Annotated in this window: 104 protein-coding genes, 2 tRNA genes and 3 pseudogenes (1 of these 109 running past the window's edge); 58 read left to right on the plus strand and 51 right to left on the minus strand. The window is 71.1% G+C overall.

Going from position 1 to position 111699, the window contains the following annotated elements; translation table 11 throughout:
* Nucleotides 1–585, minus strand: a pseudogene (locus tag ACZ62B_RS19695) (D-alanyl-D-alanine carboxypeptidase); the annotation flags it as partial.
* A gap of 238 nt (nucleotides 586–823) precedes the next feature.
* On the opposite strand from ACZ62B_RS19695, the gene ACZ62B_RS19700 reads away from it, so the two are divergent.
* The 3 genes from ACZ62B_RS19700 (at nucleotide 824) to ACZ62B_RS19710 (ending at nucleotide 3173) form a co-directional block, all read left to right on the plus strand.
* Nucleotides 824–1579, plus strand: coding sequence for a GOLPH3/VPS74 family protein (locus ACZ62B_RS19700; RefSeq protein WP_073934505.1), 756 nt, complete (start codon nucleotides 824–826; stop codon nucleotides 1577–1579).
* Between the two features lie 318 nt (nucleotides 1580–1897).
* On the plus strand, nucleotides 1898–2755 hold the full coding sequence (locus ACZ62B_RS19705; RefSeq protein ID WP_073934506.1) for a helix-turn-helix domain-containing protein: 858 nt from the start codon (nucleotides 1898–1900) through the stop codon (nucleotides 2753–2755).
* A gap of 226 nt (nucleotides 2756–2981) precedes the next feature.
* A complete protein-coding gene (locus ACZ62B_RS19710; protein WP_073934507.1) occupies nucleotides 2982–3173 on the plus strand; it encodes a DUF397 domain-containing protein in 192 nt (63 codons plus the stop codon).
* 117 nt (nucleotides 3174–3290) lie between these two features.
* Here the strand turns inward: ACZ62B_RS19710 and ACZ62B_RS19715 are convergent, their stop codons facing one another.
* From ACZ62B_RS19715 to ACZ62B_RS19735, 5 genes are all read right to left on the minus strand, one after another.
* Complete coding sequence (locus ACZ62B_RS19715; RefSeq protein WP_469691387.1) at nucleotides 3291–4154, minus strand: MerR family transcriptional regulator; 864 nt, start codon at nucleotides 4152–4154, stop codon at nucleotides 3291–3293.
* A gap of 80 nt (nucleotides 4155–4234) precedes the next feature.
* Nucleotides 4235–4744, minus strand: coding sequence for a glutathione peroxidase (locus ACZ62B_RS19720; protein ID WP_344555198.1), 510 nt, complete (start codon nucleotides 4742–4744; stop codon nucleotides 4235–4237).
* 101 nt (nucleotides 4745–4845) lie between these two features.
* Complete coding sequence (locus tag ACZ62B_RS19725; protein ID WP_468719216.1) at nucleotides 4846–5676, minus strand: SAM-dependent methyltransferase; 831 nt, start codon at nucleotides 5674–5676, stop codon at nucleotides 4846–4848.
* Nucleotides 5677–5873: 197 nt separating this feature from the next.
* Nucleotides 5874–6161 (minus strand): DUF4190 domain-containing protein, encoded by a 288-nt coding sequence (locus ACZ62B_RS19730; RefSeq protein WP_344555194.1) that lies wholly within the window; start codon nucleotides 6159–6161, stop codon nucleotides 5874–5876.
* Nucleotides 6162–6317: 156 nt separating this feature from the next.
* Nucleotides 6318–7229: a LysR family transcriptional regulator gene (locus ACZ62B_RS19735; RefSeq protein ID WP_344555347.1), complete on the minus strand. Its 912-nt coding sequence runs from the start codon at nucleotides 7227–7229 to the stop codon at nucleotides 6318–6320.
* 80 nt (nucleotides 7230–7309) lie between these two features.
* On the opposite strand from ACZ62B_RS19735, the gene ACZ62B_RS19740 reads away from it, so the two are divergent.
* Nucleotides 7310–8281, plus strand: coding sequence for an EamA family transporter (locus tag ACZ62B_RS19740; RefSeq protein ID WP_468719215.1), 972 nt, complete (start codon nucleotides 7310–7312; stop codon nucleotides 8279–8281).
* A complete protein-coding gene (locus ACZ62B_RS19745; protein WP_468719214.1) occupies nucleotides 8278–8964 on the plus strand; it encodes an NAD(P)-dependent oxidoreductase in 687 nt (228 codons plus the stop codon). The genes ACZ62B_RS19740 and ACZ62B_RS19745 overlap by 4 nt, the downstream gene beginning before the upstream one ends.
* Before the next feature lie 60 nt (nucleotides 8965–9024).
* Here ACZ62B_RS19745 and ACZ62B_RS19750 read toward each other — a convergent pair whose 3' ends face one another.
* The 5 genes from ACZ62B_RS19750 to ACZ62B_RS19770 form a co-directional block, all read right to left on the minus strand.
* Nucleotides 9025–10464, minus strand: coding sequence for a hydrolase (locus ACZ62B_RS19750; protein WP_469691392.1), 1440 nt, complete (start codon nucleotides 10462–10464; stop codon nucleotides 9025–9027).
* Between the two features lie 294 nt (nucleotides 10465–10758).
* Nucleotides 10759–11106: a DUF389 domain-containing protein gene (locus ACZ62B_RS19755; RefSeq protein WP_469691395.1), complete on the minus strand. Its 348-nt coding sequence runs from the start codon at nucleotides 11104–11106 to the stop codon at nucleotides 10759–10761.
* A 130-nt stretch (nucleotides 11107–11236) separates the two neighbouring features.
* On the minus strand, nucleotides 11237–12502 hold the full coding sequence (locus ACZ62B_RS19760; protein WP_344555184.1) for a DUF2254 family protein: 1266 nt from the start codon (nucleotides 12500–12502) through the stop codon (nucleotides 11237–11239).
* Nucleotides 12503–12590: 88 nt separating this feature from the next.
* Nucleotides 12591–12992 (minus strand): DUF202 domain-containing protein, encoded by a 402-nt coding sequence (locus tag ACZ62B_RS19765; protein WP_469691398.1) that lies wholly within the window; start codon nucleotides 12990–12992, stop codon nucleotides 12591–12593.
* A 30-nt stretch (nucleotides 12993–13022) separates the two neighbouring features.
* Complete coding sequence (locus ACZ62B_RS19770; protein WP_469691400.1) at nucleotides 13023–14924, minus strand: alkyl/aryl-sulfatase; 1902 nt, start codon at nucleotides 14922–14924, stop codon at nucleotides 13023–13025.
* Nucleotides 14925–15153: 229 nt separating this feature from the next.
* Between ACZ62B_RS19770 and ACZ62B_RS19775 the strand changes: the two genes are divergently transcribed.
* Complete coding sequence (locus tag ACZ62B_RS19775; protein ID WP_468887534.1) at nucleotides 15154–15576, plus strand: STAS domain-containing protein; 423 nt, start codon at nucleotides 15154–15156, stop codon at nucleotides 15574–15576.
* A gap of 181 nt (nucleotides 15577–15757) precedes the next feature.
* Here ACZ62B_RS19775 and ACZ62B_RS19780 read toward each other — a convergent pair whose 3' ends face one another.
* Nucleotides 15758–16105, minus strand: a complete 348-nt coding sequence (locus tag ACZ62B_RS19780; RefSeq protein ID WP_344555178.1) for a VOC family protein — start codon at nucleotides 16103–16105, stop codon at nucleotides 15758–15760.
* A 641-nt stretch (nucleotides 16106–16746) separates the two neighbouring features.
* Here ACZ62B_RS19780 and ACZ62B_RS19785 point away from each other — a divergent pair.
* Nucleotides 16747–17091 carry a hypothetical protein gene (locus ACZ62B_RS19785; RefSeq protein ID WP_469691404.1) on the plus strand — a complete coding sequence of 115 codons (345 nt, stop codon included), beginning with the start codon at nucleotides 16747–16749 and terminating at the stop codon, nucleotides 17089–17091.
* Nucleotides 17092–17325: 234 nt separating this feature from the next.
* Here the strand turns inward: ACZ62B_RS19785 and ACZ62B_RS19790 are convergent, their stop codons facing one another.
* The gene (locus ACZ62B_RS19790) at nucleotides 17326–17541 is read right to left on the minus strand and encodes a transposase (RefSeq protein WP_468719210.1); all 216 of its coding nucleotides are present in this window, start codon (nucleotides 17539–17541) and stop codon (nucleotides 17326–17328) included.
* A 615-nt stretch (nucleotides 17542–18156) separates the two neighbouring features.
* Nucleotides 18157–18411: pseudogene (locus ACZ62B_RS19795) on the minus strand (Uma2 family endonuclease); the annotation flags it as partial.
* Between the two features lie 337 nt (nucleotides 18412–18748).
* Between ACZ62B_RS19795 and ACZ62B_RS19800 the strand changes: the two are divergent.
* Entirely contained in the window at nucleotides 18749–20665 is a 1917-nt protein-coding gene (locus ACZ62B_RS19800) for a serine/threonine-protein kinase (RefSeq protein ID WP_344555174.1), read from the plus strand.
* An 86-nt stretch (nucleotides 20666–20751) separates the two neighbouring features.
* Here ACZ62B_RS19800 and ACZ62B_RS19805 read toward each other — a convergent pair whose 3' ends face one another.
* The 4 genes from ACZ62B_RS19805 to ACZ62B_RS19820 form a co-directional block, all read right to left on the minus strand.
* On the minus strand, nucleotides 20752–21066 hold the full coding sequence (locus ACZ62B_RS19805; RefSeq protein WP_469691410.1) for a hypothetical protein: 315 nt from the start codon (nucleotides 21064–21066) through the stop codon (nucleotides 20752–20754).
* A gap of 95 nt (nucleotides 21067–21161) precedes the next feature.
* On the minus strand, nucleotides 21162–21506 hold the full coding sequence (locus ACZ62B_RS19810; RefSeq protein ID WP_468719208.1) for a hypothetical protein: 345 nt from the start codon (nucleotides 21504–21506) through the stop codon (nucleotides 21162–21164).
* A 113-nt stretch (nucleotides 21507–21619) separates the two neighbouring features.
* Nucleotides 21620–21692 (minus strand) — tRNA-Arg (locus tag ACZ62B_RS19815).
* Nucleotides 21693–22183: 491 nt separating this feature from the next.
* Complete coding sequence (locus ACZ62B_RS19820; RefSeq protein WP_468719193.1) at nucleotides 22184–23476, minus strand: M6 family metalloprotease domain-containing protein; 1293 nt, start codon at nucleotides 23474–23476, stop codon at nucleotides 22184–22186.
* Between the two features lie 279 nt (nucleotides 23477–23755).
* On the opposite strand from ACZ62B_RS19820, the gene ACZ62B_RS19825 reads away from it, so the two are divergent.
* Together ACZ62B_RS19825 and ACZ62B_RS19830 are read left to right on the plus strand one after the other, a co-directional pair.
* Nucleotides 23756–24397 carry a TetR/AcrR family transcriptional regulator gene (locus ACZ62B_RS19825; protein WP_344555167.1) on the plus strand — a complete coding sequence of 214 codons (642 nt, stop codon included), beginning with the start codon at nucleotides 23756–23758 and terminating at the stop codon, nucleotides 24395–24397.
* A 201-nt stretch (nucleotides 24398–24598) separates the two neighbouring features.
* The gene (locus tag ACZ62B_RS19830) at nucleotides 24599–26158 is read left to right on the plus strand and encodes an MFS transporter (RefSeq protein WP_344555166.1); all 1560 of its coding nucleotides are present in this window, start codon (nucleotides 24599–24601) and stop codon (nucleotides 26156–26158) included.
* A gap of 120 nt (nucleotides 26159–26278) precedes the next feature.
* Here ACZ62B_RS19830 and ACZ62B_RS19835 read toward each other — a convergent pair whose 3' ends face one another.
* Nucleotides 26279–26800, minus strand: a complete 522-nt coding sequence (locus ACZ62B_RS19835; protein ID WP_344555164.1) for a MarR family winged helix-turn-helix transcriptional regulator — start codon at nucleotides 26798–26800, stop codon at nucleotides 26279–26281.
* A gap of 135 nt (nucleotides 26801–26935) precedes the next feature.
* Here ACZ62B_RS19835 and ACZ62B_RS19840 point away from each other — a divergent pair, with 135 nt between their 5' ends.
* Nucleotides 26936–27697, plus strand: coding sequence for a dioxygenase family protein (locus ACZ62B_RS19840; protein WP_344555346.1), 762 nt, complete (start codon nucleotides 26936–26938; stop codon nucleotides 27695–27697).
* Nucleotides 27698–27709: 12 nt separating this feature from the next.
* Here ACZ62B_RS19840 and ACZ62B_RS19845 read toward each other — a convergent pair.
* Nucleotides 27710–28072 (minus strand): annotated as a pseudogene (locus ACZ62B_RS19845) (GNAT family N-acetyltransferase).
* 262 nt (nucleotides 28073–28334) lie between these two features.
* Between ACZ62B_RS19845 and ACZ62B_RS19850 the strand changes: the two are divergent.
* Nucleotides 28335–29333, plus strand: coding sequence for a sigma-70 family RNA polymerase sigma factor (locus ACZ62B_RS19850; protein WP_344555162.1), 999 nt, complete (start codon nucleotides 28335–28337; stop codon nucleotides 29331–29333).
* A 576-nt stretch (nucleotides 29334–29909) separates the two neighbouring features.
* Nucleotides 29910–30587 (plus strand): TetR family transcriptional regulator, encoded by a 678-nt coding sequence (locus ACZ62B_RS19855; RefSeq protein WP_344555160.1) that lies wholly within the window; start codon nucleotides 29910–29912, stop codon nucleotides 30585–30587.
* Between the two features lie 17 nt (nucleotides 30588–30604).
* Here ACZ62B_RS19855 and ACZ62B_RS19860 read toward each other — a convergent pair whose 3' ends face one another.
* A complete protein-coding gene (locus ACZ62B_RS19860) occupies nucleotides 30605–31591 on the minus strand; it encodes a helix-turn-helix transcriptional regulator (protein ID WP_344555158.1) in 987 nt (328 codons plus the stop codon).
* A 63-nt stretch (nucleotides 31592–31654) separates the two neighbouring features.
* Here ACZ62B_RS19860 and ACZ62B_RS19865 point away from each other — a divergent pair, with 63 nt between their 5' ends.
* From ACZ62B_RS19865 to ACZ62B_RS19885, 5 genes are all read left to right on the plus strand, one after another.
* A complete protein-coding gene (locus ACZ62B_RS19865; protein WP_468719192.1) occupies nucleotides 31655–33169 on the plus strand; it encodes an MFS transporter in 1515 nt (504 codons plus the stop codon).
* A gap of 186 nt (nucleotides 33170–33355) precedes the next feature.
* Complete coding sequence (locus ACZ62B_RS19870; RefSeq protein WP_085571765.1) at nucleotides 33356–34117, plus strand: DeoR/GlpR family DNA-binding transcription regulator; 762 nt, start codon at nucleotides 33356–33358, stop codon at nucleotides 34115–34117.
* Complete coding sequence (pfkB, locus tag ACZ62B_RS19875; RefSeq protein ID WP_469691419.1) at nucleotides 34114–35061, plus strand: 1-phosphofructokinase; 948 nt, start codon at nucleotides 34114–34116, stop codon at nucleotides 35059–35061. The genes ACZ62B_RS19870 and pfkB overlap by 4 nt, the downstream gene beginning before the upstream one ends.
* Nucleotides 35062–35137: 76 nt before the next feature.
* Nucleotides 35138–37192 (plus strand): PTS fructose transporter subunit IIABC, encoded by a 2055-nt coding sequence (locus tag ACZ62B_RS19880; RefSeq protein WP_469691421.1) that lies wholly within the window; start codon nucleotides 35138–35140, stop codon nucleotides 37190–37192.
* A gap of 116 nt (nucleotides 37193–37308) precedes the next feature.
* Nucleotides 37309–37599, plus strand: coding sequence for a hypothetical protein (locus tag ACZ62B_RS19885; protein ID WP_344555151.1), 291 nt, complete (start codon nucleotides 37309–37311; stop codon nucleotides 37597–37599).
* A gap of 41 nt (nucleotides 37600–37640) precedes the next feature.
* On the opposite strand, the gene ACZ62B_RS19890 is transcribed toward ACZ62B_RS19885, so the two are convergent.
* Nucleotides 37641–38387, minus strand: a complete 747-nt coding sequence (locus ACZ62B_RS19890; RefSeq protein WP_344555150.1) for a DUF6227 family protein — start codon at nucleotides 38385–38387, stop codon at nucleotides 37641–37643.
* 195 nt (nucleotides 38388–38582) lie between these two features.
* On the minus strand, nucleotides 38583–39611 hold the full coding sequence (locus tag ACZ62B_RS19895) for a P1 family peptidase (protein ID WP_469691423.1): 1029 nt from the start codon (nucleotides 39609–39611) through the stop codon (nucleotides 38583–38585).
* A 43-nt stretch (nucleotides 39612–39654) separates the two neighbouring features.
* Between ACZ62B_RS19895 and ACZ62B_RS19900 the strand changes: the two genes are divergently transcribed.
* Nucleotides 39655–39831 (plus strand): hypothetical protein, encoded by a 177-nt coding sequence (locus ACZ62B_RS19900; RefSeq protein WP_107425243.1) that lies wholly within the window; start codon nucleotides 39655–39657, stop codon nucleotides 39829–39831.
* 22 nt (nucleotides 39832–39853) lie between these two features.
* Here ACZ62B_RS19900 and mscL read toward each other — a convergent pair whose 3' ends face one another.
* From mscL to ACZ62B_RS19930, 6 genes are all read right to left on the minus strand, one after another.
* Nucleotides 39854–40324, minus strand: a complete 471-nt coding sequence (gene mscL / locus ACZ62B_RS19905; protein ID WP_344555144.1) for a large conductance mechanosensitive channel protein MscL — start codon at nucleotides 40322–40324, stop codon at nucleotides 39854–39856.
* A gap of 135 nt (nucleotides 40325–40459) precedes the next feature.
* The gene (locus ACZ62B_RS19910; protein ID WP_344555142.1) at nucleotides 40460–41059 is read right to left on the minus strand and encodes an RcpC/CpaB family pilus assembly protein; all 600 of its coding nucleotides are present in this window, start codon (nucleotides 41057–41059) and stop codon (nucleotides 40460–40462) included.
* Nucleotides 41060–41200: 141 nt separating this feature from the next.
* Nucleotides 41201–42034, minus strand: coding sequence for an S-methyl-5'-thioadenosine phosphorylase (locus ACZ62B_RS19915; protein ID WP_382053679.1), 834 nt, complete (start codon nucleotides 42032–42034; stop codon nucleotides 41201–41203).
* Between the two features lie 96 nt (nucleotides 42035–42130).
* Entirely contained in the window at nucleotides 42131–42466 is a 336-nt protein-coding gene (locus tag ACZ62B_RS19920) for an FmdB family zinc ribbon protein (protein WP_344555138.1), read from the minus strand.
* 67 nt (nucleotides 42467–42533) lie between these two features.
* Entirely contained in the window at nucleotides 42534–43820 is a 1287-nt protein-coding gene (locus tag ACZ62B_RS19925; protein ID WP_469691429.1) for an MFS transporter, read from the minus strand.
* 301 nt (nucleotides 43821–44121) lie between these two features.
* Entirely contained in the window at nucleotides 44122–45654 is a 1533-nt protein-coding gene (locus tag ACZ62B_RS19930) for a potassium/proton antiporter (RefSeq protein ID WP_344555134.1), read from the minus strand.
* Between the two features lie 237 nt (nucleotides 45655–45891).
* On the opposite strand from ACZ62B_RS19930, the gene ACZ62B_RS19935 reads away from it, so the two are divergent.
* A complete protein-coding gene (locus tag ACZ62B_RS19935; RefSeq protein ID WP_469691431.1) occupies nucleotides 45892–48756 on the plus strand; it encodes a penicillin acylase family protein in 2865 nt (954 codons plus the stop codon).
* Between the two features lie 70 nt (nucleotides 48757–48826).
* On the opposite strand, the gene ACZ62B_RS19940 is transcribed toward ACZ62B_RS19935, so the two are convergent.
* Nucleotides 48827–49441 (minus strand): 5-formyltetrahydrofolate cyclo-ligase, encoded by a 615-nt coding sequence (locus ACZ62B_RS19940; RefSeq protein WP_468881222.1) that lies wholly within the window; start codon nucleotides 49439–49441, stop codon nucleotides 48827–48829.
* Between the two features lie 92 nt (nucleotides 49442–49533).
* On the opposite strand from ACZ62B_RS19940, the gene galU reads away from it, so the two are divergent.
* The 7 genes from galU (at nucleotide 49534) to ACZ62B_RS19975 (ending at nucleotide 55103) form a co-directional block, all read left to right on the plus strand.
* On the plus strand, nucleotides 49534–50445 hold the full coding sequence (gene galU / locus ACZ62B_RS19945; protein WP_344555130.1) for a UTP--glucose-1-phosphate uridylyltransferase GalU: 912 nt from the start codon (nucleotides 49534–49536) through the stop codon (nucleotides 50443–50445).
* Nucleotides 50442–51764, plus strand: a complete 1323-nt coding sequence (glp, locus tag ACZ62B_RS19950) for a molybdotransferase-like divisome protein Glp (RefSeq protein WP_344555128.1) — start codon at nucleotides 50442–50444, stop codon at nucleotides 51762–51764. Before galU ends, glp begins: the two co-directional genes overlap by 4 nt.
* Before the next feature lie 86 nt (nucleotides 51765–51850).
* On the plus strand, nucleotides 51851–52390 hold the full coding sequence (gene moaC / locus ACZ62B_RS19955; protein ID WP_344555126.1) for a cyclic pyranopterin monophosphate synthase MoaC: 540 nt from the start codon (nucleotides 51851–51853) through the stop codon (nucleotides 52388–52390).
* Nucleotides 52387–52929 carry a MogA/MoaB family molybdenum cofactor biosynthesis protein gene (locus ACZ62B_RS19960; RefSeq protein ID WP_344555124.1) on the plus strand — a complete coding sequence of 181 codons (543 nt, stop codon included), beginning with the start codon at nucleotides 52387–52389 and terminating at the stop codon, nucleotides 52927–52929. Before moaC ends, ACZ62B_RS19960 begins: the two co-directional genes overlap by 4 nt.
* A gap of 26 nt (nucleotides 52930–52955) precedes the next feature.
* Nucleotides 52956–53594: a GNAT family N-acetyltransferase gene (locus ACZ62B_RS19965; RefSeq protein ID WP_344555122.1), complete on the plus strand. Its 639-nt coding sequence runs from the start codon at nucleotides 52956–52958 to the stop codon at nucleotides 53592–53594.
* A 172-nt stretch (nucleotides 53595–53766) separates the two neighbouring features.
* A complete protein-coding gene (sepX, locus tag ACZ62B_RS19970; RefSeq protein WP_468881233.1) occupies nucleotides 53767–54969 on the plus strand; it encodes a divisome protein SepX/GlpR in 1203 nt (400 codons plus the stop codon).
* A gap of 60 nt (nucleotides 54970–55029) precedes the next feature.
* A tRNA-Ala gene (locus ACZ62B_RS19975) sits at nucleotides 55030–55103 on the plus strand.
* Between the two features lie 61 nt (nucleotides 55104–55164).
* Here the strand turns inward: ACZ62B_RS19975 and ACZ62B_RS19980 are convergent.
* Nucleotides 55165–55458, minus strand: coding sequence for a GntR family transcriptional regulator (locus ACZ62B_RS19980; protein WP_344555119.1), 294 nt, complete (start codon nucleotides 55456–55458; stop codon nucleotides 55165–55167).
* Between the two features lie 405 nt (nucleotides 55459–55863).
* Here ACZ62B_RS19980 and ACZ62B_RS19985 point away from each other — a divergent pair, with 405 nt between their 5' ends.
* Nucleotides 55864–56205 (plus strand): hypothetical protein, encoded by a 342-nt coding sequence (locus tag ACZ62B_RS19985; RefSeq protein WP_344555118.1) that lies wholly within the window; start codon nucleotides 55864–55866, stop codon nucleotides 56203–56205.
* Between the two features lie 39 nt (nucleotides 56206–56244).
* On the opposite strand, the gene ACZ62B_RS19990 is transcribed toward ACZ62B_RS19985, so the two are convergent.
* The gene (locus ACZ62B_RS19990; RefSeq protein WP_469691443.1) at nucleotides 56245–56721 is read right to left on the minus strand and encodes a GNAT family N-acetyltransferase; all 477 of its coding nucleotides are present in this window, start codon (nucleotides 56719–56721) and stop codon (nucleotides 56245–56247) included.
* A gap of 50 nt (nucleotides 56722–56771) precedes the next feature.
* On the opposite strand from ACZ62B_RS19990, the gene ACZ62B_RS19995 reads away from it, so the two are divergent.
* On the plus strand, nucleotides 56772–57584 hold the full coding sequence (locus ACZ62B_RS19995; RefSeq protein ID WP_344555116.1) for an exodeoxyribonuclease III: 813 nt from the start codon (nucleotides 56772–56774) through the stop codon (nucleotides 57582–57584).
* Nucleotides 57584–58069 carry an NUDIX hydrolase gene (locus ACZ62B_RS20000; RefSeq protein WP_344555114.1) on the plus strand — a complete coding sequence of 162 codons (486 nt, stop codon included), beginning with the start codon at nucleotides 57584–57586 and terminating at the stop codon, nucleotides 58067–58069. The genes ACZ62B_RS19995 and ACZ62B_RS20000 overlap by 1 nt, the downstream gene beginning before the upstream one ends.
* On the opposite strand, the gene ACZ62B_RS20005 is transcribed toward ACZ62B_RS20000, so the two are convergent.
* On the minus strand, nucleotides 58066–58686 hold the full coding sequence (locus ACZ62B_RS20005) for a MerR family transcriptional regulator (RefSeq protein ID WP_344555345.1): 621 nt from the start codon (nucleotides 58684–58686) through the stop codon (nucleotides 58066–58068). The genes ACZ62B_RS20000 and ACZ62B_RS20005 overlap by 4 nt on opposite strands.
* Before the next feature lie 177 nt (nucleotides 58687–58863).
* Between ACZ62B_RS20005 and ACZ62B_RS20010 the strand changes: the two genes are divergently transcribed.
* The 4 genes from ACZ62B_RS20010 (at nucleotide 58864) to ACZ62B_RS20025 (ending at nucleotide 62490) form a co-directional block, all read left to right on the plus strand.
* Nucleotides 58864–60417, plus strand: a complete 1554-nt coding sequence (locus ACZ62B_RS20010; protein WP_468719183.1) for a flavin-containing monooxygenase — start codon at nucleotides 58864–58866, stop codon at nucleotides 60415–60417.
* Entirely contained in the window at nucleotides 60414–61343 is a 930-nt protein-coding gene (locus ACZ62B_RS20015) for an alpha/beta fold hydrolase (RefSeq protein ID WP_344555112.1), read from the plus strand. The genes ACZ62B_RS20010 and ACZ62B_RS20015 overlap by 4 nt, the downstream gene beginning before the upstream one ends.
* On the plus strand, nucleotides 61340–62224 hold the full coding sequence (locus ACZ62B_RS20020) for an SDR family oxidoreductase (protein ID WP_344555111.1): 885 nt from the start codon (nucleotides 61340–61342) through the stop codon (nucleotides 62222–62224). The genes ACZ62B_RS20015 and ACZ62B_RS20020 overlap by 4 nt, the downstream gene beginning before the upstream one ends.
* A gap of 77 nt (nucleotides 62225–62301) precedes the next feature.
* The gene (locus ACZ62B_RS20025; protein ID WP_344555110.1) at nucleotides 62302–62490 is read left to right on the plus strand and encodes a hypothetical protein; all 189 of its coding nucleotides are present in this window, start codon (nucleotides 62302–62304) and stop codon (nucleotides 62488–62490) included.
* Between the two features lie 109 nt (nucleotides 62491–62599).
* Here ACZ62B_RS20025 and ACZ62B_RS20030 read toward each other — a convergent pair whose 3' ends face one another.
* Entirely contained in the window at nucleotides 62600–65905 is a 3306-nt protein-coding gene (locus ACZ62B_RS20030; protein WP_468887578.1) for a S41 family peptidase, read from the minus strand.
* 191 nt (nucleotides 65906–66096) lie between these two features.
* On the opposite strand from ACZ62B_RS20030, the gene ACZ62B_RS20035 reads away from it, so the two are divergent.
* Nucleotides 66097–66696, plus strand: a complete 600-nt coding sequence (locus ACZ62B_RS20035) for a TetR/AcrR family transcriptional regulator (protein ID WP_344555108.1) — start codon at nucleotides 66097–66099, stop codon at nucleotides 66694–66696.
* Nucleotides 66697–66809: 113 nt separating this feature from the next.
* Entirely contained in the window at nucleotides 66810–69017 is a 2208-nt protein-coding gene (locus ACZ62B_RS20040; protein ID WP_344555106.1) for an MMPL family transporter, read from the plus strand.
* Nucleotides 69018–69109: 92 nt separating this feature from the next.
* On the opposite strand, the gene ACZ62B_RS20045 is transcribed toward ACZ62B_RS20040, so the two are convergent.
* Together ACZ62B_RS20045 and ACZ62B_RS20050 are read right to left on the minus strand one after the other, a co-directional pair.
* Nucleotides 69110–69376, minus strand: coding sequence for a type II toxin-antitoxin system RelE family toxin (locus tag ACZ62B_RS20045; protein WP_344555105.1), 267 nt, complete (start codon nucleotides 69374–69376; stop codon nucleotides 69110–69112).
* The gene (locus ACZ62B_RS20050; RefSeq protein WP_344555104.1) at nucleotides 69369–69635 is read right to left on the minus strand and encodes a type II toxin-antitoxin system Phd/YefM family antitoxin; all 267 of its coding nucleotides are present in this window, start codon (nucleotides 69633–69635) and stop codon (nucleotides 69369–69371) included. The genes ACZ62B_RS20045 and ACZ62B_RS20050 overlap by 8 nt, the downstream gene beginning before the upstream one ends.
* A gap of 88 nt (nucleotides 69636–69723) precedes the next feature.
* Here ACZ62B_RS20050 and ACZ62B_RS20055 point away from each other — a divergent pair, with 88 nt between their 5' ends.
* The 3 genes from ACZ62B_RS20055 to ACZ62B_RS20065 all read left to right on the plus strand — a co-directional run bounded on the left by ACZ62B_RS20055 (nucleotide 69724) and on the right by ACZ62B_RS20065 (nucleotide 71424).
* Nucleotides 69724–70221: a YbaK/EbsC family protein gene (locus ACZ62B_RS20055; RefSeq protein WP_344555102.1), complete on the plus strand. Its 498-nt coding sequence runs from the start codon at nucleotides 69724–69726 to the stop codon at nucleotides 70219–70221.
* Complete coding sequence (locus ACZ62B_RS20060; protein ID WP_469691461.1) at nucleotides 70218–71063, plus strand: EamA family transporter; 846 nt, start codon at nucleotides 70218–70220, stop codon at nucleotides 71061–71063. Before ACZ62B_RS20055 ends, ACZ62B_RS20060 begins: the two co-directional genes overlap by 4 nt.
* An 85-nt stretch (nucleotides 71064–71148) precedes the next feature.
* The gene (locus tag ACZ62B_RS20065) at nucleotides 71149–71424 is read left to right on the plus strand and encodes a DUF1876 domain-containing protein (protein WP_073936166.1); all 276 of its coding nucleotides are present in this window, start codon (nucleotides 71149–71151) and stop codon (nucleotides 71422–71424) included.
* A 12-nt stretch (nucleotides 71425–71436) separates the two neighbouring features.
* Here the strand turns inward: ACZ62B_RS20065 and ACZ62B_RS20070 are convergent, their stop codons facing one another.
* From ACZ62B_RS20070 to ACZ62B_RS20085, 4 genes are all read right to left on the minus strand, one after another.
* Nucleotides 71437–72597 carry a serine hydrolase domain-containing protein gene (locus ACZ62B_RS20070; RefSeq protein ID WP_344555100.1) on the minus strand — a complete coding sequence of 387 codons (1161 nt, stop codon included), beginning with the start codon at nucleotides 72595–72597 and terminating at the stop codon, nucleotides 71437–71439.
* A 103-nt stretch (nucleotides 72598–72700) separates the two neighbouring features.
* Nucleotides 72701–73453, minus strand: a complete 753-nt coding sequence (locus tag ACZ62B_RS20075) for an energy-coupling factor ABC transporter ATP-binding protein (RefSeq protein ID WP_344555098.1) — start codon at nucleotides 73451–73453, stop codon at nucleotides 72701–72703.
* Nucleotides 73454–73659: 206 nt separating this feature from the next.
* On the minus strand, nucleotides 73660–74421 hold the full coding sequence (gene cbiQ, locus ACZ62B_RS20080) for a cobalt ECF transporter T component CbiQ (protein WP_344555097.1): 762 nt from the start codon (nucleotides 74419–74421) through the stop codon (nucleotides 73660–73662).
* A 1-nt stretch (nucleotide 74422) separates the two neighbouring features.
* Nucleotides 74423–75487 (minus strand): energy-coupling factor ABC transporter permease, encoded by a 1065-nt coding sequence (locus ACZ62B_RS20085; RefSeq protein ID WP_469691472.1) that lies wholly within the window; start codon nucleotides 75485–75487, stop codon nucleotides 74423–74425.
* A 189-nt stretch (nucleotides 75488–75676) separates the two neighbouring features.
* Here ACZ62B_RS20085 and ACZ62B_RS20090 point away from each other — a divergent pair, with 189 nt between their 5' ends.
* A complete protein-coding gene (locus ACZ62B_RS20090; protein WP_344555094.1) occupies nucleotides 75677–76033 on the plus strand; it encodes an SsgA family sporulation/cell division regulator in 357 nt (118 codons plus the stop codon).
* 15 nt (nucleotides 76034–76048) lie between these two features.
* On the opposite strand, the gene ACZ62B_RS20095 is transcribed toward ACZ62B_RS20090, so the two are convergent.
* The 3 genes from ACZ62B_RS20095 to ACZ62B_RS20105 all read right to left on the minus strand — a co-directional run bounded on the left by ACZ62B_RS20095 (nucleotide 76049) and on the right by ACZ62B_RS20105 (nucleotide 80396).
* A complete protein-coding gene (locus tag ACZ62B_RS20095) occupies nucleotides 76049–77722 on the minus strand; it encodes a penicillin-binding transpeptidase domain-containing protein (RefSeq protein WP_344555093.1) in 1674 nt (557 codons plus the stop codon).
* 106 nt (nucleotides 77723–77828) lie between these two features.
* Nucleotides 77829–79472: a penicillin-binding transpeptidase domain-containing protein gene (locus ACZ62B_RS20100; RefSeq protein WP_469691478.1), complete on the minus strand. Its 1644-nt coding sequence runs from the start codon at nucleotides 79470–79472 to the stop codon at nucleotides 77829–77831.
* A gap of 258 nt (nucleotides 79473–79730) precedes the next feature.
* A complete protein-coding gene (locus tag ACZ62B_RS20105) occupies nucleotides 79731–80396 on the minus strand; it encodes a DUF6928 family protein (RefSeq protein WP_469691482.1) in 666 nt (221 codons plus the stop codon).
* 395 nt (nucleotides 80397–80791) lie between these two features.
* On the opposite strand from ACZ62B_RS20105, the gene ACZ62B_RS20110 reads away from it, so the two are divergent.
* Complete coding sequence (locus tag ACZ62B_RS20110) at nucleotides 80792–81586, plus strand: GntR family transcriptional regulator (protein WP_469691485.1); 795 nt, start codon at nucleotides 80792–80794, stop codon at nucleotides 81584–81586.
* Nucleotides 81583–82248 (plus strand): YdcF family protein, encoded by a 666-nt coding sequence (locus ACZ62B_RS20115; RefSeq protein ID WP_469691487.1) that lies wholly within the window; start codon nucleotides 81583–81585, stop codon nucleotides 82246–82248. Before ACZ62B_RS20110 ends, ACZ62B_RS20115 begins: the two co-directional genes overlap by 4 nt.
* Before the next feature lie 380 nt (nucleotides 82249–82628).
* Here ACZ62B_RS20115 and ACZ62B_RS20120 read toward each other — a convergent pair whose 3' ends face one another.
* Nucleotides 82629–84710 carry a restriction endonuclease gene (locus tag ACZ62B_RS20120; RefSeq protein WP_468881281.1) on the minus strand — a complete coding sequence of 694 codons (2082 nt, stop codon included), beginning with the start codon at nucleotides 84708–84710 and terminating at the stop codon, nucleotides 82629–82631.
* Nucleotides 84711–85033: 323 nt separating this feature from the next.
* Nucleotides 85034–86809, minus strand: coding sequence for a dolichyl-phosphate-mannose--protein mannosyltransferase (locus ACZ62B_RS20125; RefSeq protein ID WP_468719161.1), 1776 nt, complete (start codon nucleotides 86807–86809; stop codon nucleotides 85034–85036).
* Between the two features lie 85 nt (nucleotides 86810–86894).
* Here ACZ62B_RS20125 and rsmI point away from each other — a divergent pair, with 85 nt between their 5' ends.
* The 9 genes from rsmI (at nucleotide 86895) to ACZ62B_RS20170 (ending at nucleotide 97770) form a co-directional block, all read left to right on the plus strand.
* A complete protein-coding gene (gene rsmI, locus ACZ62B_RS20130) occupies nucleotides 86895–87767 on the plus strand; it encodes a 16S rRNA (cytidine(1402)-2'-O)-methyltransferase (RefSeq protein ID WP_469691490.1) in 873 nt (290 codons plus the stop codon).
* A 234-nt stretch (nucleotides 87768–88001) separates the two neighbouring features.
* Nucleotides 88002–88358, plus strand: coding sequence for a hypothetical protein (locus tag ACZ62B_RS20135; RefSeq protein ID WP_469691492.1), 357 nt, complete (start codon nucleotides 88002–88004; stop codon nucleotides 88356–88358).
* Nucleotides 88359–88368: 10 nt separating this feature from the next.
* Nucleotides 88369–89259, plus strand: coding sequence for a TatD family hydrolase (locus ACZ62B_RS20140; RefSeq protein WP_344555088.1), 891 nt, complete (start codon nucleotides 88369–88371; stop codon nucleotides 89257–89259).
* 34 nt (nucleotides 89260–89293) lie between these two features.
* Nucleotides 89294–90175, plus strand: a complete 882-nt coding sequence (gene rsmA, locus ACZ62B_RS20145; RefSeq protein ID WP_344555087.1) for a 16S rRNA (adenine(1518)-N(6)/adenine(1519)-N(6))-dimethyltransferase RsmA — start codon at nucleotides 89294–89296, stop codon at nucleotides 90173–90175.
* A complete protein-coding gene (locus ACZ62B_RS20150; RefSeq protein WP_468719159.1) occupies nucleotides 90172–91071 on the plus strand; it encodes a 4-(cytidine 5'-diphospho)-2-C-methyl-D-erythritol kinase in 900 nt (299 codons plus the stop codon). The genes rsmA and ACZ62B_RS20150 overlap by 4 nt, the downstream gene beginning before the upstream one ends.
* Before the next feature lie 131 nt (nucleotides 91072–91202).
* Nucleotides 91203–93020 carry an ABC-F family ATP-binding cassette domain-containing protein gene (locus ACZ62B_RS20155; protein ID WP_469691495.1) on the plus strand — a complete coding sequence of 606 codons (1818 nt, stop codon included), beginning with the start codon at nucleotides 91203–91205 and terminating at the stop codon, nucleotides 93018–93020.
* A gap of 235 nt (nucleotides 93021–93255) precedes the next feature.
* A complete protein-coding gene (locus ACZ62B_RS20160) occupies nucleotides 93256–95016 on the plus strand; it encodes an outer membrane protein assembly factor BamB family protein (protein WP_344555082.1) in 1761 nt (586 codons plus the stop codon).
* A gap of 70 nt (nucleotides 95017–95086) precedes the next feature.
* Nucleotides 95087–96883 carry an outer membrane protein assembly factor BamB family protein gene (locus ACZ62B_RS20165; protein ID WP_468881291.1) on the plus strand — a complete coding sequence of 599 codons (1797 nt, stop codon included), beginning with the start codon at nucleotides 95087–95089 and terminating at the stop codon, nucleotides 96881–96883.
* Between the two features lie 206 nt (nucleotides 96884–97089).
* Complete coding sequence (locus ACZ62B_RS20170) at nucleotides 97090–97770, plus strand: helix-turn-helix transcriptional regulator (protein ID WP_344555078.1); 681 nt, start codon at nucleotides 97090–97092, stop codon at nucleotides 97768–97770.
* A 671-nt stretch (nucleotides 97771–98441) separates the two neighbouring features.
* Here ACZ62B_RS20170 and ACZ62B_RS20175 read toward each other — a convergent pair.
* Together ACZ62B_RS20175 and ACZ62B_RS20180 are read right to left on the minus strand one after the other, a co-directional pair.
* Nucleotides 98442–98753, minus strand: coding sequence for a hypothetical protein (locus ACZ62B_RS20175; protein ID WP_344555077.1), 312 nt, complete (start codon nucleotides 98751–98753; stop codon nucleotides 98442–98444).
* 21 nt (nucleotides 98754–98774) lie between these two features.
* Nucleotides 98775–100454 (minus strand): sodium:solute symporter family protein, encoded by a 1680-nt coding sequence (locus ACZ62B_RS20180; RefSeq protein ID WP_468719156.1) that lies wholly within the window; start codon nucleotides 100452–100454, stop codon nucleotides 98775–98777.
* A gap of 176 nt (nucleotides 100455–100630) precedes the next feature.
* On the opposite strand from ACZ62B_RS20180, the gene galT reads away from it, so the two are divergent.
* The 3 genes from galT to galK are packed head-to-tail and all read left to right on the plus strand — an operon-like array spanning nucleotide 100631 to nucleotide 103870.
* Nucleotides 100631–101692, plus strand: coding sequence for a galactose-1-phosphate uridylyltransferase (galT, locus tag ACZ62B_RS20185; RefSeq protein ID WP_468881295.1), 1062 nt, complete (start codon nucleotides 100631–100633; stop codon nucleotides 101690–101692).
* Nucleotides 101689–102660 (plus strand): UDP-glucose 4-epimerase GalE, encoded by a 972-nt coding sequence (gene galE, locus ACZ62B_RS20190; RefSeq protein WP_469691501.1) that lies wholly within the window; start codon nucleotides 101689–101691, stop codon nucleotides 102658–102660. The genes galT and galE overlap by 4 nt, the downstream gene beginning before the upstream one ends.
* Nucleotides 102661–102697: 37 nt before the next feature.
* Nucleotides 102698–103870 carry a galactokinase gene (gene galK / locus ACZ62B_RS20195; protein ID WP_344555071.1) on the plus strand — a complete coding sequence of 391 codons (1173 nt, stop codon included), beginning with the start codon at nucleotides 102698–102700 and terminating at the stop codon, nucleotides 103868–103870.
* 17 nt (nucleotides 103871–103887) lie between these two features.
* On the opposite strand, the gene ACZ62B_RS20200 is transcribed toward galK, so the two are convergent.
* A complete protein-coding gene (locus ACZ62B_RS20200; protein WP_344555069.1) occupies nucleotides 103888–104328 on the minus strand; it encodes a GNAT family N-acetyltransferase in 441 nt (146 codons plus the stop codon).
* Nucleotides 104329–104630: 302 nt separating this feature from the next.
* Here ACZ62B_RS20200 and ACZ62B_RS20205 point away from each other — a divergent pair, with 302 nt between their 5' ends.
* Complete coding sequence (locus ACZ62B_RS20205) at nucleotides 104631–105398, plus strand: LuxR C-terminal-related transcriptional regulator (protein ID WP_468719153.1); 768 nt, start codon at nucleotides 104631–104633, stop codon at nucleotides 105396–105398.
* On the opposite strand, the gene tamR is transcribed toward ACZ62B_RS20205, so the two are convergent.
* Complete coding sequence (gene tamR / locus ACZ62B_RS20210; protein WP_344555065.1) at nucleotides 105357–105854, minus strand: MarR family transcriptional regulator TamR; 498 nt, start codon at nucleotides 105852–105854, stop codon at nucleotides 105357–105359. The genes ACZ62B_RS20205 and tamR overlap by 42 nt on opposite strands.
* A gap of 114 nt (nucleotides 105855–105968) precedes the next feature.
* On the opposite strand from tamR, the gene ACZ62B_RS20215 reads away from it, so the two are divergent.
* On the plus strand, nucleotides 105969–106772 hold the full coding sequence (locus tag ACZ62B_RS20215; RefSeq protein ID WP_344555063.1) for a trans-aconitate 2-methyltransferase: 804 nt from the start codon (nucleotides 105969–105971) through the stop codon (nucleotides 106770–106772).
* A complete protein-coding gene (locus ACZ62B_RS20220; protein ID WP_344555061.1) occupies nucleotides 106772–107131 on the plus strand; it encodes a VOC family protein in 360 nt (119 codons plus the stop codon). The genes ACZ62B_RS20215 and ACZ62B_RS20220 overlap by 1 nt, the downstream gene beginning before the upstream one ends.
* On the opposite strand, the gene ACZ62B_RS20225 is transcribed toward ACZ62B_RS20220, so the two are convergent.
* On the minus strand, nucleotides 107128–107805 hold the full coding sequence (locus tag ACZ62B_RS20225) for a TetR/AcrR family transcriptional regulator (protein ID WP_344555059.1): 678 nt from the start codon (nucleotides 107803–107805) through the stop codon (nucleotides 107128–107130). The two genes, ACZ62B_RS20220 and ACZ62B_RS20225, sit on opposite strands and share 4 nt — an antisense overlap.
* Complete coding sequence (locus ACZ62B_RS20230) at nucleotides 107802–108815, minus strand: acyl-CoA desaturase (RefSeq protein ID WP_344555058.1); 1014 nt, start codon at nucleotides 108813–108815, stop codon at nucleotides 107802–107804. The genes ACZ62B_RS20225 and ACZ62B_RS20230 overlap by 4 nt, the downstream gene beginning before the upstream one ends.
* 292 nt (nucleotides 108816–109107) lie before the next feature.
* Here ACZ62B_RS20230 and ppc point away from each other — a divergent pair, with 292 nt between their 5' ends.
* Nucleotides 109108–111699, plus strand: the 5' portion of a protein-coding gene (ppc, locus tag ACZ62B_RS20235) for a phosphoenolpyruvate carboxylase (protein ID WP_468887598.1). It continues 141 nt past the right edge of the window; 2592 of the gene's 2733 nt are visible here — the first part of the coding sequence; its start codon is at nucleotides 109108–109110; the stop codon falls past the right edge of the window.

A 111699-nucleotide genomic window follows, 5' to 3' on the forward strand; every position in this document is an offset into this window, starting at 1 on the left:
GGCGTCAGCCGTCCGTTCGGGGGTGTCCTCGGTCTTGCCGTCGGCGTCGTCCGTGCGGCCGGGCTCCGGTTCCGTCTCGCGCTCGTCCTGGCCGCCGGTGGCGCTCGCGGCCGTACCGGCCTCGGGGGTGTCCTTCCGGTCCCCGGCGTCAGCCGTCCGTTCGGGGGTGTCCTCGGTCTTGCCGTCGGCGTCGTCCGTGCGGCCGGGCTCCGGTTCCGTCTCGCGCTCGTCCTGGCCGCCGACGGTGCTCGCGGCCGTACCGGCCTCGGAGGTGTCCTTCCGGTCCCCGGCGTCAGCCGTCCGGTCCGGGGTGTCGGTGGTGGCGTCCTCGGATTCGTCCGGGTCCGCCGAGCGGACCCACGCGGCCACCGCCTCGCGCAGGCGGCCGGACTCCTCGCCCGCGCCGGAGGACGTCGACAGCACGCGGGTGGCCGTGTCGACGCTCCCGCGGCTCTCCGAGGGCTCGGCCTCGCGGCTCACCGCCAGCCGGGGATCCCGCTTCCCGGGAACCGGATCCGCGCTCCCCGACGTCGGTTCTTCCGACGACTCGCGCTGCTTCGACCTGTCGGGGGACTCGCCCGCCACCGATGCCTCCTCCATGTGCCGCACGCCCCGCGTGCGCCAACCGAACCGTGAACCGCCCGCCCGCGACAGCACTCCGCAGCGCTGTCCGAACCATGTACCAGTGTCCTGTGTGCGGACTTCCCCCACGTGGTAGACGAGAACGACATACCTACTGGTTCCACTACGAAGTGGTCACGCACCCTCGACAGACCAATGTGAGAGGGGTCACCCTGTCAGACATCCACGCGGGGAGGCATGGATGGGCAGGAGCCGCAGAACACTTCCGGAGGAGCTTCTGCTGCTGGCATTGGACCCGACCACGGGTACCACTGCGCAGCCGCAGTCGCTCGACCTCGGTCTGGCCGGAGCGCAGCTAGTGGAGCTGGCGCTGGCCGGACGGATAGCCCCAGACGGGGATCGTATCGCCGTGGTGGTGCCACGGCCGACTGGAGACCCAACACTGGACTGCGCGTTGGAGTTGCTGCGAAGGCGCGGCGCTCCGGTACGGGCGGTCCACTGGATCGGCGGGCCGCGTCTCGGGCTGCGCCAGACCTATCTCTCGCATCTGGAGCGGTGCGGCATGGTGCACGCCGTGGCCGGACAGATGTGCGGGGTGCTGCCGACGACTCGCTACCAGGCGACGGACACCGAGATCAGCCGGGAGATCAGAACCCGGCTGGACTCCGCGATCCGCACCGGCGTCCCGCCGGACCCGCGGACCGCGGCGCTCGCCGCACTGGCGCACGCGGTCGGCCTCGGCAAGCACCTGTACCCGGGGAACGAGGGACGCTCCTCGCGTTCCCGGTTGCGGGATCTGATCCGGCACGACCCGATGGGCGGGCTCGTCGCGCACGCCGTGATGGACGTCCAGAACGGCGTGGCGGCCCAGCCGCGCCGCAACTCCGCCCCGGCGGGCCGGCAGGCCCCCGCCGGCGGCCGGGGCGCACCGGAACCCGCCCGAGGCGTTCCGGCGCAACCGCACCACGGATCCATGGCACGCGCCGCGGCCCACTGAGCCCGTACGTCCCCAGGGCCCAACGGCAAAGGCGCGGGCGCAGGCACAGAGAACGGCACGGCACGGCCGACAGACCCGGTCACGGGAGCCGCGGTCCGAGCGGGGCGAAGGAGAGCGCACGGGTTCTCCCTCGCCCCGCTCGGCGCACCCGCGACGGGCTTCGGCACGCGCCAACACCCGCCACCACACGGTGAAGTGGCGTGTACCCGTCGTATATCCGCCGTTTCCCAGCGGCAGGAAGCACCTTGGTGGCAGTCTGCTCATCAGCAGACACGCAAAGTGGCAAGTACGAGGCACGCAGCCGGAGGTGCACGTCCCGTGGCGTCCAATGTCAATCCCACCGTCAGGCGGCGCCGGCTGGGCCAGGAGCTGCGCCGGCTCCGCGAGGTCAAGGGCATGACCGCCGAGGAGGTGGCGGAGCGGCTGCTGGTGTCGCAGTCGAAGATCAGCCGTCTGGAGAACGGCAGGCGCAGCATCAGCCAGCGTGACGTCCGCGATCTGTGCGGGGTCTACGAGGTGGAGGACCAGCGGATCGTCGAGTCGCTGATGCAGATGGCCAAGGACTCGCGCCAGCAGGGCTGGTGGCACGCCTTCGGCGACATCCCGTACAGCGTCTACATCGGCCTGGAGACGGACGCGGAGTCGCTCCGGGTCTACGAACCGCAGATCATCACCGGGCTGTTGCAGACCCGCGCGTACGCCGAGGCGATCGTGCAGGGCGGTTCGCCGGAGTCGTCCGAGCAGGACAACGACAAGCGGGTCGAGGTGCGGCTGCGCCGGCAGAGCCGGATCACCGCCGAGAAGGACCCGCTGCGGCTGTGGGTGGTGCTGGACGAGGCGTCGCTGCACCGGGTCGTCGGGAGCCGGCAGGTGATGCGGGAACAGCTGGAGCACGTCATGGAGTTGTCCCAGCAGCCGCACATCACCGTGCAGGTGCTGCCGTTCGAGGTCGGCGCGCACGCCGGTATCAACGGGCAGTACTCGATCCTGGAGTTCGCCGACGCGGCCGACTCCAGCGTCGTCTACATCGAGGGCGTCACCAGCGACCTGTACCTGGAGAAGCCGCACGACGTGCAGAAGTACACGGTGATGTACGAGCACCTGCGGGCCCAGTCGTTGAACGTGGAGGCGTCCCGGCAGCGCGTCGAGCGCCTCGCGAAGGAGTACGCGCGCTGAGCGTCGGCCGGGAGGCGGCGGGATGATACACCGCTGACATGTCAGGTTGGAAGTATCACCTGGTATATGCCACCCGGTCGAGTGAACGACTGCTCCGGAAGAAGATGTTGGCGAGTAGCGTCGATCACGCCAACCACCAGCGAGGGTTGGCGAGATCCGTTCTGTGGGTTCACGTCGGAACACACAGGCGGGTGACAGCGACTCAGCATCTGGCTACGGAGCGAACATGTCAATTCGTCTGGGCGCCACGGAAACGTGGACGACGTCCTCCTACACCAACAACAACGGCGCGTGCGTGATGGTCAGGTCGACCACCGAGGCGGCGCTGGAACTCGGGGACACCAAGGTCCCCGAGGGTCCGAAGCTGGCCTTCCCCGCGGACGCGTGGAGCGCCTTCGTGGCCTCGGTCAAGAGCTGACCGGTCCGGCGACGACCGGCCACCGGGCGACACCGGACCGGCACGAGCACCACCGACAGGGCCCTCTCGACCAGTTCGCCGTCCTAGCCGAGAGGGCTCGGCCCGTGCCCTCTCGGCTCAGCCCGTCGTACGGGCCACCGGGAAGGCCACGTCGCACACCGGGTCCTCCGGGCCCGCGGCGTCCCAGTCGGCGAAGTACACCTCCCGGCAGGGGCCCGTCGGCGTCACCCCCTCCGCCCTCATCCACTCCTCGACCGCCTCGAAGGCGGCCAGGATCTGCGGATGCGCCACCTGCGCCTTGGTGATCCGGGTGCGGGCCAGCCGCAGCGCCGGCTCCACCCGCACCGCCGTCCCCCGGACCCGGCCGCTTTGCCCCGCCCAGGCCCGCGCCGCCGCCTCGTCGGCGACCGGCACGCACGCCTCCGCGGGGCCGTCGCTCTCCATGGACACCTCGGAGTGGTACGCCACGAACGGCACCCCGGCAGCGCCCCCGCACTCCCGGGCCGCCTCCTCCAGCCGGCCCAGCGAGGCCCCGATCCACGCCGGCAACTCGCCCGCCAGCACGTGCCGCACCTCGGTGATCAGCACCTGCGCCGGCACGTCCACCGTCTCGACCACGAACTTCCCGTACATCTCGGAGCTCCTCCCCGACAACCGTCCACGGAGGTACGCCGCGAGCGTCCGCTGCCCGGCGTGCCGCGCCTCGACGTCCACCCAGTAGGCGGTGAGCCGTTCGGCGGCCGTCGCGCCGTCGTCCGCGTCGACGACCTCGGCGATCCGGGCGAGCGGCATGTCGAGCTGCCGCAACAGCGCCACAAGCCGGGCGCGTTCCACCTGGCCGGGCCGGTAGAACCGGTAGCCGGTGGCCGCGTCGACCCGCGCCGGGGCCAGCAGCCCCAGCCGGTCGTACAGCCGCAGCGCCTTCGCCGACAGCCGCGCCCGCGCCGCGAACGCCCCGATGCCGATCAGTTCCTCGTCCACGCCGACATCCTCCGTCGCCGGACGGCCTCTCCGCCCGGCGACGGACACGCTCGTCCCTGCCCCAGGGGCAAGGTCAACGGTCAGCCGATCGCCTTCTCCACCGCCGCCACGACCTGAGCCGACTCCGGCTCGGTCTGCGGCGAGAACCGGGCGACGACCTCGCCGTCCCGCCCGATCAGGAACTTCTCGAAGTTCCAGCGGATGTCCCCGCTGTGCCCCTCGGCGTCGGCGAACCCGGTCAGCCGCTCGTACAGGGCGTGCCGCCCGTCCCCGTTGACCTCGACCTTCTCGGTCATCGGGAAGGTCACGCCGTACGTCGCCGAACAGAACTCGGCGATCTCCTCCGCGCTGCCCGGCTCCTGTCCGAGGAACTGGTTGCAGGGCACGCCGAGCACGGTGAAGCCCTGCTCCGCGTACCGCTCGTGCAGCCGCTCCAGACCGGCGTACTGCGGGGTCAGCCCGCACTTGGAGGCCACGTTCACGACGAGCACGGCCCGCCCCGCGTACTGGGCGAGGGAGGCGGAGCCGCCGTTCAGCGCGCCGATCTCGACGTCGAGGGGAGAGGCGCCGTTGTTCTTCGCAGTCGTCATGAGCGCGAGCCTAATCCCATGGCGTGGGGCCGGACGGGCGGGGCGGATCCGGGACCGGCCTCCGAGGAGGACCGGCCCCGCGGATTCACCCCGCCGGGTGTTCAGGGCTTGCGGCCCACACCGCAGTAGGCGTCCACGGCCGCCGCGCCGTCCCCGCTCCCGTCCTCGTCCCCGTCCGGCCGCCACTCCGGCACCCGTACGACGCCCGGCTTCGCCAGCTCCAGCCCGTCGAAGAACCCGGCGATCTCCTCGACGCCGCGCACGTGGTACGGCACGGCGCCGCTGGAGTTGTACGCCTCGGACGCGGCGATCATGCCCTCGCTGGTGGCCGTACTGTCGCTGATCACCAGATGGCTGCCCGGGGGGAGCCCCGCCATGAGCCGGCGCACCAGGTCACGGGCCTGTTCGTAGTCGGAGACATGACCGAGCGTGTTGAGGATCATCAGGGCGACCGGCCGGGACAGGTCGAGCGTCCCGGCGGCGGCCCGCAGCACGGCCTCCGGGTCGTACAGGTCGGCGTCGAGGTACGCCGTCCTTCCCTCGGGCGTGCTGGTGAGCAGGGCGTTCGCGTGGGTGAGGACGATCGGGTCGTTGTCGACGTACACGATCCGGGAGTCCGGGGCGACGCGCTGGGCCACCTCGTGCGTGTTGTCGGCGGTCGGCAGCCCCGTGCCGACGTCCAGGAACTGCCGTATGCCCTGCTCACCGGCGAGGTACCGGACGGCCCGCCCCAGGAACCGCCGGCTGGTGTGCGCCACGTCGACCAGCCCGGGGAAGATCCCCTTGATCTGGTCGCCTATCTCCCGGTCGACCTCGTAGTGGTCCTTCCCGCCGACGAAGTAGTTCCAGAACCGCGCCGAGTGCGGCTTGGTCGTGTCGATCCGGGCACGTATCGCGAAACCGGAACTGTCCTGGGTGGTGTCCTCGGACACGGGCGAGCCTCCTGGGGTGGGCGGTGACAGGCTCCCCTCAACCTATGCGAACCGGCCTTGGCGCACCGGGAGTTGACGGAAGCGGGGGCGCCGCGCCGCCGCGGCCCGGTCTCGGCTCGCCGCTCGCCGCACGGCTGGGCGCGCCGGTGCGGGCCGGCTCGCTCCGGAACCGGCCCGCCCGACCCGCGACGGGGCCACTAGCCGCCCACGTACCAGCCGAATCCGCCGTTGCCGGCGGCGAAGGCCAGCAGTGCCAGCCACAGGACGATGTCGACGACACCGAGGACGATGCCGGCCTTCGCCATCCCGGCACCGTTCCTGACGGCTGCCTGACGGCGGGCGACGGCACCGAAGACGATGGCCAAGGGGCCGAGGACGATGTTCAGGACGAACAGTCCGACGATGCCGCAGCACAGGCTCGCCACCGCCAGGCCATTGGTGCGCGAGCCGGAGGACGCGGCAGATGAGCTGCCGTAACTCGTCATTGGATACTCCCGGTTGTCGGTTGCACGGACCGAACGGGCCGCTGTTTCCTCACACTTGACTTGCTCGTTCCGAATGCCCCTTCCGGGCGCTCCCATGCCGGCGGCCCCGTCGCCGGGCCGGCCCGGCGACGGGGCCGCCGAGGGCACGGAGCGGCGTCACGTGTGCCGCGTCCGTTCCGGCGAGGGCGGGCCGACCCCGAGGAGGCCGAGCATCGCCCGGGTGGCCGGGCTCGGGTTGAAGCGGTTCCACACCAGGTACTCGACGCGACGCGGCCCGTCGACCACCGGGACCAGCGCCAGTCCGGGGACGTCGGCGGCCCGCGGCCGGATGAACGCCGACGGCAGCAGCGCGATGCCGAGCCCGCGCCCGATCAGCCGGGTGATCAGCTCCACGACACCGGCTTCGTACGCGACCCGGCGGACCAGACCCGCGGCGGCGAACGCCTGATCGGACTGGGCCCGCGCGGGCGTCCCGCTCACGAAGTCCACGAACGTCTCCTCGGCGATCTCCCGCAGCGTGACCCGGGGAACGCCCGCCAGCCGGTGCCCGGCCGGCACCACCAGCACATGCTCGTCATGAGCGAGAACGACACACTCCACACCGGAAGGCCGTTCGCTCTCCGGCATCCCGAGGAAGGCGATGTCCAGGTCGCCGTCCCGGACCGCCGCCGCCAGTTCGTCGCTGCGTCCGGAACGGAAGGCGACCTGGACGTCCGGGTGCCGGACGCGGTACCGCTGCAGCAGCTCCGGTACGTCCACGGCGGCCGTCGTCACGATCACGCCGACGGCGAGCCGGCCGCGCACCAGGCCGGTCGCGGCGGCGGCGTCGGCGGCGGCGCGGTCGGCGGCGGCCAGGCACTCGCGTGCGCCGGCGACGAACGCCACTCCCGCAGGGGTCAGTTCGACGCGACGGCTGGACCGGGCGAACAGCTTGACCCCGAGCTCCCGTTCCAGGCCGGCGATCCGGTGACTGAGCGACGACTGCACCACGAAGCAACGCTCGGCGGCACGGGTGAAGTTACGGGTTTCGGCCACGGCGACGACGTAGCGCATCTGCTGGAGATCCACGCCGTCATCGTTCTGGTTCATGGCTGTGATGACAAGCATGTGTTGGACTCATGACGGGGCTCGTTCCGAGACTTCGTCCCATGCACACCTCGACCGGGCGGGCACCGGACCCGCCACGCATCCCGCACGGGAGGCGGGCGGCCACCGTCGCACTGACCGCCCTCGCCCCCGCGTCCTGGGGCACCACGTACGTCGTCACCACGGAACTGCTCCCGCCCGGGCATCCGCTGTTCGCCGGGATGCTGCGCGCCCTGCCCGGCGGGCTGCTCGCGCTGGCGGTCACCCGCGTGCTCCCGCGCGGGGACTGGTGGTGGAAGGCCACCGTCCTCGGCGCGCTCAACATCGGTGCCCTGTACCCCCTCTTGTTCGTGGCGGCCGAGCGACTCCCCGGCGGTGTCGCCGCCACCCTCGGTGCCACCCAGCCGCTGCTGGTCGCCGGGCTGGCCGTCGCGCTGCTCCACGACCGGCCGACGGCCTGGCGGTTGACCTGGGGCGTGCTCGGCGCGGTCGGCGTCGGACTCGTCGTACTGGGGCCGCAGGCCCGGCTGGACGCCGTCGGGGTCGCCGCGGGCCTCGGCGGTACGGCCGCCATGGCCGCCGGAATCGTCCTCACCAAGCGGTGGGGCCTTCCCGCGGGTGTCGGTCCACTGACCCTGACCGGCTGGCAGCTGACGGCGGGCGGCCTGCTCCTGCTCCCGCTCACCCTCGTGATCGAGGGGGCGCCGCCGCACATCGACGCCTCAGCCGCCGCCGGATACCTGTGGCTCGGCGGCGTGGGCGGACTGATCGCGTCCACGCTGTGGTTCCGCGGGATCGGAAAGCTGCCGGTCGGAGCGTCCGCACCGCTGGTCCTGCTGTCCCCGCTGGTCGCGACCGTCATCGGCGTCGCGCTGGGCGAGGCGTGGAGCCCGCCGCAGACCTGCGGCTTCGCCCTGGCTCTCGCCGCGCTGCTCGCGGCGCAGCTCGATCCGGCACGCGGCGGACCGGCGGAGGCCCGGACCCGAGAAGACCGGACGCACGACGACCGCATACGAGAAGGACGGACCCGATGAGGACAGGCATGACGATCGCCGTACTGGGCGCCACCGGGACGGTCGGCCGCCGGGTGGTCGACGAGGCGAGCGCACGCGGACACCGGGTGCTCGCCCTCTCCCGGAAACCCGGGAGTGAGGACCCGGGGAACCCGAAGAGCCCGAACGTGACACCGATCGCGGTCGACGCGAACGACCCACACACCCTGCGCGAGACGCTCACGGGCGGCGCCGCGGACGCCGTCGTACTGACCGTGCGGACCATGCCGGTCGACGAGGAGTTCCTGGTCGGCACCACCCGTACGGTGCTGGACATCGCCGCACGGCTCGGGATCCGCGTCCTCGTGGTCGGCGGCGCCGGCGCGTTGCGCAGCCCCGGTGACCGCGATCTGCCGGTCGCCGACAACCCGGCGTACGTGCCCGCCGAGTTCAAGGCCGTCGCCGCCGCCGGAATCGCCCAGCTGCGGACCTGCCGGTCCCACGCCGACGCCGATTACGTCTACCTGAGCCCGCCGGCCCTGCTCGAGCCCGGCGAACGGACCGGCCGCTACCGGCGCGGCACCGACACCTTGCTCGTCGACGCCGACGGCCGGTCCCGGATCAGCGCCGAGGACCTGGCCGTCGCCGTGGTCGACGAACTCGAGACCCCCGGCCCCGACCACCACATCACGGTCGCCCACCACGGCGGACACCCGTCGGCGTGAGCCGGCCGACGGGCGGGCCGCCGATCGCGCCGGGCGGTCAGCGGACCCGTACGGCCCGGCTCACACCGTGAGACTGAACGCTTCGATCCACGAGTCGTTGTCGTAGGCGCCGGCGTAGGTGAGGTCGAGCGCGTCCCCGGGCTTGTCGCACAGCAGGCCGAGCCAGGCGTCGCCGTGGACGTAGGTGGAGTGGCAGACGTTGCCGTTGCCACCGTCGACGTTGATGCCGAACCCCAGCATCTTCGGGGCGTCCTCCTCGGTACTGCCGACGTAGTTGTCGATGCCGTCGGCGACACTGCTCCACGCCTCGGGGTAGTGCCCCGTGTCATCGGCCGACCCGGGGTTGGGGACGAAGGCGTTGCCGGCCGTGCCCTTGGTTCCGGACACGGCGATGTTGACGGCCGTGAGCGGCGTCCCCGAGCCCGCCGTGCCCGTTGTCTCGCCGTCGCACACGGGGTCGGTCCAGCCCTGGCCCGCCACGTAGGCCCGGTAGCAGATGTGCCGTCCGCCCGGATCCTCCGCGGCCAGTCGCCGGACGGCGGTCGCCGCGGTCCTCTCCGGCGCCTCGGCCTCCTTCTCCTCGGAACCGCCACCCCCCGCTCCGGCCCCGTCCCCGGCGCCGCCGGGCTGCTGTGTCCCGGCCGCGGCCGGGGGCGCCGTGGCACCGGCGGACGGGGCCTTCGGCGCGTCGAGGGACGGTGAGGGAGCGGGCGGCAGCGTGCTGACACCGGCCTCCTGGACCCTTTCGGTGGCGGCGCTGCGGACCTGGGGCTGGTAGGCGATCCACAGCATCACGAACGCGACCGCCAGCGCCAGCGAGACACTGAGGAAGGCCGCCAGCCAGCGCGGCAGGAAACCCCGCTGCACGTACGTGCCCTCCACGTCCAGCGGCGCCACCCCCGACCGCTGCACCGCCAGGGTGTAGGGCCGGCTCTCCGCCGACCCGAACCAGATGATCTGCCGCGGCTTCAGCGTCGTCTTCACGAACGCCGCACGGCCCGGCTCGATCTGCACATTGCTCGGATGGATGTCGTACGACAACTGGTCACCGTTGTCGCTGCCGCTCACCGACGCCGTCAGCTTCGTATTGCCCAGGTTGTCCACGGCCAGTCTCGGACGGCCGCGGAGACGGCCCTTCACCGTCGCAGGCACCAACTCCGCCCGCACCTCCGTGAACGGGGTGACGGTGATGTTCCCCTCCGGAACCGTCGTCGCCTCCGGATGCTCCGTCGGCGTGATCCGCACCGCGTAGGGATTCGGCCCCGCCGTCGCGTCCGGCGTACGCGGCGGAGCGAACGTCAGCTCCACCGTCCCCGTCGTCCCCGGATACAACCGCAGCGCCTGCGGCTCCACGACGGCCCAGGGTGCGAGAGGACCCACCACCTCGAAGCGGTACTCGTCCACCACGTCACCGGTGTTGCGCAGCCGCAGCCGCACGGTCGTACTACCGCCCGGGTCCACGGTCGCGGAGGCGGGCTCGAGGGATGTCCAGAGGCTCACTCCCGGACGTTAAACGCGGCGATGGCGCCAAGTCAGGAACCCACGGGGCACGATGAGTGCCCGAAGAGGCGGAACCGACTGCCCGCCCTCCCGGAACGCGAGCCGTTCTCCGACGGCCGGAGCGAGGCGTGGGTATCTCGTCAGACCTCCTCGACCCGCACGGCGTGGCCCGCGAGGAACGGTCCGGACGAGGAGTCCGAGGCCGGACAGGAGCCCTCCCCGAGGGAGAGACCCCAGGTCGGAGCGGTAACGCCGTTCATGCCACGGATGGCCGGGGAAACACGCTCCGCGGTTCTATGGGGCTGCGCACGTTGATGTACGGGGGCCGGGCTGTGCGTCGACGCTGGTGACCATCGCGCCGGGGCTTCGCGTGAGCCACCGCGCACGGAGGGGCCAGGTGTTGAGCAGGACGGTGACGACCGTGCCGGCGCCCAGAGGGAGCAGGACGGCCATGCCGGCGAAGCCCGTGGCCAGGGCGGAGACCAGGTCCAGCGGTTCCGGGGAGGCCCGGCGCCGTACGGCACCGAGGGCGATGCCCATGATGGGGGTGGAGAGCGGGGCGACGATCATCGCGCCGATGACGGTGGCGGTGGAGTCCGTCGGGATGCCGCCCTCCGCGATCACGGCGGACGGCGTGAGCATGGTCCAGAAGGCCGACTGCTTCGACCGGCTGTCTCCCGACGAGAGGCCGAGGTCCTGCCGGAGGTCGTCCAGAGAACGGCGTTGACGGTCCGGCCGGTTCCGTCCGGGTCGGCTGCTGGGTGCCCGCAGGTCAGGCCGGGCCGCCCAGCCCCTGGGGGTCCGCGATCGTGGCGGTGCCGGTCAGGGACGGAGCGGGCAGTGCGCGGGCCATGTGGTCGAGGACGGCGTGGAACGGGGCCAGAGTGGTCGCGCGGTGCGGGGGCAGGGCGGGGGCCAGGGCGGCGAGGAGAGCGCGCAGGCGGCGGTGGACCTGGAGCGAGTCCGCGCCGTAGAGGACGATCTCGGCGAGGGCGAGGTCGAGCAGGGCGGTCCAGTCGGGGCGGGGCACGGTGAGGCGGGCGTTGTCACCCGGGTCCCGGAAGACGGTGGTGCCGAGGGTACGGGGGGCGAGGCGCAGCAGGGCGGATTCGATCTGGTCGAGTGCCTGGACGGCGGTGGTGGGGTCGTTGACCGCGGGGGAGAGCGCTCTGACGGCGACGTCGACGAGGAGACGGAGGCCGTAGGCGGGGTCGTGGTCGATGCGGCGGGCCGGCCCGAGACGCACGGCACGGGTCAGAGAGCGCACGGTGGTGCCGGGGGTGGGCGCGGGGGAGACGCGGAGCAGTGGCGCGCCGGGTTCGACGAAGCTGCCGACGGCGACGAGGCAGGTCACGCGGAGGTCGAGGCGGGCGGCGACCGCCATGAGGGTGTGGGTGTCGATGTGCTGGACGATGCCGCCGTGCGGCGTGGGGATCTCGGCCGTGTCGGTGTGAGGGCCGGGCGTGGGACCGGTCGCGGAGGGCGGACGTCCCGGATCGTGCCACTCGTGGTCGAGCGCGGCGTGCAGGAGTTGGCCGACCGCCCGTACGAGGCCGCCGCCGGTGACCAGTTCGCGCAGTCCGGCGAGGCTGCGCAGGATCGCCCCGGTGGACAGGACGACGAAGACGATGGCCAGGGTGACGGACAGACGGGGCGCGTGGTCTTCGCGGACCTGGGCGAGGACGACCAGGGCGTAGACGGCTGTGCCGGTCAGCGCGCCGAAGAGCACCAGCGAGCGTTCGAAGTAGCCCAGGACCCCTGCCAGCCTGGGCGACATGCTCTGCACGGACTGGACGACGAGGGTGACGGCGGTGAGCACGAATCCGGTGAGGGTGATGACGCCGGCGGCGATGGCGCCGAGGGTGGCCTGGGCCGCGGCCGGGTCGTAGGACAGCCCTCCGAGGGAGCGGGAGCGCTCCGCGTGCGGCAGCCACCAGCCCAGCAGTGCGCCGCCACCGGCGAGTGCGACCGCCAGGCCGCGGTTGGGCCAGGTCGCTCCGGGGCGGCGATGGCGTGCCGTGGGCCGGGGGTGCGGCATGGGCGTGGTCACTCCTGTCGCGTCGGCGGGCCGGGGCGCACGGGCTGCCGCACATCACCCGCTGCTCGCCTCCTCGTCGGCCGGCCGTTCAGGGTGCCAGGGCCGTGACGGCGACGACGAAGCCGGCGAGGACCAGCAGCGCGAGGGTGAGGAGCGGGGCGCCCGGGCGCCGGCCCGGTGGTTCCGGTCCGCTGATGCGGCGCTGACGGGCGCGCCACTGCACGAAGCTGGCGATCACCATGGCCGTGGCCAGCGTGTTGAGGTAGACGCCCAGCGCCAGGCGCAGACCACGCGGGGTGAGGTCGGTGAGCTTGACGACGGCGAACGACGCGGCCAGCAGGGCCAGCGCGGTGCGCAGCCACGCCAGCAGGGTGCGTTCGTTGGCCAGGGTGGTCCGGTCGTCCGGTTCCCGCTGTCGTGAACCGCCGTCCGACGGTGTGCCGTTCCCGAGCGGTCCGTCCCGGGCCGGAGGTACGCCGTCCTGGGGCATCTGCGGCTCCCTCCTGTCGGGACGAGGGGGTCAGGGAGTGACGATGGCGAAGTCGGGATCGGGATCGGTGAGGTAGCCGAGGAGTTCGGCGAGGGCGCCGGGGTCGCCCGAGACCTCGGCGCGGCCCTGGCGGGCGAGGTCGGTGAGGTCGGCGCCGCCGAGGAGGAGGGCGCGCAGATCGGCTTCGGTCAGGGTGACGTCGACGTCGGGGTCGCGTCCGTCGGGTGCCGCTCCGGTGGAGTGGACCAGGACGCCGTTGCGCAGCCGCAGTGTGATGGGGGCGGCGTCGCGTACCCGGAAGCGGATCGAGAGGTCGGCGTGCCAGCTGCGGGGGCCGTCGACGCGGATGGCCAGGGAGTCGAAGAGCTGGCCGAGGGTCAGGGCGCGCAGGAAGTCCGGGGAGACGGAGACGGTCGGGGTGCCGACCGGGCCCTGGCGCAGTTCCAGGGCGCCGGTGAGGTAGAAGTTGCGCCAGGGGCCGTTCTCGCTGCCGTAGCCGAGCTGTTCGAGGGCGTCCGCCTGCAGGGTTCGTGCTTCGGTGTTGTCGGGGTCGGCGAACAGCACGTGGTTGACGACCTGGGCGACCCAGCGGAAGTCGCCGGCGGCGTAGGAGTCGCGGGCGCGGCGCAGGACGGCGTCGGCGCCGCCCATGAAGTCGACGTAGCGGGTGGCGGCTTCGACCGGAGGGTGCTCCCACAGGTGGGCCGGGTTGCCGTCGAACCAGCCCAGGTAGTGCTGGTAGACCGCCTTGGTGTTGTGGCTGACCGAGCCGTAGTAGCCGTGGGTGTGCCAGGCGCGTTCCAGGGCCGGCGGCATCTGGATGGTCTCGGCGATCTCCAGGGGGGTCAGGCCCTGGTTGAGCATGCGCAGGGTCTGGTCGTGCAGGTAGGCGTACAGGTCCCGCTGCTCGGACAGGAAGGCCAGGATGCGTTCGCGGCCCCAGGTCGGCCAGTGGTGGGAGGCGAAGGCCACCTCCACACGGTCGGCGAAGAGCTGGATGGCCTCGGTGAGGTAGTGGGCCCACACGTGCGGGTTGCGGACCTGGGCGCCGCGCAGGGTGAGCAGGTTGTGGAGGTTGTGGGTGGCGTTCTCGGCCATGCACAGCGCGGAGTGGTCGGGGAAGTGGATGTTCAGTTCGGCCGGGGCCTCGGTACCGGGGGTGAGGTGGAAGACCATGCGGATGCCGTCGACGGTCTCGCTCTGCCCGGTGCGGGTGACGTCCAGGGTGGGCGGGATCAGCCCGATGGAGCCGGTGGACGTGGTCTGCCCGAGCCCGGCACCGATCCGTCCGCGCTCGCCCGCGGGCAGGGCGGCCCCGTACATGTAGGCGGCGCGGCGGTTCATCGCCGTCCCGGCGTAGACGTTCTCGCTGACCGCGTGCTCCAGGAAGCCCTCCGGGGCGATGACCGGCACCCCGCCGTCGACGTCCTCCTGGCTCACCACGCCCTTGACGCCACCGAAGTGGTCGACGTGGCTGTGGGTGTACAGCACGCCGGTCACCGGCCGCTCCCCGCGGTGGCGCCGGTACAGCGCGAGGGCCGCCGCGGCCGTCTCCGCGCTGATGAGGGGGTCGATCACGAGGACGCCGCGATCGCCCTCGACGATCGTCATGTTCGACAGGTCGAAGCCCCGTACCTGGTAGATGCCCTCGACCACCTCGAACAGGCCGTGCAGGGCCACCAGGCGGCTCTGGCGCCACAGGCTGGCGTTGGCGGTGTCCGGGCAGTCCTGATCGAGGAAGTCGTACGCGTTCAGGTCCCACACGCTGCTGCCGTCACCGTCGCGCACCACGGTGTCCTCGACGGTGCCGACGAAGCCACGGCGCGCGTCCTCGAAGTCCTGGGTGTCGTCGAAGGAGTAGCGTTCACGGACCTCGGCGTTGCCCGCCGCGACGCTGCTCTCTGCGGCTTTGGGCCTGCTGATCTCGGCCATGGCGGGTCTTCCTCACGGTGACGGAGCGCGCTCGGGACTCGGCCCCTCCACGCTCCGCCAAGGCCGTGGCGGAAGCCACCGCACACCGCCATTCGGGGCACGCCGGGCAGGATCGGAAGCGGCTGCCGAAATCACCTGAGACAGATCCGCATCCGGGACATGACGACGGGGCCGTCGTGGAACGCGTGTCGAAGAGCCCGATGCCGTCAGGGTGGGAGGTGTGACGGCCGTGCGAACAGCCATTGTCCGCAGCGATCCCATCACTGTCAGTTATGAGGTGATGAACGGCTGGACCGTTCTTGAGGTCGACGGTGAAGTAGACGTATACACACACGCCGGGATGCGCGAGGCAGTCGACCGGCTGCTCGGCGAGGGACACCGCTGCTTCGTGCTGGATCTGTGTCCCGCGTCGTTCCTGGACTCGATGGGCTTGGGCGCCGTCGTGGCGATCACCAGACGCATCCGGGCACTGGCGGGTTCCCTGCGGATCGCCTGCCCCTCTCCCCAACTGCTCCGCCTCTTCGAGTGCGGCGGGTTGCGGGACGTCTACGAGTTCTACGACTCGCCGCAGGAGGCAGCCCGTCAGGCGCCGGCGTCCGACGGCTCCGACGGCTTGGCGGGCCGGCCCGGTACCCGACCGTCTTCGGCGTAGGAGCTCCTTCGACAAGAACGACTGCCGCGAGCGGCACGCGGTACGACAAGCCCGCGGCCCGCCACGAAGCGACCGTGCTGGTCGCGGCCATCGACGACCGGCTGTGACGAGTGGCTGTGACGACCGGCTGTGACGGGTAGCTGTGACGGCACCTTCCCAGGTCGTGACGTGAGGGACGGTGTCAGCGGTGGCCCAGCACGTTGACCACTCGGCCGCTGGGATCGCGGACGAAGAACCGCCGCACGCCCCACTCCTCGTCCTGCAAGGGGTGAACGATCTCCGCGCCGCTGCCCCGCATGACCGCATAGGCGGCGTCCACGTCGTCCACCTCGACGCTCATGTCAGGGGTGACCGGGGCGGTCTTGTCGCTGGTCATGACGCTGACTTGCGCCGCCGGAGCGGAGGGGGAGGCGAGCGTCGTGATCCAGCCGAGGTCCATGACCTCCTCGAAGCCCAACAGGCCATAGAACTCCCGGCTCTCCTGTACGGCCTCCGACCGGATGTTGGGCACGACACGACGAACGGCCATCGACGACTCCAAGCGAGAACGAACCTGACTCCGGGACTCTCCAGGAGTACTACGGCACGTCCGCCGCCGCACACATTTCCGCAACACGCCCCAGCGGGCGAGCCGTCGGCCACAAATCCCGGAGGGCACCTACGAGAGTTCGCAGGTGCCCTCCTTGGGTGCCCTCCTTCTGTCCCCCCGGCAGGATTCGAACCTGCGACACCCGCCTTTAGGAGTTCGATCCGGGCCCGCTCCGGCTGCGATCGTCGGCTGGTGCGGCAGCCGGACAGGGACGCCGGCGTACGTCCCCGTCCGGAGTCGTTGATGTCAGCCGTTGATGTCAGCGACCTTCTGATCCGTAGTTCTATGCGGATCAGCCGGGAGGTCGTATAGACCTCGATGGAAACCGAATAAGGCTTTGCCCGTTGCTGCATTTGACCGCTGAACGGCAACCGGGGTTCGTGTGATCGCCGAACTGCCGGACGAGGCAACCGCTCCGGCACGCGGGTGTACCAAGACACAGACGCACTGAGACCGTTTCATCTTGAACTCGCAGGTCGGACCGTTGGTGTGGGCGGGGATCGACGCGCTCGTGCCGGTTCGCGGGTTCTGGGGTGGTCCGCCGGAGGCGTCTCGTAGGTTCCGCAGTGGGAGGAAGGCGCATGGTGGACGTGCTGACGTGGACGATCGAGCAGCGGATGCGACTGACTGAGCATGCCGAGCTGCTGCGCAAAGAGCTGGCGGAGATTGACGCCGAGCTGGGCCGGCTGGAGGCTGCCGAGGTGGTGTTCGGTCAGTGGGCCGAGGCGACCGACGGGGGACGGCGGCCGTCGGGCATCGTGGATTCGGAGCGCGTCGCGGCTGGTCCGGGTGCGGGCGGGATGCGATTGGCACCGGGCCGGGAACTCACACCGGGCAAGGTCGAGCCGGTCCGCGGCCAGCTGCGCAAACTCGCCGACCGGGGCTGGCTGAAGCGGACCGGATCAGGGCGCTGCCTGCCGCGCTGACCGGCCGGTTCTCGCCGTAACGTGAGGGCCTTCGGCGGGAGTTGGTTCGCGTCTGAAGACTCACCGCCCCGCCGAGGGCACTCGCGATGCTGTCTACCAGGTTCGGCTCCCCGTGTCGAAGCGGACCATCGAACTCGTCGCCAGCCTGATACGCGGGCGGCGCAAGCAGCTCGGCACCCGCTGGCGCAAGGTCACCCCGGGGACCCAGGTGATCGTCGTGCTCGCCGCGCTCCGTCACGACCAGCGGCAACGCCGTCGCCGCCTCCACCGTGCGCCGCTGGGTCCTGGAAGTCCTCGGGCGGCTTGCCGGTCCGACAGGCCGAGCACGAACTGCAGCACGTACACGGTGGCCGGATGGGCGGGCGAGAGGCCCGGACGTCCATCCCGCGGATACCGGTCCGCGAAGTCCTCGTCACGCCAGAGCCCGTTCAGACGGCCTCTCACCCACATCGCCGCCGTGCCGCCCGGGCTGCCCGCCCGCGCGATCTGCGCGGTCAGAGGCGGAACTTCCTCACCGGAACGAGGACGGAGCGACTACGGACACCTCGACAACTGCACGGACTCCAGGAACACCCCGAGCATGCCCACCGGCCACCGCGACGCACCGGAAGACTCCAAGATCCCCGACAGAGCCGAGCTCAGCCCATGCTGGCGAATGTGAGCTCGGCCATGCCCCAAAGACCGAAGAGCTGGAGCCCCAGAGCGCCAACCGCCACTCCCAACGCCGCGCCGGTGGTCAGTCGGCGCCGCACGAACCTGTGTACAGAAAGCGTGACGGCTGCGACAAGGAAGAGCAGGATTACGGAAAGGGGCATATCTACCTCTACGGAAGGATTGCAGCTTGACGGTAAGAGCACACCCGGATAACAGCGTCTACGGATCTCAACCGTCTAGACGAAGTCGGTCGTGAATTGGTTCACCGGGTTTTGAGCACATCGGGATCTGCGGAAGACCCGCTACGACTTCGGGGCGGGCGCCATCTTGTCCGACGGGGCACGTCACCCACATGCGCAGCCGGCAACCGCATGAACGCCCATTGCGCCACCACGCTGCTACGAGCCCTGCTCGTTTGGTGAGGGGCACGTTCTGGAGCCGTACGTCGAAGTCCGTGTCGGCGTTCCATTCGGGACCGGCGGCGGCATCCAGGGCGTTCGCCAGGGTCCTGGCCAGCCGGTTGTGCCGCTTGGACGCGCTCAGACTCACGACGACCATGCCGTCCGCGATCTCGATAGCGGCGCACTGCTCCTCGGACCAGGAGGCGTACTCCTCCGCCGTGATCTGCTCATGTATCCACGAGGGGGCCGCCATCTCGGCGGCCATCACGCACCTCCCAGACACTGTGCGGCGGGCCCAGTCCCGCCGGATTCAGAGTGCTGGCTCCCACCGGCTCCACGGCCGACCCACCGCCGGTCTGAACTTCTTCGTCAGCGCGCACCTTCAGGCGGGCTTGTCGCACTTGAGCGCGGCGGCCTCGTTCGGGAAGTACCCGCGGGCCCGGACCGCTTGCGGATGCGCGACCGACGAGCACCCCGGCCCGGCCCATGACAGAACAGTTTCAAAACCGGAATGGACAGCGCCGAAACCTCCTTGGCAGACTCCCAGTCGCGAAGACCCGCACCGGACTCGGTGGGGCACGAGAGTTGACGGGGGCCAGCTGGTGAGCTGGGACGACGCTCCGCTTCCGCGGCGCATAGGGCAGTACCGGATCGTCGGCCGGCTCGGCCGCGGAGGCATGGGCGAGGTGTACATCGGCCGCACCCCGGGCGGCATGAAGGTGGCGGTCAAGGTGATCCACCGTCAGCATACGGATGACCCGGAGTTCCGCCGCCGGTTCGCCCGCGAGGTGCGTGCCGCCCGGCAGGTCAACAGTGCCTACACGGCCGCGGTGGTGGACGCCGATCCGGACGCGGAACAGCCCTGGCTGGCCACCATCCACGTGGCCGGCGTCTCCCTCACCCAAGCGCTGAGGGAGTACGGGCCGTGGCCCGTGTCCTCGGCGCGGGCCCTGGGCGCGGGTCTGGCGGAGGCACTCGCCGCCATTCACGCCGCGGGAGTCGTCCACCGCGACCTCAAGCCGTCGAACGTCATCCTCACTGCGAACGGCCCCCGGGTCATCGACTTCGGCATCTCGGCCGTCGTGGACGCCACCACCATGACCGCCACCGGAACCTTTCCCGGCGGCACTGCCGGTTTCGCTTCCCCGGAACAGATCCAGGGGCTGCCCGTGGGCCCGCCGTCCGACGTGTTCTCCCTGGGCGTCCTGCTCGCCCACGCCGCCGGCGGCCGGAGCCCGTTCGCGCAGCAAACCACCGACCGGAACATCGTCTTCTACCGGACCGTCCACGAGGCGCCAAACCTCGACGCCGTGCCGTCCGAGCTGCGCGCAGTCGTCGCCGCGTGTCTGGCGAAGGATCCCGCCGGCCGGCCGGGCACGGGCGAGCTGCTGCGGTGGCTGGTCGAACCCACGGACGACCTGGAGACTGTGCTCGGCACCGACGCGTGGATGCCGGGCCCCGTCGCGGCGCTGGCCGCCCAACGGGTGGGCGAGTCGACCGGCGCCCTGCTCCAGGACGCCGCCTCTTCCGCCCCGGTCGCCGTGGAGGAGGAGAAGCAAGAGGCGATCGCGACTCATGCCCGGCCCGACGCGCCGGCGGACCCGACGGCCTCCGCGGTTCCGACGGCCCGCGCGGACCCTGGTGCTGCCGCCCTGGCCACCGCGTCCACCGTCGGTGCCGCAGCCGGCCCAGGCCCCGGCCCGGCATCACCGGCCCCCGGCTCCCCGCCCACTGGCGGGACCCGCGCATCCCGCCGCAAGGACCAACCCGGCCGCCGCCCTACCGCTCTCACCGTCACTGCCGCCGTCGCCGCCGTCACCCTGGGCGTGGGCGGTATCTGGTGGTCCCAGCTCAACGATTCCGCCCAGCAGCCCCCCTCCGACTCCGCCGCAGGGCCATCCCTCTCCCCCACGCCCACCACCGCCGCGAGCGCCAGCTCCACCGCCACCGCGAGTCCCTCGTCCAAGGACTCCCGTCCGGCGTCACCCGACGCCGTCACCGGCACCGGTGACGACACCGGCGACGATGCCCCTCCCGAGAAGCAGCCGGCCAAGGAGAAGACGACGCCGAGCGTGGACTTCCGGGGGACCTCGACCGTCTGCGGCGACTTCCGCAGCACAGGGTCACCCTCCGTGAAGGTGAGCGCCTGTGTCCTGCCGAACGCCGCCGAGGAGTACGCCGCCTTCGGCGTGCAGGTGAAGAACGAGGGCGCGGAGGGCGCCACGGTGACTGCGGCGGTCTGGTACTACGACAGCGGGGAGCAGAAAACCTGCCCCAACCTTGCCGAACCCCAGCGGAAGATCTACATCGCGCCCGGCGACACCTGGTGGAGCGCTCCAGGGAAGTGCGGTGTGTACAGCCTGAGCACCGGCAACTTCCAGGGGGCCGGAACGGCCGTCGTCGACCCCTCGGGAACGGCGGATCCGCGCCTGTCCGGCAGAGTCATGGGGCGGACCGTCACTTTCCGGGACGGCCAGGCGCTCTGCCGGCAGGCGGACGGGACGTGGTCCCCCTGTTGAGCGCCAGGACAGACGGGGCGGGCGCCTTCCTTCGCTCCGACGAAGCTCGGCGACAGACGAAGCCCGCGCCCGCGGTCCCCGCTCTCTCAACAGACCGAGGTCCCGGGAACCGTACCTCCGGTCGCCGGGGTCCATCCTTGCCCTTCACCCGTGTCTTTACTGCGGCGGGCAAGGTCCGGGTTGCTCAGTTCCGTCGCGTGTTCCTCCAGGGCGGCGGTCATCTCCTCCAACTTCGCCTGTGCGGTGGCCAGGTGCTGGGCAGCCTCGGGGGTGCTGCCGCTGATGTGGATCTGCCGCTGGTCTCCGCCGACCCGCCCCGTGTTGATCTGGTTGCCGCTGCCTGTGATGTGCACGCCTCCGCCACTCGTGTCGCGTCGCCCTCGCCAGGTGCCCGTCGTCATCCTTTCGCCGTAGCGTCGTTGGTCGGGGTCGTCTGAGCCTGGCCGCCGTGCATAGTGCCGGTGTTGACCTGGTGGTGCGTCTCCCTCGGATCAGGTCAGCCGAGTGGTCGGTGGCTTTCCTGCCGGGCCCGATCGATCGCGACAGCGGCTGTATCTCCGGCCAGCCGCTCGATCTCCTCGGGGGCCTCCCGCTCGTCGAGGAGAAAGAGCCGTTCACCGATGAGACGGGTGGTCGTATTCCAGCCGAGACGCCGTCCCGCCTCCCTGGCGGCACGCCGGACGTCCTTGAACTCGCCCATCTCCGCAAGATCGTCAGCGCCAAGGATCAGATGCCCGCAGTACCCCTCGTACTCCGGCTTCAGCGCGGCCCGCATCAGCGACTCAAGCCGGTCGACCAGCTTCTCGTACCGGCGCCGGGCCGGCTCGTCCTTCGCGGGCATCTCGCACAGCTCCCCACCTCTGCCCGCAGCAGCATGTGTGCCATATGCGTGCTGCGAGGAAGAAGACCCTCCCGTCCGTCGGACGGAAGGGCCTCTGACCAGGTGTTTCCCTGTGCCCCCGGCAGGATTCGAACCTGCGACACCCGCTTTAGGAGAGCGGTGCTCTATCCCCTGAGCTACGAAGGCGGGGCTTGATCGTGGGACGGTCCTGGTCGGGTGTCTCCGTCAAGCCCTGAGCGTCCTGGGTCGGTGGCTGGGGTGCCTGCCAGGGTGCTCGGTCCACAGGGTACCGGATCGGTGCTGCGGCGGGGGTTGGTGTGGGGCGTCGGCCGGTGTCGTCGTCTCGCCTGTTGCGGAGGCGTCCTCCCTCGGCGGCAGCCGCGGCGGCTTTCCGTCAGGATTCGCCGAACAGTACCCAGAGGGCCATGAGGGCCAGGAATCCGGTCACCGCCAGTGCCGGGAGGCCGAGGATCGCGGTGAGCACCCCCCACCGGGTACGTCCCCGGGGTGCCTTTGCCGGCCCGCCGGCGTTCGCGGTTGCCCGCTGTGTCTCCGTCATGAGCTCACCTGTCGATCCGTAACCGCCGTGCGGGGCGTTCCAGTTGACGCCGGGTCGAGGGACCGGCCCGGTGATTGTCGTCGATCGTGCCGTGTCGCACCAGCTTCGTCGTCGGGGGTCAGTCCGGTGGCGTACGGGTCACCCGTACCCGGTACTCCTCCGCTTCCGCCGCCGTCACCGCCACCCGGATGCCCGCCCGGCGGTCCACGAAGCTCTCGCCCGGTACGAACGTCGCGTCCGAGAGTTCCGCGTGGACGTTGGGGGAGCGGGTGCAGCCGCCGCTGTCGTGGCGGGAGTCGTAGACGGTGATCGGGCCCATGCCCGTGTCCACGTTCGCGTCGACGCGGTAGATGAGGACGCCGGGGCGGCACACGGCCTCGTCGTTGCCGGCGCGGGTGCGCAGTTCGACGGCGTAGCCGGAGTGGTCGTCCAGGGGGATGAAGACGAGTTTCGGGCCGCCCGCCCGTGCCAGGGGGGTGAGTGCGTACTCCCGGGTGCCCGGGTCCGCCGCGCAGCCGACCTGGGACGCGTCCAGCCAGCCCAGCTTCCACTTGTGCCAGGCGAGGAGGTCGTTGTTGGCGCCCCAGTCCTCGCTCATGATGTCCCAGTGGCCGACCGCGCCGCCGCCCTCGGCGGTGTACAGGTCGGGCAGGCCGAAGACGTGGCCGTTCTCGTGCGGCAGCACGCGGTAGCCGGTGCGGTCGTAGGAGCCGGAGCCGTCGTCCTGGCGGGAGTAGACGAAGGACGCGTTGGAGACGGGGACGCCGTCCGCGCTCGGGGCCTCCTTGTTGCCGGCGAAGGTGACGGACAGGACCGTGTCGAGGGCGGCGGGGCCCGCGTTGGGGGTCACCAGTACGTTCAGCAGGTCGTACGACTGGAAGTCCACCTCGGGATCGGCCTCGGCCACGATGTCGCGGACCAGTTCGCGGTAGCCGGGGTCGAAGGGGGCGCCGCGCTCTATGCCGTACGCGCGGAACGACTTGGGCATCCGGAGCCAGTCGGGGACGGGGAGTTCGGGGCGGTAGTCGAGGCGGCCGTAGGAGCTGGTGGCGAACCACTCGCTGGTCTCGGGGAAGAACTCGCGGTAGCGGTCGAGGGCGTCTCCCTCGCCGGGCGCGTCGGAGAAGTCGATCATCAGGGTGAGGGCGCGGACCGTGCCGGTGGAGCGGGTGTAGCCGGGGGCCGTGGGGATGCCCTCGGACATCTGGACCTCGCCCTCCGCGCTGATCATGCAGGGGCCGTGCACGGAGGTGCGGGAGAGGGTGCTGGGTCCGGCGCCGGCGGTGGAGGTGCCGGGGGAGAGGCCGCTGTTGCCGGCCGAGGTGCTGACCGCGAGGGTCAAGGCGGTCACCGATGCCAGGGCGGCCAGCCGGCGCGGGGATATCCGGCGTCGGCTCGGCTGCGGCTGCATGCGGGGACCTCCGCTCCACACGGCAGCCGCCGGTCTCCGACTGCACCCTCCCGATCACCCTGCGTCGCAGGGTGGGCGGGCGCCTGCTGGGAGGTCCGATCGTGGGGCCGTACGGCCGGTGCGTTGTGAGGCGGGTCACAGGAGAAGGGGGCGGGAACGGGAAATAAGCGGGGATCGTTTCCCCGTTTAGACCTGTGTCCGAGCGAAACGGGGACTCGCTCCCCGGATCGCGGACATGACACAAAGATCAAGCCACTACGACCAGACCAGGAGTGCACCGTGCAGACCGCCATCCCCGTACCGCGCAAGGCACCCCGGCCCCGCGCCGACGCCCTGCGCAACCGGGAGCGGATCGTCACCGCCGCCCGGGAGATGTTCGTCGAGTTCGGGCCCGAGGTGCCGCTCGACGACGTCGCCCGCCGGGCCGGCGTCGGCAACGCCACGGTGTACCGCAACTTCCCCGACCGCGACGCGCTGGTGCGCGAGGTCGTCTGCTCCGTGATGGACCGTACGGTGCGGGCGGCCGAGCAGGCGCTCAGCGAGACCGGGGACGCCTTCGAGGCGCTGGAGCGCTTCGCGCACACGGCCGCCGACGAGCGGATCAGCGCGCTGTGCCCGATGGTCTCCAGCACCTTCGACCAGCACCACCCCGACCTGGAGGACGCACGCCGGCGCGCCGAGGGCCTCGTCGCGCAGCTCATGGACCGCGCCAAGGCGGCCGGTCAGCTCCGCGGTGACGTGGAGTACGGCGATCTGATGGTGGGCGTCGCCCAGCTGAGCCGGCCCCCGGCCGGTACCGGCTGCGACAACGCCGACCGTTTCGTCCACCGCCATCTGCAGCTGTTCCTGGACGGGATGCGGGCCCCGGCCCCGACCGTCCTGCCGGGTTCGGCCGTGACCGTGGAGGATCTGCGCCGCTGAGCGATCTCTGACGCGAGCAGGATCTCCGTACCGGAGTGGGATCCCCGTACCAGAGCGGGATCTCCCTACCGGAACGAGATCCGTACCAGAGCAAGACCCGTGCCAGCGGCCGCCCCCGGGGCGAGTCGTTCCCTTGACGACACCGTTTTTTCATCTCATTTTTCAAAATTTCCGTCACGAACTTCCGAAGTGGGTACCCCCATGTCTGCAACAGCCTCAGCGGCCGGAAAGGCCCGGAGCGCTCCGGACGGCCCGGACGCCAACCGCTGGAAAGCGCTCGTCTTCATCGCGCTCGCCCAGCTGATGGTCGTCCTGGACGCCACCATCGTGAACATCGCCCTGCCCTCCGCCCAGCAGGACCTGGGCATCTCGGACGGCAACCGCCAGTGGGTGGTCACCGCCTACGCCCTCGCCTTCGGCGGACTGCTGCTGTTCGGCGGCCGGATAGCCGACCTGTGGGGGCGCAAGCGGGCCTTCGTGCTCGGTCTGGGCGGGTTCGCGCTGGCCTCCGCGCTCGGCGGCGCGGCCACCAACGAGGCCATGATGTTCGGCGCCCGCGCCCTCCAGGGTGTGTTCGGCGCGCTGCTCGCGCCCGCCGCGCTGTCCCTGCTCGCGGTGATGTTCACCGACGGCAAGGAGCGCGCCAAGGCGTTCGGCATCTACGGCGCGATCGCCGGTGGCGGCGGCGCCGTGGGTCTGATCCTCGGCGGTTTCCTCACCGAGTACCTGGACTGGCGCTGGACGTTCTTCGTGAACATCCCGTTCGCCGTGGTCGCCGCGGCCGGCGCGTACTTCGTCATCCGTGAGCCCGAGGGCGGCCGCAACCGCTCGCCGCTCGACGTCCCCGGTGTGCTGCTGTCCACGGTGGGCCTGGTCGCGCTGGTCTACGGCTTCACCCGCGCGGAGTCCGAGGGCTGGAGCGACTCGCTGACCGTCGGCATGTTCGTCGCCTCCGCCGTGCTGCTCGCCGCCTTCGTGGTGGTCGAGGCCAAGGTCAAGGCGCCGCTGCTGCCGCTGCGCGTGATCACCGAGCGCAACCGCGGCGGGGTCTACCTCTCGCTGGGCCTGGCGATCATCGCGATGTTCGGCCTGTTCCTCTTCCTCACCTACTACCTCCAGGTCGTGAAGGGGTACTCGCCGGTCAAGACCGGGTTCGCCTTCCTGCCGATGATCGCGGGCATGATCACGGGCTCCACCCAGATCGGCACCCGGCTGATGACCCGGGTCGCGCCCCGGCTGCTGATGGGCCCCGGCTTCCTGGTCGCCGCGCTCGGCATGCTCTTCCTGACCCAGATGGAGATCGACACCTCGTACGCGGCCGTCCTGCTGCCCGGCATGCTGCTGCTCGGCCTCGGCATGGGTACGGCGTTCATGCCGGCCATGTCGCTGGCCACGCTGGGCGTCGAGCCGCGTGACTCCGGTGTCGCCTCCGCGATGGTCAACACCTCGCAGCAGGTGGGCGGCGCCATCGGTACGGCCCTGCTGAACACGATCGCGGCCTCGGCCACCACGTCCTACGTCGCCGACCACATCGGCGGCGCCACGAGCCGGTCCCAGCAGCAGCTCGTCCAGCTCCAGGGGCAGGTGCAGGGCTACACCAGCGCGATCTGGTTCGCCGTCGGGATCCTGGTGGCGGCCGCGGCCATCGCCCTGACCCTGATCAACGCCGGCCGGCCGGGCGGCACCGCGGTCGCCGGGTCCGCCGGAGAGAACGGCGAGGCCGTCGAGGACGAGAGGGCGGTGCCGGTGGTCATGCACTGACGGTCCGCCCGTCCCGTACCACCCGCACCACCCGTTCCGTCCATCCCTCACCGCCCGTACGGAAGAGGAGGGGACGCCTCCTCCGTACGGCTTCCCGGACCTGCCCCGGCTCCCGCCCCGTCAGCGGAGCCAGGGCAGGTCCGCGCCCGTGCCGCTCGGCTGAAGTCCCTCGGCGACGATCCGCATGATCTCGCCGAGGGACTTCTGCTGTTCCGGAGTGAGCCGGTCGAAGACCGCCTGGCGTACGGCGTCCACATGGCCGGGCGCGTGCCGGCGCAGCACCTCCTGGCCCTCCTCCGTCAGTACGGCGAACTGGCCCCGCTTGTCGGAGGGGCAGTCCTCACGGCGTACCCAGCCGTTCTTCTCCAGGCGCGCGACGGCGTGCGAGAGGCGGGAGCGGGTGATCTTCGCGGACATCGCCAGTTCCGTCATCCGCAGCCGGCGGCGCGGGGACTCGGCGAGCTTGACCAGCAGGCCGTAGTAGACGTGCGGCATTCCCGCGTCACGCTGGAGCTGACGGTCGAGGTGGTCCTCCAGGAGGGTGGCGGCCTCGATGTAGGAGCGCCAGACGCGCTGTTCCTCGTCGGTGAGCCAGCGGGGTCCGTCGGCGGACGCCGATGATGCTGCGGGTGCCGTGTTCATGTACTCCACTGTACGGCCGCTGTTCTTGAAGGTTAAACAAATTCACCGTACAGTCGATGGTGGAAGTTGAGACTTCAAGTAAGTTCGCCGCTTCGGAAGGGAGCCGCCGTCATGACCGCCGCCACCCAGGAACGCATGCCCGCTCTCTACCTCAGCCACGGCGCCCCGCCCCTGGCCGACGACCCCGTCTGGCCCGGCGAACTGGCCGCCTGGTCGGCCGGACTGCCCCGCCCGAAGGCGATCCTGGTCGTCTCCGCCCACTGGGAGGAGGCCCCGCTCGCCCTCGGCGCCACCGAGACCGTCCCCCTGGTCTACGACTTCTGGGGCTTCCCCGAGCACTACTACCAGGTCACCTACGGCGCCCCCGGCGCCCCCGCGCTCGCCGAGTCCGTGCGCAAGCTGCTGCGCGCGCCCGGCACGCCCGTCCAGGACGTCCCCGACCGGGGCCTGGACCACGGCGCCTACGTCCCGCTGGTCGAGATGTACCCGGAGGCCGACATCCCGGTGCTCCAGGTCTCCATGCCGACCCTGGACCCGGTGAAGCTGATGGAGATCGGGCGCAGGCTCGCCCCGCTGCGCGACGAGGGCGTACTGATCGTCGGCTCCGGGTTCTTCACCCACAACCTCGCCGCACTGCGGCAGGGCGGCATCCCCGCCTGGTCGGCGGAGTTCGACGCCTGGGGGCGGGAGGCCCTGGAGACGGGTGACGTGGACGCGCTGCTCGACTTCACCCGCAAGTCCCCGGCCGGCCTGCTGGCCCACCCGCGCACCGAGCACTTCGCCCCGCTCTTCGTGACCATGGGCGCGGCGGACGCCGCCGGGGAACTCGGGGAACAGAAGTCCGTGATCGACGGGTTCTGGCTGGGGCTGGCCAAGCGGTCGGTGCAGTTCGGCTGACCTCCCCGGCGGCTACAGGGGCTTCCCGTGCCAGGTCACGTCCCACCGGCGGCCCACCCCCCGGGGCACGTGCCGACGTGCCGGGATCCGAAACGCTCGTGCAGCCGTGCCGAGGCGTCGTCCGGCCGGGCGACGCCGGCCGGTGTCGGGGGTGACGCGGGCCGGTGTCTCCACCGAGGTCGCGCAGGCGGGCTCGGGGCGGAAGGGGCTGGAGGTGGCGTACCCCGGGATCCGCCGCGAACCGGCGCCCGTGGCAACCATCAGGCGGCACGGGCCGTCTACAGGGTGGGAGGGCGGTCGGGAGAGGTGCTCCTCCCGAGTGAAAGGCGCCGTGTCGAATGTGATCGCCGTCTCACGTGCGTAGTGGTCGTACAGGTCGGTGAGGGCCGTCGGATCGCCCTCCGCGCCCGGCCTGACCTGGACCTCTTCGTGCTCCGACGGCCTCGGTCCTCCTCGCGTGGCCCGACAGGGTACTGCATGATCAGAAAAATCGGGGGGCGGGTTGGGAATTCTGTCCGGATTCCAGTCGTTGTTTCCATTGGATGCAGGGCACTCGACCAGAGTCCGGAGGGACCTGAGAGACGTGTCAGGCGTCCGCAGGACCACCCGCTGACCTCATCATCGCAAGGGAGCACGCATGGCAACCCGCGCCGTCGCCCGTCGTCAGTCCGCCACCGGCGAGACGGCCGACTCGGCACGCAGTGTCCGCGCCCATGGCGGCGAGATCGCCGACCGCGACCTGGTCGGCATGTACCTGGACGAGATCGCGCGCACGCCGCTGCTCGACGCCGCCAAGGAGGTCGAGCTGTCCCAGATCATCGAAGCGGGTGTGTTCGCGCGACAGATCCTCGACGGCCTCGAGGAGAACAAGGCCGGGGCCACCACCGAGGAGCTCGAAGCCCTGTACGACGCCAGTGAGCGGGCCAAGGACGTCTTCATCCGTTCCAACCTGCGCCTGGTCGTCGCCGTGGCCCGCCGCTACCCCCGCAGCGGTCTGCCGCTGCTCGACCTGATCCAGGAGGGCAACGCCGGTCTGGTCCGCGCGGTCGAGAAGTTCGACTACCGCAAGGGCTTCAAGTTCTCGACGTACGCGACCTGGTGGATCCGTCAGGCCATCACCCGGTCGATAGCCGACCAGTCGCGCACCATCCGCCTGCCCGTCCACCTGGTGGAGGAGCTGGGCCGGATACGGCGCGTGCAGCGCGAGTTCAACCGTGAGCACGGCCGGGAGCCGGAGCCCGCGGAGGTCGCCGCCGAGCTCGGCTCCACGCCGGAGCGCGTCGTCGACGTACTCGACTGGGCCCGTGACCCGGTCTCGCTGAACATGTCGGTGGACGACGAGGGCGAGACCCAGTTCGGTGACCTGCTGGAGGACACCTCGGCGGTGTCGCCGGAGCAGTCGGTGCTGACGCTGCTGCGCAGCGAGGAGCTGGACGACCTGATCGGCCGCCTCGACCAGCGCACGGCCTCCATCATCAAGATGCGGTACGGCATCGAGGACGGCCGCGAGCGCACGCTGACCGAGGTCGGCAAGGAGCACGGCCTGACCCGCGAGCGCATCCGCCAGATCGAGAAGCACGCCCTGCTGGAGCTGAAGAAGCTGGCCCGCGACACCGGGTTCGACGCGGCGGCGTGAGAGCGGACCGGGTCCGGCATGGTGGAGTGACCGCCGGGCCGGACGCGGGAGCGTGACATCCGGCCGGTTCCGGGTTCCCGGCGCGGCGGCGTGACGGTCGGATCGGACGCGGTGGCGTGAGGATCCGAGCGGCGCGGTAGCGTGGCGGGTGGGCTGTCGGAGGTGAACGTGGCGGTGCTGTCGCCGGGTTCGGCGCGGGGGTGTTGATGCCGCCGTGCGGAGTCCGGGGGAGCGACGGGGTCCGTGCGGGACCCCGGCCGCGTACGCCGGGTGGCGAAAGACCGCGCAAAACATGGCCGTTCCCCGCCGCTTCAACCCGCTGGACCCCGGGAACAAGAATGCAAGGACCAGGAGTTGGTACTTCGGGCTCCTGAGATCCTGGACCCACCGAGCCACGTCCCGACGCACAACCCCCCCCGGCGCCGGGACTTCCCAAAGCCGGGTTCGGCGCCCTCCCCCCGGGCGCCGGACCCGGCTTCCTCGTGTGCGCCGTCGGCCGGCGGGTCACCCCGGACCTGAACCCCGGGGTGGCCCGCCAGATGGCAGATTGTGCCACATGGGCATAGCCTGCCGGGCGTGAGCAGCACCACCCCGACGCCGTCCTCTCCTCCGCCTCCCGCGGTCTCGCTGACCGAACGGCGCAAGGCCGAGACCCGTATGGAGATCGCCCGCGCGGCGGCCGGTCTCTTCGTCCGGCAGGGCCTGCGGGCCACCCGTGCCGAGGACATCGCCCAGGCGGCCGGCATCGCCCCGCGCACCTTCTACCGGTACTTCGCCAGCAAGGAGGAGGCCATCGGCCCGCTCTACGCCATCGGCGCCCAGCGCTGGGTGGCGGCGGTGCGCGCCGCGCCCGCCGAGGTGCCCCTGCCGCAGGTCCTGGAGGACGCCGTGCGTCACACGCTCACCCCCGGGCTCGGGGTGTCGGCGGCCTCCTGGGACTGGGTGCGCACCCTGATCCGGCTGGCCGAGGCGAACCCCGCCCTGCGCCGGGTGTGGGCCGAGGCGTGCCGGGCGTCGGAGCGGAGCCTGGCGGAGGCGCTGGCGGAGCGGCTGACGGCGGCTCAGGCCCCGTACGAAGCCGACAACGTTGCCGCCCGCACCCGGCTGTGCTTCACCGCCGCCGTCGCGAGCGCGGCCGTCCGCACGGCCATGGAGAGCTGGGCGGCCGGCGACGGCCCCGCCGAGGGCCCCCGCGGCCCGGCCGAACTGGCGGTCACCAACCTCGCGGCGCTACGGGACTTCGCGTGGACCTGACGCGGGCTCACGGCCCTTCAGGAAGAGGCTGACTCCGGACCACCGCCCGCCGCCCGGCTCATCCGCGCGCCCAACTCCCGTACCGCCTCCACCAGCTCCGCGGGTTCCCGCACCGTGAACTCGTGGCCCAGCATCGCCAGCCGTACCGCCATCCAGTCCTTGGCGTCGCTCACCGTCGCGCGCAGCCGGCAGCTGTTCTCGTCCAGCGGCTCGGGCGGGCCCAGCCAGCCCGGCAGGCGGGCCGCGACCGCCCCGGCCGGTGCGGCGAAGGTGACGACCATCTCGTACGACTCCCGCGCGCGCTGCATGGACCGGCGCAGGAACTCCGCCGCGCTCCCCGTCGGCAGCTCCCTCGGTGTGAACCGCGCCCCGGTCGCGAAGGGGTCGCTCACCCGGTCGACGCGGAACGTCCGCCAGTCCGCGCGGTCGAGGTCGTACGCCACGAGGTACCAGCGCCGCCCGGTCGACACCAGCCGGTACGGCTCGGTCACCCGCCGGGACTCCGTGCCGTCGGCGGCCCGGTAGGCGAACCGCAGCCGTTCGCGCCCGGCCACCGTGGAGGCCATGACGGTGAGCGTCTCCGGCGCGATCGTCGCACCGTCGCCGCTGGTCAGCGGGGTGGTCGCGGCCTGGAGCGTGCTGACGCGGTGGCGCAGCCTGCCGGGCAGCACCTGTTCGAGCTTGGCCAGCGCCCGCACCGACGCCTCGTCCACGCCCTCCAGCGCGTGCCCGGCGCCGGCCCGCAGGCCGACCGCGATGGCCACCGCCTCCTCGTCGTCGAGCACCAGCGGCGGCATCGCCTTGCCGGCGACGAGCCGGTAGCCGCCGTCCGCGCCCATGGTCGCCTGTACGGGATAGCCGAGCTCGCGCAGCCGGTCGATGTCCCGCCGGACCGTGCGCCGGGAGACCCCGAGCCGGTCGGCCAGTTCGCCGCCGGGCCATTCGCGGGGCGTCTGGAGGAGGGAGAGGAGTTGAAGGAGCCGGGCCGGAGTGTCCGTCGTCATGAGAACGAGGATGCCGGAGAAGTAGGACCTGATCTGACCTACACGGGTCATAGCTTTCGATGCATGAACTCCACCGACACCCCGCAGGCACCACAGCCCGTCGAGGGCGACCGTCGCCGCTGGTTCGCGCTGGCGATCGTGATGACCGCGGCCTTCATGGACCTCGTCGACGTCACGATCGTCAACATCGCGATCCCGTCGATCCAGCGCGACGAGGGCGCGACCTTCAGCCAGATCCAGTGGATCACCGCCGGTTACGCACTGGCCTTCGCCGCCGGGCTCGTCACCGGCGGCCGGCTCGGCGACATCCACGGCCGCAAGCGGATCTTCCTCATCGGCATCGGCGGCTTCACCCTCGCCTCCGCGCTGTGCGGCTTCGCCGTGAACCCGGAGATGCTGGTCGCCTCCCGCATCCTCCAGGGCGCCATGGCGGCGCTGATGGTGCCGCAGGTGCTGTCGATCGTGCACGCGACCTTCCCGCCGCACGAGCGCGGCAAGGTGTTCGGGCTGTTCGGCGCGATCGTCGGCCTGGGCGCGGTGTCCGGGCCGCTGCTCGGCGCGCTGCTGACCGAGTGGAACCTGTTCGGCCTGGAATGGCGGCCGATCTTCCTGATCAACCTGCCGGTCGGCATCGCGGGCCTGGTCCTCGGCAGCCGCTTCATCACCGAGTCGAAGGCGCCGCGCGCCCTGAAGCTGGACCTGGTGGGCGTCGCGCTGGTCACGCTGGGGCTGCTGATGCTGCTCTACCCGCTGACCCGTGGCCGTGAGCTGGGCTGGCCGCTGTGGGGGTACGTGTCGATGGCCGGCGCGCTGGTGGTCTTCGGGGCGCTGGTGGCGTACGAGAGGGTCAAGGGCGCGCGGGACGGCTCCCCGCTGATCGAGCTGTCGCTGTTCAAGGTGAAGAGCTTCGCGGCGGGCATCGCGGTGCAGACGGTGTTCGGCATCGGCCTCGGCATCTTCTTCCTGGTGTGGACGATGTACATGCAGATGGGCCTGGGCTGGAGCGCGCTGCGGGCGGGGCTGACCGGGGTGCCGTTCTCCGTCGCGGTCTCCGCGGCGGCCGGGATGTCGGTACAGCTGCTGGTCCCGCGCTTCGGACGCAAGGTGCTCCAGGCGGGCGCGCTGGTGATGGCGGCGGGCGTCCTGCTCTACATCTGGGAGTCCGAGCGCTACGGCATGGACATCGCCTCCTGGCAGATGGCGCTCCCGCTGGTGGTCATGGGCGTCGGCATGGGTCTGATCGTGGCCCCGCTGACCGACGCGGTGCTGTCCGAGGTGCCCCATGAGCACGCCGGCTCGGCGTCGGGGCTGATCAACACCGTGCAGCAGATGGGGAACGCGCTGGGGCTCGGCCTGGTGTCGGTGGTGTTCTTCGGGGTGATCGACGAGCGGCTCGCCCCGGCCGAGGTGGGCCCGGCCTTCGCGGACGGCTTCCAGCACGCGCTGGGCTACGTGGCCGCGGTGATGGGCGTGATCTTCCTGCTGATGTTCGCCCTGCCCAAGCGCCCCGCCCAGCACGTGGAGGGAGCGGGGGAGGCCCCGGTGGCGGTGGAGAAGGAGCGGGAGCTCGTGGCCTGAGCGGGCCGACGGGAAGGGCCCGGTACCCCGTGGGGGTGCCGGGCCCTCGGCGTGTGTACGAGCGGGCGCGAACGGAAGCCCGTTCATGCCCGAACATGCCCACATCTGTTTACTTCCTGGACGTGTGGACGTACTCTGCGAGCGAAACCACACGTTCGGGCATGAACAGACTCGGAGGCACGCCCCATGTACGCACCGGAACGCCAGCAGGAGATCCTGCGGCTCGCCCGCGACGGCGGCCGGGTGGACGTGGTCTCGCTGGCCGAGGAGTTCCAGGTGACCGCCGAGACCATCCGCCGGGACCTCAAGGCCCTCGACCGCGCCGGCCTGGTCCGCAGGGTGCACGGCGGGGCCATCCCCGCCGGACGCCTCGACTTCGAGCCTGACCTCGCCGAGCGGGAGACGACCGCGGCCGACGAGAAGGACCGCATCGCCAGGGCCGCCCTCGCCGAACTCCCGGCCGACGGCACGCTGATCGTGGACGCCGGTTCGACGGCCGCGCGGCTCGCCGGGATCCTGCCGGCGGAGGCCTCCCTCACCGTCGTCACCCACAGCCTGCCCATCGCGGCCCGCCTCGCCGACCACCCCGGCATCCAGCTCCACCTCGTCGGGGGGCGCGTACGGCACCGTACGCGCGCCGCCGTGGACGCCTGGGCGCTGCGCGCGTACGCCGAGATCCGCGCGGACGTGCTCTTCGTGGCCGCCAACGGGTTCTCCGCCGAACACGGGCTGACCACGCCCGACCTCGCCGAGGCCGCCGTGAAGCGCGCGGCCATGGCCGCCGCCCGCCGGGTGGTGCTGCTCGCCGACTCCTCCAAGCACGGCCAGGAGCACTTCGCCCGCTTCGGCGACCTGAGCGACGTGGACCTGCTGATCACCGACAGCGGGCTCGGCCCGGACGACGCCGCCGCGATCGAGCACGGCGGCACGGAAGTGGTACGCGCATGATCCTCACCGTCACCCCCAACCCGTCCCTGGACCGCACCTACGAGGTCCCCTCGCTGGACCGCGGCGAGGTCGTCCGGGCCACCGGCGAACGCGTCGACCCCGGCGGCAAGGGCGTCAACGTCTCCCGCGCCGTCACCGCGGCCGGCCGGCGCACGGTCGCCGTACTGCCCCTGGGCGGCGCACCGGGCGCCCTGGTCGCCGACCTGCTCGACGCGCAGGGCATCGAGGTCGCTCCGGTCCCGGTCGCCGGCGCCACCCGTTCCAACATCGCGCTCGCCGAGGCCGACGGCGTACTGACGAAGATCAACGCACCGGGTCCGGAACTGACGGCGGCCGAGCGGGAACTGCTCCTGGGCACCGTGCGCCGGCAGTCCCCGGGCGCCGACTGGATCGCCTGCTGCGGCAGCCTGCCGCGCGGACTCGCCCCCTCCTGGTACGCCGAACTGGTCGCCCGGGTGCACGCCGCCGGCGTACGCGTCGCGCTGGACACCTCAGGGCCCGCACTGCTCGCGGCCCTGCGCGAGCGGCCCGACGTGGTGAAGCCGAACGCGGGGGAGCTGGCCGAGGCCGTGGGGCGGCCCCTGGCCACCGTGGGCGACGCGCTGAAGGCGGCCGAGGAGCTGCGGGGGATGGGCGCCCGGGCGGTCCTGGCGAGCCTCGGCGCCGACGGGCAGCTGCTCGTGGACGACGACGGCGCCTGGTTCGGCACCGCGCAGGTGGACGCCGTCCGCAGCAACGTGGGCGCGGGTGACTCCTCGCTGGCCGGGTTCCTCGTCGCCGGCGGGCGCGGACCGGAGGCGCTCGCCTCCGCCGTCGCCCACGGCGCGGCGGCCGTCCGGCTCCCCGGCAGCGTGATGCCGGCCCCGGCCGACCTGGACCCGGCCGCGGTGACCGTCACGGCCGACGTACCCGCCGACCGCGTACTGCGGGAGCCGGTGTCATGAACCACCCCCTCCTCACCCCCGTCCCCCCTTCCGCCCACCCCGCTGCACGGGCGATACGCGTGCGAAGGAGCCCGCGATGAGTGACATGATCACCGCGGAACTGGTCGATCTCGGCCTGTCCGCCGACACCAAGGAGGCGGCGGCGCGCGCCCTCGCCGAGCGCATGGTGGCCCTGGGCCGGGTGACCGACCTGGACGGCTTCCTCGCCGACGTCGCCGCCCGCGAGGCGCAGATGCCGACCGGCCTCGACGGCGGCATCGGCATCCCGCACTGCCGCAGTGAGCACGTCACCGAGCCCACGCTCGCCTTCGGACGCAGCGCCGCCGGGATCGACTTCGGAGCGGCGGACGGGCCCGCCGACCTGATCTTCCTCATCGCCGCCCCGGCCGGCGCCGACGACGCCCATCTGACGATCCTGTCGTCGCTGGCCCGGCAGCTGATGAACGCCGAGTTCACCGACGCGCTGCGGTCGGTGGGCGACGCGGGGGCGGCGGCCGCGCTCATCCGGGGTGAAGCGGCCGCCTCCGAGGGCTCCTCGGGCTCCGAGGACTCCGTGGTGGCACCGGCGGCGGCCTCCGCCGGTGCCGCCACGGACACCGCCGCCGCCGAGGAGGAGGAGCGCCCGTTCCGGGTCGTCGCCGTCACCTCCTGCCCCACCGGCATCGCCCACACCTACATGGCCGCCGAGTCGCTGGAGAACGCAGGCCGGGACGCCGGGGTCGAGATCGTCGTCGAGCCCCAGGGCTCCGCCGGCTTCACCCGGCTCGACCCGGCCGTGATCGCGGCGGCGGACGGCGTGATCTTCGCCCACGACGTGCCCGTGCGGGAGAAGGACCGCTTCGCGGGCAAGCCGACCGTCGACACCGGCGTCAAGGCGGCCATCAACCGGCCCGCCGAGCTGATCACCGAGGTGAGAGGCAGGGCGGAGCGCGGCGAGGTCACCGCGGCGGCCACGTCCGGCGCGTCCGGCGGTACGCCCGTCGAGCGGGCCGGCGACAGCGGCGAGGGCTACGGCACCAAGCTGCGCAAGTGGCTGATGTCGGGCGTCAGCTACATGGTGCCGTTCGTCGCGGCGGGCGGTCTGCTCATCGCCCTCGGCTTCGCGATCGGCGGCTACGAGATCAACGAGGCGCCCTCGGTGATGGACCACTTCGTGTGGACCCAGGCCGACAGCTGGGGCGCCCTGCTCTTCCAGATCGGCGGCGTCGCCTTCGGCTTCCTCGTCCCCGTCCTGGCCGGCTACATCGCCTACGGCATGGCCGACCGGCCCGGCCTCGTGCCCGGCTTCGTCGGCGGCGCGATCTCGCTCACCATCAACGCCGGGTTCCTCGGCGGTCTCGCGGCCGGTCTGATCGCCGGTGGCGTGGTGATCGCGATCCAGAAGGTGCGCATCCCGGCGGCCCTGCGCGGCATCATGCCGGTGGTGGTGATCCCGCTGATCTCCGCGGCGGTCGTCGGCTTCCTGATGTTCGTCGTCATCGGCAAGCCCATCGCCGAGGCCCAGAAGGGCATGACGGACTGGCTGAACGGCCTCACCGGCACCAACGCCGTCCTGCTCGGCGCCCTCCTCGGCCTGATGATGTGCTTCGACCTCGGCGGACCCGTCAACAAGGTCGCCTACACCTTCGCCACCGCCGGGATCGCCGTCGCGAGCCCCAGCGACTCCGCGATGAAGATCATGGCCGCGGTGATGGCCGCCGGCATGGTGCCGCCGCTGGCGATGGCCCTGGCCACCACCGTGCGCGGCAAGCTCTTCAACCGCACCGAACGCGAGAACGGCAAGGCCGCCTGGGTCCTGGGCGCCTCCTTCATCTCCGAGGGCGCGATCCCGTTCGCCGCCGCCGACCCGCTGCGGGTGATCCCCGCCTCCATGGTGGGCGGCGCGGTCACCGGCGCCCTGTCGATGACCTTCGGCGCCACCCTGCGCGCCCCGCACGGCGGCATCTTCGTCGTCCCGCTGATCGGCAACCCGTTCCTCTACCTGGTCGCCATCGCCGCGGGCGTGTGCGTCACGGCGGCCCTGGTGATCGTCCTCAAGGGCCTGCGCAAGCCGGCCCCGGCCACCACGGGCGCGGGCGAGGGCACCACCCCGGTACCGTCGGCGGGAACCAAGCAGCCGGTGGCCGCGTAGCGTTACGACGGTGCGTCCGTTTGGGTAGGTGTGGGCGGTTCATGCCTACTGCGATATAGATCACGATCATCACGATCCGGGGTCAAAGCCCCGGATCTTGGTGTGTACTGGGCCGCATGCCTGAGTACACGACACTCTCGCGGACGACGGGCGCCACCGTCCTCACCCTGGTGGCCGTGGCCTGTGCGGCGGGTCTGGCCGACGCCCTGCGGCGCCGTCGCGGACGGACGCGCGCACGCGAACTCGACGAGGCGGCCCGCCGGCAGCACATCCCTCACGCCCCTCACGGCGTCCCGGTGATCCCACGCCAGCGGCGGACCGGCCCCCACACGGAAGCCGTACGGCTCACCCCGGCGGAGCGCGACGCGTTCGCCGGGCTGGTACGGCGCTTCGGCGAAGGGGACTGAGCGGGACCGGGCGGGACCGACCCGCGGCCCCGGCCGCCGGCTCAGGAGACCTGTGCCGCCCGGCGCTCCATCGCGTCCCGCGCCGCGTCCTCGCTGGCGTACACCTCGCACATGTGCCGTCCGTCCGGCGTGACCGTGTGCTCGACCTCCCACACGGACATCTCCGAGCCGTCACCCAGCAGGAACGCGTGCTCGTAGAGCGAGAAGGACAGCCCCGGACGCCCCGCGCGGGACGGGCGGCCGAAGGCCTGCGTGATCCGGTGCGCGCACGCCGTGGCCAGCAGCGCGGCCGTCTCCGCGTCCGGCCGGTCCGTGTTCTCCGCCCGGCGCAGTAAGCGCCGCGCGTGATCCGCGGAACCGTCCGGAACGTACACCTGCCGCAGCGTGGGAGGCGGCGGCAGCTCCACCGTCACCGGCAGCTCGAAGTCCGGCGTGTCCGGCGGCAACGGCAGCCGGGCCGTGGCCGTCCGCAGCTCCTCCTCGTCCACATACACCTCGTGCTGCGGCTCGTCCCCCGGCGCCGTGTTGTGCACGAGCTCCCAGAGCGTCAGCGCCGAACCGTCGGCGAGCAGCCAGGTGTGCCGGTACGTCTCCCGGTGCAGACCGGCGCTGTGGTGCGCGGAGTGCAGCGAACCGTCGTGCGCCAGCGCGCAGTCCAGCCGCCGGATCGTCTCGTCCGGCAGCTCGAAGGAGTTCAGGGCGCGGCCGAGGAGGCGCGCGAGGTGCTCCTCCGGAGACTCGTGCGAGTCGGGTGGTTCGTACGCTGCCGTCTCGTACGGAACGCTCAAGGTTTCTCCCGGCGTTGCTGCATGTCACCTTGTGGGTGCATACCGTAGCCCCTCGGTCGGACGTCGTGTCCGGGAACTGAGAAAACGTATGGCCGAAAAACGGCCGGAGCGCAAGAGAAGTTCCCGACCAGACCGGTACGGACATCAATTGCTCCTGGTCAAACGGTACTTCCGCAGCCGCTCGCCGGCACCCCCTCACCGCTCGCCGTACAACTCCCCGTACGACGGCCACGAACCGCCCGGACCGTCCACCGGACCGGCGGCCAGGACCGCTCGTACGATCGCGCGGGTCACCAGGTCCGCGCCCGCCGCGAGAACCTCGTTCAGGGCCAGCGGATCCGACGCGTCCAGCGGGCGGGCGCCCGTGGCCAGGGCGAAGACGGTGTCGCCGTCGCTGAGCAGATGCACCGGCCGTACGGCCCGCGCGATGCCGTCGTGCGCGGTGCCGGCCAGCTTCTGCGCCTGCGCCTTGGACAGTTCGGCGTCGGTGGCGACCACCGCGAGCGTGGTGTTCAGCGGCGGAGCCGCGTTCCGCCCGGCCACCTCCGCGAGCCGCCGCAGCGCGGCCTCGTGCACCTCCGGCTCCGGGTAGCGCACCCGGCCCCGGAACAACTCCCCGTACAGCACCCCCGTCCCCGGATCCACCGCCGACCCCGCCGCGTTGGCCACCACCAGAGCGGCCACCGTGATGCCCGACTCCAGCACCGCGCTCGCGGTGCCGACCCCGCCCTTCACCTGCCCGACCACCGCGCCCGTACCGGCGCCCACACACCCCTGCGGAACCGGCGCGCCCGGACCGGTCGCCGCCGCGGCCTCGACCGCGGCCCGGCCGGTGGCCGCGTCCGGCCGGGCCCGGAAGTCGCCGCCCCGGCCCAGGTCGAAGACACAGGCGGCCGGCACCACCGGCACCACATGCGCGGGATCCGGCCCGACGCGCACCCCGCGTCCCCGCTCCTCCAGCCAGGCCATCACCCCGGACGCCGCGTCCAGCCCGTACGCGCTGCCCCCGGTCAGCACCACCGCCTCGACCGTCCGTACCAGGTTGCGCGGATCGAGCGCGTCGGTCTCCTTGGTGCCGGGCCCGCCGCCGCGCACGTCCACCGCGGCCACGGCCCCGCCCTCGGGCGCGAGCACGACCGTGGTACCCGTGAGCCATCCGTCGCCGGTACACGTCGCGTGCCCCACGCGCAGGCCGGCCACATCCGTCAGAGCGTCAGCTTTCATGGGGCCAGTACTGCCCGGTCGGGGGCGGCCGTACCCTGGACGTATGAGCACCGCCCCCGATCCCCGCCCGAGCGGGCCCAAGCCGGCACTGGTCTTCGACGACCCGCTGGACCAGCAGTCCTCGGACGACACGGACCGCGGCTGGGGCGAGCGCCCGTCCGGTGACAGCGCGGCCGATCTGAAGCGCTTCCTCGACGAGAAGCCGCCCCACCACATCTGACCCGCCCGCCGGCGGGCCGCCCCTACCGCTCGCCGTGCCCCGTGCCGCGCTGCGCGACGAGGGTGTCGCGGATCTCCTTGAGCACCTCCAGCTCGGTGATCTCGACGACCTCGTGCGCGCCCTCCTTCGCCTTCCGGCGGGCCTCCACCCGGGCCAGGTACTTCGCCATGGGCAGCACCATCAGGAAGTAGACGACCGCCGCGGTGATCACGAACTGCAGCGTCGCCCCGAGGACCGAGCCCCACAGGATCCTGACACCGGTCGCGGCGTCCCCGGTGCCCTCGCAGGGGCCCTTCAGGCACGAGCTGTAGCTGTCCAGGTTCTTCGTGCCGAACGCACCCACCAGCGGGTTGATGACGCCCTTCACGACCGAGTTGACGATGTTCGTGAAGGCGGCACCGATGACCACCGCCACGGCCAGATCGACGACGTTGCCCCGCATCAGGAAGGCCTTGAAGCCCTGCAGAATGCCCGTCTTCTCCTGGTCGCTCACTTCGAGGCCTCATTTCTCGTGCGAAGGGTACGGAGGAAAGCGCTCCGCAACCTACGTCACGCCGGTGCCGGCCTGTCCAATCGGACCGCCCGGCGTGAGGGCAGGACGCGCGGACGAGGACCGGAGAAGCGCTGGTCACCACACCGCCACCGCCAGCCGGGCCGTGGCGCTCGCGCCGGCCAGCCCGGCCGCCGTGGAACGCGGCACCGACAGCACGACCAGCGCCCCGCCGTCGCCCGTTCCGCCTGCTCCGTCCGCTCCGTCCGCCGGTTCCGGCACCTCGGTCACCCGTGCCCCGCGCGCGACCACGCGGGCCTCGCCCCCGGACACCGCCTCCTCGGCGGCGATCACGTCCACCCGGTCGCCCGGCCGCAGCAGCCGTACCGTGGCTGCGTCGGCGATCCGCACCGCCGTCGTGACCGCCGGGCCCGCGCCCCGCGCCCGTACGGCACGGTCCCCGGAGGGGACCGAGGCGGCACGGGCCGCCGGGGATCCGTCGGGACGGCCACGGGACCGGTCCGCGTCCCGCGGCCCCGCCGCCACCAGCGCCGCCGCCGTGACCGCGAGACCGAGCGCCATGGCCCGCCTCCGGTGCCGTACGAGCCCGCCCGGGAGCGGCAGGCCGCCGCGCACCCGCACCGGGGCGAAGTGCGGCACCTCGCACGGGGGAGGGACCTCGGGGCCGGGCGGACGGGGGGAGGAGGGGGAGCGGAGCGAGGAGGGAAGACGGGACACGGATACCACCACCTGAGACGAGGGACCGGCTTGCGACTCCCACGATGAGGCCTCGCGCCGCGCCCCGCCGGGCCCTGTGGACGTGCCACGACCCTGTGGATAACTCCCCCACCCGAACGGGACGTTCCGCCCCGCCGCCGGCTACGGCAGCGCGAACCCCGGGTCCATCCCGCCCAGCGCGGACGTGCAGAGACAGTCCCGCTCCTCCGCCGCCGGCAGCGCGGCCACCGTGTCGAAGAGCACGCCCCGCAGCCGGTCCACGTTGGCGGCGAACACCCGCAGCACCTCGTCGTGGGAGACGCCCTCACCGGTCTCGGCGCCGGCGTCCAGGTCGGTGACCAGGGTCAGGGAGGTGTAGCAGAGCTCCATCTCACGGGCGAGCGCCGCCTCGGGGTGGCCGGTCATGCCCACCACCGACCAGCCCTGCGCCTGGTGCCACAGCGACTCGGCGCGGGTGGAGAAGCGCGGCCCCTCGACCACGACCAGCGTGCCGCCGTCCACCGGCTCCCAGTCCCGGCCCCGTGCCGCCTTCAGTGCGGCGGCCCGCCCGGTGGGGCAGTAGGGGTCGGCCAGCGACACATGGACCACGTTCGGCACCGTGCCGTCGGGCAGCGGCAGCCCGTCGAAGTAGGTGCCCGCCCGGGACTTCGTACGGTCCACGAGCTGGTCCGGCACCAGCAGCGTGCCCGGCCCGTACTCGGGGCGCAGGCCGCCGACCGCGCACGGCCCGAGGACCTGGCGCACGCCGACCGACCTCAGCGCCCACAGGTTGGCCCGGTAGTTGATGCGGTGCGGCGGCAGATGGTGGCCGCGTCCGTGCCGGGGCAGGAAGGCGACCCGCCGGCCGGCCACCTCGCCGAGGAAGAGGGAGTCGCTGGGCGCCCCGTACGGGGTGTCCACCTGGACCTCGGTCACGTCGTCGAGGAAGGAGTAGAAACCGGAGCCGCCGATCACGCCGATGCCGGCCTTCGCCATGTTCGCCATGCCCCGCACCCTAACCGCACCCGGAAACGCCGAAGACCCCGTCGTCGGCGGACGACGGGGTTCCGTAAGAATCCGTGAGAAGCGGCCCTACGCGGCGGTGGTGCCGGCGGTGCTGCTCGAACCGGAGGAGCCGGACGAGCCGGCGGAACCGGACGACGAGCTCGAACCCGAGTCCGAGGAGGAGGAAGACGTCGACGACGAGGTGCTCGACGACTTCGACGACGCCGGCGAGCTGCTCGACGAGGAGCCGCGGCTGTCGTTGCGGTAGAAGCCGGAGCCCTTGAAGACGATGCCGACCGCCGAGAACACCTTCTTCAGGCGGCCCTGGCAGTTGGGGCACTCGGTCAGGGCGTCGTCGGTGAACTTCTGCACCGCCTCGAGGCCCTCGCCGCACTCGGTGCACTGGTACTGGTAGGTCGGCACTGTCTTCCTCCTGGCACTCTCACTCGATGAGTGCTAACGACGGTCCATCTTGACGCATTCCGCGGGTTCAGTCCACTGCGACGGACTCGCGGTGACCGACGCCACGTGCGACGGTGCGCCCGCGCGGGGGCGCGGCCAGCCGCGACCGCAGCGCCAGCAGCGTCGCGAGGGCCAGCACCGTACCGGCCATCGGGACCAGGAAGCCGGCGCCGCCCCACAGGCGGTCCTCCAGCTGTCCCGCGACCGTGACGGCCGCCGCCTGGCCGAGCGCGACGGCGCCGGTCAGCCAGGTGAAGGCCTCGGTGCGGGCGCCCGCCGGGACCAGGTTCTCCACCAGGGTGTAGCCGGTGATCAGGGCCGGTGCGATGCACATGCCGACCAGCAGGCCGAGCCCGGCCAGCAGCAGGGCCGAGTGGGCGGTCCACAGGGCGGAGGCGGTCAGCGCGAGCGCCGTGTAGCCGATCACCAGGCGCTGCTGCGGGGCGGCCTTCCAGGCGATCGCGCCGCAGGCGACGCCGGAGAGCATGTTGCCCGCGGCGAAGACGCCGTAGAGGACGCCGTTCAGTCCGGGCTCGCCGATCGACTCGGTGAACGCGGCCAGCGAGACCTGCATGCCGCCGAAGACGGAGCCGATGCCCAGGAACGTCACGATCAGCACGCGCACACCGGGGACGCGCAGCGCGGAGACGTGCTCCACGCGCGCGTGCCCGTCGTGGTTCGTCTCGGGCTGTGTGCTCTTCTGCGCGGCGAACAGCAGGCCGCCGACCAGGGTCAGCGTGGCCTCGGCGAGCAGGCCCGCGGCCGGGTCGACGGCCGTGCACAGGGCCGTGGCCAGCAGCGGTCCGACGACGAAGGTGAACTCGTCGGTGACGGACTCGAAGGCCGCCGCGGTGGTCAGCAGCGGGGAGCCCTTGAGCCGCACGCCCCAGCGGGCCCGCACCATGGGCCCGATCTGCGGCACCGAGGCACCCGTGGGCACGGCGGCGGCGAACAGCGCCCACAGGGGCGCGTCGGCCAGCGCCAGCGCGGTGAGGGCCACTCCGGCCGCCGTGTGGACGAGGACGCCGGGCACGAGGACGGCGCGCTGGCCGTGGCGGTCGGCGAGACGGCCGCTGTAGGGGGCGAACAGCGCCATGGAGACGCCGGTGACGGCCGCGACGGCGCCGGCCGCGCCGTACGAGCCGGTGGTGTGCTGCACCAGCAGCACGATGGAGAGGGTGAGCATCGCGAACGGCTGGCGGGCCGCGAAGCCGGGGAGCAGGAACGTCCACGCGCCGCGCGTGCGCAGCAGCCGGCCGTATCCCGGTCGGGAGGTGGCCGTCGAGTCCTTCGACGTGGTGACCGTGGATGCCACGGCCCGTGCCTTTCCGCCACCTGGTAGCGGCCCGCGCGGGTCGTGCGGGGGCGCCGAGAGCTGTCCTCTTGCGCTGACTGCGGTAGATACCGGCGCCACAGCTCAGGGCGTCCCGGCCGCCATACGGTCGCGCCAGCTCTGCGTCAGGCAGAGTTGGTTCGATCTGGGGGTCGCTTGCATCGTACAGGGATCACCTGTCGTCCGCTGTGAAGCCGGGCACGCCGCCGGCGGTCCGTCGGAGTCCCGTCCGCGGTCCGTCGGAGACCCGCCGGCGGTCCGGCGGCATCCCGTCCGCGGTCCGTCAGCGGCCCGCCTGCGGTCCGTCGGCGCCCAGCCAGCCGGCCAGCTTGCCGCCCCGGCCGACCGCGCGCAGGCGCCGTTCGGCGGCGTCCCGTACCGGGTCCGTGGCGACGACGAGCAGTTCGTCCCCGCGGCGCAGCACCGTCGACGGCAGCGGCACGAAGGACTTCCCCTCGCGCACGACGAGGGTGACGGCGGACCCGTTCGGCAGCCGCAGCTCGGCGACCTCCACGCCGTGCATCCTCGACCCGGCCGGGATGGCGACCGACAGCAGGTGTCCGCGCAGCCGCTCCAGGGGCGCCGACTCGATGCCGAGGTCGGCGGCGGGTTCTCCGCCCAGGCGCAGTTTGCGGGCCAGCCAGGGCAGCGTCGGGCCCTGGACGAGGGTGTAGACGACGACCAGGACGAAGACGATGTTGAAGATCTTCTCGCTCGCCTCGACGCCCTCCACCATCGGGATCGTCGCCAGGATGATGGGCACGGCGCCGCGCAGCCCCGCCCATGACATCAGTGTCTGCTCCTGCCAGGGCACCCGGAACGGCAGCAGGCAGACGACGACGCTCAGCGGGCGGGCCACCATGGTGAGCGCCAGTCCGATGACCAGCGCGGGCACGATGTCGTCGCCCAGTTCGTGCGGGGTGACGAGCAGGCCGAGCAGGACGAACATGCCGATCTGGGCGAGCCAGCCGAGCCCTTCGGCGAAGCCGCGCGTGGCGGGCCAGTGCGGCAGTTTGGCGTTGCCCAGCACCATCGAGGCGAGGTAGACGGCGAGGAAGCCGCTGCCGTGGGCGATGGCGCCGGCCGCGTAGGCGGCGACCGCGATGGCCATGACGGCGATCGGGTAGAGGCCGGAGGCGGGCAGCGCCACGTGCCGCAGTCCCCAGGCACCCAGCCAGCCCACCGCGAGCCCGATGGCGGCGCCGATGGCCAGCTCCAGCACTATCTCGCCGACCAGGACGTACCAGTGCTCGACCGGTCCGGCCGAGGAGAAGGCGACGACCAGGATGACGACGGGAGCGTCGTTGAAGCCGGACTCCGCCTCCAGAGCTCCCGTCACCCGCGCGGGGAGCGGTATTTTCCGCAGCACCGAGAAGACGGCCGCCGCGTCGGTCGACGACACCACCGCACCGATGATCAGCGCCTGCCGCCACTCCAGCCCGACCAGGAAGTGCGCGGCCGACGCCGTGACGCCGACGCTCACCGCGACGCCGGTCAGCGCGAGCGCGGAGGCGGCGGGCAGGACGGGTCTCACCTCCGTCCACTTCGTGCCCAGGCCGCCCTCGGCCAGGATCACGACCAGGGCCGCGTATCCGATGACCTGGGTCAGCTCGGCGTTGTCGAAGTGGATGTCGCCGATGCCGTCCTGGCCCATGGCGATGCCGATGCCCAGGTAGACGAGCAGGCTGGGGAGCCCGCTGCGCGAGGAGATCCGGACCGCTGCGACGGCGACGAGCAGGACGATCGAGCAGACGAGCAGGAGCTGGTTGAGGTGGTGGACAGTCAGCGGCCGTTCCCTTCCCTGACTCAGGCGCACCCGCGCGTGAGCTCACGTACATCGCATACGAGCCACCGCTTCCGCGGCAAACTACTTCGTTACCTTACCTAACTCTTGACGCTTTCTTGACGCTCGGGACGGCATGATCGAACGTCCGTCCGGGCTGGTTCCCCACTCCGCGTCAAGTGCCGCGGGGCCCTGCGCCTATCGTTGCTCCAGCGCTCAGTTAAAAGCACAGCCCGACCTGCCGCTCGCGTTAGGACAGCAAGGACAGCGATGCCCACCGACACCACCGCCTCCACGGGTCAGCAGGCCGGCGCCTCCGCGGGGCAGCAGCCCGGCAAGTCCGGCAGGAAGAAGGGACGCAGAGGCCGACTGATCGTGCTCGTCCTGGTGCTGGCCCTGATCGGAGCTGTCGCCTACGGCGGGTACTGGTCGGTCAGCACCGTGCGCGCCTCCTTCCCGCAGACCAAGGGCTCGATCACGCTCAAGGGCCTGACGGGAACCGTCGACGTCAAGCGGGACGGCTACGGCATCCCGCAGATCTACGCCTCCTCCGACGAGGACCTGTTCATGGCGCAGGGCTACGTCCAGGCGCAGGACCGGTTCTACGAGATGGACGTGCGCCGGCACATGACCGCCGGGCGCCTGTCGGAGATGTTCGGCGAGAGCCAGATCGACAACGACGAGTTCCTGCGCACCCTGGGCTGGGACCGGATCGCCGAGGAGGAGTACGAGAAGAAGCTCTCCCCCGCCACCAAGAAGTACCTCCAGGCGTACGCCAAGGGCGTCAACGCCTACTTGGAGGGCAAGGAGGGCAAGGAGATCTCCCTCGAGTACGCCGCGCTGGGCTTCGAGAACGACTACAAGCCCGGGAAGTGGACCCCGGTCGACTCCGTGGCCTGGCTGAAGGCGATGGCCTGGGACCTGCGCGGCAACATGCAGGACGAGATCGACCGCGCGCTGATGACCAGCCGCCTCGGCCCGAAGCAGATCGCCGACCTGTACCCGGCGTACCCGTACAGCCGGAACAAGCCGGTGGTCCAGGAGGGCCAGTACAACCAGCTCACCGGGGCGTACGAGCAGGGCGAGAGCACGGGCACGGGGACCGGCACCGGGACGGGCACGGGGACCGGCACAGGTACGGGCACCGGCACCGGGACAGGTACCGGCACGGGCACCGGGACAGGTATGGGCACCGGGACAGGTACGGGCACCGGCACCGGCACGGGCACCAGCGGTTCCAGCCTGGAGAGCCAGCTCACCGGCCTCCAGGAGGTCCTGCAGGACCTCCCCACCGCCGTCGGCGTCAACGGCGACGGCATCGGCTCCAACTCCTGGGTGGTCGGCGGTGAGCACACCATCACCGGCAAGCCGCTGCTCGCCAACGACCCGCACCTGTCGGCCTCGCTGCCGTCCGTCTGGTACCAGATGGGCCTGCACTGCCGCGACGTCTCCGCCGAGTGCCGGTACGACGTCACCGGCTACACCTTCGCGGGCATGCCGGGCGTGATAATCGGCCACAACCAGGACATCGCCTGGGGCCTGACCAACTCCGGTGTCGACGTCACCGACCTCTACCTGGAGAAGATCACCGGCGACGGCTACCAGTACGACGGCAAGGTGGTGCCGTTCGAGACGCGCGAGGAGACCATCAAGGTCGCCGGCGGCAAGGCGCAGAAGATCGTCGTCCGTGAGACCAACAACGGCCCCCTGCTCTCCGACCGTTCCGACGACCTGGTGAAGACCGGCAAGAAGGCCACCGTCGACAGCGCCGCCCCCGACCGGGGCGACGGCTACGGCGTCGCGCTGCGCTGGACCGCCCTGGACGCCGGCCGCACCATGGACTCCATCTTCGCGATGAACCGCGCGAAGGACTGGGACGACTTCCGCGAGGCGGCCGCCCTGTTCGAGGTGCCCTCGCAGAACCTGATCTACGCGGACACCGAGGGCAGCATCGGCTACACGCTCCCCGGAAAGATCCCCACCCGCGCGGAGAAGCACGACGGCTCCGTCCCCGCCCCGGGCTGGGACGCCGACTACGAGTGGACCGGCTGGATCGAGCAGGAGGCGCTGCCCTACGAGTACAACCCGGACCGCGGCTACATCGTCACCGCCAACCAGGCCGTCGTCGACGAGGAGTACCCGTACACGCTGACCACCGACTGGGGTTACGGCGCCCGCAGCCAGCGGATCACCGAACTGATCAAGTCGAAGATCAAGGACGGCGGCAAGATCTCCACCGACGACATGCGGCAGATGCAGCTCGACAACTCCAGCACCATCGCCAAGCTGCTGGTGCCGCACCTGCTCAAGATCGACACCGGGGACGCGGACGTCCGCGAGGCGCAGAAGCTGCTGGAGGGCTGGGACTACACCCAGGACGCCGACTCGGCGGCCGCCGCCTACTTCAACTCCGTGTGGCGCAACATCCTCAAGCTCGCCTTCGGCCACAAGCTGCCCAAGGAGCTGCGGGTCAAGGGCCAGTGCGTGTGGGTCGACCCGGTCAACACCACCGGGCCCGCCGACGAGGCGGGCAAGGTCCGCGAGTGCGGTCAGCGCGACGCCGACCAGGCGCAGCCCGACGGCGGCGACCGCTGGTTCGAGGTGGTCCGCAAGCTGATGGACAAGGAGGACAGCTCCTGGTGGAAGACCCCCAAGTCGGGCACCCGCCCCGCCGCGGACAACCGTGACGAGCTGTTCAAGCGCGCCATGATCGACGCCCGCTGGGAGCTGACCGCCAAGCTCGGCAAGGACATCGACACCTGGAGCTGGGGCCGGCTGCACCGCCTGTTCCTGAACAACCAGACCCTCGGCACCGAGGGCCCGGACTTCCTGCAGTACCTCCTCAACCGCGGCCCGTGGAAGCTCGGCGGCGGCGAGGCCACCGTCAACGCGACCGGCTGGAACGCCGCCGGGGGCTACGGCGTCGTGTGGGTGCCGTCCATGCGGATGGTGGTCAACCTCGGCGACCTCGACAAGTCCCGGTGGATCAACCTCACCGGCGCCTCCGGGCACGCCTACAACGCCCACTACGTCGACCAGACGGACAAGTGGGCCGAGGGCGAGCTGCTGGAGTGGTCGTACTCGGAGAAGGCGGTCGAGGACAGCACCAGCGACACCCTGCTGCTGAAGCCCTGACCGACCCCGGTCCCGTCGTCGGAAGCGGCCTCACGCACATGCGTGAGGCCGCTTCCGCGTGTGCGGGGGCTCAGCCGAACCGGCGTACCCCGGACGGCGTCACCACCGCGTGCACCGGCCGGTCGTGCGGCTCGGCGGGGACCCGCGCGACGACCTCCGTGTCGTACAGCAGCACCACCAGCGCCGGACGCGCGCCCGCGCGGTCCAGCCGGGCGAGGACCCGGTCGTAGGAGCCGCCGCCGCGTCCCAGGCGCATCCCGCGCGCGTCGACGGCGAGGCCCGGCAGCAGCACGACGTCCGCCTCCGTGACGGCGTCCGGTCCGAGAAGCGGCCCCGAGGGTTCGAAAAGCGCCATCTTCGCGCCGTGTCGCACCCGTGTGAGCGAGCTCTCACCCCCGTACGCCCCCCAGTCCAGGTCGTTGTCGGGCAGCAGCGCGGGCAGCAGTACGCGTGCGCCCCGCGCGCGCAGCGCGTCGAGCAGCGCGAGCGTGCCGGGCTCGCTCCCCACGGAGACGTACGCCGCCACCGTGCGCGCGTGCGCCAGTTCGGGCAGTCCGAGCGCCTGCCGGGCCAGCGCGGTGGCGGATTCCCGCACGTCATCCGCCGTCAACCCGTTCCTCACCCTGAGGAGTTCTCGACGCCACGCCCGCTTGTCAAGATCGCTCGGGCCTTCTGCGTGTTTCAAATCCGTCCCCGTACCGTTCCAATATGCTCATATGAGCAGTAATTAACCGGAGCCTCAGATTCACTGCAAAGGGGCCCGATATGGTGGCGGGCATGTCTCAGTCACACCCTCGGATCAGCAAGGCTGTCATCCCCGCAGCCGGTCTCGGCACCCGGTTCCTGCCGGCCACCAAGGCCACTCCCAAGGAGATGCTGCCGGTCGTCGACAAGCCGGCGATCCAGTACGTGGTCGAAGAGGCCGTCTCCGCCGGCCTCGACGACGTCCTCATGGTGACGGGCCGCAACAAGCGCCCCCTGGAGGACCACTTCGACCGCAACTACGAGCTGGAGTCCGCCCTCCAGAAGAAGGGCGACGCCGGCCGTCTCGCCAAGGTCCAGGAGTCCAGCGACCTGGCCACCATGCACTACGTCCGCCAGGGCGACCCCAAGGGCCTCGGCCACGCCGTGCTGTGCGCCGCCCCGCACGTCGGCGACGAGCCCTTCGCCGTCCTCCTCGGCGACGACCTGATCGACCCGCGCGACCCCCTGCTCCAGCGCATGATCGACGTCCAGCAGCAGCACGGCGGCAGCGTCGTCGCGCTCATGGAGGTGGCCCCCGAGCAGATCCACCTCTACGGCTCCGCCGCGGTCGAGACCACCGCGGACGCCGACGTCGTCAAGGTCACCGGCCTGGTCGAGAAGCCCGCCGCCGAGGACGCGCCGTCCAACTACGCCATCATCGGCCGCTACGTCCTCGACCCCGCCGTGTTCGGCATACTGCGCAAGACCGAGCCCGGACGCGGCGGCGAGATCCAGCTCACCGACGCCCTCCAGCAGCTCGCCGAGGACGAGAAGGCCGGCGGCCCGGTGCACGGCGTCGTCTTCGAGGGCCGCCGCTATGACACCGGCGACCGCGGCGACTACCTGCGTGCCATTGTCCGACTGGCGTGCGAACGTGAGGACCTGGGACCGGACTTCCGGACCTGGCTCCAGCGATACGTCACCGAGGAGATGCAGCAACGTTGAGCACCGCCGCGCCCCGCACCGCAGGCCCGGACCACCTCTGGTCGGTGGACGAGCACCTGGACGACATCCTCGCGACCGTCCGGCCCCTCGAACCCATCGAGCTGCACCTCCTCGACGCCCAGGGCTGCGTCCTGGTCGAGGACGTCACGGTGCCCGTCTCCCTGCCCCCGTTCGACAACAGCTCCATGGACGGGTACGCGGTGCGGGTCGCGGACGTCGCGGGCGCGAGCGAGCGGTACCCGGCGGCCCTGGAGGTCGTCGGGGACGTCGCCGCCGGCGCGGCCGGCCTCCTCCACGTCGGCCCCGGCCAGGCCGCCCGCATCATGACCGGCGCCCCGCTCCCGCCCGGCGCCGAGACCGTCGTCCCCGTCGAGTGGACCGACGGCGGGCTCGGCGAGGGCCCGGCCACCGGGATGCGCGCCCGCAGCCTCGCCCCCGAGGGCGCCACCGGACAGGTGAACGTGTACCGCCCGGCCGAGGCACGCGCGCACGTGCGCGCCCAGGGCAGCGACGTCAAGGCCGGTGACCGCGCCCTGGCGGCCGGCACCGTCCTCGGCCCGCCGCAGATCTCCCTGCTGGCCGCGATCGGCCGCGGCACGGTACGGGTGCGCCCGCGCCCGCGCGTGGTGGTGCTCTCCACCGGCAGCGAACTCGTCCAGCCCGACGAGGAACTGCGCCCCGGTCAGATCTACGACTCCAACAGCTTCGCCCTCACCGCCGCCGCGCGGGACGCCGGCGCGATCGCCTACCGGGTGGGCGCCGTCGCCGACGACGCCACGACCCTGCGGGACACCATCGAGGACCAGCTGGTGCGCGCCGACCTGATGGTCACCACCGGAGGCGTGAGCGTCGGGGCGTACGACGTCGTCAAGGAGGCGCTGTCGTACGCCGGGGACGAGGACGAGCCCGGCAGCGGCGTCGAGTTCCGCAAGCTCGCCATGCAGCCGGGCAAACCCCAGGGCTTCGGCTCCATCGGCCCCGACCACACCCCGCTGCTGGCCCTGCCCGGCAACCCGGTCTCCAGTTACGTCTCCTTCGAGCTGTTCGTCCGTCCCGCCATCCGCACCCTGATGGGCCTGACGGACGTCCACCGGCCGAGGGTCCGCGCGAAGCTCACCGCGGACCGGGCGCTGACCTCACCGGGGGGCCGCCGCCAGTTCCTGCGCGGCCGGTACGCCGACGGCACGGTGGCCCCGGTCGGCGGTGCCGGCTCCCACCTCGTGGCGGCCCTCGCGCAGGCGAACGCGCTGATCGTCGTCCCCGAGGACGCCGAGTCCGTCGCGCCCGGCACCGAGGTCGAGGTGGTCCTGCTCGGCTGAGCGCGACCGGTTGGCGGTACCGTGTCGCGCACAGCAGGCCCGTGCGCCGCACCGCGACGGGCCAGGACCGGGAGCGCCACACGATCATGACCGTGCCTTCCCGGGGGGAGACCCCCGGACCCTCCGATTCCTCCGCATCCTCCGGACCCGCCGAGCGGTCCCGTCTGACCCACATCGACGAGGCGGGCGCCGCCCGCATGGTCGACGTGTCCGCCAAGGACGTCACCGCGCGCACCGCGCGGGCCACCGGCCGGGTTCTCGTCTCACCGCGCGTGATCGAGCTGCTGCGCGGCGAGGGCGTCCCCAAGGGCGACGCGCTGGCCACCGCGCGCATCGCGGGCATCATGGGCGCCAAACGCACCCCCGATCTGATCCCGCTCTGTCACCCGTTGTCGGTGTCCGGTGTGAAACTGGACCTGTCGGTGGCGGACGACGCCGTGGAGATCGCGGCGACCGTGAGGACCACGGACCGCACGGGCGTCGAGATGGAGGCGCTCACCGCGGTGTCCGTCGCCGCGCTCACCGTGATCGACATGGTCAAGGCGGTCGACAAGGAGGCGGTCATCACGGACGTACGGGTCGAGGAGAAGACGGGCGGCAAGTCGGGCGACTGGAGCCGGGCATGACACTCGACGCGACCGTCGGAGGCGCACTGCTCGCGCCGTACAGCGCGCTGGTGGTCACCGCCTCCAACCGGGCCGCCGCCGGCGTCTACGAGGACAAGGGCGGCCCGCTGATCGCGGAGGGGCTGCGGCGCTTCGGTTTCGCCGTCGACGGCCCCCAGGTCGTCCCCGACGGCGACCCCGTGGAGGCGGTTCTCCGCGCGGGCGCCGACGCCGGCTACGACGTCATCGTCACCACCGGCGGCACCGGCATCTCGCCCACCGACCGCACCCCCGAGGCGACCCGCCGGGTCATCGACCACGAGATCCCCGGCATCGCGGAGGCCATCCGGGCGTACGGCCGCGACAAGGTGCCCACGGCCGCCCTCTCCCGGGGCCTCGCGGGAGTCGCGGGCGGCACGCTGATCGTCAACCTGCCGGGGTCCGGCGGCGGGGTGAAGGACGGTCTCGCCGTCCTGGAGCCGCTGCTGAAGCACGCCGTGGACCAGCTCCGCGGCGGGGACCACCCGAGACCGGACGTCACGGGCGGGGGTGCGAGCTGAACAGCCCACACTGGCCGGTCGAGCTGGTGGACGGCGACATCGTCCTCCGGCCGATAAGGCTGCGCGACCAGAAGGCCTGGCGCGAGGTCAACCGCCGCAACCGCGACTGGCTGCGGCCCTGGGAGGCGACGATCCCGCCGCCCACGGCCGGCGGCCCGGTCACCCACCGGCCGACCTACCGTCAGATGGTCCGCCATCTGCGCTCCGAGGCCAACGCGGGCCGGATGCTGCCGTTCGTCATCGAGTACCAGGGCCGTCTCGTCGGCCAGTTGACGGTCGCCGGGATCACCTGGGGCTCGATGTGCTCGGGCCACGTCGGCTACTGGGTGGACGAGTCGGTGGCCGGCCGCGGAGTGATGCCGACGGCCGTGGCCATGGTCGTGGACCACTGTTTCCGCGCTGTCGGACTGCACCGCGTCGAGGTCTGCATTCGCCCCGAGAACGGGCCGAGCCGCAGGGTCGTGGAGAAACTCGGATTCCGCGAGGAGGGCCTGCGCCCGCGATATCTGCACATCGACGGCGCATGGCGCGACCACCTCGTCTTCGCGCTCACGGCGGAGGAGGTCCCCGACGGTTTGCTCGCCCGGTGGCGCCGGGCACGCTCCGAGGGGCGGTCCGGCCACGAGCGGCGTAATCCGGGAATCCCGCACGGCCCCGGAAATTGAATAAACGTTCGAATTTGAGTGGAAGATGACCGCCTTCAGGCGTGGAATTCCCGCTTTGAGGGGATCCCTGATCGTGCCGGTCACAAGAAAAGTTCGAAATATCAGCCAGATCGTGCGACACACCGGCCCAATTGGCGGATGGCCCCGTGCAAACCCCTCTACCGTGTGAGATGTGAGCAGCAGCGGCCTCATCTACGCAGTCATCGTCGGGGCCTGGGCCGCCTACTTGGTGCCGATGTGGCTCCGTAGGCAGGACGAGCTGAACGAGGCCCGTCCGACGGAACGCTTCAGCACCGCCATCCGATTGCTGTCCGGACGGGCGGGCATGGAGCGCCGGTACGCCAAGGACCTGCGGGCGCGCTCCTCCGACGAGGGGGAGTACGACGTCCACGACCCGGACGCGGTCACCGACACGGTGGACGTCCGGGCCTTCGCCGTGTCCCAGACCCGTCCGCAGACCCAGGCACCCCTGCCGCCGCTCCCCGAGGAGCGGGCGGAACCGGCACCTGCCCGGCCTCCGCGCGAGCGCGTGGACGGACGGGCGCCCGAACCGGCCGCCGCGCGGGGACGCGTCCCGGCCGCCCGCCGCGGACCGGACGCCCAGCGGGCACGGGCGGCGCAGGCCGCCGCCGCGCGCGCCCAGCGCTCCAAGGCGCTCGCCCGCCGCCGGCGCACCACCACGATGCTCTTCGCCGCCTTCACGCTCGGCGCGATCGTCGCGGCGGTCGGCGGACTGGCGTTCCTCTGGGCGCCCGGCGTGCCGGCCGTGCTGCTGAGCGCGTACATCGCCTACCTCCGCTCCCAGGAGCGCCGCCGCTTCGCCTACCAGATGGACCGCCGCCAGGCCGAGGTCGCCGCGCAGCGGCTGCGCGAGCGGGAGCGCCAGCCGCGCCGCCGCCCGTCCGTCGAGGACGCCGACCCCGACGAACCGGAGGGCCCGGAAGCGGGAGTCGACGTCGATCCGGGCATGACCGCGCTCGCCGCGGACCGGCGTGCGCTCGTCGAGCAGACCGACCACGCCGAGTGGGTCGACCAGCAGCGCGAGCGGCAGCGGCGGCCCGGCCAGGGCGGCGACAGCTGGGACCCGGTCCCGGTGCCGCTCCCGACGTACGTGACCGCCCCGGTCGCCCCCCGCGCCACGGGCGACGTGGACCTGGGCGCCCCGGACACCTGGAGCTCGGCCCGCTCCAGCGCCGTACCGGCGGACGAGGCGCAGGCTCCGGCCGACGAAGCGGACCCGGACCCGGCCGCCCCCGCCGACGACCGCAGCGACGCCCGCCGGGCCGCCTCGGCCCGCCGCTCCCGCGAACGCGGCCGCACCCCCCTCTTCGACCAGTACGAGGACGGCGACCGCCCGAAGGCCGCCAACGAGTAGTGCCAGGCCAACGGATTTCCGAGCACCCGGATGGGGATGCTAGAGTTTCACTCGTTGCAAGGGCCTGTGGCGCAGTCCGGTAGCGCACCTCGTTCGCATCGAGGGGGCCAGGGGTTCAAATCCCCTCAGGTCCACTGCACAGTTGGAAGCCCCCGCCGAGAAATCGGCGGGGGCTTCTTCGTGTTGGGCGGGCCGTCAGTCGGCGGTCTCGTTCCCGGGTGCGGCGGTCGGCGGCTGGTCCACCACGAAGGATCCCTTGCCGCGCACGGTCACGATGAGTCCCCGCTCGCGGAGCTCCTGTGCGGCTCGCCGGGCGGTGAGCCGTGCCACGCCGTACTCGTCGGCCAGGTGATTCTCCGAAGGGATCGGCCTGTCCGGGGCCAAGTCACCTGACTCGATCTTTTTCGTGATCACGTCGGCCAGTTGGACGTAGAGCGGCCTCGCGCTCATCGGGTCCAAGGTCGACTTGGGCTCCTCCGTATCGCTCATATGTCCAACGTAGGCGTATGCCCATATCCACGATCGAGTGGATCCCTCTGCACTTGTATGTAGAGGGATGTGGTCCGCTGTAGCGTCGGTCATGTAAAACCCCGGCGAGGTGGCCAGACCTCCCGGGGCGCGGCCAACGCTGAATCGGAGCGTCGACATGCATGACCTTATCCGCCGTATCGTCCGGTGGACGGGCCTTCTCCTCGGTCCTGGGACCGGAACCCATCGTGCGGGCGAGGCCCGCCCCGCGTACGTCATCCTCCGCCCCACCGACTCCGTCCGCCTTCCCCTCCACCGTTCCCCCTACTGCCGGCACCTTCCGCTCGACGGAGCCGAGTCCAGGCTCGTTCGTCCGTACCTGGGCCCCGACCGGTACGTCGTCGGGGCGGGGAAGGCGGCCGCGTGATGGAGTCGACCCCCTCGCTGCGGCTGCTGCCCTGGTCGTCGTCGCAGGGCAAGCCCTGCTTCCTCGTCAACGGCGACGAGGGCGGGTACGTCTCGCGGCTGGCGGACGAGACGGAGGCCCGGCAACTCGCCGACGGTCTGGAAACGCTAGGCCGTGCTCGACGGGTGCTGGACGATCCCCTGTCCCCGAACGTCGAGGTGCGCTACACCGCCGTCCGGCTCGCCGAGTGCCTGGCGGACGCACTGCGCGTCGCGGAGTCCCGCGGCCGGCGCCTGCCCTCGCCGGGTGCCGGTGTCACCGACGAGCCCTGTGGCGCCGCCGACGGCGAGCAGCCGAGGTGACGTAGCCCGGTCGGTGGCCGTCGCCCGTCCGGGATGCGCCTACAGCGCCTTCGCGTAGCAGCGGCTGTCCTCGTGGAAGCGGTAGTAGCCGAACTTCTCGCAGGGCTCGTAGCCGCTGGAGGTGTACAGGGCGATGGCCTCCGGCTGCTTGGTGCCGGTTTCCAGGACCATGCGGGTGCGGCCGGCCGCGCGGGCGTTCTCCTCCAGGGCGGCCAGGATGCGGCGGGCCAGACCCCGGCCGCGCATCTGCTCGGTCACGTACATGCGCTTGAGCTCCGCGTCGCCGTCGCGGTTGCCCTCGTCGTTGGCGTCCTGGACGCGCCAGCCGCCGGAGGCCACGGGGACGCCCGCCTCGTCGTAGGCGATCAGGTAGGTGCCGTTCGGGGGCCTGAAGTCCGCCGGGTGCATGGGGGTGGAGTCGCCTCCGTCGCCGTAGCGGACGTGGTACTCGGCCTGGACCTCGGCGTCCAGTTTCACGGCGTCGGGGTGGTCGTAGGGGACCGGGCGGATATCCATGCCGATTACCGTAAAACACGCCCGGACCTGGAGTGTCGTATCGTGCCCTGATGCTCACTGTGACCTCCGTCAACGTCAATGGACTGCGGGCCGCCGCCAAGAAGGGCTTCGTGGAGTGGCTGGCCGGGACCTCCGCCGATGTGCTGTGTCTGCAGGAGGTGCGGGCGGAGGCGAAGCAGCTGCCGGAGCAGGTGCGGGAGCCCGAGGGGTGGTACGTGACGCACGCGCCCGCCGCCGCCAAGGGGCGTGCGGGGGTGTCCCTGTACTCCCGGCGTGAACCCGAGCGCACACAGATCGGTTTCGGGTCGGACGAGTTCGATGACAGCGGGCGGTATGCGGAGGTCGATCTGCCCGGTGTGACCGTCGCCTCGCTCTATCTGCCGTCCGGGGACGTCGGGACCGAGCGGCAGGAGGAGAAGGTTCGGTTCATGGGGCAGTTCCTCGTCTACCTCAAGGGGCTGCGGGAGCGGGCCGCCGCAGGCGGGCGGGAGGTCGTCGTCTGCGGGGACTGGAACATCGCCCACGAGAAGACCGACCTGAGGAACTGGCGTGGGAACACCAAGAGTTCCGGGTTCCTGCCGGAGGAGCGGGAGTGGCTGTCCCGGGTGCTCGACCCGGCGGACGGCGGGTACGTCGACGTCGTACGGGCGCTGCATCCGGACGTGGACGGGCCGTACTCCTGGTGGTCCTACCGGGGGCGGGCCTTCGACAACGACACCGGGTGGAGGATCGACTACCAGATGGCGACCCCGGGGCTCGCGGGACGGGCGGTCGACGCCCGCGTCGAGCGCGCGGCCACGCACGCCGAGCGGTGGTCGGACCACGCGCCCGTGACGGTGGTCTACGAGCAGGGCGTGAGCTGATGCGGACGCCCAGGCAGGCCGCCCGGGTCGCCGTGCTGGATCCGGACGGGGCCGTCTTCATGTTCCGGTACGACAACGACGAGGTCGGTGTCCACTGGGCGATGCCCGGTGGCGGCGTGGAGCCGGGGGAGACGCCCGAGCAGGCCGCGCGGCGGGAGCTGCGCGAGGAGACCGGGTGGGACGACGTGGTGCTCGACGGCACCGTGCTGTGTCTGTGGGAGCACGACTTCACCCGGGCCGGTGTTCCGGTGCGGCAGAGCGAGCACATCTTCCTCGCCCACGGTCCCCGGCGCGACCTCACGGGAGACCTCGCCGCCGCGCATGCCGAGGACCGGATCCTGCGGTGGCGCTGGTGGTCGCCGGAGGAGCTGGCGGGGGACACGGAGCCGTTGTGGCCGCCGCAGTTGCCGGAGCTGCTGGCGCGTGTGCGGCGGGACGGGCCGCCGGCGGAGCCCGTCGATCTCGGGTTCGTGGAGAACCGCTAGTCCTGCTTGCGCAGCCGCCGGTCCAGCGCCAGGGACAGTTCCGCGTCGACCACGCTGCGGGCCAGTGGGCGCAGGCGGTGGAGGGACTCCTCGGGGGCGTGGCGGAGGATCAGGGTGGCGAAGAGGTCGGCCAGGGTGTCGGCGTGGGTGCGGACCTCCGCGCCGGCGCGGAGCACCTCCGCGAGCGGGATGCCCTCGCGGACCAGGGCCGACGACACGTCCAGCAGGCGCCGGCTGATGTGGACGATCTCCTCGCCGTCGACGCCGAGGTAGCCGAGGTCCAGGGCGGCGGCCAGGTTCTCCGGGGTGACCTCGCCGGCGAAGTGGTCGGCGAGTTCCTCGGGGGTGAGGCGGACGGGGACCTCGTCGGTGGGGATGTCCATGCCGAGGAGTTCGCCGACGTCACGGCCGTGGTCGAAGGCCTCGGCGAGTTCCGCTATGCCGTTCAGGGTGTGGCCGCGTTCCAGGAGCGCCGTGATCGTGCGCAGACGGGCCAGGTGGTGGTCGTCGTACCAGGCGATGCGGCCCTCGCGGCGCGGTGGCGGGATCAGCTTGCGCTCGCGGTAGAAGCGCAGCGTGCGCACCGTGATGCCGGCCAGCCGGGCCAGCTCGTCCATGCGGTACTCGCGCCGCTCACCGGGTCCTTCGCTCTCTTCTGCCACGCCTGAAGCCTAGGGCGTACCAGCGGTAACTTTCCTCGCGTGCCCCCTACCCATCAGTACGGAGCTGCTCTACGCTCCCCATTGCGCCAGTGTTCACTGGCAGGGTTCTGAGCGATGCGTGGAGGCTTCGGGATGGCCGAGCACGAGCACGGACAAGGGCACGAACACGTACGGGTGGCGGTGATCGGGTCGGGATTCGGCGGGCTCGGGGCCGCCGTGCGGCTGCGGCGCGAGGGGATCACCGACTTCGTCGTCCTGGAACGGGCGGGCAGCGTCGGCGGCACCTGGCGCGACAACAGCTACCCCGGCTGCGCCTGTGACGTGCCGTCGCACCTGTACTCGTTCTCCTTCGCGCCCAATCCCGACTGGCCCCGCTCCTTCTCCGGGCAGCGGCACATCCGCGCCTACCTGGAGCACGTCACCGACGTCTTCGGGCTGCGGCCCCACATCCGCCTCGACTCGGAGGTGAAGCGGATGGTGTGGGACGGCGAGCGGATGCGGTGGGAGATCGAGACGAGCAGCGGGAATCTCAGCGCGGACGTCGTCGTCTCCGCCACCGGGCCGCTGTCCGAGCCGAAGCTGCCCGACATCCCCGGGCTCGACTCCTTCCCCGGCAAGGTCTTCCACTCCGCCCAGTGGGACCACGACTACGACCTGCGCGGCAAGCGGGTCGCCATGGTCGGCACCGGGGCGTCCGCGATCCAGATCGTGCCCTCCATCCAGCCGCTCGTCTCACGGCTCACCCTCTTCCAGCGCACCCCCGCCTGGGTCCTGCCCCGTGTCGACCGGCCCATCAGCGGCGCCGAGCGCGCCCTGCACCGGGCGCTGCCCGTCACCACCAAGCTGCGCCGCGGACTGCTCTGGGGCATCAGGGAGTTGCAGGTCCAGGCGTTCACCAAGCACCCCGGCGAGCTCGGCTTCGTCGAGCAGCTCGCCAAGCGGAACATGGGCCGCGCCATCAAGGACCCGGCCCTGCGCGCCAGGCTGACCCCCGACTACCGCATCGGCTGCAAGCGGATCCTGCTGTCGAGCACCTACTATCCGGCGCTCGCGCGGCCCAATGTCGACGTCGTGGCCAGTGGGCTGAGCGAGGTGCGCGGGTCGACCGTCGTCGGTGCCGACGGGAGCGAGGCCGAGGTCGACGCGATCGTGTTCGGGACCGGGTTCCACGTCACCGACATGCCCATCGCGGAGCGGGTCGTCGGGGCGGAGGGGAAGACCCTCGCCGAGAGCTGGGCGGGCGGGATGCAGTCCCTGCGCGGTGCGGCCGCCGCCGGGTTCCCCAACTGGATGACGATCATCGGGCCCAACACCGGCCTCGGGAACTCCTCCATGATCCTGATGATCGAGTCCCAGCTGAACTACCTGGCCGACTACATGCGGCAGTTGGACGTCCTCGGAGGCCGGGTCGCCCTCGACGCCCGCCCCAGCGCCGTACGCGCCTGGAACCACCGGGTGCAGGAGCGGATGAAGCGCACGGTGTGGAACACCGGTGGCTGCACCAGTTGGTACCTCGACGAGAGCGGGCGCAACACCACCATCTGGCCCGGTACGACGAGTGAGTTCCGGCGTGAGACCCGGCGGGTCGACCTCGCCGAGTACGCCGTCCTGCGGGCGCACCCCAACACCAAGGTCGCCCAGGAGAACGCCGAGGTCGCCCAGGAGAACGCCGAGGTGACCGCGTGAGCCGCCTCACCCACGTCACCTCCGGGCCGTACGCCCCGCCCGTCGCCGCCCGTGAACTGACCGCCCGCTCCGCCGACGGCGCCCGGCTGCACGTGGAGGTGCACGGCCCCGAGGAGGCGCCGGCGGTCGTCCTCGCCCACGGCTGGACCTGCTCGACCGCCTTCTGGGCGGCGCAGATCCGTGAACTGGCCGCCGACCACCGGGTCATCGCCTACGACCAGCGCGGCCACGGACGCACCCCCGCGAGCCCGGCGTGCAGCACCGACGCGCTCGCCGACGACCTCGAGGCCGTGCTCACCGCCACCCTCGCGCCCGGTGAGCAGGCCGTGGTCGCCGGGCACTCCATGGGCGGGATGACGGTGATGGCCGCCGCCACGAGGCCCGCGTTCCGCGCGCACGTGGCCGCCGTCCTGCTGTGCAGCACCGGCAGCTCGCGGCTGGTCGCCGAGTCGACGGTGGTGCCGATACGGGCGGGCGGGCTGCGGAGCCGGCTGACCGGGCACATCCTCGGCTTCCGGGCCCCGCTCGGGCCGGTCACGCCGCTCGCCCGCCGGATCCTCAAGTACGCGACGATGGGCCCCGCCTCCGCCCCGGACATGGTCGAGGCGTGCGCCCGTATCGTGCACGCCTGTCCGCGCGCGGTGCGCCACGCCTGGTCACGCGTGCTCGACGGGCTCGATCTCGACCACGGGCTCGCCGAGTTGCGCGTACCGGTCGAGATCGTCGCCGGTGGCGCGGACCGGCTCACCCCGCCGGTGCACGCCCGGTCGCTCGCCGCCGCGCTGCCGAACTGCCTCGGCGTCACCGAGCTGCCCGGCATCGGGCACATGACACCCGTCGAGGCGCCCGACCTGGTCACCGGGAGGATCCGCGCCCTGGCCGCCGCCCACATCAACGCCGTACCCGCCGTCGAGGAGAGCGCATGAACAGGGTGAGTCTCGAAGGAAGGGTCGCCGTCGTCACCGGAGCGGCGCGCGGCGTCGGGGAGCTGCTGGCCCGCAAGCTGTCCGCGCGCGGGGTGAAGGTGGCGCTGGTCGGGCTGGAGCCGGACGCGCTCAAGGACGTCTCCGCGCGGCTGCACAGCGACAGCGACCACTGGTACGCGGACGTCACCGACCACGAGGCGATGGCCAAGGTCGCCGAGGAGGTCCGGGAGCGGTTCGGCCGGGTCGACATCGTGGTCGCCAACGCCGGTGTGGCGACGGGCGGTCCGTTCGCCGACTCCGATCCGGAGTCCTGGCGGCGGGTGATAGAGGTGAACCTGATCGGATCGGCGGTCACCGCGCGGGCGTTCCTGCCGCTGCTCGCCGAGAGCCGGGGCTATCTGCTCCAGATAGCCTCCCTCGCCGCGATCACCCCGGCGCCGATGATGACGGCGTACTGCGCGTCCAAGTCCGGTGTGGAGGCGTACGCGCACAGTCTGCGCGCCGAAGTCGGGTACCGGGGCGTGAAGGTGGGCGTCGGGTATCTGTCGTGGACCGACACCGACATGGTGCGCGGGGCCGATCAGGACGACGTGATGCGGGAGTTGCGGCAGCGGCTGCCGTGGCCGTCGAACAAGACGTACCCGCTGGGGCCCGCGGTGGACCGGCTGGTGGCCGGCATCGAGCGGCGGGCGAGCCATGTGTACGGGCAGTGGTGGCTGCGCGGGATGCAGGGCGTGCGCGGGTATCTGCCCGCGGTCATCGGGACGGTGGGGCAGCGGGAGATGCGGCGCTTCGGCGACCGGCTCGCGGGCGTGCGCACGGGGTTGGTCGGAGCGGGCGGCAACGCCGATGAGCAGCACCGGAACACGGTCCGTGACTGATCGACATGCGCAGGGTGACGGGGCGTGTGAATCTGATCGGGCAAGTTCCCCCCACCCCACAACGGGAGTGAACCCACATGGGTATGAAGGATCAGTTCCAGGAGAAGTCCGAGCAGTTCCAGCAGCAGGCCAGGCAGCGTGCCCAGCAGGGCAAGGAGCAGATGCAGGGCCGCGGCCGCCGACGGGACGAGGGCATGGACGAGCCGCAGCGTCAGCGGGAGCCCCGGGAGTCCGAGGAGCGCTTCGACCAGGACTACGACGCCTGACGTCGAGCGGCGAAGACGTCACGGGACGTCGGAAGACGCTTGAGGACGTCTGAACGCGTCGTGCGCTGAAGCGGAAGGGGTGCCCCATGGCGAAGGGGGCACCCCTTCCTCACGTCCGGGGCGGCAGCTTCGGCCGGGAGCGGTCGGGTACGTCGCGGTAAGTCGGGGGTGTCGCCGGGGGTTTGGCCTCCAGCAGCTCCAAGGCGAGCCGCACCGCGTCGTCGAGCACCGCGTACCGGCCCTCGGCCCAGTCCAACGGGGTGCGCAGCGCCTCCAGGTCGGGTTCGACACCCTTGTTCTCCACGGACCAGCCGTACGCGTCGAACCAGGCCGCGTTCATCGGCACCGTGATCACCGTGCCGTCGCCGAGCCGGTGCCGGCCGGTCATGCCGACCACCCCGCCCCAGGTGCGCTGGCCCACCACCGGGCCCAGCTCCAGCAGTTTGAACGCGGCGGTGATCATGTCGCCGTCGGAGCTGGTCGCCTCGTCCGCGAGCGCCACGAGCGGTCCGCGCGGGGCGTTGGAGGCGTACGACACGGGCTGGGCGTCACGGGTGAGGTCCCAGCCGATGATGGTGCGGGTCAGCTTCTCCACGACGAGTTCGCTGATGTGGCCGCCCGCGTTGCCGCGCACGTCCACGATCAGCGCGGGGCGGGACATCTCCATGCGCACGTCGCGGTTGAACTGGGCCCAGCCGGAGCCGCCCATGTCGGGGATGTGCAGGTAGCCGCAGCGGCCACCGCTCAACTCCCGCACCACCGCGCGGCGTTTGGCGACCCAGTCCTGGTAGCGCAGCGGCGTCTCGTCGATGAGGGGGACGACGGCGACCCGGCGGGGCGGGCCCGCGCCCTCCGGATCGGAGGAGCCCGAAGGGCCTCCCGCGGAAGGGCGGTGGTGGGCGACGGGTGGGCGGAAGGTGAGTTCCACGGTCGTACCGCCCGCGCCCGCGAGCAGCGGGTAGGGGCCGGTGACCGGGTCCACCGGGCGGCCGTCGACGTGGGTGAGGACCGCGCCCTCGCGGATGCCGGTGCCGGCCAGCGGGGAGCGGGCGCGGGAGTCGGAGGAGTCGCCGGGCAGGATCCGCTTGACGGTCCAGCCCTCCTCGCGGGGAACGAGGTTGGCGCCGAGCAGGCCCTGGCGGCGCTGGTAGTGCGGGGGGCCCTCGTTGCGGCGGGCGGCGGTGACGTAGGCGTGGGAGGTGCCGAGTTCGCCGAGGACCTCGCGCAGCAGGTCCGCGAAGTCGTCGGGGGAGGCGACCCGTTCGACGAGCGGGCGGTACTGCTCCAGGATCGCGTCCCAGTCGATGCCGCCCATGCCGGGTTCCCAGAAGTAGGCGCGGATCAGCCGCCCGGCCTCCGCGTACGCCTGGCGCCACTCGGCGGCCGGGTCGGCCTCGTGCAGGATGCGGCGGGCGTCGATCCACACCGTGGAGTCGCTGTCGCCGGGCTCGGTGGCGGGCACCGCGCGCAGCTCGCCCTCGTCGACCACGACCAGCCGGGTGCCGTCGCCGCTGACCGCGAAGAAGTCCAGGTCCGCGACGAGTTCGGACCTCTTCGCCTTGCCGATGTTGAAGTGTTCCAGGGTCGGGCGGCCGCTGACGTCGCTGGGGTTGGCGAAGGTCTCGCCGAGCGCGCCGGAGATCGGCCAGCGCAGCCAGACGAGACCGCAGCCCGCGACCGGGTACAGCCCCGAGTACTTGGAGGCGGAGACCGGGAAGGGGGTGACCCTGCTCTCCAGGCCCTCCGCCTCGACGGTCACCGTGCCGGCCTCGCCGCCCTCCTCGGCCTCCTCGCGCTCGACCGGGTCCAGCCCGCCGGCGGCGGGGCGGCCCTCGGGGTTCAGGGCGAACGGGGAGGGGGTCGCCGACGACAGCGGCACCAGGTACGGGCGGCAGCCCAGCGGGAACGACAGGTCGCCGGTGTGCACGTCGTACACCGGGTCGAAGCCGCGCCAGGACAGGAAGGCGAGATAGCGGCCGTCGAGGGTGAAGACCGGGTTCTCGTCCTCGAAGCGGCCGTTGGTGACGTCGAGCACCAGCCGGTCCTTGATCCGGGCGAGTTTGATCTGCCGCAGCGACCGCCCGATCACCGGATGGGACCAGGCCAGCCAGGCCCCGTCGGGGGAGAAGGCGAGGTCGCGCACCGGCCCGTTGCCGGAGTGGATCAGCTCGGTGACCTCGCCCTGGCTCTCCTCGTCGGTGTCGACCAGCAGCAGCCGTCCGTCGTGCGCGGCGACGGCCAGCCGCTGCCCGTCGGGGTCGGCCACCATCTCCAGCACCCGGCCCAGCTTCCCGGCGGCCAGCCGCCGGGGGGCGCGCTGGCCGGTCGCTCGGGGCAGGGAGGCGATCTCGACGGCGTCCTCGCCCTCGGCGTCCGTCACGTACGCCACCTGGTCGCCCGCGCCGAGCATCTCCGGCAGCCGGACCCGTACGCCCGGGGTGTCGGTGAGGGTGCGCGCGGGACCGTCGCGGTGAGTGAGCCAGTACAGGCTGCCGCGTACGACGACGGCGCTCGCGCGGCCGGTCTCGTCGACCGAGATGCCGTCGAGGTGGCGGGCGGCGGGCACCTGGTAGGGGCGCCGCCCGGAGCGCGGCCCGCTCAGCGTCACGTCGAGCCGGCGCGGGGCGGCGCCGGGGGACAGGTCGTCCACGAGCCACAGGTCGCCGGCGCACTGGTAGACGACCCGGGTGCCGTCGCTGGCGGCGTGCCGGGCGTAGAAGGCGTCGTGGTCGGTGTGGCGGCGCAGGTCGGAGCCGTCGTAGGCGCACGAGTACAGGTTGCCGACGCCCTCGTGGTCGGAGAGGAAGGCGATCCGGCCGGCGACGAACATGGGGGAGTGCAGATGGCCGTCGAGGCCGTCGAGGAGCCGGTGCCCGTGCAGCCAGAGCCTGCCCGTGGCGCCGCCCCGGTAGCGCTTCCAGGAGGCCGGTTCGTGCGGCGGGGTGCCGGTGAGCAGCAGCGACTTGCGCTCCCCGGCGATGTCGGCGACCTGGATGTCGGAGACCGGGCCCCAGGGCAGCTTGCGGCCGGGGCTGCCGTCGCAGGTGAGCTTGTAGGCCCAGGTGAAGTAGGAGAAGGGCTCACCGTGCGAGGCGACGGCGAGGATCTCGGCCCGGCCGTCCTCGTCGGGGGGCGCCCAGCCGCAGACCCGGGTGTCGGAGCTGCCCCAGTAGGTGAGGCGCCGGCCCGGCCCGCCGTCCACCGGGACGAGGTGCACCTCGGGGTCGAGGCTGCGCCAGCTCGTGTACGCGATGTGGCTGCCGTCGGGGGAGAAGCGGGGGTGGCCGAGCTTGGTGCGGTCGACGGTGAGCCGCCAGGCGCGGCCCGGTCCGTCGAGCGGGGCGAGCCAGAGGTCGTCCTCGGCCACGAAGCACAGCAGGTCGTCCTTGAGGTGGGGCAGACGCAGATAGCTCACCCTTCCCATGCTTTGCCGGGGCCCGGGCCCCGGCAACTTATGGGTAACCGACAACCGTGACGCAGACCACGAACGAAACCGTTTCGTTTCGCTAGAAGATGCCGGGAAGGCGGAGTACTCTCGTGGTGTACGAAACCGTACCGTTCGGTGCGGTGGACAACGGAGTGAACCGGAGCGGAAGGGTGAGCGGTATGAGTGAAGTCGCGACGACGCGTCGCAGCCGGATCACCCCCGAGCGCGAGGCCGAGCTGTACGGGGCCGTGCTCGACCTGCTCCGTGAGGTCGGCTACGACGCCGTCACCATGGACGCCGTGGCCGCCCGCACCCGGTCCAGCAAGGCCACCCTCTACCGCCAGTGGGGCGGCAAGGCCGAGCTGGTGGTGAGAGCGATGCGCAGCCAGAAGCCGGGCGGCATCGCCGACATCGACACCGGGACCCTGCGGGGCGACCTGCACGCCATCGTCGGCCGTGAGGACGACTGCGTCATGGAGCAGAACGCCGCCCTGATGCGCGCGCTCGCCATGGCCGTGCACATGAACCACGATCTCCGCCAGGCGTTCAAGGAACTCCTGGTCGAACCGGAGATGGAGGAGTTCCAGAAGATGATCCGGCGCGCGGTCGACCGGGGCGAGATCAGCCCCGACAACCCGGCGCTGGACTACATGGTGCACATGCTCGTCGGCGCGTTCGCCACGCGGACGCTGATCGACGACCTGCCGCCCACGCGGGAATTCCTCACCTCGTACATCGACGCCGTGGTGCTCCCCGCCCTCGGCGTGACCACTCACTGACCGTCCCCGGGTCAGCCACCGCAAGTCAGCCACCACCTGACGTCACCGCTCACGTCGTCGGGCTGATCACACCTGCCCCGAAGCAACCACGACCTGACCGGGAGTACGCCCTCGTGGCCACTTTCCTCTATCGACTCGGCCGGTTCGCCTTCAGGCGACGGCACCTCGTAGCCCTCATCTGGGTGGCTCTGCTGGCGCTCGCGGGCGTCGGCGCGGCCGGCGCCCCGGCGGCCGGCAACTCGTCCTTCTCCATACCCGGCACCGAGGCCCAGAAGGCCTTCGACCTGCTGGAAGAACGCTTCCCCGGCTCCAGCGCCGACGGAGCGACCGCACGCGTCGTCTTCAAGGCGCCCGCCGGCGAGAAGATGACCGACGCCGACAACAAGGCGACCGTCCAGAAGACCGTCGACGAGCTCTCCGACGGCTCCGAGGTCGCCCGCGTCACCGACCCGTACCAGGGCGGCGGCGTCAGCCAGGACGGCACCATCGCCTACGCCTCGGTGAGCTACAAGGTCTCCGGCATGGAGCTGGAGGACTCCTCCCGCGACGCCCTGGAAGGCGCCGCCGAGGACGCCCGCGACTCCGGGCTGACCGTGGAGATCGGCGGTGACGCCCTCCAGGCCGTCCCGCACACCGGCACCGCCGAGATCATCGGCATCGGCGTCGCCGCGGTCGTCCTCGTCATCACCTTCGGCTCGCTGCTCGCGGCCGGGCTGCCGCTGCTCACCGCGATCATCGGCGTGGGCATCGGCGTCTCCAGCATCACCGCCCTGGCCAGCACCCTGGACCTCGGCTCCACCACCTCCATCCTGGCCTCGATGATCGGCCTCGCGGTCGGTATCGACTACGCGCTGTTCGTCGTCTCCCGCTACCGGGCCGAACTGGCCGAGGGCCGCGGGCGCGAGGAAGCGGCCGGCCGGGCCGTCGGCACCTCGGGCTCCGCCGTGGTCTTCGCCGGCCTCACCGTCGTGATCGCCCTGGTCGGTCTGTCCGTCGTCAACATCCCGATGCTGACGAAGATGGGCATCGCCGCCGCCGGCACGGTCGCCATCGCGGTCCTGATCGCCCTCACCCTGATCCCCGCCCTGCTCGGCTACGCGGGCCGCCGGGTCCGCCCCGCCGGCGAGAAGAGCAAGCTGCTCGGCGGGGGCCGCGCCGCGAAGAAGCCGCAGCGCCCGAACATGGGCACCCGCTGGGCCAGCTTCGTCGTACGCCGTCCGCTGGCCGTGCTGCTGCTCGGCGTGGTCGGCCTGGGCGCCGCGGCCGTCCCGGCCGCCTCGCTGGAGCTGGGCCTGCCCGACGACGGCTCCCAGCCGACGTCCACCACCCAGCGCCGCGCCTACGACCTGCTCTCCGAGGGCTTCGGCCCCGGCTTCAACGGCCCGCTCGTGGTCGTGGTCGACGCGAAGAACAGCGACGACCCGCAGGCCGTGTTCAAGCAGGCCGGCGACGACATCAAGGGCCTCGACAACGTCGTGAACGTCAGCCCGGCGGCCCCGAACAAGGCCGGCGACACGGCGACGATCACCGTCGTCCCCGACGCCAAGCCCTCCTCGGTGACCACCGAGGACCTGGTGCACGACATCCGTGACACCGGCGCGGACATCAAGGCCGACACCGAGGCCGACGTCCTCGTCACCGGCGCCACGGCCATGAACATCGACGTCTCGCAGAAGCTCAACGACGCGCTGGTGCCGTACCTGGTCCTGGTGGTCGGCCTGGCCTTCCTGCTGCTGATCGTGGTCTTCCGCTCGATCCTGGTCCCGCTGAAGGCGGCCCTCGGCTTCCTCCTGTCGGTCCTCGCGGCCTTCGGCGCGGTCGTCGCGGTCTTCCAGTGGGGCTGGCTGTCAGGCCTGATGGGCGTCGAGGAGACCGGCCCGATCATGTCGATGATGCCGATCTTCATGGTCGGCGTGGTCTTCGGACTGGCCATGGACTACGAGGTGTTCCTCGTGACCCGGATGCGGGAGGCCTACGTCCACGGCGAGAAGCCCTCCCAGGCCGTGGTGACCGGCTTCAAGTACAGCGCGCGGGTGGTGACCGCGGCGGCGGTCATCATGATGGCGGTCTTCGCCGGCTTCATCGGCTCCAGCGACTCGATGGTCAAGATGATCGGCTTCGGCCTCGCGGTCGCCGTCCTCTTCGACGCGTTCGTCGTCCGCATGGCGATCGTCCCGGCGGTCCTGGCCCTGCTCGGCAAGCGGGCCTGGTGGCTGCCGAAGTGGCTGGACCGGATCCTGCCCAACGTGGACGTCGAGGGCGAGGGCCTGCGCACGGTGGACGACAGGAAGGACGAGGACAGGGAACTCGTCCGGGCCTGACGCCCCGGACGAACGCAGTACCGGCCGGTGAGGGCTCCGTGGGGACGGGGCGCCCTCACCGGCTTCTGTCATCGGGGACTTCGGGCCCTGTGTCAGGTGTCGGACACCGCTCCACGGTGTCCGACCTGAACGACCCGGACCGTCAGCTCTCCGTTGTCGATCGTGTAGATGACGCGGTGATCGCCGACGCGGAGTCGGCGCCGGTCCGGCTGGGAGACGAGTGCCGTGGTGTTGAAGCCCAGAGGGTCGGTTTCCAGTTCCGTCAGTTTGACCAGGATCCGGAGCGCCATGTCCCGGGGAATCTTGCGAAGCTCGGCCTGAGCCTCCGGCCGGAACACGGTGCGGTATGTGTTACTCACTGCGCTCCAGCGTCTCCCTCATGACGTCCTCGACGGGGATGCCGGCTGCCGGATTCGCCATGCGTTCGTCGATGATCCGGTTGATCTCGCGCTCTTCCCATTCCTGGTACTTGCGAAGGACCTCCATCGACACGACCGCGGCCACCTGCTTGCCGCGCCGGGTGATGACCGTCGGCGTGTCATCGCGGTCGGCCCGCTCGACCACCTCGGCCAGATGGGCGCGCACGTCACGGATGGACTCTATGGGCATCTGGGTCATGCACCAACGGTACATAGTGCTCCATGTGTACACAAAGGTGGTCGGAATTCGTTCGTGGGCCACCTATCCGACCGCTAGCCTGCCGGGCATGACGTCCTCGGAATCTCATGCCCACCCCCGTTTCGCCGAGGCTCTGCGTGAGCTCGGGCTGATCGACCTGCACACCCGGATCCGCCGGTTCCCGGACGCGACCCGTACCGCCGCCGAGGCCGCCGCCGCGCTCGGGTGCGAGCTCAGTGAGATCTGCAAGTCACTGATCTTCGCGGCGGACGGGGTACCGGTGCTGGTGCTGATGGACGGGGCGTCGCGGGTCGACGTGGAGCTGGTCCGCAAGGAACTCGGCGCCGAGAAGGTGACGCGGGCCAAGGCCGACGTCGTACGGGAGACGACCGGGTACGCCATCGGGGGCGTACCGCCCTTCGGGCACCGTACGAGGACGAGGGTGCTCGCCGACCGGTCGCTGCTCGCGCACGACGTGGTGTGGGCCGCCGCGGGCACCCCGCACACGGTCTTCCCCATGGCGCCCGCCGACCTCGTGGCCCACGCCGGCGCCACCGTGGTGGACGTGCGCGAGCACACCGAGTGACCCCAGTCGTCACCGCGGCCGTGCTGCTCGCCGCGGTCACGCACGCCGGCTGGAACGCCATCGCGCACCGGATCACCGACAAGCTGGTCGGGTTCACGCTGATCTCCGGCGGTGGGCTGCTGATCGGGCTGGCGATGGTGCCGTTCGTGCCGTTCCCGGCGGGCGGGGCGTGGCCGTACCTCTTGGGCTCGGCCGCGATCCACATGGCGTACTACGCCCTGCTGATGAAGTCCTTCCGGCTGGGCGACTTCGGCCAGGCGTACCCGATCGCCCGGGGCAGCGCGCCCCTCGTGGTCACGGTGCTGGCCGCCGTCTTCGCGCACGAGGTGCCCGACGCCTGGGCCGCCGCCGGGATCGCCTTGTCCTGCGCGGGCCTGACCGGCGTCGCCCTGTGGGGGCTGCGCGGGCGCCGGCCCGACTGGGCGGCGATCGGGGCGGCCCTGGCGACCGGCCTGACCATCGCGGTGTACACGGTCGTGGACGGGCTCGGCGTCCGGGCCTCCGGCTCCTCCCTCGGCTACATCGCCTGGCTGATGGCGGTCCAGGGCACGATGATCCCGGCGTACGCCCTCTGGCGCTGGCGGCGGGAGACGGCCGCCCGGCTCCGCCCGCACGCGGGCCTCGGACTGCTCGGCGCCGCGATGTCCGTCGCCGCGTACGCACTCGTCCTGTGGGCCCAGACCCGCGCCGAACTCGCCCCGATCGCGGCCCTGAGGGAGTCGTCGATCATCGTCGGCGCGGCCATCGGCGCGTTGTTCTTCAAGGAGCGGTTCGGGGCCCCGCGGATCGTCGCGGCCGGGCTGCTGGTCGCCGGGATCGGGCTGATGCTCCGCGCGGGGTAGCGCGGCACGCGCCGCCGTACGGGCGGGTGCGTAGGCGCGGTGTGAGGGGCACCCTGGAATGAGAGGAATTCCGGAGGTGATCCTCATGATGCACACCGCAGTGGGATGGCACGTGGACCTGGAGTTCGAGGAGGACGACCGGCAGACGCGCGCCGCCGCGCTGGTCCGGCTGCCCGACGGGACCGAGGTGCGGGCCCACGGCCACGCGAACCGGCACCACACCGACTCCAATCAGCCACGGGTCGGGGAGGAGATCGCCGGCGCACGCGCGCTGAACGAACTCGCCATGCAGATGCTGACCAAGGCGCACGGCGAGATCGACGACGCGTCGGGCCGTATCTCGCACCCGATCCACGTCTAGTCCGTCAGTCCGTCAGTCCGTCAGGGCCTGGCGCACCGCCCGTATCAGTGCCTGGGCCCTGGGGTCCGCCGTCACCGTCCTGCGGAAGCCGTTGGTGACGTAGCCGAAGGCGACGCCCGACTCCGGGTCGGCGAAGCCGAGGGAGCCGCCGCGGCCGGGGTGGCCGAAGGAGCCCGGGGCCAGCAGGGGGGAGGCGCCGCCGTGCAGCATGTAGCCGAGCCCGAAGCGGGTGTTGACGACCAGCACCCGGTCGGGGCCGGCCGACTCCTCGGCGCGGGCGAGTTCCACGGTGGCCGCCTCGAGGAGGCGTACGCCGTCGACCGGGCCGGTCAGTGACGCGTAGAAGCGCGCCAGTCCGTCCGCCGTCGCGATCCCGTTGGCGGCGGGCAGGGCCGCCGCGCGGAACACCGGGTCGTTCTGGTCCGGGAAGGGGGTGATCGCGGCGAAGGCGCGGCGGGTGAGGGAGGACGGGTCGGCGTAGGCGTCGGTGACCGAGCGCTTGGGGCGGGCGCGGAGCGTCCCGGACGGCTCGGGGCCCTCGATCCTGCCGACCGTGCCGACGCGGTGGGCCCGCGCGTCCGGCAGCCCCACCCACAGGTCCAGGCCCAGCGGGCCGGCGATCTCCGACGCGATCCACTCACCGGAACCCCGGCCGGTCACGCGGCGTACCAGCTCGTCGACCAGCCAGCCGTAGGTCAGCGCGTGATAGCCGTGGTCGGTGCCCGGCTCCCACGCGGGGGCCTGCGCGGCGACCGCCTCGGCGGCCCGCACGGGGTCGGCCGCCTCCTCCGGGGTGAGCGGACGGTCCAGGACGGGGAGTCCCGCGCGGTGGTTCAGCACGTGCCGGACCAGCACCCGTTCCTTGCCGTGCGCCTTGAACTCCGGCCAGTAGTGGCCGACCGGCGCGTCCAGGTCCAGCTCGCCGCGCTGGTGCAGCAGCAGGAGTGCGGCGGCGGCGACGCCCTTGGTCGCCGAGCGCACGACCTGCGCGGTGTCCCGCTGCCAGGGTTCGGTGCCGTCGACGTCCTTCACCCCGGCCCACAGGTCGACGACCTTGCGTCCGTCCCGGTACACGGCGACGGCCGCGCCCCGGTCCCCGAGCGCCTCGAAGTTCCGCGCGAACGCCTCCCGGACCGGCTCGAAGCCCCCGGCCACCGTGCCGTGCACGTCCACGTCCCTCGGTCCTTCCACTCGCCTGTGCCACTCGCCTGTGACAGTGCGTGCAACAGCGCCGGTCCGCCTGCGATTCCTGGGCGCGGGCGGCCGGGCACGATCGTTACGCCGACGTTGCCGGCACCGAGCGCGGATCGAAGCCGTACGGCAGCTCCAGCCGGTGGGCGCGCATCAGCGCGTCGTCGGCGAGCAGGTCGGCCGTGGTGCCGTCGGCCGCGATCACGCCGTCGCTGAGGATCAGCGAGCGCGGGCACAGTTCGAGGGCGTAGGGCAGGTCGTGCGTGACCATCAGGACGGTGACGTCCAGGGAGCGCAGGATGTCGGCGAGTTCGCGGCGGGAGGCGGGGTCCAGGTTGGAGGACGGCTCGTCCAGGACCAGGATCTCCGGCTCCATCGCGAGCACGGTCGCCACGGCCACCCGGCGCCGCTGGCCGAAGGAGAGGTGGTGCGGCGGGCGGTCCTTGAACTCCGCCATGCCGACCAGGCCCAGCGCCCGGTCCACCCGCTCCTCCAGCTCGGGTCCCTTGAGTCCGGCCGCCGCCGGACCGAACGCCACGTCCTCGCGCACCGTCGGCATGAAGAGCTGGTCGTCGGGGTCCTGGAAGACGATGCCGACCCGGCGCCGGATCTCCGCCATGTGCTTCTTGCCGACCTCCAGGCCGGCCACCGTCACCGTGCCGGTGCCGCCGGTCAGGATGCCGTTGAGGTGGAGGACGAGGGTCGTCTTGCCGGCGCCGTTCGGGCCGAGCAGCGCGACCCGCTCGCCGCGCGCGATGGAGAAGTCGACGCCGAACAGGGCCTGGTGGCCGTCGGGGTAGGCGAAGGCGAGGCCGGAGACCTCCAGGGACGGTGTCATAGGAAACGCCCACTTCCCAGCTTGCGGGTGAGTATCGTTGTCAACGGCCGGTGCATGCGAGAGCCAAGCTTGCACCGCCTCTGTGTCACTGCTGTCAACCGGGCTGGTTTCAACCCGGCTGGTGTCGATCGTGTCAGTCTCGGTTGCCCGCTGGGCAGCCGTGCAGCGTGAGCCAGGAATCCCCCTTATGACGCAAGGGGGAGGATTCAAAGGGTCCATCCCAGCAAGCACACGACGAGAGCCGCGCCCGGGAGCAGTGAAGCGTACGACCACTGCGCCCGGTCCGCGGTCGCCTCGTCGATCACCGGCATCGAACCGGCGTAACCGCGGCTCACCATGGCCAGGTGCACGCGTTCGCCGCGTTCGTAGGAGCGGATGAACAGCGCGCCCGCCGACTTGGCGAGCACGCCCCAGTGCTTCACCCCGCGCGCCTCGAAGCCGCGGGACTCGCGGGCGATCCGCATGCGCCGCATCTCGTCGGTGATGACGTCGCCGTAGCGGACCATGAAGGAGGCGATCTGCACCAGCAGCGGCGGGAGCCTCAGCCGCTGGAGGCCGAGCAGGAGTTCGCGCAGCTCGGTGGTGGAGGCGAGGAGGACCGAGGCGGCCACGCCCAGGGTGCCCTTGGCCAGTACGTTCCAGGCGCCCCACAGTCCGTTCACGCTCAGCGACAGCCCGAGGACGTCGGTCCGTTCGCCCTCCGCGACGAACGGCAGGAGGACGGCGAAGGCCACGAACGGGACCTCGATCAGCAGCCGCTTGAGCAGGAAGCCGGCCGGTACGCGGGCGGCGTACGCGACGAGGGCGAGCAGTCCGGCGTACGCCGCGAACGCCCACATCGCCTCGCGCGGGGTGGAGACCACGACCAGGACGAAGGCGAAGACCGCGGTGAGCTTGGTGTGCGGCGGCAGGGCGTGCACGGGGGAGTGCCCGTGCCGGTAGAGCCTGTGCGCGTGGCCGGCCCCCACGTCAGACGCTCGTACCGGTGGGGGAGGCGGCCTCGGTCTCCTCGCCGGTATGGCGCCTGCGGACCGCCCAGAACACGCCGGTGCCCGCGACGACGGTCACGCCCACGCCGATCACACCGGCCAGACCGCCGGAGAGGCGGGCGTCGTCGACGTCCTCGACGCCGTAGTCGGCGAGCGGGGAGTCGGCGATCGCGTGCTCCTCGGCCTTCTCGTCGATGCCGTGGTCGGTGGCGACCTTCTCCAGGCCGTCCGGGTCGGCGGAGGCGTAGAAGCTGACGAACCCGGCGAGGACCAGCGAGGTGACCAGACCGGTGATCCAGACCTTCCGCGGGGAGCGGGCGGGGACGGGCTCCGGCTCGGTCCCCGAGGCGTCCGGTGCGTCGACCAGTTCGCCGTTCACCCGCAGCTTGAGCTTCCGCGTCAGGCCGCGCGCCCCGTGCACCAGGTCCGGGCGGACGGCGATGACCGCGCCGACGGTCAGGGCGGTGATCACGGCCTCGCCGATGCCGATGAGGACGTGCACGCCCACCATGGCGCCGGCGACCTTGCCGAGGGAGACGTCGGCGGTGCCGCCGATCGCGTAGAGCAGCGTGAAGACGGCGGCGGAGGCCGGGACGGAGACCAGGGCGGAGACGAAGGACGCGGCGGTCACCGAGCGGCGGGTGCGCGGCAGCACCTTCACCAGGCCGCGGAAGAGCGCGTACGCGACGATCGCCGTGGTGATCGCCATGGTGGTGATGTTCACGCCGAGCGCGGTCAGCCCGCCGTCGGCGAAGAGGACGGCCTGCATCAGCAGGACGACGGAGACACACAGGACCCCGGTGAAGGGGCCGACGAGGATCGCGGCGAGGGCGCCGCCGAGCAGATGGCCGCTGGTTCCCGCCGCGACGGGGAAGTTCAGCATCTGCACGGCGAAGATGAACGCCGCCACCAGTCCGGCCAGCGGAGCCGTCCGCTCGTCGAGTTCACGGCGGGCGCCGCGCAGGCTCACGGCGATCGCGCCGGCGGCGACGACTCCGGCCGCGGCGGACACGGGGGCGTTGATGAATCCGTCAGGTGCGTGCACGGACTCGATGATGTGGCCTGTTGCAAACCTTGCGCAAGAGCGAGCTGCTTGTTTTACCTCACGCACACCCTGGCTGTGATATGCGCCTCTCGGACGCGCGAATTCCGGATCGGGTGCACGATTGAACGGGGGGTGGGTATACGGATTGCACGCCTTTCATGCAGATCGACGCAGCGTAAGGGGCACCCGATGTCCGTGGTCGAGCAGTACGCGCGAGCCCACATCGTCACCGACGTCCTGGAAGAGGACCGCGGAGCGGTACCCGTGGTACTGCGCTACGACTCCGAACAGGACCCCCGCCGCGTCCACGTGGCGCTTCCGGGCGCCGCGCCCCGCGAATGGGCCGTCGCGCGGGAACTGCTGGAGCAGGGCCTGCGCGCCCCCGCGGGCCGGGGCGAGATACGGGTGTGGCCGTGCGGCCGGGTCCAGGCCGTGGTCGAGTTCCACACCGCGCAGGGCGTGTCGGTGGTGCAGTTCGAGACCAAGACCCTGACCCGGTTCCTGCGGCGGACCTACGCGGCCGCCGCCGAACCCCTCCCGCACTGACCTCTCGGCGACCCCTCAGCCGGCGCTCTTCAGCAGCTCCGCCACGATCGGTCCGGCCGTCGAGCCGCCGTGACCGCCCTTCTGCACCACACCTGCGGCCGCCAGGTCCCCGCGGTACGCGGTGAACCAGCCGTTGGGCTGCTTCTGCCCGTCGACCTCGGCAGACCCGGTCTTCGCGCCCTTCTGCCCGCTCACCCCGGCCATCGCCTCCGCCGCCGTGCCGTAGGAGGCGGTGTACGACATCAGCTCCCGAAGCTGCGCCAGCGTGCCGGCCGACATGGTGCGCGAGGCCGTCGCGAGCTTGCGCCCGTCGACCTCGGGGGAGACCAGGTACGGCTGGCGGAAGACGCCCGACTGGACCGTCGCCGACACCGACGCCATGTTCAGCGGGTTCATCCGCACCCCGCCCTGGCCGATCAGGGAGGCCCCCATCGGGGCCTTCGTCTGCACCGGCACCGAGCCGTCGAAGGTCGGCACGCCGACCTGCCAGTTGTTCATCGACAGCCCGAAGACCTGCTGGGCCTGCTTCGTCAGGTCGTCGTCCGCCAGCTCGGGCGCCTGGCTGATGAAGGCCGTGTTGCAGGAGCGGGCGAAGCTCGCCTTGAACGTGCCGTCCTTGATCTCGAACTTGTCGTCGTTCTGGAACTTCCAGCCGCCGTAGGTGAAGTACTTCGGGCACGGGTGTTGCTCGTCCATCGAGGCGAGGCCCTTCTCGATCAGCATCGAGGCGGTGATCACCTTCATCGTGGAGCCCGGGGCCAGCGAACCCGAGAACGCGGTGTTGAACCCGTGCGAGGAGTTCGCCACCGCCAGGATCTCGCCGGTCGACGGCCGCAGCACCACCACCGACGCCTGCTCCTTCTTCGCCACCTGCTCCTCGGCGGCGGCCTGCAGGGACGGGCTCAGCGTGGTCTTCACCGTGCCGGGCGTGCCCTCGCTCAGCTCCAGCAGCGTCTTGTCGGACAGCTCGGCCTTCTTCGACTCCTTGCCGCGCACGATCCGCAGCTCGACGCCGGCCTCGCCGCCCGCCTTCTCGCCGTACTTCTCGCGCAGCCCGTCCAGCACCGACCCCAGGGACGGGTACGCGGCGGTGGTCAGCTCGTTGCCGTCCCGGTCCAGCGCCTTGACGGGCGGGGTGCCCGCCTCGCCGGTGACGAGTGCGTCGCCCTCCTTCAGCTCGGGGTGCACGACGGCCGGCTGCCAGGCCACCCGCGGCTGACCGTCCCCGGCCCGGCGTACGACGGTCAGCGCGCTGTCGTACGCCAGCGGCTTGCTGACGTCCTCGGCCGAGACCGTGCCCTTGACGGCGAAGGGGACCTTGCCGCCGGTGCGGGTGCCGGCGGTGAGGGTGACGTCCTTGATCCGGGCGTCCTCGGCGTAGGCGGTGAGCAGGGCGGTCGCGGCCTTCGGGTCGTCGGTGACGGCGGCGGCCTCCTTCACCTTCCCGGACTGCCAGGCGGTGAGGAAGCGTTCGGCCGTGCCGGTGACCTCGGCGGCGGACAGGGGCCCGGTCCTGACGTCCTCCGCCTGCGCGGCGGACGACGTCCGCGTGCCGTCCTCGGCCGCGGCACCGCCGCCGAGGAGTGCGTAGGCGCCGAACCCGGCGCCGCCGACCACCACGGCGATCACCCCGCCGAGCACGACGGGCCGCGTCTTCCGCCCCTCGGCGGCGTTCCTTCTGTTCCCCACTGCTTCCCGTTCCTCCGCTGTCCGCCGGGCTCCCCGTGGCCCTCGTGGCGCTCACGTGTGCCAACGACGGCCACCACACTAGAGTCCCGCCGCGTGCCCGGCGCGGTCAGCCGGCCGCTCGTAGCACGGCTGCGACAATCGGCCCGGCCGCGTCGCCGCCGTGGCCGCCCTGCTGGACCATGGCCGCCGCCGCGACGTCCTCGCGGAAGCCGGTGAACCAGCTGTCGGAGGTGGTCTTGCCGTCGACCTCGGCGGAACCGGTCTTCGCGCCGATGTCGCCTTCGAGCCCCGCCATGGCCTCCCGGGCGGTGCCCTGGGTGGCGGTGAGCCACATCATCTGCTTGAGCTGGGACGCGGTGCCCGCCGGGAGCCCCTTGGCCTGCGCGAACTGCCGGCCGTCCAGGTCGGAGGGGACCAGGTACGGCTGGCGGAAGGTGCCGGTGATGGCGGTGGCCGTCACGGAGGCCATGTTCAGCGGGTTCATCTGCACCTGGCCCTGGCCGATGGCGTTCGCCGCCTGGTCCGGTCCGCTGACGGCGGGAACACTGCCGTCGAAGGAGGCGATGCCCGTCTTCCAGTCGTTGCGGCCGAGCCCGAACCGCTCCTGCGCCTCCTGGGTGAGCGAGGCTTCGCTGAGCGGCTCCTCGTCGATGAGCTTGATGAAGCCCGTGTTGCAGGACCGCAGGAAGCTGTTGGCGAGGGTGGCGCCCTCGTTCGGCTCCATGCCGGGGAGGTTCTTGAAGGTCTGGCCCTTCCACATGGCGCTGGGCGGGCAGGGCGCCGGGCCGTTCATCGAGGTCACGCCGTTGTCGATGAGCATGGCGGCGGTGATGATCTTCATGGTGGAGCCGGGGGCGACCTGGCCCTGGAAGGCCGCGTTGTACCCGTCGCCGCGGTGGTTGGCCACCGCCAGCACCTCACCGGTGCTGGGCTTCACCGCCACCACCGACGACTCGGGGTACTGCCGCACCGCCTTCTCGGCCGCGGCCTGCGCCGTGGCGCTGAGGGTGGTGCGCAACCTGCCCGGCTCGCCCTCGGCGAGGGTCAGCAGCGGGGTGTCGGCGGCGGCCTCGCCCGTGGTGCCCTCGGCGTGCCTGATCACCAGCTCGACGCCGGAGGTGCCGCCCACCTTCTCGCCGTACTTCTGGCGCAGGGTGTCCAGGATCGGCCCGAGCGAGGGGTACTCCTCCTTCGTCAGCACCGTGCCGTCCCGGCCCACCGCCTCGATGGGCGGCTGCGTGGACTTCTCGGTGACGAGGGTGTCGCCCTCCTTCAGATCCGGGTGGACGACGGACGGCTGCCAGTCGACCAGCGCCCGCCCGGTGGTCTTCCCGCGCACGACGGTCAGCTTGCTCTCGTAGCTCAGCTCCTCGGACTTCCCGTCGAAGGTGACGGTCGCCTTCACCGTGAAGGGCACGGTGGCGCCGGTGGCCCTGCCGGGCGTGATGCCGACCTCGCCTATGTGCGCGTCGTCGCCGTACGCCGTCAGCAGCGCGCCGGCCTCCTGCGCGTTGTTCGTGTACGACGCCGCCTGCGCGGCCTCCCCCTTCTCCCAGGCCGCGAAGAAACTCCTGCTGGTCTCCTCGACCTCCCCCTCGTCCGGCGGCCCGGTCTCCTTCGACCCCGCGGCGCTCGAACCACTGCCCCCGCCGCTCACGGCCGACACGATGTTGTAGGCGCCGTACCCGGCCCCGCCCAGCATCACCGCGAACACACCGCCGACGACGGCGGCCTTGACCCCCTTGCCCATCGGGCGCTCCCCCTCCGCCGGACCCCCCACGCCTTATGAACGTGTTCAAAAAGCCCGGTGAGTGAGCACTCTATGCGCAGAGGGTGACAACCGGGGCGGCTGTTTCCGTTTGTTGTCCGAACAGAGACCGGCGGAGTCCGGAACGGCTCAGACCCAGGTGTCCAGCCACATCCGCGCCCGCCAGTCGTCGATCGGGATCGTGGTGCTGGTGCAGATCGGTCAGAAAGTGGATGAAGTCTCCCTCTGGCCAGACGTGACTCATCCTGACCAGGGGTTTTCGTGGCCGATCTTTTCGTCAGGTGGTGTCACCCGAAAGCCCTGCAGTTCGACAGCCCAGACGTCGACCACCGGCTCGGCAACCTCATCCCCAGCCATGCAGCCTTCGGCGTAGAAGCCGAAGAACTCCAGCATCGCCCGTTCACCCAGCTCAAGTGGATGGAACGGCAGCGAATACGGCCCTTTGTCCTCGGAGGGGCCCCGGTGCCGGCTCTCCCAGTAGGGCAGCTCGAACGGCAGCCTTTGGCCGATGTCCTCGATGATGCCGGTGTCCGGGGACAGACTCAGCGAACGCACCAGCCGACCGTCTTCCCAGATGGCGAAGGCCAGCCAGTCAACGACACTGTGCATCGCATGGAAGTAGAGGCGTCGACCCCGGCTGGCGACAACGAGGTACCCAGCGAGCTGCGACGGGCGATCGATCATGAACTCCTGGTCACAGACCAAGTCGAGTCCCGGGACGGACAGAGCGCACACCGTCCCCTTCGGCGGGTACACGGCTTCCGCCAACTCCCAGAGCTCCTCGCCATCCTCCTCGATGCACTGACCTGGGCGAACCCGAGCCACCAGAGCGGCAGCGCGATCGTGGTCACTCTCTGGTGAGTCCTGGAGGATGTCCGCCACAGCGACATCCGCGTAGGCCAGCACCGCTGTCTTCGCCCCTATACGAACCATCCTCCTCTGCCCCGTGAACTCCTGCCGGAGACTACCGATCAGGACTGACAAGCAGAGGAGTGGGCCGGCCGGCACCTCAAAGAGCCAGATGCACCAACATCACGAGTTCAACTTCAATAGTTTCTCTTGACCCTAGAACCAAGGGCAGTTGAGTACGTCGTTGCGCTTGACCCTGTACTTGCCTACTGCCTTTGATCCTGCGGGGCGTTCCTTCAAGCCTGTTTTATGGGGCCTTTCGGGCGGCATGGGAGTAGTTCAATAGGCACACCACGCCCCGAGTTCGCTGCTAGGACTGCGAACCGTTCAGCAAGACCATGAAGTACGGTCCCAGGACTGTGCTTCATGGTCGATGGAGAGAAGGGTGCTGCATGGCGCCCAAGTGGCGGGAACTGGCAGACCGACTGGCCGAACAGATCAGGAACGGCGAGTACGCGCCCGGTGCCCAGTTGCCGCAGATCAGGGACCTGGTGGAAGCGGGCGAAGGCTCGAAGTCCACGGTTCATGCGGCCTACAAGGCGTTGGAGGCCGAAGGGCTGGTCACGTCGTCGCGCGGACACGGCACGGTCGTCCGCGAGCGAGCCCCGCTCAAACGGCTCGGCATCGCGCGCTACGACAAGGCCAAGTGGCGGGACGGCGATGAAGTGGCGTTCATCGCGGACCGCGTGGCGTCCGGACGCACGTACAAGCGGAACGAACAGACCCAGACCGTCAGCCGCGTTTCGGCGCCGGCCGTCGTCGCCCAGGCGCACGGTCTGCCGGAAGGCACGGAAGTCTACGCACGTGCGCGCGTGGTCAAGAAGGGCTCGCAGCCGACACACACGCTGACGAGCTACTACCGCCCCGAGCACGTGGAAGGGGCCCGCATCGTCGACCCGACGCCGGGGCCCGCCGACCGGGGCGGTGGTCTCCGTGTCCTGTACGACGCCGGGTACGAGATCGACCACATGCAGGAGACGCTGTTCGCGCGCATCCCCACGGCGGACGAAGTCCAGCTCCTCCAGCTCGCGCCGGGCGAATGGGTGGTGGAGCTGCACCGGACGACGTACACGGCCGACGGCACCGTGGTGGAGTTCGCCATCGGCGTTCACGCGGCGACGCGCTTCACCTGGACGTACGACTTCAAGGTCCCCGACTCAGCGAAAGCGGAGGGCGAGAGCAAGTGATCTCAGCACAGGCATGGGCCGACGCTCAACGGCTCTGGGACTTCCAGCAGATGGGGCACGAGCTGCGCCCATGCTCTGTCGCGATCGGACTCGGCAGTCATGACCTCGGAGTCGCGGACACGACCGCCGATCTCTACCACCGGGGCATGATGCCGCTGATCGTCTTCACCGGGGCGACCAGCCGCACCACACGCGACCGCATGCCGCGGGGCGAGGCTGAGCACTACCGCGAGCGGGCGATGGAACTGGGGGTGCCGGCTGATGCAATCCTCGTTGAGCCGCAGGCCCGGAACACAGGGGAGAACATCCGCTTCTCCCGTGCACTCCTCGAAGAGCACCAGGCCGCCGTGTCCTCCGTCCTGCTGGTCAGCAAGCCGTACGAGGAACGACGGGCCTATGCGACCGCTAGCAAACTATGGCCCGAAGTCGAGTGGGTCAGCGCTTCCACACCCATGGCCCTGGCTGACTACGTCGACTCGATCGGAGACGCACGCCTGGTCATCGACATGTTGGCCGGCGCACAGCAGCGGCTCATGATCTACCCGCAGCAAGGATTCATGATCGAGCAGCGCGTACCCGGGGACGTGGTCGCAGCGTATGAGCGCCTGCGTGGCGCCGGGTTCACAAGCCGACTTGTGGTAGATACCGCAGCGCGGAGGTAACGGCTCTGCGGGAGCCCTGGGAGGCATGCTATGGCGCCCCCGTCCATCTGGGGCGCCACGAACGCTATGCCTGGTGATCAGCACAGGTAACGCGGGATGGATCTGCGGGAAATTGGCTGGTCTTGAGACCGTTGCGCTCCCGGCGGGATAAGCCTTTCTCTACTGCGACAAGGTGGCTTGCTCTGCTCACGAGCGCAGGCCCGGACCCCGGCCGGGCCTGCGCTCCTGTCTCTGCCTCGCTCCAACCCGGCGCCCGCGTCACGCCCGCAGCAATCGACCACCTGATGTCAGAAAGGGGGTATGTCGTGGCTTGGGCGGTCGACTTGACGACTTTAGCCACCTCCTCGTTCAACCGACTTTGCACGGCAGTAAAACGGTGGCTACTTGCCCATAATATCTCTTGACTCTGAGACTAGAGAAGCGCCGATTCCGCGCAACCTGGTGGCTGCATTGTGAGGCGAGTCGGCTAGTTTATAACGACCTTTATTCTCCTCCAGGGCGGAAACCAGTGGACTGGAAAGGAAGTCCAAGCACTCTCGCACAGATTCTGCTGTTGGGCGAGGGGTAACCTCCTTTCGGAGTGCATAGATAAAGTTCTCTATGCTGATGAACCCAGATGCGATTGGGTCGTTGTCGACTGCTTCCTGGAAGGCAAGCGCCAAGATTTTTCCGATTAGCAAAGATCGACGCTCTGAAGCGTCGTACTGATCACCCATCTCGTCCCTATGGGCGTCAGCTCGACTCAATACACTCCGCATGTCGCGCAGAGAAATTGGATTAAGCGCATGACGCTTCAAGGCGGATACAAGATCGTCCACTTGAAGCATGATGACACCGTTTTCCACCGCCCAGTCCTTCAAGCGGGTCGCGAAATCAGGCCCGATAACTACTGCGTAATCTGCTTTATGTTTCCGCTTATGGTCACGTAGTGCATCGAATTTGACACTCGATTCAGCCACGATCCCACTGCCGGAGCTTTTAGCGTCGATGATAACGCGGTAGTCATCGCCAGGAGCCAGTTGAGCTACAGCGAGGACGTCTGTTCTTCCCGGACCACCGAGGTGTTCAGCATGGAATCCAAGAAACTGAAAAGCTCGTGCGATCGCCTCTTCAAACGCCTTGCTCTCGTTTCCATCCTTTCCGTACTCTTGCAGGTCATGAACAATCTCACGGATCGAAGAACTCTGGGGTTCTTCATGTTCAGGGGCCAGATTATTAACGTGCTCCTCTGTCGTGGCTGATTCGATTTGCAAGCTCAGGAGATCAGCAAATGCCTTGCCGACGGACGTTACGCGGAACCTCTGCCAGTCCACGCGCTCTACAAGGCCAGCATCTTGCAGGAAACCCAACCTCAGTCGAATCTCCCCATTGGAAGCTTGCGCGTACCCGAAACGCTCCTTTGCTTGCGTAGTGAGGCTAGTCGTTGTCGATGGCTCGTCGATCACCTTCAGAATCTCACCAAAGAACGAGTACCGCGAATGCAGGTACGCAACGAGGACTTGCTCATTCCCGACATCGGTCAACCAATTAGCGTCCGCGGTCGGCGCAAACACATTGAACGCCACCTGTTCAATCAGACCCATGTGCCGCAATGTATGCAAAGTTGACTGGAAGGATGAATGGGTGATCCCCAATTGCTCGGCGCATGCGTTACGGAAGTCCTCAGTGGTGATTCCGTTACCAAGAAGTGATATCAGGTTCCGAACGGCTTCAGACGCAGACAGCGAAGATTCATCGCTATCCCGGCTTGCCGATTTTGTGCCTCTCGGGATATATCCAATCAGGGGACGCCGCCCACGGAGTGCATCCTGGTCCATTTCTGAGGCGTCAGAGAGGTACTGCACGACCTCCGGATCTACGGATGCGGCCTCTTCGGAAGATGCCACATCTCCTTTAGCCTCTTCAGGCGGACACAAATCGATTTGGTTCAGCAGGGTTTCTCCTGCTGGAGTACGCACCACCTGCGTTCCCCAGAGTTCCACCATGCCTAGGCTCCGGAGCCAACCCGTGCGTCGGCGGATTTGATCGAGGCTAGACCACGGCAAACCATAAGTATCCCGCGCAAGGTCGAGAAGATCTGTTTGTGAAGTGTTCGTTCCAATACCTCCAAGGAGCTCACCAATGAACTTCACATTGTTATGGAAATGGATCACCAAGGATTCTGGTTCGGGATTTTCGAGCCACTGCGCTGCAAAATCACTCGCTGCCCATTGACCTTCTTTCTCGCGGCGTACGACCAGACCGGCAGTGGAAAGTTGACTGCGGCATAGGTCCTCGCAACGGGCCGAGACTTCTTTCCCCTTCAGGTTTTTCCAAATCAGAGAAGTTTTGCCACTGCACGGCAATTGAACAAGGATTTGCCGAAGCATGGAAGCCTGCGATTCGATGCCTCCAGAGATGTAGCCAAGCGTATTGGCGCGGTCACGCCAGGACTTCGGATGGCTTCCAGCATGCGGGGCCACGTGCAGCTCCTTCAGAGATCGACTCGTGTCGCTTGGAAGGCTAGAGCGCTGGACTGACAGTTGGAGTCCAATCTGATGATTCCGTATCAGATGGCACCAGATGACCACCATGCAAGGCGGACGGCGTTGAGGAAGCGGCTGGTGTATCCAGGTACGCGCCAATCATGCGGGGACAGTGGCTGAGGGGAGCCCGCTGTGAATTTGTGGGGCCACCGACGGGCCGTCTCCGGGCCGTCCGAGGGGGACCAACGACGGCCGCTAACGACCAACAACGACCACGAGGGCGCGGCAGACCGCCGCGCCCTCGTGGTGTGTCCGTCCAGCTAGACCCACGTGTCCAGCCACATCCGCGCCCGCCAGTCGTCGATCGGGATCGTCGTGCCCGTGTAGATCGGCCAGAAGTAGATGAAGTTCCAGGCGATCAGCAGGGTCAGTACGCCCGCCGCCGTCGCGCCCGCGACGCGGCGGGCGTCGGTGGAGCGGGGCGGGCCGACGAGGGCGCCCAGGAGCATCGCCACGGCCAGACAGAGGAAGGGGAGGAAGACGACGGCGTAGAAGAAGAAGATCGTGCGCTCCTGGTAGAGGAACCAGGGGGCGTAGCCGGCCGCGATGCCGCAGGCGATCGCGCCGGCCCGCCAGTCGCGGCGGAAGAGCCAGCGCCACAGGACGTAGAGGATCGCGAAGCAGGCCGCCCACCACAGCATCGGGGTGCCGAGCGCCAGCACCTCCTGGGCGCACTTCTCGCCCGCGTCGACCGGGCAGCCGTTCGTGCCGGGGGCCGGGGACTCGTAGAAGTAGGAGACCGGGCGGCCGGTGACGATCCAGCTCCACGGGTTGGACTCGTAGGTGTGCGGCGAGGACAGGCCCACGTGGAAGTCGTAGACCTGGTTCTCGTAGTGCCACAGGCTGCGCCACCAGTCGGGCAGCAGCCACGACCAGTCGCTGTCCTTGCCGTCCTTGGCCGCCCAGTCGCGGTAGTAGCCGCCGGTGCCGTCGGCAGGGGAGAGGATCCAGCCGATCCAGGAGGCGAAGTAGGTGACCACCGCCACCGGCACGGTCGACAGGAACGCCCAGCCCAGGTCGCGCCTCAGCACCGCGAGGCGGGGCCGGTGCGCGCCGGCGACCCTGCGCGCGCCGACGTCCCACAGCACCGCCATCACACAGAACGCGGCCATGATGTAGAGGCCGTTCCACTTCGTGCCGATGGCCAGACCCAGCATCAGGCCCGCCGCCAGCCGCCAGGGACGGAAGCCGATCCGGGTGTGCTCGGCGACGTACGCGTCCGGGCGGACCCGGCCGTCCGCGTCCACGGGCAGCGCGGCGGCGAGCCTCTCGCGCGCCCGGTCCCGGTCGACCACCAGACAGCCGAACGCCGCCAGCACGAAGAACATCAGCACGCCGTCGAGCAGCGAGGTCCGGCTCATCACGAAGTGCAGCCCGTCCACCGCCATCAGCGCGCCCGCGAGACAGCCGAGGAATGTGGAGCGGAACAGGCGCCGGCCGATCCGGCACAGCATCAGCACGGAGAGCGTGCCGAGCAGGGCCGTCATGAACCGCCAGCCGAACGGGTCGAAGCCGAACATCAGCTCGCCCAGTCCGATCATGTACTTGCCGACCGGCGGATGCACGACGTACGCCGCGTCCGTCGGGATGGGGACGGCACCGCCCGAGAGGATCAGATCGTTGGCGTTCTTGTCCCAGTTGACCTCGAACCCGCGATGGACCAGCGCCCACGCGTCCTTGGCGTAGTACGTCTCGTCGAATATGACCGCCTTCGGGCTGCCCAGGTTCCAGAACCGGAGCACCCCCGCCAGCAGCGTGACCAGCAGCGGGCCGCCCCACCCCGACCAGCGGGCGATGTGCCCGGCGAGCACCGGAGGCACCCCGAGCGTGTCCCACAGCCGCTTCGACGGCTCCGTGTACGGCGGCACCAGGCGGTCGCGGACGTCACCCTCACGGACGCCGGCCCCGCGGACGTCGCCTCTGGCCGGGCCCGGCGCCCGGTAGCCGAAATGGCGCAGCCGCTGCTGCCACGACGGCCGTTCTTCGTACGGCGGCCAATCCTGCCGGGTGTCCGTGGAGGACGCGGTACTGGTCACCGCGCCATCGTAGGGAACAGGGCTGTGTGAGTCCCGCGCATGACCGGTATGCCCCGGCTCTGTTCCGTACTGGGAGGATGGGGGCGTGACCGGAATCCTCGTACTCGCAGGCACCCCCATCGGCGACATCTCCGACGCCCCGCCCCGGCTCGCGGAGGAACTCGCGGGCGCCGACGTCGTCGCCGCCGAGGACACGCGGCGGCTGCGGCGCCTCACCCAGGCGCTCGGCGTCACGCCCAGGGGGCGGGTCGTGTCGTACTTCGAGGGCAACGAGTCCGCCCGCACGCCCGAGCTGGTCGAGGAGCTGGCGGGCGGCGCGCGCGTGCTGCTGGTGACGGACGCCGGGATGCCGTCCGTGTCCGACCCCGGCTACCGGCTGGTCGCCGCGGCCGTCGAGCGGGACGTCAAGGTCACCGCCGTGCCGGGACCGTCCGCCGTGCTCACCGCGCTCGCCCTGTCCGGGCTGCCCGTGGACCGGTTCTGCTTCGAGGGGTTCCTGCCCCGGAAGGCGGGGGAACGGCTGGGACGGCTGCGGGAGGTGGCCGAGGAGCGGCGCACCCTCGTCTACTTCGAGGCCCCGCACCGCCTCGACGACACCCTCGCCGCGATGGCCGAGGTGTTCGGCGGGGATCGGCGGGCCGCCGTCTGCCGCGAGCTGACCAAGACGTACGAGGAGGTCAAGCGCGGTCCGCTGGCGGAGCTGGCCGCGTGGGCGGCGGAGGGCGTGCGCGGGGAGATCACGGTGGTGGTCGAGGGGGCGCCGGAGAAGGGGGCCGAGGAAGTCGACGCGGCCGAGCTGGTGCGGCGGGTGCGGGTGCGGGAGGAGGCGGGGGAGCGGCGCAAGGAGGCGATCGCCGCGGTCGCCTCGGAAGCGGGGCTCCCCAAGAGGCAGGTGTTCGACGCGGTGGTGGCGTTCAAGAACGCCGCTGATGCTCCCGGTTCCGGGGAGCGCCGTTAGCGGGGTGTGGTACGTCGCGGCCTGACGGTCGTGGGGGCTGGTCGCGCAGTTCCTCGCGCCCCTTCGGGGGGTGAAGCCCAGGCGGCGGTAAAAGGGTCGGGGCGATTTGGCAAGCAACGGCCAAATCGTCGCCAATACTCGGCTGCCCCTCCTGCGTTCACGTCCGGTGAGGAGTCCACTGGAGGAGAAGGATCGGATCCGATCCGTTCTGCCAGCGGACCGACAGGAGCCGGCATGACCGAGATCTCGGGGCACAGCGCGCTGCGGGCGGGGGCCACCGCCGTGGTCGGCGAGTCGTACTCGTTCGCCTGCATGCGCTGCGGGTACGGCTGGGAACAGTCGTACGAGATAGAGCACCACATCGACGCCGACGGCCACGAGTTCGTGATGTACGTGGCGGACGGCCGGATCGTCCCCTCCCCGCTGACCCGGCCCACGTGCCGGAACTGCGACGGTCACGTCGTACGGATCCTGCGGCCGGGCCGGGTCGCCTCCGCACGGAACGCCGCCCACCGCGAACGCCGGGTGCCGCCCGCCGGGCCGGTCGAGGCGCCGTGGGAGCCCGATGAGGGGACCGCGCCGCTTCCGTAGGATCGGGGGCATGCCTTCGAACGCCCCCGACAAGAACGCCGCCCCGCCGCTCCCGGAGCCCCTGCGGGTGCCGGTCGCGGACTCGCACACCCACCTCGACATGCAGTCCGGCACGGTGGAGGAGGGTCTCGCCAAGGCCGCGTCGGTGGGTGTGACGACGGTCGTGCAGGTCGGCTGCGACATCGAGGGGTCCCGGTGGGCGGCCCGGACCGCGGCGGCGTACGACGCCGTCCACGCGACGGTCGCGCTGCACCCCAACGAGGCCCCGCGCATCGTCCACGGGGACCCCGACGGCTGGTCCCGGCAGGGCGCCCGCGAGCCCGGCGGGAACGCGGGACTGGACGAGGCGCTCGCCGAGATCGACCGGCTGGCCGCGCTGCCCCAGGTCAAGGGCGTCGGCGAGACCGGCCTCGACTACTTCCGCACCGGCCCCGAGGGCAAGGAGGCGCAGGAGCGGTCCTTCCGCGCCCACATCGAGATCGCCAAGCGCCACGGCAAGACCCTCGTCATCCACGACCGCGACGCCCACGCCGACGTCCTGCGCGTCCTGAAGGAGGAGGGCGCCCCCGAGCGCACCGTCTTCCACTGCTACTCCGGGGACGCCGAGATGGCGGAGATCTGCGCGGGCGCCGGGTACTACATGTCGTTCGCCGGCAACGTCACCTTCAAGAACGCGCAGAACCTGCGGGACGCCCTCGCCGTGGCCCCGCTGGAGCTGGTCCTGGTGGAGACCGACGCGCCGTTCCTGACGCCGGCGCCGTACCGGGGGCGGCCGAACGCCCCGTACCTGGTGCCGGTGACCGTGCGGGCGATGGCGGCCGTACGGGGCATCGACGAGGACACCCTCGCCACCGCCCTCGGGGCGAACACGGCCCGCGCCTTCGGTTGTCCACAGGCGTGACCTGCCCGGTCGCCGCGCCCCGTACCCTTGTCCCGTGACCAGCCCCACCCCCGACGCCCTCCTGGGCCCCGCCGACATCCGTGAACTGGCGGCCGCCCTCGGCGTACGCCCCACCAAGCAGCGCGGCCAGAACTTCGTCATCGACGCCAACACGGTCCGCCGTATCGTGCGCACCGCCGAGGTCCGCCCCGACGACGTGGTCGTCGAGGTCGGCCCGGGGCTCGGCTCGCTCACGCTGGCGCTCCTCGAGGCCGCCGACCGGGTCACCGCCGTCGAGATCGACGACGTCCTCGCCGCCGCGCTGCCCGCCACCGTCGCCGCCCGCATGCCCGGGCGGGCCGAGCGGTTCGCGCTGGTCCACTCCGACGCGATGCACGTCACCGAGCTGCCCGGACCCGCCCCGACCGCGCTGGTCGCGAACCTGCCCTACAACGTGGCCGTCCCGGTGCTGCTGCACATGCTCGAGACCTTCCCCAGCATCGAGCGCACCCTCGTCATGGTCCAGTCGGAGGTCGCCGACCGGCTCGCCGCCGCCCCCGGCTCGAAGGTGTACGGCGTGCCCTCGGTCAAGGCCAACTGGTACGCGGAGGTCAAGCGGGCCGGGGCCATCGGGCGGAACGTCTTCTGGCCCGCGCCCAACGTCGACAGCGGACTGGTCTCGCTGGTCCGCCGCACGGAGCCGCCGAAGACCACCGCCTCCCGGCGCGAGGTGTTCGCCGTCGTCGACGCCGCCTTCGCCCAGCGCCGCAAGACGCTGCGGGCCGCGCTCGCCGGATGGGCGGGTTCGGCGGCCGCGGCCGAGGCCGCCCTGGTCGCGGCGGGGGTCTCGCCGCAGGCACGCGGGGAGTCCCTGACCGTCGAGGAGTTCGCGCGCATCGCCGAGCACGCCACGAGCAAGGAGCAGGGCCAGCAGTGAGCGTCACCGTCCGCGTCCCCGCCAAGGTCAACGTCCAGCTCGCGGTCGGCGCGGCCCGCCCCGACGGCTTCCACGACCTGGCCAACGTCTTCCTCGCGGTGGGCCTGTACGACGAGGTCACCGTCACGGCGGCCGACGGGCTGCGGGTGACCTGCGCCGGCCCCGACGCCGGCCAGGTCCCCCTGGACCGTACGAACCTCGCCGCCCGCGCCGCCCTGGTGCTCGCCGAGCGGTACGGCCGGGACGCGGACGTCCACATCCACATCGCCAAGGACATCCCCGTCGCCGGGGGCATGGCGGGCGGCAGCGCGGACGGCGCGGGCGCCCTGCTGGCGTGCGACGCGCTGTGGGGCACGGGCGCCTCGCGCGAGGAGCTCCTCGACATCTGCGCCGAGCTGGGCAGCGATGTGCCGTTCAGCCTGGTGGGAGGGGCGGCGCTCGGCACCGGACGGGGCGAGAGGCTGACGGAGCTGGAGGTCGGGGGGACCTTCCACTGGGTGTTCGCGATGGCCTCGCGGGGGCTGTCGACACCGGCGGTGTTCCGGGAGTTCGACCGGCTGGGGGAGGGACGGGAGATCCCCGAGCCCGTGGCCTCGCGGGAACTGCTCGACGCCCTGGCCAAGGGGGACGTCGACGCGCTCGCCGCCGCCGTCCCCGGCTCCAACGATCTCCAGCCGGCGGCGCTGTCGCTGTTCCCGGAACTGGCGGACACGCTCGCGGCGGGGCGGGCGGCGGGGGCACTGGCCACCCTGGTCTCGGGTTCGGGACCGACCACGGCGTTCCTCGCCCGGGACGCGGAGGCGGCTGACGTGATCGCGGGATCCCTGAGGGCCTCCGGCACCTGCCGCACGGTGCGCAGGGCGGCGGGGCCGGCGCCGGGGGCGACGGTCCTCTGAGGACCGGGGCCGCGTTCCGGCCGTCTCCCGGAAGGCCCGCCGGTCCGGGAGCGGCCGTCTCCTCACGTCCCGGGCGCGTTCCGTCAGGGCCTACGCTTGAAAGCCTGATCGACCCACCGGGCAGGAGAGAAATGGCCGTCAATCTGGTCAATGTCGAGAACGTCAGCAAGGTGTACGGGACGCGTGCGCTGCTCGACGGGATCTCCCTCGGCGTCTCCGAAGGGGACCGGATCGGGGTCGTGGGGAGGAACGGGGACGGCAAGACCACGCTCATCCGGATGCTGGCCCGGCTGGAGGAGGCCGACACCGGGCGGGTGACGCACTCCGGCGGGCTGCGGCTCGGGGTGCTGACCCAGCACGACTCGCTCGACCCGGCCGCCACCGTGCGGCACGAGGTCATCGGGGACATGGCCGACCACGAGTGGGCCGGGAACGCCAAGGTCAGGGACGTACTGACCGGGCTGTTCGGCGGGCTGGACCTGCCGGGGTTCCCCAAGGGCCTCGACACGGTCATCGGGCCGCTGTCCGGCGGTGAGCGGCGCCGGATCGCGCTCGCCAAGCTGCTCATCGAGGAGCAGGACCTGATCGTCCTCGACGAGCCGACCAACCACCTCGACGTCGAGGGCATCGCCTGGCTCGCCGAGCACCTGCGGGCGCGGCGGTCCGCGCTCGTCTGCGTCACCCACGACCGCTGGTTCCTCGACCAGGTCTGCACCCGCATGTGGGACGTGCAGCGCGGTGACGTGTACGAGTACGAGGGCGGCTACTCCGACTACGTCTTCGCCCGCGCGGAGCGTGAGCGCATCGCCGCCACCGAGGAGGTCAAGCGGCAGAACCTGGTCCGCAAGGAGCTGGCCTGGCTGCGGCGCGGCGCTCCCGCGCGGACCTCCAAGCCGCGGTTCCGCGTCGAGGCCGCGAACGAGCTGATCAAGGACGTTCCGCCGCCCCGCGACAGCAGCGAGCTGATGAAGTTCGCCTCCTCGCGGCTCGGCAAGACGGTGTTCGACCTGGAGGACGTCACCGTCCAGGCCGGTCCCAAGGTGCTGCTCAAGCACGTCACCTGGCAGCTCGGACCCGGGGACCGCATCGGTCTGGTCGGGGTCAACGGCGCCGGCAAGACGTCCCTGCTGCGGGCGCTGGCCCAGGCCGCCCGGAGCGAGGGGGAGGTGCAGCCCGCCGGCGGCCATGTCCGCGTCGGCAAGACGGTCAAGCTCGCCTACCTCTCGCAGGAGGTCGCCGAGCTCGACCCCACCTGGCGGGTCCTCCAGGCCGTGCAGCAGGTGCGCGAGCGCGTCGACCTCGGCAAGGGGCGCGAGATGACCGCCGGGCAGCTGTGCGAGACCTTCGGGTTCAACAAGGAGAAGCAGTGGACGCCGGTCGGCGATCTGTCGGGCGGTGAGCGGCGGCGGCTGCAACTGCTGCGGCTGCTGATGGACGAGCCCAACGTCCTCTTCCTCGACGAGCCCACCAACGACCTCGACATCGAGACCCTCACCCAGCTCGAGGACGTCCTCGACGGCTGGCCCGGCTCGATGATCGTCATCTCCCACGACCGGTTCTTCGTCGAGCGCACCACCGACCGCGTGTTCGCCCTCCTCGGCGACGGCGCCCTGCGGATGCTGCCGCGCGGGATCGACGAGTACCTGGAGCGCCGCAAGCGGATGGAGGAGGCCGCCGCCGCCTCGGTGGCCGCCGTCCCGGTCGCGGCGACTCAGGGGGCCACGCCGGAGAAGAGCGCCGCCGACCAGCGCGCAGCCAAGAAGGAGCTGCAGAAGATCGAGCGCCAGCTCGACAAGGTCTCCGAGAAGGAGACCAAACTGCACGCCGCCATCGCCGAGCACGCCACCGACTTCGCGAAGGTCGCCGAACTCGACGCCGAGCTGCGGGAACTGGCCGGACAGCGGGACGAGCTGGAGCTGCGCTGGCTGGAACTGGCGGAGGACGCCTGAGCCGCCCCGCCCGTCCGCGCGCGGGGGCGCGCGTGGTGTGAAGAGGGCGTGAGGGCGCGTAACAGGGGCATCACGGGCCGGTCCTCCCTTGGGAACAGGGGCGGATACGGCCCGGTGGCCTGTCCGCGGCGGGTGATAGAAAGGGCCCAGTCTGAGAAACGTCTGAATACGGCTCTGGGTTCATCGCGCACCTCAGGGCGTGGCTAAAAATCAGTGAGCAAGGGGGAACGCGCTGATGACGCAGCCGCCGAACCAGCCGCCGCAGGGAGGCTTCGGAGCACCGCAGGATCCACCGCCGGGGGGTGGCTTCGGGGCTCCGCAGACGCCCCCCACGCCCCCGCAGGGGCCGCCGGCCGGTGCGCCGCAGCCCGGATACGGGTATCCGCAGCAGCCTCCGCAGCAGCCGGGGCCGTACAACTCCGGGCCGTACGCCTCCGGGCCCTACGGACAGCCGCAGCAGCCGGGGCCGTACGGGCAGCAGCCCGGGTACGGATACCCGTCGCAGCCGCAGTTCCCCGGGGCGCCCGGCACGCCGCCGCCCGGCGAGCCCGGCTCCCGGAGCCCCTTCAAGGGCAAGCCCGCCATGATCATCGGTGCCGCGGTGGCCGCGCTGCTGGTGATCGGCGGCACCGTGTGGGCCGTCTCCGGTGACGACGGCAAGAAGGACAAGAAGCCCGTCGCCAAGCAGACCGACGACCCCAAGCCGGGCGGCTCCTCCGGCGCCCCGGTCAACCCGGGCGACGGCAGCGGCGACGGCGGCGAGGACCCGGAGAACCTCAACGAGGGCCGCAAGGCCGGTGAGTCCAAGGTGCTCTGGTACAAGGAGGCGCCCGACGCGCCCGGTTCCGGCGCCGACGCCCCCGGCATGTGGGTCACCGACAAGACGGCCGTGAAGGCCGCCTACAAGGAACTCTTCGCCTACAACGTCGGTGACGGCGATCCCACCTGGGACACCATCGCCTTCCCGCAGGAGATCTGCGCGGTCACACCGGAGAAGACGGCCGACGACAAGGTCGTCATCGCCTACAAGAGCGGCAAGAGCGACAGCGCCGAGTGCAACCAGCTCCAGCTCGTCGACCTCAACACCGGCGAGAAGGGCTGGAAGCAGGAGGTCGCCGACGGCGCGCTGTTCGACTCCTCGCTCTCCATCGAGATGTCCCTCACCGGCAACACGCTGATGGTGGGCCGCTCGCAGTCCGGCACGGCGTACGACGTGACCAGCGGCAAGAAGCTGTTCGACGCGAAGAAGTACGGCGACGCCCCCTGCTTCCCCGCCGCCTTCGCGGGCGGTGAGCGGCTGCTCCAGGTCGCGTCCTGCGGCGCCGGCGGCACCAACGAGCACGACGAGCTCCAGGAGCTCGACCCGAAGACCGGCAAGGTGAAGTGGACCCAGAAGTTCGACAAGGGGTGGCGCATCGAGCGCACCTACTCCGTCGACCCGGTGGTCGTCTACAGCACCAACGAGGAGAAGAAGGCCTGGAACATATCCGTCTTCACCGGCGGCAGCGGCAAGTTCCGCTCCGAGGTCACCGTCGACGAGGACTTCGCCCCCGGCTGCGGCTGGGCCATCCTCGCGCGCGACCTCCAGGGCTGTGAGGGCGTCGTCGTCGACGGGAACACCCTCTACCTGCCCACCAAGGCGACCACCGGGGCCAACGAGATCGTCGCCGTCAGCCTCGACAACGGCAAGGAGCGGTGGCGGGTCAAGTCCCCCGTCGAGGAGTCCATGCAGCCCATGAAGATCGAGGGCGGCAAGCTCATCGCCTACGTCGAGCCGTCGTACGACGCGGGCGGGCAGATCGTGGCCATCCCCGTCGGCGGCGGCGACCACAAGCCGGCCGGGCTGATGCAGAACCCGCAGGGCGTCGCGGACATCGAGAACAGCTTCTTCAGCAAGTCGATCGACTGGGTCGACGGACGCTTCTACATCTCGACCACGCGGCTGACCGGCAATGACGACTCGAAGGAGAAGTTGATGCTCGCCTACGGCAAGTGAGGGTCGCGGTTCGTCTCCTTCCCGTTCTTCCCGTCGTCCGTCGTTCCCTTTTCTTCGAGGTACTCACGCCATGACCCAGCCGCCACCGCCGCCCAACCAGCCTCCGCAGCAGCCGGGGTTCGGGCCGCCGCAGCCGTCGCCCACTCCTGGTGGGCCCGATCCCAACAAGGCTCCGGAGCCGGGGTACGGGTACCCGCAGGCCCCGCAGACTCCGGTGGCTCCTCCGGCCGCCCCGCAGGGGCCCGGGTACGGGTATCCGCAGCAGCCGCCGGCCGGCGGGTACGGATACCCGCAGCAGCCGCCGGCCGGTGGGTACGGGTACCCGGGGCAGCAGCAGCCCGGGTACGGGTATCCGCAGCCGCCGACCATGCCGATGCAGCCGCAGCCGGGGGGCGGCGGGAGGAAGTTCAACGCGCAGGCCGCCATCATCGTCTCGGCGGTCGTGGCCATCGCACTGATCGTCGGTGGCGGTGTCTGGTACGCGTCCTCGTCCGACAAGGGCGACGACAAGGAGACCACCGCGAATTCCGGTGACGGCAAGAACAAGACGAACGGCGGCGGCGGAGGCGGAGGCGGAGGGGACAGTTCCTCCGAAGCGAAGGAGAAGGCGCCGGCCGACACCAACTCCAAGGTGCTGTTCCAGGTGCCCGCGCCCAAGACCCCCAAGGACGTCACGACCATCTCCACCTCCGGCTCCTGGCTGACCGACACGGTGTACGCCAAGAGCGGCATCGCCGAGATCGTCGGCTACGACCGCGCCAAGGGCACCGAGAAGTGGACGATCGAGCTGCCCGGACCGGTGTGCGAGGCCACCAACCGCGTCACCGAGGACAACAAGACGGCGATCACCTTCAAGCCCGCCATGCCGACCAAGGGGAACCCGCAGGCCTGCACGCAGGTCGCGGCGATCGACCTGGAGGCGGGCAAGGAGCTGTGGACCAAGACCGCCAAGTCCGGCACCATGCCGATCAACTTCAGCAACATCACCATCAGCGGCGGTACCGTCGCGGCGGGCAGCACCAGCGGCGGCGCCGCCTGGGAGATCGCCTCCGGCAAGCAGCTGTGGGCGCCCAAGACGTCCGACTCCTGCTACGACTCCGGGTACGGCGGCGGCGAGAAGCTCGTCGCGGTGCGCAAGTGCGGCTCGTACGACCAGCGGCAGCTGCACATCCAGAACATCGACCCGAAGAGCGGGAAGGTGATCGCCGAGTACAAGATGGACGAGGGCATCGAGTACGCCTCCGTCGTCTCCACCGACCCGCTGGTCGTGGCGGCCGACGTCAACGAGTCCGCGGGTGACGGCAGCGGGATCTCGGACTTCTTCTCCATCGACAACAAGACCGGCAAGCTGCGTGCGCGCATCTCCGCGCCGGGCGACGAGTTCGCGGCCCGCTGCGACGGCATCTACAAGCCCGACAAGTGCAGCGGGCTGGCGGTCGGCGACGACAAGCTGTACATCGCCACCGAGGAGCACGAGATCGGCGGGGAGTCGTACAGCCAGACCAACGAGATCGTCGCCTTCGACCTGGCGACCGGCAAGCAGACCGGTCAGCGGGCCGACGCGGGTGAGGACTACACGATCGTCCCGCTGCGGATGGACGGCGGCAACATCCTGGCGTACAAGAGCCCGCCGTACGACAAGGGCGGGCAGATCGTCAGCATCGACGGGGGGACCTTCAAGCAGACGACGCTGATGGAGAACCCGGCGACGGAGACCGTGCGGGACGTGGAGGCGCGGATGTCTCCGGAATACTCGGAGATCCTGTTCTCGCAGGGCGGTCTGTACATGTCCGAGGTGTACGCCAGTGATTTCTCGTCGGCTTCGGACGAGAAGGAGTATCTCGTGATCGCTTTCGGTACGAGCTGATCGTTCGGATTCTTGCTTTTCGCGGCCCCGTCCCTGGTCAGGGACGGGGCCGCGGGCGTATCGCACATCATGTGCTCATCGCCGTCGAATGCGAGAATTTCGGTGATCCGGGGCGATTCTCGCCGGTAGGGGGAGCGCGATGTCGAACAAGCGTGTAGCTTCCGGGGGCATCCGGGGGTGCGTTGTCGTGGGGGGTTGGTTGTTCGATGGGAGTGCGGCTGATGGTGGTCGACGACCACCGGTTGCTCGCCGAGGCGCTGGCCTCGGCGTTGAAGCTGCGGGGGCACCGGGTGCTGGCCGCCGCGGCGCCGGCCTCCGGGGCGGCGGATCTGGTGATCAGCAGGGCGCCCGAGGTGTGTCTGCTGGGGACGGCGGCGCCGGCGGAGGCGGGGGCCTTCGACCCGGTGGTGAAGATCAAGCGGGAGCGGCCGCAGGTGGCGGTGGTCGTGCTGGGGCCGGTGCCGTCGCCGCGGGGTATCGCGGCGGCGTTCGCGGCGGGGGCGTCGGGGTACGTGCGGCACGACGAGCGCATCGAGGGGGTCGAGCGGGCGATCATGAAGGCGCGGGCGGGGGAGGCGGCGGTGGCGCCGCAGTTGTTGCAGGGGGCGTTCGGGGAGCTGCTGAATCCTGCGGCGCAGCCGGATGACGAGGGCGCGCGGTTGTTGCGGATGCTGACGCCTCGGGAGGTGGAGGTGCTGGTGCGGGTCGCCGACGGGGAGGACACCCGGCTGATCGCGGCGGGCATGGGCATCGCACCGTCCACGGCCCGGACGCATGTCCAGCGGGTCCTGATGAAACTGGGCGTGGGCTCCCGCCTGGAGGCAGCGGCCCTGGCCGCCCGAACGGGCCTACTGGACCGCGCGGGGCCGGTGGGGGGCGGATCCTAGCCCCCCTGCGGCCCGGTGGGCGGGATGGTTGCGGCGCGGGGTTCGGTCCGGTGGGGGATGCCTGTGGTGCGGGGTTCGACCCCGTGGGGGACATGCCCGCGGCGCGGCTTTCGGCCCGGTGGGGGGATGCCTGCGGCGCCTGTGCGGCTTCGGTGGGGGCTGGTGTAGCGCCCACGGTCGGTGGGTGGGTCGGGGCCGCGTCGGGGGTGTCCGTCCTCGGACTGGCGCGAAATGGGTTCCTTGGAGGGGGTGCGGGGTGCGGACGCGCCAGCCGCTGCGGGCGGCCACCCCCGCCCCGTCCCCTTCCCGCCACGGGCGACTGCGGTGCGCCCACCGTGGCACGCGCTCCGGACCGTACGCGCCCACGCCCCGCATTCCGTGCCCTGCGCGCCGCGATCCGCGGGCAGCCGCCCTCCGCAATCCGCGGGCAGTCGTGCCTCCCCCAGTGCCTCAAGGGCCTGGGAGGTACCCCCAGGGCGGCACGGGTGGGCGGTGGGGGTACCTCCCGCTCGAGCGAAGCCGAGAGTGGGGGAGGCACCCCGCAAGCGCCGGGCCGCGCGAACACCCCCGGGCCACAGCAACGCGGGGCACCCCGTAAAGCGCGCCGGGCCGTGCGACCCCCGGCCCGCACCCCACACGACACCGGACCGCACAGCCCCGTACGGCGCCCCCTACTCCTCCCGTTCCCCCGGAACGACATCCGGCGGCGGCGGAGCCGTCGGCCTCAGCTTCAGCCAGAGGAGGAACAGCAGGCCCAGGATCAGCATCCCCAGCCCCGTCCAGAGGTTGATGTTGACCCCCTCGGCCTTGTCGATGTCCGCATCGGACGCGGTGAACCCCGCGATCGTGACGATCACGCCGTACACGACGAACAGCCCACCGATGATCCGCCGGATGTCGAACAACCGCGCGGCCGTCGCGGACCTGGTCTCCAGCTCGGAGACCTCCTGCTGGAGCTCACGCTCGGAAAAGTGCTCGGACATGGTCTCTCCATCCTCCCGCGATCAGAACGAGAACGGGATGTAGCAGGCGGCGGCCAGAATCACCGCTCCCCAGCCCAGCAGCGCCGGCTTCCGGTACCACGCGTCGTCGCCCTCCGCGGGCGGCTCCGCCATGCCGGGGGAGCGTGTGCCGTAGACCAGGCCCTGGAGTTCCTCCGTCGGCTTGGGCGCGGTGAAGAGCGACACGGCGACCATGACCACCGCGCCCGCGACGAAGCCGGCGATCGCGGAGACGAAGTTGGCACCCTGGTCGGAGGGGATGTCGATGATGCCCTGCTTGTAGATGACGAAGTAGTTGACCATCGCGGCGGTGGTGCCGGCGATCAGGCCCCAGAAGCCGGACTTCATGGACGCCCGCTTCCAGAACATGCCGATGATGAAGACCACGAACATCGGCACGTTGAAGAAGGAGAACAGCGTCTGGAGGTAGCTCATGATGTTGGAGAAGGAGCTGGCCAGGAACGCCGTGCCGATGGAGGCGAGGACGCCGATTGCGGTGATCAGGCGGCCGAAGCGGACGTAGTACCCGTCCTCGCGGTGCTTCACCACGTACTTCGCCCAGATGTCGGTGGTGAAGACGGTGTTGAAGGAGGAGACGTTGGCCGCCATGCCGGCCATGAACGCCGCCAGCAGGCCGGTGACGGCGATGCCCAGGACGCCGTTGGGCAGGAGCTGCTGCATCAGGTACGGGATCGCGTCGTTGTACTGCAGGTCCGAGTCGCCCGTGCCGATCGCGGGGACCATCACGGCGGCGACCAGGCCCGGGATCATCACCAGGAACACGATGAAGATCTTCGGGAACGCGGCGATGAGCGGGGTGCGCTGGGCCGCCGAGAGGTTCTTGGCGGACAGGGCGCGCTGCACCTCGGCGAAGTTCGTCGTCCAGTAGCCGAAGGAGAGGACGAAGCCGAGGCCGAGGACGATGGTCAGCCAGTTGGCGCCGAGCGGGTTGTCGCTGCCGATGCCGGTGCCGCCCCAGGCGGTCATGAAGTCGTCGCCGCGTGACTTGGTCAGGGAGTCGGACAGCCCGTCCCAGCCGCCGACGCTCTTCAGGCCGAGCACGGTGATGGGGATGAGCGCGGCGAGGATGACGAAGAACTGCAGGACCTCGTTGTAGATCGCCGAGGACAGGCCGCCGAGGGTGATGTAGGCCAGGACGAAGAAGCCGGCGACGACGATGGCCACCCACTGCGGCCAGCCGAGGAGGGCCTCGACGACGATCGCGAGGGCGTAGAGGTTCACTCCGGCGATGAGGATGGCGGCCGCCGCGAAGAGGATCGCGCTGAGCAGGTGGGCCGCCTTGTCGAAGCGCAGCAGCAGGAACTCGGGGACCGAGCGGACCTTGCTGCCGTAGTAGAACGGCATCATCACCAGGCCCAGGAAGACCATCGCGGGGATGGCGCCGATCCAGTACCAGTGGGTCGTGTAGACGCCGTACTGGGCGCTGTTGGCCGCCATGCCGAGGATCTCGGTGGCGCCGAGGTTGGCCGCGATGAAGGCGAGACCGGTGACCCAGGCGGGCAGGGAGCGGCCGGAGAGGAAGAAGTCGAGGCTGGTCTTGACCGAGCGGCGGGCGGCGAGGCCGATGCCCAGCACGACGACGAAGTAGATCCCGAGGATCGTGTAGTCCAGCCAGTTGGTGGGGAGTCGAAGCTCTGCGGCTAGGTATGTGGGGGTTTGCATACACACTCGCTTCGGTCGCGAACTGATCCGGTGCGGAACCCATGCCTCCGTGTTCAGCGAATGAACACTTCCCGTGGCGTTCTTTGTTTGGTTGTGATGAGTGGGGTTCGCTGGTGGGTTGTGATGTGTTATGTTCGATTGTGTTGAGTGATTGGCGGGTGCAGAGGAGTACGGCAGTGAAGAAGACCTCGACCCGGCTGGCCGACGGCCGCGAGCTCGTCTACTACGACCTGGCCGACGACACCGTCCGCGATGCCGTCGACCGCCGTCCGCTGGACGCCACCGTCACCACGTCCGAGATCCGCCACGACCCGCTGCTGGGCGACTCCGTCGCCGTCGCCTCGCACCGCCAGGGGCGTACGTACCACCCGCCGGCCGACGAGTGCCCGCTGTGCCCCTCCGAGGGCGACCGGCTGAGCGAGATCCCGGACTCGTCGTACGACGTGGTCGTCTTCGAGAACCGTTTCCCCTCGCTGGCCGGGGACTCGGGCCGGTGCGAGGTCGTCTGCTTCACCTCCGACCACCACTCGTCCTTCGCCGGCCTGAGCGAGCGGCAGGCGCGCCTGGTGCTCGACGCCTGGACCGACCGGACCTCCGAGCTGTCGCATCTGCCCTCCGTCGAACAGGTCTTCTGCTTCGAGAACCGGGGGGCCGAGATCGGTGTCACCCTCCAGCACCCGCACGGGCAGATCTACGCCTACCCCTTCACCACCCCCCGCACCGCCCTGATGCTGCGCCAAGTGGCCGCACACAAGGAGGCGACGGGCGGCGAGAACCTGTTCGACGCCGTGCTGGAGCGGGAACGGGCCGACGAGCGGATCGTCCTTGAGGGTGAACACTGGGTGGCCTTCGTGCCGTACGCGGCGCACTGGCCCTACGAGGTCCACCTCTACCCCAAGCGCCGGGTGCCCGACCTGCTCGCACTGGACGAGGCGGCGCGCACAGAGTTCCCCCAGGTGTATCTGGAACTCTTGAAGCGCTTCGACCGGATCTTCGGGGAGGGTGAGCCTCCGACGCCGTACATCGCGGCCTGGCACCAGGCCCCGTTCGGGCAGTTGGAGGACTTCGAGGGCGTCACGCGTGACGACTTCGCGCTCCACCTCGAGCTTTTCACCATCCGCCGTACGTCCGGCAAGCTGAAGTTCCTCGCGGGTTCCGAGTCCGGCATGAACGTGTTCATCAACGACGTGCCGCCGGAGCGCGCGGCCGAGCGACTGCGAGAGGTAGCGAGTTCATGAGCGGGAAGTACCTGGTGACGGGCGGGGCCGGTTACGTCGGCGGTGTCGTCGCCCAGCATCTGCTGGAGGCCAGCCACGAGGTCGTCGTCCTCGACAACCTCTCCACCGGGTTCCGGGAAGGTGTTCCCGCGGGCGCTTCGTTCGTCGAGGGCGACATCCGCGACGCCGCGAAGTGGCTGGACGCGTCGTTCGACGGCGTGCTGCACTTCGCCGCCTCCTCCCAGGTCGGCGAGTCGGTGGTGAAGCCCGAGAAGTACTGGGACAACAACGTCGGCGGCACCATGGCGCTGCTCGGCGCGATGCGCGAGGCGGGAGTGCGCCGGCTCGTGTTCTCCTCCACGGCCGCGACGTACGGCGAGCCCGAGCAGGTCCCGATCGTCGAGACCGCGCCGACCCGCCCCACCAACCCGTACGGCGCCTCCAAGCTCGCCGTCGACCACATGATCACCGGCGAGGCGGCCGCCCACGGGCTGGGCGCGGTCTCCCTGCGCTACTTCAACGTGGCCGGCGCCTACGGGCGGTACGGCGAGCGGCACGACCCCGAGTCGCACCTCATCCCGCTCGTGCTCCAGGTGGCCCAGGGGCGGCGCGACGCGATCTCCGTCTACGGCGACGACTACCCGACGCCCGACGGCACCTGCGTACGCGACTACATCCACGTCGCCGACCTGGCCGAGGCCCACCTGCTCGCGCTGAAGGCCGCCGCGCCCGGCGAGCACCTGATCTGCAACCTCGGCAACGGCAACGGCTTCTCCGTCCGCGAGGTCGTCGAGACGGTCCGTCAGGTCACCGGCCATCCGATCCCCGAGGTCGTGGCACCCCGCCGGGGCGGCGACCCGGCGGTCCTGGTGGCGTCGGCCGCCACCGCCCGCGAGAAGCTGGGCTGGAACCCGTCGCGCGCCGACCTCGCGGGGATCGTCGCGGACGCGTGGGAGTTCGCGCAGCAGCGCGCCGAGCAGGCCAAGTAGGCCGAGAAGAACGTCACGAAGGGTCAGGGGTCAGGGCATGAGCGAGTCCAGCGAGGCCGTCGCGGGGTCCGTCGCCGAGCGGTTCGAGGAGCTGTACGGGGCCGCGCCGGACGGGGTGTGGGCGGCACCGGGCCGGGTCAACCTCATCGGCGAGCACACCGACTACAACGACGGCTTCGTCATGCCGTTCGCCCTGCCGCACACCGCGGTCGCGGCGGTGTCCCGGCGCGACGACGGCGTACTGCGGCTGCACTCCGCCGACGTGGACGGGCCGGTGGTGGAGCTGACGGTGGACGGCCTCGTCCCCGAGTCCGACAAGCGGTGGACCGCCTACCCGGCGGGCGTGGTGTGGGCGCTGCGCGAGGCCGGACACACCGTCACCGGCGCCGACGTCCACCTCGCCTCCAGCGTCCCGGCGGGGGCGGGCCTGTCGTCCTCGGCGGCCCTGGAGGTCGTGGTCGCGCTCGCGCTGAACGACCTGTTCGGCCTCGGCCTGCGCGGCTGGCAGCTGGCACGGCTGTGCCAGCGCGCCGAGAACGTCTACGTCGGCGCCCCCGTCGGCATCATGGACCAGACGGCCTCCGCCTGCTGCGAGACCGGCCACGCCCTGTTCCTCGACACCCGCGACCTCTCCCAGCGCCAGATCCCCTTCGACCTGGCCGCCGAGGGCATGCGCCTGCTCGTCGTCGACACCCAGGTCAAGCACAGCCACAGCGAGGGCGAGTACGGCAAGCGCCGCGCCGGCTGCGAGAAGGGCGCGGCCCTGCTGGGCGTCGACGCGCTGCGGGACGTTCCGTACGGAGAACTGGACGCGGCGCTGGAGCGGCTCGGCGACGAGGAGGAGGTCCGCCGGCTGGTCCGCCACGTGGTGACGGAGGACGAGCGGGTCGAACGGGTCGTCTCCCTGCTGGAGTCGGGCGAGACCCGGGCCATCGGCCCCGTCCTGGTCGAGGGTCACGCCTCCCTGCGCGACGACTTCCGCGTCTCCTGCCCCGAACTCGACCTGGTGGTGGAGACCGCCGTCACCTCCGGCGCCCTCGGCGCCCGCATGACCGGCGGCGGCTTCGGCGGCTCGGCCATCGTCCTGGCGGAGGAGGCCGACGTCCCGACGATCACCAAGGCGGTGGAGGAGGCCTTCGCGGCGGCCGGCTTCACGGCCCCCCGCGTCTTCGAGGCGGTCCCGGCGGCGGGGGCGCGGCGGGTGCGCTGAGTCCCGGCCCGGCGGTCTCAGCCCAGCCGCTTGGTCAGGGTGTACTCCGTGATCCCCGGCGGGTAGTCGGGGATCACGCACACCACCTCGTAGCCGTGCTTCCGGTAGAAGGCCGGGGCCTGGAAGTCCCAGGTCTCCACGCGGGAGGCCGTGCAGGCGCGTCGGGCGGCGAGGTGTTCCGCCTCCGTCAGCAGGCGGGAGCCCAGGCCCGCTTTCCGGTGGCGGGCGTCGACCCAGAGATAGGTCACGTGCAGCCAGGTGGTCCAGGTGTGGCCGACCAGGCCGCCCGCGAGATCACCGCTCGCGTCCAATGCCCACACGTGCAAAGGCGTTTCACGTTCGCCCGGGGTTCCGCGCAGGGCGCGCAGGACCGGGGAGGCCGCGGTGTTCGTGTCCTTCAGCCGCCGGTGGAGCAGATCACGTCGGGCCTTGTCGACTTCTGTCTCAAGACGAAACATGCGGCTCACCATAAACGCGTAAGGCCGCCAGTTCTGCAAATAACCTTCCGCTCCCGGCCCTCGCCCGTACCCTGATGAACAGCGCCGGTGGGGGCCGGCGCCGTTCAGGGGGCGAGACGGTCGGGTACGGCGTCCGGGGTGGGGTGGCGGTTGTCGCACGGCGGCGGCCGTGCGGCTGCGACGGCCCGTCCCGCGTCCGGTGAGTTGAGGTGACAGGGCCTCGGCGTCGTACCCGCGCCGGTGTCGTCCTCCGACGATGGGGTAGTCCCCTGCTCTGGGAAGGGCGAGGGGAAGGGGGTTTCGTGGTTCGCATTCGAGTCCTGGTCGTCGACGACCATCGCATCTTCGCCGAGTCACTGGCCGCGGCCCTGGCCGCGGAGCCGGACGTCGACGTGTCCGCGGCGGGCAGCGGCCCGGCCGCGCTGCGCTGTCTGGAGCGGGCGGCCGCCGAGGGACGGCGGTTCGACGTGCTGCTCGTCGACGCCGACCTGGGCGGCAAGGTGCCGGGCGGCCGGCCCGCCGTGCCCGTGCAGGCCGGTGACGAGGACGGGCTCGTCGACGGGATAGCGCTGGTCACCGGGGTGCGTACGGCGCAGCCGCAGGTACGGATCGTGGTCCTCGCCGAGAAGGACGACCCGGCCCGGGCCGCGCTCGCCCTCCAGGCCGGAGCCTCCGGGTGGGTGGCCAAGGACTGCTCGCTGAACCGGCTGCTCACCGTCATCCGGGGGGTGCTGCGCGACGAGACGCATCTGCCGCCCGCGCTGCTGACCGGCGTACTGCGGGAGCTGACCGCCGCCCGGCGGCACCGCACCGAGAGCGAACGGCTCGTGGAGTCCCTGACCCCGCGCGAGCGGGAGGTGCTGCGGTGCATGGTCGCGGGGCTGGGGCGCAAGGCGGTCGCCGAGCGCCTGTTCCTGTCCCCGCACACCGTGCGGACCCATATGCAGAACGTCCTCGGGAAGCTGGGCGTGCACTCCACCCTCGCCGCGGTGGCCCTCGCCCGGCGGGCGGGTGTCGGACCCGTCGACCTAACCGGGGATGTTGTCGAACGGGGCGGTCAACTGGCGTAGCAGCCCGGCCAGTTCGCTGCGCTGGGCGCGGGTGAGCTCCCCGAGGATCGCCCGCTCCTGCGCCAGCAGCCCGGCCAGTGCCTGGTCGGCGCGGTCGCGGCCCTCGTCCGTGAGCCGGACCAGGACACCGCGCCGGTCACTGGGGTCGGGCAGCCGCTCCACCAGGCCCTTCTTGGTGAGGCGGTCGATGCGGTTGGTCATCGTGCCCGACGTGACCAGCGTCTGCGTGAGGAGCTGGCCCGGCGAGAGCTGGTACGGGGTGCCCGCGCGGCGCAGCGCGGTCAGGACGTCGAACTCCCAGGACTCCAGACCGTGCTCGGCGAAGGCGAGCCGGCGTGCCCGGTCCAGGTGCCGGGCCAGTCTGCTCACCCGGCTGAGCACCTCGAGCGGTTCCACGTCGAGGTCCGGGCGCTCCCGGCGCCACGCTGCGACCAGCCGATCGACCTCGTCCTCCATGACGATCAGTGTAGTGGTTGTGTCGATGTGAAGTCTCTTGATGTCGAGTCTCTTGACGTCGAGACGAGTGGCGGGTGACGCTGGGTACCCGTCCACCAGCCATCGGGAGGCGCCATGTCCGCAGCGACCCCTGTCTGGGACCCCGCCCAGTACCTGCGTCACGCCGGTCACCGCACCCGGCCCTTCACCGACCTGCTCGCCCGCGTCCCGGAGCCTCCGGGGGAACCGCCCCGCATCGCCGACCTCGGCTGCGGCGCCGGAAACGTCACGGCGCTCCTCGCCGACCGCTGGCCCGCCGCCCGCATCACCGGCTACGACAACTCGCCCGAGATGCTCGACAGGGCCCGCGCCGACCACGAGGGCGACGGGCTCGACTTCGCCCACGCCGACGTCCGTACCTGGGTGCCGGACGGGCCGTACGACCTGATCGTCAGCAACGCCACGCTGCAATGGGTTCCCGGGCACGCGGAACGGTTCCGCGACTGGATCGAAGGGCTCGCCCCCGGCGGCACCCTCGCCTTCCAGGTGCCCGGCAACTTCGACGCCCCCAGCCACACCCTGCTGCGCGACATCGCCGCCTCCCCGCGCTGGCGGGGCCGTCTGGCCGGCGTCCTGCGCCACGACGACGCCGTACTCCGGCCCGAGGCCTACCTGGAGCGCCTGACCGCCCTCGGCTGCACGACCGACGCCTGGGAGACGACGTACGCGCATCTGCTGCAGGGGGAGGACCCCGTCCTCGACTGGGTCAAGGGCACGGGCCTGCGACCCGTCCTGACGGCTCTGGCGGACGAGCCCGAGGCGCGGGAAGCCTTCGTCGCCGAGTACCGCACCGCCCTGCGGACCGCCTACCCGGCCGGCCCGCACGGCACCCCGTTCCCGTTCCGCCGCGTCTTCGCGGTCGCCGTCAAGGAGGCGTGATGCTCACCGCCGTCGACCATGTGCAGCTCGCCGCCCCGCCCGGCTCCGAGGAGCGGCTGCGCGCGTACTACGCCGATGTCCTCGGCATGACCGAGACGCCGAAGCCACCGGCCCTGGCCGCGCGCGGCGGCTGCTGGTTCGAGGCCGGAGACGTACGCCTCCACCTGGGCGTCGAGGACGGCTTCCGGCCCGCGAGGAAGGCCCACCCCGGCCTGAGGGTGACCGGCATCGACGCGTACGCCGCCCGACTGGCCGCCCACGGCGCCCCGGTCACCTGGGACGACGACCTGCCGGGCCACCGACGCTTCTACTCCGAGGACCCGGTGGGCAACCGCCTGGAGTTCCTGGAGCCCCGCTAGGACTTGCGGTGGCCTATCAGCCGGGGCTTCGGCTCCAGGCCGTCCAGGCCGTGCCACGCCAGGTTGACCAGGTGGGCCGCCACCTCCGCCTTCTTCGGCTTGCGGACGTCCAGCCACCACTGGCCCGTCAGCGCCACCATCCCGACCAGGGCCTGCGCGTACAGCGGGGCCAGCTTGGGATCGAAGCCGCGGCTCTTGAACTCGCGGCCCAGGATGTCCTCCACCTGGGTGGCGATGTCCGAGATCAACGAGGCGAAGGAGCCCGTCGACTGGGGGATGGGGGAGTCGCGGACCAGGATGCGGAAGCCGTCCGTGTACTCCTCGATGTAGTCCAGGAGCGCGAACGCCGCCTGCTCGCACAGCTCGCGGGGGTGGCCGGCCGTCAGCGAGCCGGTCACCATGTCCAGCAGCCGCCGCATCTCGCGGTCCACCACCACCGCGTACAGGCCCTCCTTGCCGCCGAAGTGCTCGTACACCACCGGCTTGGAGACCCCGGCCTTCGCCGCGATCTCCTCCACCGACGTGGCCTCGAAGCCCTTCGCCGCGAACAGGGTGCGGCCGATCTCCAGCAGCTGCTGGCGGCGCTCCGCACCGGTCATCCGGGTACGGCGGGTGCGCCGCGGTTTCTCGTTGCTCGGGGTGCTGCTGGAGTCGGTCGCCACGCCGACCATCATGCCGCCTCGACGGGTTCCTTCCCGCGCCGGGCGCCGCCTTCCGAGGTGTTGCGGCGCGAATCGATACGCGAGCGTGACGGCCACCGCACGTCATGGGCCCAGCCGAGCTGCTCGAACCAGCGGATCAGACGGGCGGAGGAATCGAGCTGCCCGCGCTCCACACCGTGCCGCGCGGACGTCGGGTCGGCGTGGTGCAGGTTGTGCCAGGACTCACCGCAGGACAGGACCGCCAGCCACCACACGTTGCCCGAACGGTCCCGCGACTTGAACGGACGCTTGCCGACCGCGTGGCAGATCGAGTTGATCGACCACGTCACATGGTGCAGCAGCGCCACCCGGACGAGCGACCCCCAGAAGAAACCGGTGAACGCGCCCCACCAGGACATGGTGACCAGACCGCCGATCAGCGCGGGCAGCGCCAGCGACAGCGCCGTCCAGAAGACGAACTGCCGGGAGATCGCCCGCAGGGTCCTGTCCTTGATCAGGTCCGGCGCGTACTTGTCCTGCGGCGTCTGCTCCTCGTCGAACATCCAGCCGATGTGCGCCCACCACAGGCCCTTCATCAGCGCCGGGACCGTCTCCCCGTACCGCCACGGCGAATGCGGGTCGCCCTCGGCGTCGGAGAACTTGTGGTGCTTGCGGTGGTCGGCCACCCACCGCACCAGCGGGCCCTCCACCGCCATCGACCCGGCGATCGCCAGCGCGATCCTCAACGGCCGCTTCGCCTTGAACGAACCGTGCGTGAAGTGACGGTGGAAGCCGATGGTGATGCCGTGGCAGCCGAGGTAGTAGAAGAAGACCAGCAGACCGAGGTCCAGCCAGCTCACCCCCCACCCCCACGCCAACGGCACCGCCGCCACCAGCGCCAGGAAGGGGACGGTGATGAAGAGCAGCAGCGTGATCTGCTCGATGGAGCGCTTGCGCTCACCGCCCAGCGTGGCGGAGGGCGCGGCGCCGCCGGAATCGGGTTGTTTCGGAGCTTCGTGCAGCACGTCGGAGCCTGAGGTCATGCGTGTCCCCTGTGGGGTATGTGGACTGAGGGTGGGTGCCGGGCCGCCGGAAACGCACTGCATTCCTACGCTTCCGTAACCTACGGCAACGTAAGTATGGCAGTGCGTAGCCCGTCGGCAAGAGCCCGTCGGCCTGCGCGTCCGGGTCGACACCTATCCTTGAAGTCGGTCGGACAGCGCGGTCCGCTCTGATTTCTTCCCGGACGTCCGGCCCGCAAGCGGCGCACGCCGCGCGAGACGTTCGCCCGGGTTCCCTCCCAGACGAGCTTCAACACTGCAAGGAGCCGCACCTGTGAGCAGTGCCGACGACCAGACCACCACGACGAGCAGCGAGCTGCGTGCCGACATCCGCCGACTGGGCGATCTCCTGGGCGAGACCCTGGTGCGGCAGGAGGGCCCGGAGCTGCTCGACCTCGTCGAGAAGGTGCGCCGACTCACCCGTGAGGACGGCGAGGCCGCCGCCGAGCTGCTGCGGGGCACCGAACTGCAGACCGCGGCCAAGCTGGTCCGCGCCTTCTCCACCTACTTCCACCTCGCCAACGTCACCGAGCAGGTGCACCGCGGCCGCGAACTGCGCGCCCGCCGCGCCGCCGAGGGCGGACTGCTCTCCCGCACCGCCGACCGCCTCAAGGACGCCGACCCCGAGCACCTGCGCGAAACGGTCCGCAACCTCAACATCCGGCCCGTCTTCACCGCCCACCCCACCGAGGCCGCCCGCCGCTCGGTCCTCAACAAGCTCCGCCGGATCGCCGCCCTCCTCGACACCCCGGTCATCGCCTCCGACCGGCGCCGCCTGGACACCCGGCTCGCCGAGAACATCGACCTCGTCTGGCAGACCGACGAACTGCGCGTGGTCCGCCCCGAACCCGCCGACGAGGCCCGCAACGCCATCTACTACCTCGACGAACTGCACGCCGGCGCCGTCGGCGACGTCCTGGAGGACCTCACCGCCGAACTGGAGCGCGTCGGCGTCCACCTCCCCGACGACACCCGCCCCCTCACCTTCGGCACCTGGATCGGCGGCGACCGCGACGGCAACCCCAACGTCACCCCCCAGGTCACCTGGGACGTCCTCATCCTCCAGCACGAACACGGCATCAACGACGCCCTGGAGATGATCGACGAACTGCGCGGCCTCCTCTCCAACTCCATCCGCTACACGGGCGCCACGGAGGAACTGCTCGCCTCCCTCCAGGCCGACCTCGACGCCCTCCCCGAGATCAGCCCCCGCTACAAGCGGCTCAACGCCGAGGAGCCCTACCGGCTCAAGGCCACCTGCATCCGGCAGAAGCTGGAGAACACCAAGCTCCGCCTCGCCAAGGGCACCCCCCACGAGACCGGCCGCGACTACCTCGGCACCGGCGAACTCCTCTCCGACCTGCGCATCATCCAGGCCTCCCTGCGCGAACACCGCGGCGGCCTCTTCGCCGACGGCCGCCTCGCCCGTACGATCCGCACCCTGGCCGCCTTCGGCCTCCAGCTCGCCACCATGGACGTACGCGAACACGCCGACGCCCACCACCACGCCCTCGGCCAGCTCTTCGACCGGCTCGGCGAGGAGTCCTGGCGCTACGCCGACATGCCCCGCGAGTACCGGTCCAAGCTCCTCGCCAAGGAACTGCGCAGCAGAAGGCCGCTCGCCCCCACCCCGGCACCCGTCGACGCCGCCGGCGAGAAGACCCTCGGCGTGTTCCAGACCGTCAAGCGGGCCCTGGATGTCTTCGGACCCGAGGTCGTCGAGTCGTACATCATCTCCATGTGCCAGGGCGCCGACGACGTCTTCGCCGCCGCCGTCCTCGCCCGCGAGGCCGGACTCGTCGACCTGCACGCCGGCTGGGCGAAGATCGGCATCGTCCCGCTCCTCGAGACCACCGACGAACTCAAGGCCGCCGACACCATCCTCGAGGACATGCTCGCCGACCCCTCCTACCGGCGCCTCGTCGCCCTCAGGGGCGACGTCCAGGAGGTCATGCTCGGCTACTCCGACTCCTCCAAGTTCGGCGGCATCACCACCAGCCAGTGGGAGATCCACCGCGCCCAGCGGCGCCTGCGCGACGTCGCCCACCGCTACGGCGTACGCCTGCGCCTCTTCCACGGCCGCGGCGGCACCGTCGGCCGCGGCGGCGGCCCCACCCACGACGCCATCCTCGCCCAGCCCTGGGGCACCCTGGAAGGCGAGATCAAGGTCACCGAACAGGGCGAGGTCATCTCCGACAAGTACCTCATCCCCGCCCTCGCCCGCGAGAACCTCGAACTGTCCGTCGCCGCCACCCTCCAGGCGTCCGCCCTGCACACCGCGCCCCGCCAGTCCGTCGAGGCCCTCGCCCGCTGGGACGCCGCCATGGACGTCGTCTCCGACGCCGCCCACACGGCCTACCGGAGGCTCGTCGAGGACCCCGACCTGCCGACGTACTTCCTGGCCTCCACACCCGTCGACCAGCTCGCCGACCTGCACCTGGGCTCGCGGCCCTCCCGCCGCCCCGGCTCGGGCGTCTCCCTCGACGGACTGCGCGCCATCCCCTGGGTGTTCGGCTGGACCCAGTCCCGGCAGATCGTCCCCGGCTGGTACGGCGTCGGCTCCGGCCTCAAGGCCCTGCGCGAGGCCGGCCTCGACACCGTCCTGGACGAGATGCACCAGCAGTGGCACTTCTTCCGCAACTTCATCTCCAACGTCGAGATGACCCTCGCCAAGACCGACCTGCGCATCGCCCAGCACTACGTCGACACCCTCGTCCCCGACGAGCTCAAGCACGTCTTCGACACCATCAAGGCCGAACACGAGCTCACCGTCGCCGAGGTCCTGCGCGTCACCGGCGAACAGGAACTCCTCGACGCCGACCCCGTCCTCAAGCAGACCTTCACCATCCGCGACGCCTACCTGGAC

It is taken from the genome of Streptomyces sp. NPDC053426, assembly GCF_055585405.1.

What these genes read in the sequence shown, in the direction of transcription:
- ACZ62B_RS19700 (WP_073934505.1), top strand. Translation starts at nt 824, where the DNA reads ATGGGCAGGAGCCGCAGAACACTTCCGGAGGAGCTTCTGCTGCTGGCA.
- ACZ62B_RS19710 (WP_073934507.1), top strand. Translation starts at nt 2,982, where the DNA reads ATGTCAATTCGTCTGGGCGCCACGGAAACGTGGACGACGTCCTCCTAC.
- ACZ62B_RS19720 (WP_344555198.1), bottom strand. Translation starts at nt 4,744, where the DNA reads ATGACGACTGCGAAGAACAACGGCGCCTCTCCCCTCGACGTCGAGATC.
- ACZ62B_RS19730 (WP_344555194.1), bottom strand. Translation starts at nt 6,161, where the DNA reads ATGACGAGTTACGGCAGCTCATCTGCCGCGTCCTCCGGCTCGCGCACC.
- ACZ62B_RS19740 (WP_468719215.1), top strand. Translation starts at nt 7,310, where the DNA reads ATGCACACCTCGACCGGGCGGGCACCGGACCCGCCACGCATCCCGCAC.
- ACZ62B_RS19745 (WP_468719214.1), top strand. Translation starts at nt 8,278, where the DNA reads ATGAGGACAGGCATGACGATCGCCGTACTGGGCGCCACCGGGACGGTC.
- ACZ62B_RS19755 (WP_469691395.1), bottom strand. Translation starts at nt 11,106, where the DNA reads ATGCTCACGCCGTCCGCCGTGATCGCGGAGGGCGGCATCCCGACGGAC.
- ACZ62B_RS19760 (WP_344555184.1), bottom strand. Translation starts at nt 12,502, where the DNA reads ATGCCGCACCCCCGGCCCACGGCACGCCATCGCCGCCCCGGAGCGACC.
- ACZ62B_RS19765 (WP_469691398.1), bottom strand. Translation starts at nt 12,992, where the DNA reads ATGCCCCAGGACGGCGTACCTCCGGCCCGGGACGGACCGCTCGGGAAC.
- ACZ62B_RS19770 (WP_469691400.1), bottom strand. Translation starts at nt 14,924, where the DNA reads ATGGCCGAGATCAGCAGGCCCAAAGCCGCAGAGAGCAGCGTCGCGGCG.
- ACZ62B_RS19780 (WP_344555178.1), bottom strand. Translation starts at nt 16,105, where the DNA reads ATGGCCGTTCGTCGTGTCGTGCCCAACATCCGGTCGGAGGCCGTACAG.
- ACZ62B_RS19785 (WP_469691404.1), top strand. Translation starts at nt 16,747, where the DNA reads ATGGTGGACGTGCTGACGTGGACGATCGAGCAGCGGATGCGACTGACT.
- ACZ62B_RS19790 (WP_468719210.1), bottom strand. Translation starts at nt 17,541, where the DNA reads ATGTGGGTGAGAGGCCGTCTGAACGGGCTCTGGCGTGACGAGGACTTC.
- ACZ62B_RS19805 (WP_469691410.1), bottom strand. Translation starts at nt 21,066, where the DNA reads ATGACGACGGGCACCTGGCGAGGGCGACGCGACACGAGTGGCGGAGGC.
- ACZ62B_RS19810 (WP_468719208.1), bottom strand. Translation starts at nt 21,506, where the DNA reads ATGCCCGCGAAGGACGAGCCGGCCCGGCGCCGGTACGAGAAGCTGGTC.
- ACZ62B_RS19820 (WP_468719193.1), bottom strand. Translation starts at nt 23,476, where the DNA reads ATGCAGCCGCAGCCGAGCCGACGCCGGATATCCCCGCGCCGGCTGGCC.
- ACZ62B_RS19830 (WP_344555166.1), top strand. Translation starts at nt 24,599, where the DNA reads ATGTCTGCAACAGCCTCAGCGGCCGGAAAGGCCCGGAGCGCTCCGGAC.
- ACZ62B_RS19835 (WP_344555164.1), bottom strand. Translation starts at nt 26,800, where the DNA reads ATGAACACGGCACCCGCAGCATCATCGGCGTCCGCCGACGGACCCCGC.
- ACZ62B_RS19840 (WP_344555346.1), top strand. Translation starts at nt 26,936, where the DNA reads ATGCCCGCTCTCTACCTCAGCCACGGCGCCCCGCCCCTGGCCGACGAC.
- ACZ62B_RS19850 (WP_344555162.1), top strand. Translation starts at nt 28,335, where the DNA reads ATGGCAACCCGCGCCGTCGCCCGTCGTCAGTCCGCCACCGGCGAGACG.
- ACZ62B_RS19860 (WP_344555158.1), bottom strand. Translation starts at nt 31,591, where the DNA reads ATGACGACGGACACTCCGGCCCGGCTCCTTCAACTCCTCTCCCTCCTC.
- ACZ62B_RS19865 (WP_468719192.1), top strand. Translation starts at nt 31,655, where the DNA reads ATGAACTCCACCGACACCCCGCAGGCACCACAGCCCGTCGAGGGCGAC.
- ACZ62B_RS19870 (WP_085571765.1), top strand. Translation starts at nt 33,356, where the DNA reads ATGTACGCACCGGAACGCCAGCAGGAGATCCTGCGGCTCGCCCGCGAC.
- pfkB (WP_469691419.1), top strand. Translation starts at nt 34,114, where the DNA reads ATGATCCTCACCGTCACCCCCAACCCGTCCCTGGACCGCACCTACGAG.
- ACZ62B_RS19880 (WP_469691421.1), top strand. Translation starts at nt 35,138, where the DNA reads ATGAGTGACATGATCACCGCGGAACTGGTCGATCTCGGCCTGTCCGCC.
- ACZ62B_RS19885 (WP_344555151.1), top strand. Translation starts at nt 37,309, where the DNA reads ATGCCTGAGTACACGACACTCTCGCGGACGACGGGCGCCACCGTCCTC.
- ACZ62B_RS19895 (WP_469691423.1), bottom strand. Translation starts at nt 39,611, where the DNA reads ATGAAAGCTGACGCTCTGACGGATGTGGCCGGCCTGCGCGTGGGGCAC.
- ACZ62B_RS19900 (WP_107425243.1), top strand. Translation starts at nt 39,655, where the DNA reads ATGAGCACCGCCCCCGATCCCCGCCCGAGCGGGCCCAAGCCGGCACTG.
- ACZ62B_RS19915 (WP_382053679.1), bottom strand. Translation starts at nt 42,034, where the DNA reads ATGGCGAAGGCCGGCATCGGCGTGATCGGCGGCTCCGGTTTCTACTCC.
- ACZ62B_RS19935 (WP_469691431.1), top strand. Translation starts at nt 45,892, where the DNA reads ATGCCCACCGACACCACCGCCTCCACGGGTCAGCAGGCCGGCGCCTCC.
- galU (WP_344555130.1), top strand. Translation starts at nt 49,534, where the DNA reads ATGTCTCAGTCACACCCTCGGATCAGCAAGGCTGTCATCCCCGCAGCC.
- moaC (WP_344555126.1), top strand. Translation starts at nt 51,851, where the DNA reads ATGACCGTGCCTTCCCGGGGGGAGACCCCCGGACCCTCCGATTCCTCC.
- ACZ62B_RS19960 (WP_344555124.1), top strand. Translation starts at nt 52,387, where the DNA reads ATGACACTCGACGCGACCGTCGGAGGCGCACTGCTCGCGCCGTACAGC.
- ACZ62B_RS19980 (WP_344555119.1), bottom strand. Translation starts at nt 55,458, where the DNA reads ATGAGCGATACGGAGGAGCCCAAGTCGACCTTGGACCCGATGAGCGCG.
- ACZ62B_RS19985 (WP_344555118.1), top strand. Translation starts at nt 55,864, where the DNA reads ATGGAGTCGACCCCCTCGCTGCGGCTGCTGCCCTGGTCGTCGTCGCAG.
- ACZ62B_RS19990 (WP_469691443.1), bottom strand. Translation starts at nt 56,721, where the DNA reads ATGGATATCCGCCCGGTCCCCTACGACCACCCCGACGCCGTGAAACTG.
- ACZ62B_RS19995 (WP_344555116.1), top strand. Translation starts at nt 56,772, where the DNA reads ATGCTCACTGTGACCTCCGTCAACGTCAATGGACTGCGGGCCGCCGCC.
- ACZ62B_RS20000 (WP_344555114.1), top strand. Translation starts at nt 57,584, where the DNA reads ATGCGGACGCCCAGGCAGGCCGCCCGGGTCGCCGTGCTGGATCCGGAC.
- ACZ62B_RS20005 (WP_344555345.1), bottom strand. Translation starts at nt 58,686, where the DNA reads ATGGACGAGCTGGCCCGGCTGGCCGGCATCACGGTGCGCACGCTGCGC.
- ACZ62B_RS20010 (WP_468719183.1), top strand. Translation starts at nt 58,864, where the DNA reads ATGGCCGAGCACGAGCACGGACAAGGGCACGAACACGTACGGGTGGCG.
- ACZ62B_RS20020 (WP_344555111.1), top strand. Translation starts at nt 61,340, where the DNA reads ATGAACAGGGTGAGTCTCGAAGGAAGGGTCGCCGTCGTCACCGGAGCG.
- ACZ62B_RS20025 (WP_344555110.1), top strand. Translation starts at nt 62,302, where the DNA reads ATGGGTATGAAGGATCAGTTCCAGGAGAAGTCCGAGCAGTTCCAGCAG.
- ACZ62B_RS20035 (WP_344555108.1), top strand. Translation starts at nt 66,097, where the DNA reads ATGAGTGAAGTCGCGACGACGCGTCGCAGCCGGATCACCCCCGAGCGC.
- ACZ62B_RS20050 (WP_344555104.1), bottom strand. Translation starts at nt 69,635, where the DNA reads ATGACCCAGATGCCCATAGAGTCCATCCGTGACGTGCGCGCCCATCTG.
- ACZ62B_RS20055 (WP_344555102.1), top strand. Translation starts at nt 69,724, where the DNA reads ATGACGTCCTCGGAATCTCATGCCCACCCCCGTTTCGCCGAGGCTCTG.
- ACZ62B_RS20065 (WP_073936166.1), top strand. Translation starts at nt 71,149, where the DNA reads ATGATGCACACCGCAGTGGGATGGCACGTGGACCTGGAGTTCGAGGAG.
- ACZ62B_RS20075 (WP_344555098.1), bottom strand. Translation starts at nt 73,453, where the DNA reads ATGACACCGTCCCTGGAGGTCTCCGGCCTCGCCTTCGCCTACCCCGAC.
- ACZ62B_RS20090 (WP_344555094.1), top strand. Translation starts at nt 75,677, where the DNA reads ATGTCCGTGGTCGAGCAGTACGCGCGAGCCCACATCGTCACCGACGTC.
- ACZ62B_RS20100 (WP_469691478.1), bottom strand. Translation starts at nt 79,472, where the DNA reads ATGGGCAAGGGGGTCAAGGCCGCCGTCGTCGGCGGTGTGTTCGCGGTG.
- ACZ62B_RS20110 (WP_469691485.1), top strand. Translation starts at nt 80,792, where the DNA reads ATGGCGCCCAAGTGGCGGGAACTGGCAGACCGACTGGCCGAACAGATC.
- ACZ62B_RS20135 (WP_469691492.1), top strand. Translation starts at nt 88,002, where the DNA reads ATGACCGAGATCTCGGGGCACAGCGCGCTGCGGGCGGGGGCCACCGCC.
- ACZ62B_RS20140 (WP_344555088.1), top strand. Translation starts at nt 88,369, where the DNA reads ATGCCTTCGAACGCCCCCGACAAGAACGCCGCCCCGCCGCTCCCGGAG.
- ACZ62B_RS20155 (WP_469691495.1), top strand. Translation starts at nt 91,203, where the DNA reads ATGGCCGTCAATCTGGTCAATGTCGAGAACGTCAGCAAGGTGTACGGG.
- ACZ62B_RS20160 (WP_344555082.1), top strand. Translation starts at nt 93,256, where the DNA reads ATGACGCAGCCGCCGAACCAGCCGCCGCAGGGAGGCTTCGGAGCACCG.
- ACZ62B_RS20165 (WP_468881291.1), top strand. Translation starts at nt 95,087, where the DNA reads ATGACCCAGCCGCCACCGCCGCCCAACCAGCCTCCGCAGCAGCCGGGG.
- ACZ62B_RS20170 (WP_344555078.1), top strand. Translation starts at nt 97,090, where the DNA reads ATGGGAGTGCGGCTGATGGTGGTCGACGACCACCGGTTGCTCGCCGAG.
- ACZ62B_RS20175 (WP_344555077.1), bottom strand. Translation starts at nt 98,753, where the DNA reads ATGTCCGAGCACTTTTCCGAGCGTGAGCTCCAGCAGGAGGTCTCCGAG.
- ACZ62B_RS20180 (WP_468719156.1), bottom strand. Translation starts at nt 100,454, where the DNA reads ATGCAAACCCCCACATACCTAGCCGCAGAGCTTCGACTCCCCACCAAC.
- galE (WP_469691501.1), top strand. Translation starts at nt 101,689, where the DNA reads ATGAGCGGGAAGTACCTGGTGACGGGCGGGGCCGGTTACGTCGGCGGT.
- galK (WP_344555071.1), top strand. Translation starts at nt 102,698, where the DNA reads ATGAGCGAGTCCAGCGAGGCCGTCGCGGGGTCCGTCGCCGAGCGGTTC.
- ACZ62B_RS20200 (WP_344555069.1), bottom strand. Translation starts at nt 104,328, where the DNA reads ATGTTTCGTCTTGAGACAGAAGTCGACAAGGCCCGACGTGATCTGCTC.
- tamR (WP_344555065.1), bottom strand. Translation starts at nt 105,854, where the DNA reads ATGGAGGACGAGGTCGATCGGCTGGTCGCAGCGTGGCGCCGGGAGCGC.
- ACZ62B_RS20215 (WP_344555063.1), top strand. Translation starts at nt 105,969, where the DNA reads ATGTCCGCAGCGACCCCTGTCTGGGACCCCGCCCAGTACCTGCGTCAC.
- ACZ62B_RS20220 (WP_344555061.1), top strand. Translation starts at nt 106,772, where the DNA reads ATGCTCACCGCCGTCGACCATGTGCAGCTCGCCGCCCCGCCCGGCTCC.
- ACZ62B_RS20225 (WP_344555059.1), bottom strand. Translation starts at nt 107,805, where the DNA reads ATGATGGTCGGCGTGGCGACCGACTCCAGCAGCACCCCGAGCAACGAG.
- ACZ62B_RS20230 (WP_344555058.1), bottom strand. Translation starts at nt 108,815, where the DNA reads ATGACCTCAGGCTCCGACGTGCTGCACGAAGCTCCGAAACAACCCGAT.